The organism is Flexivirga meconopsidis, from assembly GCF_026162425.1.
GTDB lineage: Bacteria > Actinomycetota > Actinomycetes > Actinomycetales > Dermatophilaceae > Flexivirga > Flexivirga meconopsidis.
This window is the reverse complement of the sequence record NZ_JAOBQJ010000001.1, coordinates 454,490-566,916: the sequence shown is the minus strand read 5'-3', so window position 1 is coordinate 566,916 and position 112,427 is coordinate 454,490. Positions and strand designations below refer to the sequence as shown.

Sequence of the window (112,427 nt, the reverse complement as noted above, 5' to 3'; positions counted from 1 at the left end):
CACACTCGCGCACCAACTCCGGCCGGCCCGCAAAGTAATAGTGGACCACCCCGTGGGAGTACGGCGTGCGCCGCGCGACGTTGCGGACCGAGAGGTTGTGATAGCCGCCCTCCGCCCACACGTCCAGCGCAGCGTCCACCAACTCGGCGCGGCGATCCCTGCGGTTCTCCGACAGCCCCGGTTCCGGCCGGAGCAGAATTTCAGACCCGTCGACACAGCTCATGCCGACCCACCTCCTCGACGTGCTGATCCGAGTGTCGGGCGCATCCGCTCGGTCCGGAAGACTTGGGCGTTCGTCCATGACGCGATCGGTACAGCCGGGACGCGATCGGTATATCGATCGAGCCAATTCCCCTGTCCTGGGCGGGTGTTCAGGCTCTCTTCGACTCACCGGGAAGCTCCCCGAAGCGCTCCGCATAGGCCCGCGAGAACCGTCCCGGGTTGCCGAATCCCCACCGTGCAGCCACCTCGGCCACCGTGACGGCGCTGCGACCGGCGCGCAGGTCCTGACGGGCCCGCTCCAGCCGCACCTGGTTCAGGTAGCGAAGGGGGGTCGTGCCGAGATGACGCTCGAAGGCGCGCTGGAGGGTGCGCCGACTGACCCCGGCCGCCATGCACAGATCGGCGAGTACCAGCGGCTCGTGGGCCCGTTCGTCGATCTCGCGCAGTGCCCTGCGCAGTGCCCCGGGCAACAGCCCGTCTCCCCGGCGAGGTGGGTCCTCCTCTGCGGCGTGGGTGATGAAAAGCGTTCCCACGACATACTCCTCGAAGGTCGCCCACCACAGTGGACCGGCCTCACGCACCGCCGGGTCGCTCAGGCTGCGTTGCACCAAATTGACGCAGCGTTGCCAGCGCAGTGCGTCCTCGGCGGACTTCGGCGCGGCGGCCGAGAGTGATGGCGGCACGCCACCCGCCTGCCCGGTGATGCCGCGCCAGTAGCGGGTCAGCGCGGCAGGATCAAGGCGCAGGTTCCGCACTACCAGGCCGTCATGCCAGCGCATCCGGAAGAGCACTTCAGGGTCCAGCGCCGCCGAGTCTCCTGGTCCGACCAGGAGTTCCCGCGGTCCGGCCGAGACCGTCAGGTTGCCGCGCATCGCGTGCATGATGCAGTAGGTCTGGCCGAGTGGATCGAACGGCACCACGAGCGAGTCGGTGCCGTAGGACAGCAGGTCGATCGCCAGCGCACCGTGCTCGAGACTGCGCTGCCGAGCACGAAAGTCGGCGGCCGCGCCGAGCACCGCGATGCCGTGGGGCACGTAGGACGCAGCGACGATTTCGCGAGCCTCGTCGATGTCGGAAGTGTCGAGTTGGGTGTGGAAACCGTGTGCTGGTAGGTGTGCAGGTGGATCAGCCATGGGACGTTCCGATTCGTGCCTCCGGATCGATGCTACTCCGGGTGGTCAAGACACCTGTCAGGCAAGCGTCCCGCGCTGTGTGTTCTACATTTTGTAGAATGCTCGTGTGCTCGACGAACCCGTACCGCTCCACGGCACCGGCTACCACCCCGATCCCTACCGGCTCTACTCGCGAATGCGCCGCGAAGGACCGGTGCATCGGGTGGCGTTTCCAGCAGTCGACGCCTGGCTGGTCACCGGGTATGACGCGGCACGCGCAACCCTGACCGACCGCCGCATCGGCAAGAACCACGCGCTGGGTAATGACGCCTGGCGGGCGAAGGCGTCGATCATGCCGGAACCCCAGCACTCCGAACTCCAAGCGCACCTGTTGCACCAGGACGGCGCCGATCACGCGCGCATGCGGTCGCTCGTCATGGACGCACTGTCGCCCGCAGCGTCCGAGCTGGCGCGGCCGCGCATCCGCGAGATCGCCGGCGCGCTCGTGGACGACTTCCCCGACAGCGGGCAAACCGACCTCGTCGCCTCCTTCGCCGCCCGACTTCCATTCTTGGTGTTGGCCGAAACCCTCGGCTTGCCAGCCGAACTCGTCGATCGGTTCGACCGGGACTGGCGCCTCGTTGTCCAGCCGGTCGGCCCCGACTCCCCATTGCGGCCGGTCTACGAGGCACGGCTGCGGGCCTTGCAGCGCTACATCGGAGATGTCGTGCAGGATCAACGGGATCACGAACGCCCCTGCCTCCTCGGCACTCTGGTGCGCGCGCACGACCGTGGAGTGCTGAGGAGGGCCGAGCTCGACTCGATGATCTTCCAACTGCTGGTCGCCGGCCAGGAGCCGGTCACCAATCAACTGAGCACGATGTTCGTGGCGTTGCTGCAACACCCCGAGGCACTCGACGCGCTGCGGGCGGACCCGGGCCTGCTCCCCTCCGCGGTCGAGGAGTTGCTGCGCTACGACAGTGCCTTCGAACTCACCACCTGGCGCTTCCTGCCGTCCACCAGTGACCTGCACGGACGAACGGTGACCGGCGGCGACTCGATCATCGTCTCGCTGTGCGCGGCCAACCGTGACGAGCGCGAGTTCGACCGCGCCGACGAACTCGTGCTCGACCGAAACCCCAACCCCCACCTTGCCTTCGGGCACGGCAAGCACTACTGCCCTGGTGCGGCATTGGCCCGCATCGAGTTCCAGGTGGCCCTCGAAGTGCTGCTCTGCCGACTTGAGTCCCTGAGCCTGGCGTGCGACCCGGCCGAGCTTGAGTGGACTCCGGCGGTGCTGGCCCGGGGTGTCGACCGCCTCCCGGTGCTTTTCGAGCGGCGCGCATGACCAGCGCGGACGACGTCGCGCGGGCGATCCTGCAGATCCTCCTGCCGCACCGGCGACACCTGCCTCACGAACCCAGGGCGACGCCCGACGACTTGCAACCACAACTGCGCCGGCTGACCCGCACCGTCCGCTCCGGCCGACCGGTGCACTTCACGCTGCCCGGATTCCCGTGCAAGTCGCCCAACCCGGCCAAGGTGCTGGGGTCCCTGCCGGATGAAGGCGAACGCCTTGCGTTGCACTTCCTCGACCGGCTCTGCCGGGACGTGGAGCTCGTGCACCCACCCGGGGCGCGACTCACCGTGTGCTCCGACGGGCATGTCTTCAGCGACGCAATTCGAGTGTCGGACAACACGATTCGCGCCTATCGCCGCCGCCTCGACAGCATGATCGCGGGCACGTCGGACCTGATCGACACCTTCGACCTGGCCGATGCGGGCTTCGCCGGCCTCGCTTCCCGGCGGGAAAAGCTGCTGAGCGAGCGAGCACCGCACGTCGAACAGCTGCGCGCTCACGTGCGCTCCGATGAGACGGCGGCCCAGCATTATCGCGGGATCACCCGGTTCCTCGTCGAGGACACCCCACGGCACGACGGCACGAAGTCCGCGCTGCAGCGCGACTGCCGACGCCGGGCGTATGACGTCATACGAAGGAGCATCGCGTGGGGCAGCCTCGTCGACGAGACCTTCCCGGACGCGGTGCGCCTGTCGATCCACCCGCAACCGATCGGGTCGGCCAAGCTCGGCATCCGGCTGCTCGACAGCCCGGACGCATGGGCGACCCCTTGGCACACCTGCGTGCTGCGAGGTCCCGACGGCACCCGGCTGCTCCCCCACCACGAGGCGCGCCGTCACGGCCGGCTCGTCCGACGTGACGGCGTACCAAGCCATTTCGTCGCGCGCTGACTTACCAAACGTCGAGCGGCTGCAGGTCCCACCGGGCCAACTCGTCGGTCACCAGGGCAGCCAACGCATCCCGGTCGGGCATCCGGTCGGGATCGAGACCCTCGACGGTGAGCGTCATCCGGTCGCCGAATTCCTGCAGCCAGGTGGTGACCCCGCCACCGGCCGCGCGCATGAGATCCGGTGTGACGTTGCGGTGCACCCCGCGGCACATCATCGAGCGGGCGGTGGGACCGCCGAGCCCGCTGCCTTCTGGTGAGATCCGGCCGACGTTGGACACCGAGACCAGCGAGGCAGGCATCCGCTCGACGAGCTTGCGGATGACCGCCTTCGGCAACAGCCGCGCGACCGGCTCGAGATGGGTCATCATCGATGCCTCGTCCGGGTCGGTGGCGCGGGCCAGCGCGACCTTGGTGGCGGCTCGCACCTGGCGTAGGTCGTCGTAGCGGCTGCTGCTGACTTCCACCGGCACCGAGGCGCCGCCGAGCACGTTCGAGCGGTAATCGCCCTCGCCGCGCAGACGCACCGGCATCGCGACGCCGATCGTGTCCCCCTCGCGCGCCAGGCCGGCAGCCACGACCAATCCGGCGGACAGCATCAGCAGCAGGCTATTGGAGGTTCCGCCCCGGGCAGCGGCCGCCGCACGCCAGTCGCCAGCCGCAAGATCGACGGCCACGAACGCTGGCACGTATGACGATTCGCGGTCCGCACGAAGTGGGGTGCGCGCCCGATCCGCCGGCACCGAGGGGGTCGCCGAGTGCTCGCCGGTGTGGCGGCGCGCGGCTCGGACCGCACCCACGGTGCCTCGGCCCGCGGCGATCAGCTGCCGGCCCGCGTCGCGCGCGTCGTCCCGCCATCGCACCACCTGCGACGTCGCGCGGGCGTCCGGCACACGGGGCAGGGCATCCCCAGTGACGGCTGCGTCGATCGCCTGCAGGATCAGCCCGCCATCGCCGATCGTATGGCGCGTCACGAACGACACGAGCTGGCCACCGTCGGTGACCGGGGTCGCGGAGAGCCACCAGGCAGGGCCGTGCAGCGGGTCGATCGGCGCGGCCAGTTGGTCGTCGCACCAGCGCATCAACTGCTCAGGGCGGACCGGCTGCTCGTCGATGGTGAGGCGGGTGCCGGCCGGCGCGGGCATCCACCGGTACCGCGCGCCCGGCACTCGCGGCGCCGCGGCGAGCCGGCTGAGTGGACCTCGGGCGAGGTTGTCGTGCAGTGCGGCAAGAGCCCCGCTGGGCAACGGTTGCGGCAACCGCCAGGTGTGTTGGGACGCGACCGGGATCCCCAGCACCGACTCGCTGAGGAAGTAGGCCTCGTCGCCGAAGGTGAATCGGTTGTCCATCACTTCACTCATCGGTCCCCCTCACCAGAATGTAGGTTGCAGAGCCCATTTCGCGCTCTCTTCGCAGATCGCTCGTCGGATCGCGGCCGGATCGGGCCAGAGGTCCGGGTCCATGCCGAGCACGCTGAGTGTCGCCTTCCCGGCCGAGACCGACAGCCAGACGGTGAGTCCACCACGCGCGCGGCGCAACTGCTCGACGGTCGCGTTCTGCACTGTCATCCGCACGGTGACCGCGCCCACGACGTCACCACCCAGCGAGGCGACCGCGGCCGGCACCGCGCCGATGTTAGAGCACGTCAGCACGGCCGCCGGCTGACGAAGTGCCATGCTGCGCAACAGTTTTCGAGGAAGCAGCCGAAGGATCGGGGTGACCATCCGCAAGACGTCCTGCTGGTCGCGCTGCGGGTCCGTCGCGTGGGCAAGTGCTTCGCGGGCGGCCTTGCGCACCGGGCGCAAGTCGTCATACCCGGTCGCGTCGACGGTCATCGGCATCGTGGCGCCGATCGTCGCGATCGCCCGACGGTCGCCGGGCCGGCGCACGGCGACCGGGATCGACACCGGGATGCGGCTGCCGGTCTCCACCCGGCCGGCCGACTCCAGCAAGCCGGTGCCAAAGGCGATGAGCAGCGAATTGTTCGACCCACCGCGAAGCTCGGCGACCGCCTGCCATTCCCTCTCATCGAAGTCGGCCACTGCGTATGCCGAGGGCCGCGCGGCGTGGGCGACCGGCACGTCCGGGCGGGGCGGCTGTGCGGGCGGTTTGCTCATAAACGCAGCCGGTGACTGCTTCCGGCGACGCAGCGCGAGCCGCGCCAACTTGCCGATCCCGAAGAATGCGGCGGCGAGCTGTCTCCCGGCGTCCCGCAGGTCGTCCAGGCGTGTCGGAGTGCGGGCACTGTCGTCAGGCAGTCGGCCGATGTCCTCGCCGGTCGACGCGGCGGCGAATGCCGCATATGCGCCACTGCCGTCCGAGAGCGTATGCGGCGCGGTCAGCACGACGGCGTGTCCACCGCCGGTGAATGGCACTGCCGAAATCGTCCAGGGCACACCGCGATCGGCGTGAAATGGCCGCGCAAGGTCTCGGTCGGCCCAGTCGATGAGCTCGTCGCGATCGATGGGCGGATCGACGCGCACGAGTGGTTCCGGTGGCGGTGCGGCGACCCAGGTGCCGCGCGCAAACGGCATGCGGGCCGGGCGCAGGCGACGGGTGAGCGGGCCCTGCGCCACCCGGGCGACCAGCCGCTGCAGGCGATCCCGGTCGATCGGCGTGTCGAACCGCCAGATCATCTGGTTGACGATCGGCAGCTCGAGCACCTGCTCGGCCAGCACAAACGCTTCCTCGGCCGGAGTCAGCCGATTGGCCTGCGACATACGGCAACTCACGTCTTCCGGATGTAGGCGTGCACCGCGATGGGCGCCATGATCAGCATGATGAGCGTCGCGCCGACCAGCGACCAGATGATGTCCATGCCCACCGACCCCTGATTGGCCAGTTGCCGCACGGCGGTCACCAGGTGCGACACCGGGTTGATGTCGGCGAGCCACTTGATCCAGGACGGCATGTTGGTCGTCGGCACCAGCGCGTTCGAGATGAACGTCATCGGCATCAGCACGAACATCGAAGCGCCTTGCACCGCAGGCGCGCTCGGCATTCGGACCCCGAGGAAGGCAAACACCCAGCTCAGCGCGAACGCGGTGTAGATCACCAGCAAGCAACCCAGCAGCAGCCCCGGCCAACTGTGCGGCGTGTAACCCATCAGAGTGCCGACGAGGACGACCATCGCCGCGGCGACGATGTAGCGCACGACGTCGGCGGTCAGTGCCCCGATCAACGGCGCGATGCGGGCGATCGGCATCGACCGGAACCGGTCGAACACTCCCTGGTCGACGTCCTCACACAGTTGCACGCCGGTGTTGACGGCCGCGGTCACCGCAACCTGCACCAGCACGCCCGGCACCAGATTGGGCAGGTAGTTGCTGACGCTGCCGGCAATCGCACCGCCGAAGATCCCCGCGAACATCGCGGTCGAGACGATTGGCAAAGCGACGACATCGAACAACCGGAACGGGTTGTGCCGGATCTTCAGCAGGCCGCGCGCAGCCAACGTCAACGACGTCGCCGCGGTGCTCGCGACACTGGGCCGACGGGTCAGGTTGTCCCGCTGTCGACGTTGTGCCCGTGACTGGGCAGTCGCCGCGGTCATGCGCCCTCCTTACGCGGGTTACCGGTGATCTGGAAGAACACCTCGTCGAGGGTCGGCTTGTGCACCCCGACCTCGGAAACCTCGATCCCCTTGTCACGCAAGGCAATCAACACATCCGTGACCAGTGAAGCACCGGCGACCGGCACGACCAGTGTGCGGTCGGCTTCGGTCTCGACCGAGTGGCCGGCGATCTGCTCCATCACCAGGCTGGCGGTCGGGAGATCACCGTCGTCGACCAGCGACAGCCGGAGACGACCCGAGCCGACCGACGCCTTCAGATCGTCCGCGCTGCCCTCGGCGACCACCTTGCCGTGATCGATCACGACGATGTTGTCGGCGAGCTGGTCGGCCTCTTCGAGGTATTGGGTGGTGAGTACGACGGTGGACCCACCCCGCACGAGCCGTCGGATCGTCTCCCACATCTGTTGCCGGGTGCGCGGGTCGAGCCCGGTGGTCGGCTCGTCGAGGAAGATCAGCGGCGGCTCGGCGAGGAGGCTGGTCGCGAGGTCCAGCCGACGACGCATGCCGCCGGAGAAGTGCTTGAGCGAGCGGTTCGCCGCGTCGGTGAGCGAGAACTCCTCGAGCAGTTCGGCGGTCCTGCGACGGGCGCCGGCCCGCGAGAAGCGCAACAGGCGCGCGAAGACCATCAGATTTTCGCGCGCGGTCAACTCCTCGTCGACCGATGCATACTGCCCGGTCAGCCCGACGAGCGAACGCACCCGGTGCGCGTCGTGCTGCACGTCGTGTCCGAAGATGCTCGCGCTGCCACCGGACGCAGGCAGCAGGGTCGCAAGCACCCGGACCGTCGTCGTCTTGCCCGCGCCATTGGGACCCAGCAGGCCGAGCACGCTGCCGGTCGGGACACTGAAACTGACGCCGTCGACCGCGACGAAATCGTCGAACCGCACCGTCAGATCTCGCACGTCAACCGCGAGCTCCGGTGGGGCGGCGGGACTGGAAACCATGCCGGCCATGGTGCCGTATCAGACTACGCCGCGGTAACCCCGTCGATTGACCAGTTGTGCGATACGGATCACGTTACGGCGCAACCCTTCGCGCAGCACGCCCGGCCCGATCCGTGATTGCCTTACCTGCCATGCGGATCCTCATGCCGTTCCTCGGCAGTCGCGGCGATGTGCAGCCTGGCATAGCGCTCGCTCTCGAGCTACGCGGGCGCGGCCACGACGTGCAACTTGGCGTGCCGCCCAATCTGCGCGATCTCGCGCAGCGGGCAGGGATCGAGGCGATCACGACCGGTCCTGATTCGGCGGCGCTGCTGGAGTCCGACCTGGTGCAACGCCGGATCAAGTCGGCCGACCCGCGGGTGCGCTGGCGCGGGCTGTCCGAACTGGGCACCATCGGCTGGTCGCAGCTGGCCCGTGACCTCGACGAGCAGGCAGCGGGGTCCGACGTCGTCGTCAGTTGCTTCCTCGGCCAGGAGGTGGCCCGGGCCCTCGCCGAGAAGCACGGCATCGCGCAAGCCGCCGTGCACTACTACCCCATCCGTCGTTCGGAGTCCGTGCGTCTGCTGCCGGACCCGCCGGTCGCGGCGGACCTTGCGCATCGGGCGACGTGGTGGCTCGCCGACCGATCGTGGCGCCTGATGACGCGACGAGGCGAGGACGCCATGCGTGCCCAGTTGGGTCTTGCGCCCTCGCGGGTGTCCGTGGCCGACCGTATGGCGAGCAGCGGGTCGCTCGAGATGCAGGCGATCGATCCGCTGCTGTTCCCCGAGCTCGCGGCCGAGTGGGGCGATCTGCGTCCCCTGGTCGGGTTCCTCGACCTCCCGCCGCAGGCCCGGGCAGCTCTCGACCCGGGAACCGACACCGAACTCGATGCGTGGCTATGTGAAAAACCCACTGTTTACTGGGGATTCGGAAGTATGCCGGTGCGCGACCCACAGGCGACGGTCGCGCTGGTGCGTGAGGTGTCGCACCGCCTTTCGTGCCGCGCCCTCGTGACCGCGGGCTGGTCCAGCTTCGACGTCGCCGCCGACGACGACGTGCGCATCGTGCCGAGCGTCGATCATCACCGGGTGCTGCCGCGCTGTGTCGCGGCCGTGCACCACGGTGGCGCCGGCACCACCGCGGCAGCGCTGCGTGCCGGCATACCGGCTCTGGTCGCCTGGTTCAACGCCGACCAGCCGCTGTGGGGTCGACGGCTCGCAGCCCTCGGAGTGGGCGATCTCACACGGTTCCTCGACCTCACCGCCGACGGGTGCGCGGCATCGCTGTCTGTGCTGGTCAGCGACCCGGTTCGGGGTCGCGCGACCGAGCTGGCGAACCGCATGATCGCCCCCTTGACGGCTGTACAACGAGCCGCGGATCTGGTGGAATTGCAAGGATTTACCCACTCTTGACCATCCCAGGTGTAGAACGGGGGCGGGTCCCTTACTCTGCCGTAGCAGTGCCGCTGCGCGCCCACTCCCCCACCCCGCACACGAGGAAGGAGCTGCGCCGTGGAATACACCGAGCTCGCCGACTACGAGGTCTACGCCGGCGCGGTCACTTTCTGGCGAGCCAGGTCATCGACACCGTGCGCCGACGCCGTCGACGGACGCCCACTCTCACCCCAGCACGAAAAGCACGTCACCCGCGCACCCGACCCGGACGAACCGTCGTGGATCGGCACCGTCTTCGAGATCCAGCACGAGTTCGACGCGGAGGCCGTACGCCGCACGTTGCTTGCCTGGCACGCCAAGCATGAGTCGTTCCGCACCCTCGTGACGCGGGACGACTCCGGCCTGCACCGCGCGACCTACCGGCCCGAGAATCTCCACCTCGCCGCTCGGGACGCCGGCAGCTACGACACCGTCGAGCGCGTCTACGACGTGGTCTCCCGCTACTTCGACCGCACCGTCCGACCGGACAGCTGGCCGCACCTGGTCGCCGCGACGGTGGTGCCCACCAACCAGGAGGACGGTCCGCGCTTCCTGCTCGCCTTCGCGGCCGACCACTCGGTGATGGACGCCTACTCGCAGGTGATCGCAGTGTCGGAGCTCGACCAGCTCTACACGGCCGCGCTAGCCGGGGAGCCGCTCGTCACCGAACCCGCCGCCAGCTACGTCGATTTCAGCGTTGCCGAACGCGCCCACGCCGCAGTCGCCGACCACGGACACGAAACCACCCGTCGCTGGCTGGACTTCCTGGAGCCCGATGAGCCGCGTTTCCCGGTCGCACCGTTTCCCAATGAGGAACCCGCCGACCTGACCTTGCCGCAGCGCAGCATCTCCCGCTGGCTGGTCGGTCCCGAGGTCAGCGACCAGATCCACCAGCACGCCCGGTCGCTCGGGTTCGGGATGCAGCCGGCGGTTCTGGTTGCGCTCGCGGAGGCGATGTCGACCGCAACCGGCACCGCCGACCCGTTCAAGTTCGTCATGCCGATGCACACCCGGACCCCCGAATACACCGCATCCATGGGTTGGTTCGTCGGCATCAGCCCGTTCACCCTGCAACTCGCCGGTGCTTCCGGGCTGCCGGAGAAGCTGCGACGCGCGGACGAGGCGTCCGCGCACATCCGCAGTGATGCCCAGATCCCGTTCGCCACGATCGCCGACCTGCTCGGCATCGACTCCTCGCCCCGCTTCGTGGTCTCCTACGTCGACCTGCGGCACCTGCCTGGCGCGGCGCAGTTCGATGCGGTCCGCGCCCGCGCGCTGCGCAGCATCCGGTACTCCGACGACGAGTTCTACTTCTGGGTGGTGCGCGCACGCGGCGGCATCAACGTCTCCGTGCGGCACCCCAACAACGCCACCGCGACGGCCGGGGTGGAGCGCTACCTGCAGGCATTCACCACCGTCCTGCAGGAGTTGGCGACTCAGCCGGAGCCAGCGCTCGTCTGATGCTGCTGACGACCGCAGACCGGCTCGACCTGCCCGCGGGCCGGCTGGTGCGGTGCCTGCCGGCACCGGCCGCGGCCTCGCACGTCATCCCCGATGTGCCGCCGTCCTTCAACCAGATCAACCACACGCTCGCCGCAGGCCCGACCGGAGGCTGGCTCTGTCTGACCCTGGCCGTCGCCGGCCCGCTGGACCGAGCAGCGTTGACCTCAGCCTGCGCGGCCCTCATGAACCGCCACGAGGTGCTCCGCACCGCGACCGCCTTCCGCGACGGCGCACCCGTCACTCTGGCCTTCGGTGACGAATTCGACTGGGAAATCGTCGAATCCGACTGCAAGGGCTCCGTCACCGACCGCCGCCGACAGCTGCGGACCCTCATCGACGACGCCACCCACACCGTGGACGGGCCGAAGGTCTGCTTCGCCGCCGTCGATGCCGGCGACCGCTCGACCGTCGTCATCGCCCTCGACCACGGACTCACCGATGCCGTCTCGATGGCGGTGCTCGCGCGCGACTTCGTCGAGCTGTATGCCGCAGGCCGCGACCACTGGAGCGATGGCGACCATCCCGAGCTTGCGGGGACCGGTCTCCCCCGGGTCGGTTCCTTCCTCGACGCCTGCCGGGCAGAGGCCGCGGTGGCAGCGGGTCCGGCCGGCACCGGCATCTCCGACTGGCATGCGTTCTTCGACCGCAATTGCGGTGGGCTGCCACGCTTTCCGCTACCGGCTGCGGCACGCCACGGCAACGGTCCGGCCGCGGTGGACGTGCGGAGCGTGCTCACGTGCGAGCAGACCGACGCGCTCGAACGGTGTGCCCGCGACCATGGAGCCCGGCTACCGGCCGCGTTGTTGGCCACCTGCGCACGGGCAGCCGGCACGCTCGGTCTGACCGACGAGTTCAGCACGTTGCTGCCCGTCGGCACCCGCAGCCGCGACGAGTGGCGCGAAGCGGTCGGCTGGTTCGTCAGCAACGGGCCGGTCACCATCGCCAGCCACCTCGCCATGGACGAGTTGTTGCCGGAGGCGCAGCGCCAGGTCGAACGCGCGCAACGCCTCGCGACGCTGCCGTTGGGTGACGTACTTGCGTCATACGCAAGAGGATTCGCGCACGAGGGGGATGTCGGGATGATCTCCTACGTCGACTACCGGCGGGTGCCCGGCCACGAGCTGCACGAGCGCCACGCGGTCACCCAGGCGAGCCCGGATGCGCCGACGACCGACGTGCAGCTGTGGTGGGTGCGCGACGACACCGGCCTCGCGCTGCGCGCCAGGATGCCCGACACGGCGCAGGCGCGCAGCATCGTCGGCGACTGGCTCGACGAGGTCGAGCGCACCCTGCGCGCGTCGACGGGGTGACCGTCAGGCTGTCGCCGGGATCGGCAACTGCATTGCGGCCAAAGCGGTTTCGACGGTCACGTCCTCCTGTGCCGCAACGGCGCGGATGAGCTCGGTAATCGCGCCGAAGTAGCGGTCGATGCTGACCGCGGCCTCGGGTGTGTCCGGGTAGCTCATCAGCGCGTAGGTGCGATCGCTGCCTCGGTTGATCCACATCGACACGTCACCGGTGGTGCCGGGTCCGCCGAGCGCGTGCACGTCGTCGACGCCGGGCAACTCGGCCCCCGGCACCCGACGCAGGTCGATGTAGGAGACGATCGGCGGCACCGCCGTCGCGCCGACCTTCACCCCGCCGAATTTCGCCGCGTAGTCGACGATCGAGCGGGCCGGCGTATCCGTGGCGGCACGGGATCGGCGCAGCGCCTTCTGCGCCTTGCCGACCAGGTCGTCGAAGGAGGTTCCCTTCCCAACCCGGAACGCGACCGGCACCAGGTTGATAAACCAGCCCTGTGCCATCAGGTATTGCGGATCCGACCGGGTGGCAACGGCGTTGAGGGCCAGGTAGCTCGGCCGACCGGTCAGCGCGGCGTCGATCAATGCCAGCACGGCGAAGAGACCGGCGCCGGCGCCACCTTCGTGTGCCTTGCAGCGGGCCTCGAACGCTTTCATCGTCTCGGCGTCCGCGAGCGTCCGGTTCATCCGGGTCGAGGGCGCCGTCTGCCCGGGCTGCACGCCGATGTCCAGCGGGGTGCTGGGCAGCTTGTTGCGCACCGACAGCAGCGCCAGCGCCCAGACCCGCACGGCAGGATCGCGCCAGCTGAGCCGCTCCGACCGGGCCCGCTCCTGCTCACTGAAGTCGACATAGCTGCCGACCGGGGGCACTTCCTCCTGCGACCCGTGCGCCTCGATCTGATAGAGCCGGAAGAGATCATCGACGCCGAGGGCAAGGGAGACGCCGTCGCTGAACGAGTGATCGACGCCGTAGTAGACGGTGAAGCCGTCGTCGCCGTGGTCGATCGCGCCGGCCGCGAACGAGGGCCACTCCAGCGGACTGGTGCTGCCGGCGAAGCGCTCGGTGACCGCATCGCGAGCGGCGTCGACGTCCGCCGCCCGGCCGGTGCTGCGCACCTCAAGCTCGACCTGCTCCACGGGCAACGCTCGTCGGGTGAAAGTCGTGCTCTCATCGATGGTTTCGGCATCCGGCTCGAACCAGCTGAGCAATGCCCCGTGGCGGGTGACGAAGCGCTGCACGGCACGGCGCAGCGCCTCCCGGTCCAGCCGCTGCGGGACGTGGAAGGCGAAGGCGATCCACGGCGACCACGGCACACCCTTGGCCCGCCGGTCGGCCGCGGTGCGGATGTGCGACTCCTGCAGCAGCGACGGCCGCGCGGACGACGCCGGCGCGGCCGCCACGGCAGCCATCGTGGCGTCGGTCGGCACGATCTGCAGCACCTCACCGGCCCGCGGCTTCCACTGCTCGATCGGGGTCATCTCCATGTCGTCACGCTCCGGTGCTCTTGCAGTCGAGGGGTTGCTTGTCCTTCGGCAGGGTGGTCGGCGCTCCCCGGAAGCTGGCGACCAGCCCGGCGCCGGTGACCTTCACCGACGTCGCCTTCAGCCCGAGCGGGAGCTGCGTCATACCGCTGCCTCCGGAGGAGCCGCCGAGCATCTTCTGCGCCTGGTCCGCGGGCACGTCACGCCCCGCCAACGACGCCTTGGTGATCGTGAAGTCGAGCTGACCGCCCTTGACCGACGGTCGCACCCAGATCTGCGCGAGGCCACCGAAGCCGCTGAGTTGGACTGTGCCCGAAGCAGGTTCGGGCGTCGCGGTGACCCCCTGAGCCTGGCCCGAGCCCGCCACCAGGTCGGCCATCGCCTGACCGCTCAGCGTCAGGGCCAGGTTGGATTCGCCGATCCGCCCGCCGGACGGGGACGTCGACACATCCCGGACGTCGGCATTGATCGAGACGTCCCGGACCTGACAGATGGTGGCGTTCTGCGCGTTCAGGGTGACCTTGTCGATGCTGCCGCGGCCGAGGTCGAGCAGCGCCGGCGTCGAGCCGATGCCCACGTCGACCGAGGAGGTGCGCAGCCCGTTCTCCATGGCGTTCGAGACGCTGCTGCGCAGTTGATGACGCACCAGGAACTCCGCGCCGGCCACGAGCGCGAGGACGGCGAGTATGGCGACAGCGGCGATCAGGGGTGCTCGTCGGCGGCGGCGCGGCTGCTCGGTCATCGGTCGTCACTTCCGGATCATGATCGAGGTCAAGGCGGGCCCACCGTACCTACCCACGGGTAAAGATGGGCCCTGCGGCAACTATGCGTTTGCCCACACACGCCCCTGGTCAGCCGACCGGCAGGCGCAGGTTGTCGCGGCCGAGCTCGGTCACCGAGGCCACTCCGGAAAGCGCCATGGTCAGGTCGAGTTCGGCGATCAGCCGCTCCATCACGGCCTCGGCACCGGCCGCGCCGTCGAGGGCGAGGCCGTAGAGCCAAGGCCGGCCGATCATCACCGCGGACGCGCCGAGCGCGAGCGCCTTGAAGATGTCGGCGCCGCTGCGGATGCCGCTGTCGAAGAGCAACGGCACCCGCCCGCCGACCGCGGCGCTGATCTCAGCAAGTGCGTCGAGGGCCGCAACCGCGCCGTCAACCTGACGGCCGCCGTGGTTGGACACCTGGATGCCGTCGACCCCGCGGTCGATAGCCTCGCGGGCATCGTCGACCGACTGGATGCCCTTGAGCACGATCGGCAACGAGGTGATGCCGCGCAGGAAGTCCAGGTCGTCCCAGGTGAGCGCCGGGCAGGGGAAGACGTCGAGGAAGGTCTCGACCGCCGCCCGCGGCAACGGCGACCGCAGGTTGGCGGGGAAGCGTCCCGGGTAGTGCCGGGTGATTGACAGCAGGGTGCGGACGGCGGCCAGCGTCGGCCGCTGGTTGACGGCGGTCTCCCCCGCCACGCCGCTCGCCGCTCTCCGGCGCACCAGGTCGGTGAAGACCGGGTCGGTCAGATATTGGGCGATGCCCTCGGCCCGCGCGAACGGCAGGTAGCCGAGGTCGAGGTCCCGGGTGCGCCAGCCGAGCAGGTGGGTGTCGAGGGTGACCACGAGCGCCTGTGCGCCGGCGGTCTCCGCGCGACGCACCAGCGACTCGGCGAGCTCGTTGTTGTTGCTCCAATACAGCTGATACCACATGGGATTGGCGCCCAACTCGGCCACTGTGCGCTCCATCGGGACCGAGCCCTGCGTCGACAGCACCATCGGCAGGCCGAGCGCCGACGCCGCGCGGGCGACAGCCAGTTCCGCGTCGGGATGCGCCATCTCGAGCACGCCGATCGGCGCGAAGAGCAGCGGTGCGGGCAGCGTGTAACCGAACAGCTGCACCGCGAGCGACCGCTCGGAGACGTCGCGCAGCATCCGCGGCACGATCGGATAGCGCTGGAATGCCTGCTGATTGGCCTCGTCGGTGCGTTGCATGCCCGCGCTGCCCGCGACGTACGACCACGCTTGCGAGCTCATCCGCCGGTGCGCTGCGGCATACAGGGCCGAAGGCTCGACGGGCACCTTCGGCCGGTGTCCGTAAGCTCCGGCGGAGTAGATCGCGCCTTGGACCGCGCGCCCGATGTTGCCGAAGTCCCTCACTAGTTGACCTGCCGGTCGGTGCCCTCCCAGAAGGGCTGCCGGAGTTTGAATTTCTGCAGTTTGCCGGTTGCCGTGCGCGCGAGCTCGTCGCGGAATTCGATGCGTTTGGGCACCTTGTAACCGGCGAGCGACTTGCGGCTGTGCGCGATCAGTTCGTCGGCGTCGACGTCACCGTCGACCACGACCAGTGCGGTGATCAGCTCGCCCCACTTCTCGTCGGGTATGCCGATGACCGCGACCTCGCGCACCTGCGGGTGCGACATCAGCACGTCCTCGACCTCGATCGAGGAGACGTTCTCCCCGCCGGAGATGATCACGTCCTTTTTGCGGTCGGAGATCGTGAGCACGCCGTCCTCGAAGGCGCCGCCGTCGCCGGTGTGGAACCAGTCGCCGGCCTGCGCGGCCGCGGTGGCCTCCGGGTTGTCCCAGTAGGACGCGAGGTTGTGGTTGGACTGCGCGAGCACCTCGCCGCTCTCGTCGACGCTGATGCGCACTCCCACGGCGGGGTACCCGGCCCGGCCCAGGTTGCGTGCCTGCTCGGTCGGGGACAGGTCGTCCCACTCCGCGCGCATCCGGCTCATCGTGAGCAGCGGCGAGGTCTCGGTCAGGCCGTAGATCTGGATGAACTCCCAGCCGAGCTCCTCGCGCACCCGCTCGATGGTGCGGGTGGGCGGCGGGGCGCCGGCGACGACGATGCGGGTGCGGTCACGCCCGGGGATCGGCCCGTCCCAGGTCTGCGCGGCATCCAGCGCAGCCGCCACGACCGCGGGCGCGGCGCACATCAGCGTGACGCCGTGCTCGTCGATGCGGCGCAGGATCTCCGGGCCGTCGACCTTTCGCAGCACGATGTGCTTGCCGCCCATGCCGGTCACCGTGAAGGGCATGCCCCAGCCGTTGGCGTGGAACATCGGCAGCGTGTGCAGATAGACGTCGCGGTCGGAGACGCCTGTCTGCCAGCCGAAGATGCTCGCGTTGAGCCAGTTGTTGCGGTGGGTCAGCTGCACACCCTTGGGCCGTGCCGTCGTGCCCGAGGTGTAGTTGATCGTCGCGGTCGCGTGCTCGTCACCCGCCCACGGCCGCGGCTCGGCGGTCGAGCCCCACAGCTCGTCGTCCGATTCGCCCAGCACGAACTTCCGCTCGCACGGCACCTCGTCGATCAGATGCGTGAGCTCGGGGTCGATCATCAGCACCTCGGCGCCGGAGTGCTCGACGATGTATTGCACCTCGGGCACCGAGAGCCGGAAGTTGACCGGCACCAGCACCCGGCCCCAGCCGCTCACACCGTAGAACGAGGTGAGCAGGCGCGCGCTGTTCTGCGAGACGACCGCAACCCGCCCACCGACCGGCACCCCCATCGCGTCCAACCCGGCGGCCTGCGCCCGGGCGCGCTTGGCCAGCTCCCGGTAGGTCAGCTCGCCCCCGCCGAATCCCGGCGCCGGCTGGTTGGGTTCGTCCACCACGGCCACGCGGTCCGGGTAGGCCGTCTCGGCCCGATCCAGGAAGTCACGAACGATGAGCGGGTATTCCACGAGCTACCTCCAGGGGGATGTGGTGGCCTCATTGTGGCAACGGTCACACGATGTCGCTACGCATCCGCCACGTTCGTTCGTATGGCGAGAGCTTCGCCGCCGCGGTAGTGCGCCAGCCGGGTCACCCGCGTCAGCGGCGGAAGGTCGCGCAGCTGCGGGTCGTCGACGAACCGCGCGAGCACACCGGCGGACTCGTCGCTGATCCAGATGCCCTCGGCGTGCCGTGCCCGCATGATCTGGTCCATCCGCTCCGGGTCGTCGACGCTGCACAGGAAGGATGCGCCGAAAACCACTGGCAACCGGCCGAATCCGAAGCCCTCCTTGCTGACCGCGTCGAAGGCGTCCTGACGCGAGACGACGATGTCCTGCTCGGCCGCGAGCTGTGCGGCGCGCTGGACGCGGCCCTGCGCGGCGAGGTCCTCCGGCTCGAGCAGTGCCAGCATCTCGTCGCGCACCTGCGGGTCGCGGGTGTCGAGCGGGTCGAGGTCGACGCCGCGACGGTGCACGATGTGGTGCCCCTGAAGGAGACCGGGTGCCAGGAAGTCGGCGACGAGTTCGAGTCCCCCGGCCGCCCCTACCGCGAGCAGCTCGAGGACGACCGGGTCGGCATACGCCTGGGTGAGGTGGGTGTCCAGCAGCCGCATGATCCGCAGGCCCGCGATCGGGTCGTTCAGCGGCACCGGCGGCTCCTGCAGTCGTCTGCCGATCGGACCGCGGCGGTCGCGCAGCAGCTCGGTCCACAGCTGGTAGGAGCGGGCGTCTGGGGGCAGCGTGCCGCCGAGCACCGGGAAGTAGTCGGCGAGCGGGTGATCGAGGCCGGCTCGGCGCAGCTCCAGGCTGGTGACCCGCAACAGCCGCTGAGCCGCCCGCCAGTCGTCGAAGTCGAGGCCGTAGCTTGCGAACCCGGTGAAGGTGCGGTCGTCGCGGCCGGTCTCGGCCGCCATCGCGCGGCACCAGTGCCGATAGAGGGGGCCGGCGAACACGTCCGCAGCCGCAGCGAAGGCGGCTCGGGCCCGGGCGACGTCCACTGCACTCATGTCGGCTGTCACTGTAATTGCGCTGCGGGCATGATGGGCATGTGAGTGCACCGAACCCTGCCCTGACCAAGCTCCTTGCCACCGACGGTCTGCTGGAGGAGGACGAGCGTGACCTCGCGGCCGTCGTACGACGATTCGGCGACGAGAAGTTGCGGCCGCACCTGGCCGAGTGGTTCGAGGCCGGGACCGTGCCGGCCCGCGAACTCGCGCCCGAGCTGGGCAAACTCGGCCTGCTCGGGATGCACTTGGACGGTTACGGCTGCGCGGGCTCGACGGCCACGCAATACGGCCTGGCCTGCCTGGAGCTGGAGGCGGCCGACTCCGGCATCCGGTCGCTGATGTCGGTGCAGGGGTCGCTCGCGATGACCGCGATCCACAAGTTCGGCAGCGAGGAGCAGAAGCAGGAGTGGCTGCCGCGGATGGCGGCCGGCGAGGCGCTCGGCTGCTTCGGGCTGACCGAGCCCGACTTCGGCTCCGACCCCGCCGGCATGCGCACCCGCGCCCGTCGCGACGGCGACGACTGGGTGCTGAACGGCTCCAAGATGTGGATCACCAACGGCCCCGTCGCGGACGTCGCGGTCGTGTGGGCGCAGACCGACGACCCTTCGACAAGCTCAGGACGAGGCAAGATCCGCGGCTTCGTGGTGCCGACCGACACCCCCGGCTTCGAGGCGACCGAGATCGAGCACAAGCTGTCGCTGCGTGCCTCGATCACCGGCTCGCTGGCGTTCACCGACCTGCGCCTGCCGGGCGATGCGGTGCTGCCCGAGGTGGCCGGTCTGCGCGGGCCGCTGTCGTGCCTGTCCGAGGCGCGCTTCGGCATCCTCTTCGGGGCGATGGGCGCCGCGCGGGAGTGCCTGGAGATCGCGCTGGCGTATGCCGAGAGCCGCAAGGTCTTCGACAAGTCGTTGTCGGGCTACCAGATCACCCAGACCAAGCTCGCGGACATGGCCGTGGAGCTGATGAAGGGGACGCTGCTCGCCATACATCTGGGACGGCGCAAGGACGCCGGCGCGATCACCAATGAGCAGGTGAGCGTCGGCAAGCTGAACAACTGCCGCGAGGCGATCAAGATCGCCCGCGAGTGCCGCACGATCCTCGCCGCCAACGGCATCACCCTCGACTACCCGGTGATGCGGCACGCCAACAACCTGGAGTCGGTGATGACCTACGAGGGCACCTCCGAGGTGCACCAGCTCATCATCGGCCAGGCGCTGACCGGCGAATCCGCTTTCCGCTGAGCGAGATTCGGACCGGCAGTCACGCCTCCAGCAGGCGCTGCAGGAAGGTGCGGGTGCGCTCCTTGGTGGGGTGCTCGAGCACCTGCTCGGGCGTGCCGCGTTCGACGACCAGCCCCTCGTCGATGAAGAGCACCTGGTCGGCGACCTGCCGCGCGAAGCGGATCTCGTGGGTGACGATCACCATCGTGCGGCCCTCCTGCGCGAGAGCCCGTATGACGGCAAGCACCCCGCCGACCAGCTCCGGGTCGAGCGCCGACGTCGGCTCGTCGAGCAGGAGAAGCTCCGGCTCGAGCGCGAGCGCCCGGGCAATGCCGACGCGCTGCTGCTGACCGCCGGACAGTTGGTAGGGGTACTTGTCGACGTGCCCGGTCAGCCCGACCTTCTCCAGGAGCTTGCGCGCCTGGTCGTCGGCTTCGGCGGCCGGGCGGTGCTGCACCACGATCGGGCCCTCGGTGACGTTCTGCAACGCGGTGCGGTGCGGGAAGAGGTTGTGGCTCTGGAAGACCATGCCGCTCTGGGCGCGGTAGCGGCGCACCAGCTCGCGGTCGGGCTTGGCGAGCCGTCCGCCGCGGCCGGGGTGGATCTGCCCGAAGTCGACGTCGACGTCACCGATGCGCACCGCGCCACTGTCGGGCAGTTCCAGCGCGTTGAGCCCACGCAGCAGCGTGGTCTTGCCCGACCCGGACGGCCCGATGACGACGGTGACGGTGCCCTTGCCGACCTCGAACGAGACATCCTTGATGACCTCGTGATCGCCGAATCGCTTTGCCATCGAAGTGACTTCGACCAGGGGTGTGCGCGGAGAACTCTGTGGGGTGGTCATCGGGGCCCCCGCAAAGTATCGAAGCGACGAAGGAGCGGAGAACTTTGTGGGGTGATCATCGGGGCCCCCGCAAAGTATCGGAGCGACGAAGGAGCGGAGAACTTTGTGGGGTATTCATCTGACTACGTACCTGTTCAGTCGTTTCTCGAGGCGGCCCTGCAGCGCGTTGAGCACGAAGCAGATCACCCAGTAGTAGGCGGCCGCCGCGGTGTAGAGACCCATGTATTCGAAGGTCGGTGCGGCCGCGTTCTGCGCTTTCTGGAAGAGGTCGGCGACCAGGATCACCGAGGTGAGCGAGGTGTCCTTGACCAAGGACACCAGCGTGTTGCCGAGCGGCGGCACGGCGATGCGCGCCGCCTGCGGCAGCACCACCCGCCGCAGGGTCGTGCGGTAGTCCATGCCGATGGTTTCGGCGGCCTCCCACTGCCCCTGCGGCACGGCCGCGATCGCCGACCGGATGACCTCTGCGGCATACCCGCCGACGTTGAGACTGAGCGCGAGGATCGCCGCCCCGAACGGGCTGAATTTCAAACCCAGCTGCGGCAATCCGTAGAACACGATGAACAACTGCACCAGCAGCGGCGTGCCGCGGATGATCGAGATGTAGGCGCGGGCGAGCCAGGAGACGATCGCGATCGTCGAGCGCCGCATCAGCGCGATCAGCAGGGCGATGGCCAGCCCGAGCACGAAGCTGATCGCGGTCAGCGGGATCGTCGTCCGCAGGGTCGCCAGCAGCATCGGCCACAGGTTGTCCCGCACGATCTGCCAGCTGCTGCGGTTGCCCGCCTGCTTCTCCTGCTGCTGAGCCTTGGTGCCGAAGTATTTGTCGTAGAGCTGTTGCAGCGCACCGTCGCTGCGCATGGCGGCGATCTGCGCGTTGATCTGCGGCATGTAACCGCTGCCCTTGCGCGCGGCGAACACCGAGTCGGTCTTGTCGCTCGTCGTGGAGACGATCTTGACCTGCTTGTTGCCGGTCGTGTTGAGGTAGTTGCGCACCGCCAACTCGTCGTTGACGACCACCTGCACGCGGTTCTGCGCCAGCGCGGTCATCGCCTTGTCCATGTCCTGGATCGGCACGATCGTCGCGCCGGCCTTCTTGGCGACCTGCGACCAGTTGCTGGTCAGACTCTGCCCGGCCCGCTTGCCCTTGATGTCGGCGAGCGAGGTGATGTCCTTGTTGCCGGAGGCGACGACGACCACACCGGTCGTGGAGATGTATGGCGCGGACAGGTCATACTTCGCCTTCCGCTCGGGGGTGGGCGAAATCTCGTTGGCCACCAGGTCGATGCGGCCGGACTCCAGCGCCGCGAACATCGAGTCGAACGGCGTCTGCACCAGTTGGACCTGCACGCCGAGGCGCTTGCCGATCTGCTGGATCAGCTCGACGTCATACCCGGTGAAGTTGCCGTTGCCGTCGTGATAGCTGAACGGCGGGTAGACGCCCTCGGTGCCGACCCGCAGCACCTTCGGCACGGCTGCGGCGGGCGCTGGGTGCGCCGGCTGCGGGGCGGCAGCCCGGGCGACCCCGGCCGGTCCGGCGAGCGCCAGCAGCACCGCGAAGACCGCCACGGCCACTCGCGCGGCAAGTAAGCGAACGTTATGCACCACGTGAGGTTAGTGCATCCATGGGCGGTGACCGGCGCGGCCCAGTGGAGTTCAGCTGACCGTGAGCTCCGCGATCTGCAGCAGGTTGAGCGCCGAGCCCTTGCGCAGGTTGTCGGCGCAGATGAAGAGCTCGATCGCCTTGGGGAAGCCGTCGAGCCGGCGCACCCGGCCGGCGAAGACCGGGTCGGCACCGACCACGTCGACCGGCGTCGGCCACGCGTCGTCCAGCGACTCAGCCGAATCATCAAGCACCACAACAGAATTCGATGACTCAGTGAGCACCCGCACGGCGTCGTCGCGATCGACGTCGGCGGCGAAGGTCGCGTGCACCGAGACCGAGTGCGTCCGCACGACCGGCACCTGCACGCAGGTGACCGCGACCGGCAGGTGCGACACCCGCATCAGCGACCGCAGCTCGTCACGCACGTGCGCCTCGGAGTCGGCCGCGCCCTCGTCGGCCGGTGCGCCGACCCACGGGATGAGGTTGAACGCGACCGGTGCCGGGAAGGGTGACGCGCCGAGATCGGAGAGCATCCGGCGCACGTCCCCCGGGGACTGACCCACGCCCTGGTTGCCGGCGAGCTCCATCGTCTCGTCATACAGCCGCAGTGCGCCGGCGACACCGGCGTCGGTGACCGCCTGCATGGTCGTGGCCACCACCGACGTCAGCTGCCACGCGCTGTGCAGCGACCACAGCGCACCGACCATCATCAGCGTGGGTCCGCTCGGGCTCGCGACGATGCCCTGCGGGTGATAACGCGCGGCATCCGGGTTGATCTCCGGGACGACCAGCGGCACGTCCTCGCGGCCGGTGAATTCGCCGGAGCTGTCGATCACCACCGCCCCCGCAGCGACCGCGATCGGCGCCCACCGGGCCGCGACCTCAGCGGGCACCGCCATTACGACCACGTCGACTCCGTCGAACGCGGTGTCGTCCAGCTCCCGCACGACCACGTCCCGGCCGAGGATCGTCATCCGGCGACCAACCGAGCGGCCGGATGCGATCGGCCGGATCTCACCCCAGATGTCGTCGCGGGTGGGCAACAACGAGAGCAGTGACAGCCCGACGACGCCGGTGGCGCCCACGAGTGCGAGGGTCGGCTTGTCCCCGATCATCGAGTTACGACCGCGCTGCCGCGATGGCCTCCGCGATCTGAATCGTGTTGAGCGCAGCGCCTTTTCGCAGGTTGTCCCCGGCTACGAAGAGCACCAGGCCCTTGCCGTCGGGCACCGACTGGTCCTGCCGGATGCGCCCGACGTATGACGGGTCGGTGCCGGCCGCCTCGAGCGGCGTCGGGACGTCGACGACCGTGACACCGGAGGCGTTCTCGAGCAGCTCCTTGGCCTGTGCCGGCGTGATCGCCTGGTCGAACTCGGCGTGGATCGCCAGCGAGTGCCCGGTGAAGACCGGCACCCGCACGCAGGTGCCGGCGACGGCGAGCTCGGGCAGGCCGAGGATCTTGCGCGACTCGTTGCGCAGCTTCTGCTCCTCGTCGGTCTCCTCGCTGCCGTCGCCGACGATCGAGCCGGCCATCGGCAGCACGTTGTAGGCGATCGGCGCGACGTACTTCTTGGCCGGTCCGAGCTCGATCGCCGAGCCGTCGTGGGTCAGCGCCTCGAGGTTGCCCTCGACGCCCTGGCGGATCTCACCGGCGAGCTCCTCCACCCCGGCGAGGCCGGACCCGGAGACTGCCTGGTAACTGGCCACCACCAGTCGGCGCAGACCGGCCGCCTCGGCGAGCGGCTTGAGCACCGGCATCGCGGCCATCGTGGTGCAGTTGGGGTTGGCGATGATGCCCTTCTTCGCCTGGTCGATCTGCTCCGGGTTGACCTCGGAGACGACCAGCGGCACCTCGTCGTCCATCCGCCAGGCGGATGAGTTGTCGATGACGGTGACGCCCGCCGCGGCGAAGCGGGGTGCCTGCTCGCGCGAGGTGGCTCCGCCGGCGGAGAAGATCGCGATGTCCAGACCGGTCGGGTCCGCGGTCGTGGCGTCCTCGACCACCAACCGCTTGCCCTGCCAGTCGATTTCGCGGCCAGCCGAACGCGGCGAGGCGAAGAGCCGCAGCTCGCCCAGCGGGAAGTTGCGCTCGGCGAGCAGCCGCAGCACGACCCCGCCGACCTGACCGGTGGCGCCGACGACGCCGACGTTGAGCGGCTTGAGGTTTTCGCGCTTGACGTTCTCGGTGGTGCTCATCGTCCGGTGCCTCCGTAGACCACTGCTTCCCCGTCGGACGAGTCGAGCCCGAACGCGGTGTGCACAGCGCGGACCGCGTCGTCCAGCTGGTCGTCCTTGGTGACGACCGAGACCCGGATCTCCGAGGTCGAGATCATCTCGATGTTGATGCCGTTGTCCGCGAGCGCCTGGAAGAGGGTGGCGGAGACCCCCGGGTTGCTGCGCATGCCCGAGCCAACGAGCGAGAGTTTGCCGATCTGGTCGTCATACTGCACCGACTCGAAGCCGAGCTGGTCCTTGATCGCCTGCAGCACCTGCACGCCGCGCTGCCCGTCGGTCTTGGGCAGCGTGAACGAGACGTCGGTCTTGCCGGTGGAGACCGCCGAGACGTTCTGCACGATCATGTCGATGTTGATGCCGCCCTCGGCGATCGCCTTGAAGATCGAGGCGGCCTGACCGGGCGAGTCGTCGACCCCGACGACGGTGATCTTGGCCTCGCTGCGGTCGTGCGCGACGCCGGCGATGATCGGTGCCTCCACGTCGTCGTCCTCTCCTTGTGGTTGGTAGACCCAGGTGCCCTCGCGGTGACTGAACGACGAACGCACGTGGATCGGCAGGTTGAAGCGGCGGGCGTATTCGACGCAGCGCAGCATCAGCACCTTCGCGCCAGACGCCGCCATCTCCTGCATTTCCTCGTTGGCGATGCGGTCGACCTTGCGCGCGGTCGGCACGATGCGCGGGTCTGCGGTGAAGATGCCGTCGACGTCGGTGTAGATCTCGCACACGTCGGCATTGAGCGCGGCGGCGAGCGCGACGGCGGTCGTGTCGGAGCCGCCGCGGCCGAGCGTGGTGATCTCCTTGGTGTTCTGGCTGACGCCCTGGAAGCCGGCGACGATCACGATGTGCCCGGCACCGAGCGCCTCGGTGATGCGGCCCGGCGTGACGTCGATGATGCGGGCCTTGCCGTGCACGTCGTCGGTGATGACACCGGCCTGCGAGCCGGTGAACGACCGCGCCGAGTCGCCTAGGTTGGCGATCGCCATGGACACCAACGCCATTGACATCCGCTCACCGGCGGTCAGCAGCATGTCGAGCTCGCGCTCGGGCGGTGCCGGCGAGACGGCGTCGGCAAGATCGAGCAGCTCGTCGGTCGTGTCGCCCATCGCGGAAACCACGACGCACACCTGGTTGCCCGCCTTGCGGGTGTCGACGATGCGGCGCGCGACCCGCTTGATGCTGTCGGCGTCGGCGAGCGACGAGCCGCCGTACTTCTGGACCACGAGAGGCACGTGCTGTTGGCCTTTCTGACGGGTCGGTGGCGGAGCCTCGATTCTAACGAGGCGTCCACATACCGATTGCAGCGGCCGTATGGCGGACTGGGGGCCGCGCTCTGGCGTGAGTTGCGTCATACCCCCTGCAGGCATGCCCGCGCATGCGCGGGATAGCGGAACACACCAGTATGCAGGTTGATTTCAACCTTTGGGTGAACTAATGAGAAGCTGTCATGGTGTCGATCCGCTCGGAGGGGGTTGGCGACCTGACAGCCGCGACGCGTCGGACCGAATCTGGCCCGGCGCTCTTGCCGCTGCGCTGGCGCGCGTACCGCGCCCCTCGGTGGTGGTTCGAAGTCACCGTGCTGGTCGTGCTCGATCTGGTCTATGAGCAGCTCCGCAACCTGGTGCCGACGCATCAGCAGGAGGCCATCAACCGCGGCTGGCGTCTCCTGGAGTTCACCCAGGACCTCAACCTCGACATCGAGCTCACGCTCAACCAGTTCCTGGTGCGGCACGAGTGGCTGGCACAGATTGCCAATTACGACTACTCGTTCCTGCACTTGCCGGTCACCGGCGGCACGCTGATCTGGCTGTTCTGGAGGCACCGCCGCGTCTACAAGACTGCCCGCACCGTGCTGGTCTTCACCACGATCCTCGGGCTGATCGGTTTCTGGATCGTGCCGATGGCGCCGCCGCGGCTGCTGCCCGGCGCCGGCTTCGTCGACACGGTCGTCTACTTCAAGACGTTCGGGTCGTGGGGCACGCCGACGGTCGCGGACAACTCCAACCTCTACGCAGCGATGCCGAGCCTGCACTGCGCGTGGGCGCTGTGGGTGGGGCTGTGCGTATTCTTCGTCGCCCGCAACCGGGTGGTCCGCACCATTGCCGTGCTCTACCCGATCTGGACGGTGTTCGTGGTGATGGCAACGGCCAACCACTTCGTCTTCGACGCGGTTGCCGGCTGGGCCTGCATCGCGATCTCGACTGCGGCGGTCTGGGCGCTGTTCGGGCACAACCCGTGGCATCCGGCGATGACCAAGGAAGAACTCACCCTGACCCGTGACCCGAAGGATCACCGGCAGGCGAAGCTGGTCGATTGAGCCGAGCCACCCTCTTTCGCTGGTCGAGTAGCCGAGCCGCTAGGCGAGGCGTATCGAGACCGGCGCCCTCACGGGTGCAGCGCCTCGAACTCCGCGTCGGCGACCGTCTCGTCGTCGGCGTCCAACCGCAGGTGCGCCAGGATCGTTTGTACGACGCGCAGCGCCGCCGAGCCGCGCACGCCCCACTGCGACAGGTAGCTGAACTGCCACCACCACAACGCCTCGGCGATCCGGTCGCGGTCATAGTGGGCCAGACCGTGCTCCAGCGCACCGACGATGTCGGTCAGGTCGTCCGACAGGGCGCCACGCGCCGGCTCGACGGAGGTCAGCGGGTCGACCACGTCGGCGTAGTCGTCGATGCCGTCGAGCAGGTTGGCCAGCCCCATGCGCAACGCGTCGAGGTTGCTCTCCGGGCCCGGGTCGGCCTCGAATCGTTCGTCCGGGACGACGTCGTGGATCGCGCCGAGTCGAGCACCGGTCACCTGCAGCTGGGCGAGCATGAGCAGCAGTAGCGGGATCGCCTGGTCCGGGGCGGACCCGGCGGCGAGCTCGCGGATCGCCATACAAAAGGAGCGGGCGTCGACGGCGGTCTCATCCGCCAACGTGCCGACCTGCAGCGGGTCGGTGGGCGGCTGATCCTCAGGCATCGACAACTCTCCGTCCCTCGAAGGCCCGACCGAGGGTGACCTCGTCGGCGTACTCCAAGTCTCCACCGACCGGGAGGCCGGACGCCAGCCTCGTCACCCGCAGCCCCATCGTGCGCAGCAGCCGGGACAAATAGGTAGCGGTCGCTTCGCCGTTGAGGTTGGGGTTGGTGGCGAGGATGACTTCCTCGATCGGCTCCTCACCGAGTCGGCGCACCAGCTCGGTGATCTTCAGGTCGTCCGGGCCGATGCCGTCGATCGGGCTGATCGCGCCGCCGAGCACGTGGTAGCGCCCGCGGAACTCCCGGGTGCGCTCGATCGCGACGACGTCCTTGGGCTCCTCGACCACACACAGGAAGCTCTGGTCGCGCTTGACGTCCAGGCAGATGCGGCACTCGGTGTCCTCGGCGACGTTGAAGCAGCGCTCGCAGAAGCGCACCTTCTCGCGCACGACCGTGAGCACCTCGGTCAGCCGGCGCACGTCCGCTGGGTCGGCTTGCAAGAGGTGGAACGCGATGCGCTGGGCCGACTTCGGACCCACGCCCGGCAGCCGACCGAGCTCGTCGATCAGGTCCTGGACCACGCCTTCATACACGAGAGTCGAGCCTAGACGCCGGGGCTGACATGCGGGCCCCCGCCGCCGAGGTAGCAGTGGCGGTCGTTATGGCGGCCCCATAACGACCGCGAGTGCTACCTCGGCGCACCTAGGCTGCTGGGGTGACGGATCCGGCTGCCTGGACGACGACCACGCACGACTGGTCGGTCACCGTCGACCGCGCGCACCTTGAGGCGATTCGCGCCCGGCCCCAGACCTACGCCCTCGGCGGCGTCCGGCATCTCATCCTCGAGGTGCTGGCGTACGCCGACGACGAAGCCCGATCGATCGGCCGCCGAGGCGTTGCGGTCGTCACCACCCACCCCGACGGTTCGATCTCCATCGCCGACGGCGGACGCGGCACCGACACCCGCCGAGACAAAGCCGGCCGGATCATCCGCAAACCTGTGATGTCGAGCAAGGACGTCCGCTTCTTCGATGACCCGGGCAGGCCGCTCCTGCCCGACGGTCTCCCGCGGTGGGGTATGTCGGTGGTCGCGGCCGTGAGCACGGTGCTCGTGCACGAGAACCGGCGCTCGGAGGGATCGTGGGCCCAAGGTTACGAGCACGGCATCCCGGCGGCAGGGCTGACGGAGTTGCCGGGCGCCGGACGCACCGGCACGACCGTCCGCTTCGTGCCCGACCTCGCGCTCCCCGACCCGATCTCGCCGACACCCGCCGATCTCGAAGGGTTCGCCTGGCTCAGGGTCGAATGCCGGCCGGCGCCTCAGTCCGCGAGGTAGCACTCGTGGTCGTTATGGCGGCCCCATAACGACCGCGAGTGCTACCTCGGCGTACCTAAGGGGTGGAGGGCAGCTAGTGGGTGGACGGCCGCCGATAGACCACGAGCGCAAGCTGGGCGAGCTGACGGTAGGGGTCCATCGAGCCAAGGCGCTCCTCGACGTCGAGCAGCGCGGCGAGCTCGGCCGGGTCGGATGGTGGCGCGGCGTCGAGTTCGGCGGAGTCGACGGCGAGGCGCACGCCATACCACTGCTCGACGCTGAGACCGGCCCGCTCGGCGGTCGCCGCCAGGCGATCGAGGTTGTCCGCACGAGCCGGCGCGCCGATTTCGTTGGTGTAACGCACATCTCGGCCTTCGGCCCGTGCCGCGTCCCATTCGGCTAGCGCGTCCAGCGTGGCCTTCCAGTCCTGACGCGCGGCCGGTCGCCAGGCGACCGAACTCTCCGAGCGCACCGCGACCGCAAGCACCCCGCCCGGCGCGACGTATGACGCGAGCTCCGCAAGGGGCGCCTGGCCTTCCGGGAGATACATGAACACCCCGAGCGCGAGCACCGCGTCATACGACGCGTCACCGAGGAATGCGTCGAGCCGCCCGATCTGCCCGTCCCGCAGAGTGATTCGCGCACGAACCTCGTCCGGCAGGGCATGTTCGGCTTCTTCAAACGCCGCACGCATCGCGGGATCCGGCTCGACGGCAGTGACCCGGTGACCGAGCCCGGCGAGCCGTAGCGACTGCGTCCCCTGCCCGGCGCCGACGTCGAGCACCGTGCTCGGCGGCTCGCTCAGATGACGCGCCAAATATCGAGCAACCATCTCCTGCCGCACCACGTTGCGCACCGCGCCCAGGCGCCGCATCCACAGCGCCCTTCCGGAGTCGAACGTGCCGAACGAATCAGCACCAGCGTCAGTCGAATTCACACTTTCTCCAAGGTTTTGCCGCTCGTCTCGTAACCGACCGTGACGCCGGAGTCACTTCCGCTTACGAGACGCGCGCGGGTGCACGCTCGCTGACGAGACGCGCGGGGATCTCAGGTCGCAGGCGGGCGCTCGTTGTAGCCGGGTGCGCGCTCCTGGCCGGAGAGCGCGGCGATCGCGTCCATTATCTCGTCGGTCGCCTGGCGCCGTGCCTTGCCGGCCGGCATCGCCTTGTATGACGACCCGAACGTCAGCGGCTCGCCGAACTTCACGCTCACCTTGGCCAGCCGCGGCAGGTTGGACCCGATCGGCTGGACATCCGGGGTGCCGGAGAGGCCGACCGGTACGACGGGAACGCCCGCCTGCATCGCCAGGTGGGCGGCACCGACGTGGCCGCGGTAGAGCCGGCCGTCACGCGACCGGGTGCCTTCGGGATAGATGCCGAACGCCTCGCCCGCCTCCAGCACCTCCAGCGCCTGCTCCAGCGAGTGCACGGCAGCCTTGGGGTCGTCCCGCTCCACCGGCAGCATCCCCATCGAGTTGAACCACACCCGTGAGGCGAATCCCTTCGGGCCGGTGCCGGTGAAATATTCGGCCTTGGCCAGGAAGAACACCTTGCGCGGCGAGCACAGCGGGATGACGACGCTGTCGATGAACGACAGATGATTGCTGGCAATCAGCACTCCCCCGCGTCGCGGCACATTACGAGCACCTTCGACATGCGGTCGCCATACGGCGCGCAGCAGCGGCGCAACGGTAAGTCGCGCAGTGAGATAGAGGGCACTCATGCGCGAACCCCCCGGCGGCGCGTCCCCGGCGCGCCCGCGAAGTCTTCGGGGAAGCGAAGCGGAGGAGAAACCTCGTGGGATGGCATTTCACTCCTCCCGTTCGTCGATCACGGTGGCGCCGAGCACCGCCTGCATCACCGGCAGACCGATCTCGCCGGGATCCTCCACGTCCTCGTCGTCCATCGACTCATTGGAGCCGTCGTCCTCGACTTCCTTGACCGGTTTGTCGGCCGGTTGAGGTGGCGCAGCGGGGTTTTCGGCGGTCGCCCACTCCGGTGGTGGAGCATTGACCGACCCCCAGCCGCCGCCATTGTCGGCCGCGCCAGAGCCGGCCGAAAGACCCGCCTGGGCGAGCGCCTCGGCGGCGCGGTTGCGGCGCGGTGCAGTCTCGGCCGCGGGCTGGGCCGCCGGCACCGGGGGCGCGGGCTGCTCGGGGGCCTGGCCCGCCGCCTCGGCCGGCGGGCCCTGCTCAGGGTTTACGGGAGCAGAACCTCCACCCTCGGGGGCCGAATCGCCTTGAGACCGGTCGCCGCTCGGCTGGGCCGGTGCTTCGGGCGGCAGGTTGGGTGCCGGGGCATTGACATCGGCCCGCGCCCGCACCTGCACCCCGATGCCGAGGGAGTCGCGCAATGCGGCAGCGACGACATCGGGATGCGGTGGTCGCTCAACGGCGGCCGCCAGGCCGGGGCTGCTGGTGCCGAGCACCAGTGTGCTGCCATCGAATTCGGCGACGTGCGCGTGCTGACTGAGCAACGTCCACGTGACGCGCTTGGCGCGGGCGATGCGGTCGAGCACGTCGGGCCAGGCACGTCGCACATCGTCGGTGCCGATGCCACCTGCCGGCTGAGCGGCCGGCTGAGCGGCCGGTTGCGCCGCAGGTTCTGGGGTCGACGCGGCTGGGGGTTGGTCTCGATACGCTCCCCCGCTGCGCTCCTCCGCTACTCGACCAGCAACGGGCGCCTCCGCTACTCGACCAGCATCGGGCGCCTCCGCTACTCGACCAGCATCGGGCGCCTCCGCTACTCGACCAGCATCGGGTGCGGGGGCTTGGTCTCGATACGCTCCCCCGCTGCGCTCCTCCGCTACTCGACCAGCAACGGGCGCCTCCGCTACTCGACCAGCAACAGGTGCATCCGGTGCGTCGGCCGATCGACCAGCGGCGGGTGCAGACCCCGCGATGTCCATCCGGCGCTCAAGCCGGTCGAGACGTGCGGCATATCCCTGCTCACCGGAGACGGCGGGCAGCAGCACACGGGCGCAGATCAGCTCCAGCTGCAGCCGGGGGCCGGTCGCGCCGGTCATCTCGGTCAGGCCGGTGTTGACGATGTCGGCAGCCCGCGACAGCTCCCCCGGGCCGAACGACGCCGCCTGCTGCCGCATCCGCTCCAGCTGGTCGTCCGGCACCCCGCGCAGCACCTGCGCCGCGCCGTCCGGGACCGCCGCGATCACGATGAGGTCGCGCAGCCGCTCGAGCAAGTCTTCGATGAATCGCCTTGGGTCATGGCCGGATTCGACGACCCGATCAATCTGCCGGAAGACCGCGCCGCTGTCGCGCGCACCCAGCGCGTCGATCGTCGCGTCGAGCAGCTCGCCGTCGGTGAAACCGAGCAGCGCAGCGGCCCCGGCATAGGTCAGGCCCTCGTCGCCGGACCCCGCGATCAGCTGATCGAGCACGGACAACGAGTCACGCACCGAACCCCCGCCGGCGCGCGTCACGAACGACAGCACACCCGGCTCGACTGCGACACCCTCGGCGTCACACAGCTGCTGCAGGTAGTCGGTCAGCCGCTGCGGCGGCACCAGCCGGAACGGGTAGTGATGGGTGCGCGACCGGATCGTGCCGATGACCTTCTCCGGCTCGGTGGTCGCGAAGACGAACTTCACGTGCTCCGGCGGCTCCTCGACGATCTTCAACAGCGCGTTGAAGCCCTGCGGCGTCACCATGTGCGCCTCGTCGATGATGTAGATCTTGTAGCGTCCCTGCGCCGGACCGTATGACGCCCGCTCGCGCAGGTCACGCGCGTCGTCGACACCACCGTGGCTGGCCGCGTCGATCTCGATCACGTCGACCGTCCCGGCGCCACCGCGGGCGAGCGCGACGCACGACTCGCACTTCCCGCACGGCGTCGGGGTGGGACCCTGCTCGCAGTTGAGGCAGCGCGCGAGGATGCGCGCCGACGTCGTCTTGCCGCAGCCGCGTGGACCGCTGAACAGGTAGGCGTGATTGACCCGGCCGGTGCGCAGGGCCTGCATCAACGGCTCGGTGACGTGCTCCTGGCCGATCACGTCGGCGAACGTCTCGGGCCGGTAGCGGCGGTACAGCGCGGTGGTCACGGAGACGACTCTATGCGCCACGACGGACAGGTCGAAGGCCCATCCACCGGTCCGTCCCCGAGATATTTGCCAAAGCGGGGTTGTCGGGGTTGACAGGTACCCTGGAAGCCATGCTTTCGTCCCGCCGGCTTCGCTCGCCGGCGACGTTGGCGACGATCTGTGCGGTTGTCTTCGCGCTCCTCTATGTTCTCTGGACGCCGCAGGCGCCGGACCTCGCCGCGCAGGTGGCGCGCGCCAACGTCGCCCGGGTCGGTGGTGCGCCGGTCTGGTGGGGCGGCTGGTTCGGCGGGATCACGCTGCCCAACTACAGCACCCTCGTGCCGTTCTCGATGGCCACCTTCGGCATCCGGGTGACCGGTGTGGTGGCCGTCCTCGCCAGTGCGTATGGCGGGGCATTGCTCGTGCGCGGCGCCATCCGGCCCCGCGCCGGCGCCATCGCGATCGCGGTCGCCCAAGGGGCAGACCTGCTGAACGGCCGGGTCACCTTCACCGTCGGTGCGGCAATCGGCATCTGGGCGTTGGTCGCACTGCGCGCCCGCCGGGAGAAGACCGCGGCGCTGCTGGCCGTGCTGGCCTTCCTCGGCTCCCCGCTCGCCGGCTTCTTCGTCGGCCTGATCGCGGCGGTCGTGGCGGTCCTGCGTCCGGACTACCGCCGGACGGCGGCAATCAGCGCTGCGGTCTTGCTGCTGTCCGGCCTCGCGATGGCCTTCCTCTTTCCGGGCACCGGGAAGATGCCGTTCCCGATCAGCGACGCCGCACCGGCGATGCTCTCCTGCATGGTCGTGATCGGCGTCGTCCGCAACAAGCTGATCCGCGCCACCGCCGCGGCGCTCGCGGTCTCCTTCGTCCCCCTGCTGATCGTGCCGCTCGCGATCGGCAGCAACGCCACCCGGCTCGCCTGGCTGGCCGCGGTGCCGGTCGTCATCGCCTATGCCGACGTGCGCAAGTCCGTCGTCTGGCTCACCGCGGCGGTCGTCGCCGTCTGGCCGCTCAGCGACCTGGCCAACCAGTTGCAGCTCGCCCACGAACCATCCAGCAACTACACCTTCTACGAGCCGCTCGCCGCCGCGCTCAAGAAGGATCAGAAGGCGCTCGGCGCGGCAGCGGTCGGGCGACGGGTCGAGGTCGTCGACACCAAGAACCACTGGGGCTCGGTCTATCTCGCGTCGTTCTCGCTGGCGCGCGGCTGGGACCGGCAGGCCGATCAATCCGACAACTCGCTGTTCTACCAGCGCGACCAACTCAACCCGGTCAGCTACCGGCAATGGCTGGACTCACTGGCCGTGGGCTGGGTGGCGGTCCCGCGTGCGCCGATCGACTACGCGTCCAAGGAGGAGTCCGACCTGGTGCTCGGCGGTCTGCCCTACCTGCGGCTGACCTGGACCAACGACGACTGGCGGCTCTACCGGGTGCTGTCCCCGGCGCCACTGGCCACGGGGGCGCCGGTGACCAAGATCGACTCGCACGGGGTGACGCTCGCGGCCACCGCCGGCAAACCGATCAGCCTGAAGGTGCGCTACTCGTCATACATCGGCGCCGCGGACCCGGCGACCAAGGCGCCGGTGTCGGCCTGCATCGTCGACGACAACGGCTGGCTGCGGGTGACCATGCCGGTGGACGGACCGGTGCGGCTGAGCAGCGACTTCGCGCCCGTCCGCAGCAAACCGCCGGGGTGCATCTCGCCGGATGAGGAGAGCAGGTCGCCCGCGCCGGTGTCCGGCAGGTAGCGAGCACGAGTGAACCCCTCGCGCACCTGGAAGAGCTTTCCTACCCTTGCTGCATTCCTGCCCTGGGGGAGTTCGGAAAGGTACCACCGCACGAGGGGTCCGGCGTCAACTGTAGGACATCGGGTATGCCGAAACCCAATCGCCCGACCGGCATCCGCGCCGGGTGACGCCGATTCGTCGTGGCGGTGACGAACAGGTATCCTCCTGCGCGGAGGATTCGCATAGTGGCCTAGTGCGCACGCTTGGAAAGCGTGTTGAGTGAAAGCTCTCGCGGGTTCGAATCCCGCATCCTCCGCCATTCGAGTGACACGGGCGTTCACGTACCGATGCCATAACGACACCGCCGGGCGGGTTCCGGCCTCGGGACCAAGACGAATTAGGATTCGGCCAAGAGTCATCGGGGCGCATTGGGGAGCCATGGGACACAGCACACGGCGCGCGGTAGTGGCCGCGACCGCGATTGCGCTCGCCACCACCACGATCACCGCCTGCGGCGGCAGCGACAGCGGCAGCAAGAAGGCGGACGCTCCCACCACCTGCGTGCCGACGCCGACACCGACGATGAAGATCGGGCTGAGCACGATCTACACCAACGTCTGGAACGCCGGCGGCAAGGACGGCCTGGCAGCGAGTGTCTCCCAGCAGCTCGGCTGGCGGGGCATCCACGTGATCGACACCGGCAACGACCCGAAAGCCGGCGAGACCAAGGAGCCCACCTACGCAGAGATCCGGTATGGCCCGAACGGCCGGCAGATCGCGCTCACCCTCGCCACCCAGGTCAAGAACGCCAAGCTCGTCCAGGACGAACGCACCAACCCAACCGTCGACCTGGTGCTGGGCACGAAGTTCGCGCTCATCCCGATGCCGCCGCCACCGGCGAGTTCGGTGACGGTGAATGTCTACAACGCCTACGTCCTGCCGGGCACTGCCGGCAAGCTCGCCGCGGAGATGCGCAAGCGCGGCTTCAAGATCGGCGAGGTCGGCAACGACCCGAAGCGCGGCTACTTCCCGGACAACCCGACCGCGATCCGGTACGGCTCGCAGGGCGAACCGGCCGCGCGCCGGGTGAAGCTGCAGGTCAAGGACGCCAAGATGGTCAACGACGGGCGCAAGGGCACCACGATCGACCTGCTCATCGGCAGCAAGTGGACCGACGACGCCGTCATACCTGCTGCGCAGGCGACGGTGCCGCCGAGTCCCTCACCGACCAAATCCCCCGGCTGCTAGGCACATCCCACAGGACGTGATCGTCAGCGGCGACGCGCGGTGCCGAAGATGCTGCGGGTGATCTCCCGGCCCAGCACGGTGCCGGCCGAGCGCACCATCGACTTGAAGGCGCTCGACTTCACCACCTGCTCGACCATGCTCGGGTCGTCCTTCTTCGCCTTCTCCTTGGCCGGCGGCTGCGCCGACTGCGGCGGGGCCGGCTCGCCCTCGGCCGGCGGGGCGTCGGCCAGCTTCTTGTTCAGCATCTCGTATGCCGATTCGCGGTCGACCGCCTCGGCATACTTGCCGTTCAACGGCGACGCACCGACGATCTGATCGATCGTCGCGTCCGGCGACGGACCCATCAGCGACTGCGGCGCGAGCATCCGGGTCCAGGCGACGGGCGTCGGCGCGCCGGTCTCGGACAGCACGGTCACCACCGCCTCACCGGTGCCGAGCGAGGTCAGCAGCTTCTCCAGGTCGTAGCCGCTGGTCGGGAAGGTCTGCACGGTCGCCTTGAGCGCCTTGGCGTCGTCCGGGGTGAACGCGCGCAGGGCGTGCTGCACGCGGTTACCGAGCTGGGCGAGCACGTCGTTGGGGACGTCCTTCGGCGTCTGGGTGACGAAGAAGATGCCGACTCCCTTGGAGCGGATCAGCTTGACGGTCTGCTCGATCGCCTGCAGGAAGGCGGTCGACGCGTCGTTGAAGAGCAGGTGCGCCTCGTCGAAGAAGAAGACCAGCTTCGGCTTGTCGGCGTCACCCACCTCGGGCAGGTCGTGGAACAAGTCGGCCAGCAACCACATAAGGAAGGTGGAGAACAGTGCGGGCTTGTCCTGCACACCGGGCAGTTCGAGGCAGCTGATGACGCCCTTGCCGTCGTCGGTCACCCGCAACAGGTCCTTGGTGTCGAACTCCGGCTCGCCGAAGAACACGTCGGCGCCCTGGTCGGAGAACGCGATCAGGTTGCGCAGGATGACGCCGGCCGTTGCCGCGGACAGGCCGCCGAGGCCCTTCAGGTCCTCCTTGCCCTCGTCGGAGGTGAGGAACTGGATGACCGCGGTCAGGTCCTTCAGATCCAGCAGGCTGAGGCCGCGCTTGTCGGCGTAGTGGAAGACCAGCCCGAGCGACGACTCCTGAGTGTCGTTGAGCCCCAGCACCTTCGACAACAGCGTCGGCCCGAATGACGTGACCGTCGCGCGCACCGGCACCCCCTTGCCCTGCCCGCCGAGCGACAGGAACTCCGTCGGGTATGCCGTGGGCTTCCAGTCCTGGCCGACGTCCTTGGCCCGGGCCGCGATCTTGTCGCCCGCCTCCCCCGGTGTCGCCACGCCCGAGACGTCGCCCTTGATGTCGGCCAGGAAGACCGGCACCCCGGCGCCGGACAGTTGCTCGGCCATCAACTGCAGGGTCTTGGTCTTACCGGTGCCGGTCGCGCCCGCCACCAGGCCGTGCCGGTTCATCATCGACAGCGGCAGTCGCACCGGCACGTCCGCGCTGGCGGCGTTGTCGACGACCGCGGCGCCGAGCTCAAGCGCGCCACCCTGGAAGGAGTAACCGGCCTTGATCTGCTCAAGTTGGGAGTTGCCTGCGGAACCTGTGGATTCAGTCACGTTGCCTGAGAATAGCCGCCACCCCCGCCATACCGACAAGGATCGGACGGCAAGCCCTATTAAGCTGACGAAGTGATTTTCAAGGCGGTGGGCGACGGACGTCCCTACCCCGATCACGGGCTGGAGAGCCCTCGCGACTGGAGTTCGGTCACGCCGCGCATGGTGCGGCTCGACGAACTCGTCACGATCAAGCGCACCCTCGACCTGGACGCTCTGCTCTCGCAGGACTCGACGTTCTACGGGGACCTGTTCGCACACGTCGTCTCGTGGCAGGGCAACCTCTACCTGGAGGACGGCCTGCACCGCGCGTTGCGGGCCGCACTGCAACAGCGTCCGGTGCTTCATGCGAGGGTGCTGGTGCTGTGACCACGCAGAAGGGGACTGCCTGAATGAGTTACGTACGCGACACCGGGCTCGCGCGAGCCCGCCTACGGCGCCAGCGTCGATCGATGGCGATCGTGATCGTCGCGGCGGTGCTGGTCGTGGCGGGGTTCGTCTACGCCCTGGCGTACATGAACCGGTCGTCGTCGAAGTCGGCGCCGCCACCGTCGTGCGTGCTGCCCACCAGCCAGGCACCCGCGCAGGCCTCGTTCGTGCTCAACGTCTACAACTCCTCTACCGACAACGGCCGCGCCAAGACGTCCGGAGCGGCCATGAAGTCGCAAGGCTTCAACGTCGGCGTGATCAGCAACGACCCCTACAAGCTGTCGCTCAAGGGCATCGGCCAGATCCGGTTCGGGCCGAAAGGCAAGGCGAACGCCGAGGAATTCGTCACCAAGATGATGCCCGGCGCCGAGCTCATGCAGGACGGTCGCACCGACGACTCCGTAGACCTGGTGCTCGGCGACCAGGCACCGACGATCCCGTCGCAGTCGGCCTCTCCCGTGACGCTGCCACCGGGCTGCTGATGCCGACCGGGCGACGCGTCGTCTCGCTGCTGCCGTCGGCCACCGAGGTGCTCTTCGCGGTCGGTGCCGGTGACGATGTCGTCGGGGTGACGTTCGAGTGCGACGAGCCGGCGCACGCGCGCTCGGTTGCGCGGGTGGTGTCCAATTCCGCTCTCCCGGAAGGGCTTTCACCGGCCGAGATCGACACCTTCGTCGCTGCTCGGATGGCGGCCGGCGAGGACATCTACCACCTCGACCGGGCGGCGCTCGCCGGTCTCGACGCGACGCTGGTGGTCACCCAGGACCTGTGCGCGGTGTGCGCGGTCGACGTGTCCGAGGTGCACGACGCGCTCGACTTTCTGCAGTGCCGCGCCCAGGTGCTGACCACCGACCCGCACACGCTGGAGGAGGTGTGGGCGTCGATCGAGGCGATCGGTGCGGCGACCGGACGCGACGCTGCTGCAGCGGATCTCGCCGCGTCGCTGCGGGATCGAGTGGCCGCGGTGCGGGCCTCCGTCGCGGGTATGGCGGGGGCGCGCTGCGCCATACTCGAATGGACCGATCCGCCGTTCAGCCCAGGGCATTGGGTGCCGGAAATGATCGAATCCGCCGGCGGGGTGAGCGTGCTCGGCGTTGCCGGGCAGAAATCGCGGCGGCTGGACTGGGCGCAGGTCGTACAGTCGCAGCCGGAGGTCGTGGTGGTCGCGCCGTGCGGTTTCGGACTCGCGGAGTCGGAGCGGCTGGCCGGGGAGGTCGTGGCGGCTTCGGTGTTGCCGGCGGACGCCCCGGTGTGGGCAGTGGACGCCAACGCCTCCTTCGCCCGCCCCGGCCCGCGCCTCGCCGACGGCGTGGAGGCCCTCGCCCGCATCCTGCATCCCTCGCTCGGCGCACCCGATCCGGCGATGGCCCGGCTGGTGCGCGGCGGGCCGACCGTTTGAGCGACGTCGCCGCGAGTGACGTCGAGAGCGCGCGATTGACGTCCGACTCAACGACTGACGTCCTTGCAACGGCGTCACTCGTTGCGTGGGGGTTCGCTCGCGACTGAACGACGTCACTCGGCGGGCCTCGTTTTGGAACGTCGGCGCGCCGTCAGGTAGCCTCTTCGGCGGTGGCGTGTCCGAGCGGCCGAAGGTGCAACACTCGAAATGTTGTGTGGGGGCAACTCCACCGTGGGTTCAAATCCCACCGCCACCGCGTTACGAAAACCCCCGGGAACTTACGCCCGGGGGTTTTTCGCATCTGGCCAGTAGCTGCCACGCGGCGGCGCCGTGATCACCCAGCCGGCCGTCATTCAAGAGTTGGCAAAGGATTCGCCGAGACTCTTGCCTAAACCCCTTTAGTTCGACAGGTTTCCGAGAGTCCCCGTCACCTGGAGGAACCATGACGAACCTCACTCGACGTGCCCGTGCGGTCGGCGCAGTGGTCGGCGCGGCCGCACTCATCGGCACCGCCGCGATCGGCAGCTCCGCCGCGGCCACCGCACCCGATCGCGCCACGTCACCACGCGCCGTGCCGGGCAACGCGGCGCAGTGCTCCAGCACTCCCCTGACCGCCGGCTATTACCGGATGTGGCGCGACATACGCACCACGAAGCCGGAGGACCGCGCACCCAATGTGCAGTCGATGGACGAGATCCCGCCCTCGGTCAACATCGTGTCCGCATTCGCCACCAAACCGACCGAGGATCCCGACTTCTGGGCGGCCTTGAAGTCCACCTACGTACCGAAGCTTCATGCCCAGGGCACCAAGGTGATCTTCACGCTCTTTGTCGACGACCTGGCCGATGCCAATGTGGCGATGACCGATGCGGCGTATGACGCCTTCGCGCGCCAACTCGTCGACTCCTACGTCACCTCGGCCGGACTCGACGGGCTGGACATCGACGTCGAACAGGCGCTCAGTGGAACGCGATTGGCCAAGGCCGCCGGCATCATGAAGGCGCTGGGGAAGTACCTCGGGCCCTCCTCCGGCACCGGTAAGTACCTGGTCTACGACACCAACATGGATGGCACACACCCGTTGCTGCAGGCGTCTGCGCCATACCTGTCGTATGTGTGGGTGCAGTCGTACGGCCGCTCGGTTTCCTGGCTACAGGGCACCTGGGACTCGTTCGCGCCATACATCCAGCCATGCCAGTACTTCATCGGGTTCACCTTCTACGAGGAGCGCGGCTTCAATTGGTATGACGCCGTCAACCCGCTGTCGAGCAGTCGCGCCGCGAGCTACGCCACGTGGCAGCCGTCCGGCACCCGCAAGGGCGGCCTGTTCGCCTACGCACTCGACCGGGACGGCAAGCAGCCGGGCGACGACACGATTAGCAAGACCGACTACAGCTGGATCACCCAACTCGCGGCGAAGCAGGCGGGCTGACCGCGACCCATCGCCCTACCGTCGCCTCCCAGCGGTCATCGCGGTGTGCGTCTGCTCGGCGGTGAGCGCCGGCGTCGGCAGCGGCGTGACTTCCGGCCGGTCGGCGCGGATGCCGTCGAGGAAGAGCGTGAGGTACCGCCGGTAAAGGTCGGGCTCGACGGCGCGGCTGCGGTCCATGATCGCCGAGAGCCCGACCTGCGCGAAGACGATGTCGGTCTGGTCCAGGTCGGCGCGCACCAGACCCTGCTCCTTGGCGCGGGCGACGAGCTTCTCGATCAGCGGCGCGATGCGGGTGCGGGCGTCGCTGACCCGTTCGTCGCCGAGCGCCGGGTTGTTCATGATCTCGTTCAGGCCGCGGTCGCCGAACTGCAACTCCATCGAGCGCTCGAGGTAGCTCACCAGACCGTTCCACGCGTCAGTGTCGGCGAGCGCCTCGTCCGCCACTGCGGCGACCTGCCGCAGACCCTCCTCGAAGAGTGCGTCGATGACCTCCTCCTTGTTGGCAAAACGCCGGTATGCCGTGCCGACCCCCACACCGGCGTGGTGCGCGATGTCGTTGAGCGTCACGTCGAGACCACGCTGCGCGAACAACTCCCGTGCAGCGGCGAGCAGCCGCTCGCGATTGCGGGCGGCGTCCTTGCGCAGGCTGCGTCCGGTGTCGTCGGTCATGTGCGCAGCCTAACAAGAAACGGATTGACAATATCCGCTTAGTCCGTAGGCTTGGAGATAAGCGGATACGAATTATCCGGAAATTACCCAGCAGGGAGCATCCATGAAGACCGCGATCTTCAACGGCAAGGGCAACGTCTCGGTCGAGGAGCGTCCGAAGCCGACCATCCAGGAGCCGACCGATGCGATCGTGCGGGTCGTGCTGACCTGCGTGTGCGGCTCGGACCTGTGGTTCTACCGCGGCATCTCCGAGCACGCACCCGGATCGATCGGTCACGAGTTCATCGGCGTGATCGACGAAATCGGCTCTGCTGTCACCGATCTCAGGGTCGGCGACTTCGTGATCTCGCCGTTTTCGTGGAGCGACGGCAGCTGCCGCAACTGCGCCTCCGGCTTCCAGACCGCCTGTGTGCACGGCGGGTTCTTCGGCCAAGGGGTCGACGGCGACGGAGGGCAGGCCGAGTTCGTCCGGGTCCCCCAGGCGGACGGCACGCTGGTCGGCGTTCCCGGCGATGACTTCTCCGACGCGACGCTTGCCTCGCTGCTCGCACTCACCGACGTGATGAGCACCGGCTACCACGCAGCGGTCAGCGCCGGCGTTCAACCTGGCGACACCGTGGCCGTGGTCGGCGACGGGGCGGTCGGCCTGTCCGGGGTGCTGTCCGCGGCGCTGCTCGGCGCCGAGCGCATCATCCTGCTCGCGAGCACCCATGAGGACCGGCATACCCTCGCGCGGGAGTGGGGCGCCACTGACCTGATCACGGTGCGCGGCGACGATGCCGTCCGCGAGGTCCACTCCCTCACCGACGGGTATGGCGCAGGCGCCGTCCTGGAGTGCGTCGGCACCGAGGAGTCCACGCGCACGGCGTTCGCGATCGCCGCACCGGGCGCGATCGTCGGCCGGGTCGGTGTGCCGCACGACGCCACCATCGACGCAACCGGCACCTTCTATCGCAATGTCGGCATGCGCGGCGGACCGGCGCCGGCCCGGCAGTACCAACCCGAGTTGCTCAAAGCCGTCCTTGCCGGCGACATCGACCCCGGCAAGGTCTTCGACCTCAAGACCGACCTCGACCACATCGCCGACGCCTACGCTGCCATGGACGAACGGCGCGCGATCAAGGCGCTGGTGCGGGTCAGCGACCTGACCTGAAGCCGCCCGCACCGCCGAACCAACTGACGAGAGGAACACCGATGGAGTACACCAGGAGCGGCGGGAAGTCCGTCGCCGGACCGGCCGATTGGTTCACCGGCACCGTGCAGATGGACGGCATCCGCAACCCGGATGAGCGCACCGGAATCGGTTGCGCCCACGTGCGATTCGCGCCCGGTGCCCGCACTGCGTGGCATCACCACCCGAAGGGTCAGACCCTCTACGTCACCGACGGCATCGGCCTGGTCGCCACCCGCGACGGCGGGGTGCAGGAGATCCGGCCGGGCGACGTGGTCTACATCGAGCCGGGCGAGGAGCACTGGCACGGCGCGACACCGGAGCGGTTCATGGCCCACATCGCGATGCAGGAGGCCGACGAGAACGGCCAGGTGGTGACCTGGCTGGACCACGTCACCGACGAGGAATACAGCGCCTGACGCGTCAGGCGGGCCCCAGGATCCGCCGGTAGAGCGCCTCGTAGCGATCGGTCACTGCCGACCACGTATAGCGCTCGGACGCTACCCTGCCCGCCCGAGCCAGCCGGGTCGCCAGCTCCGGATCGTCCAGCACCCGCCGCATCGCGGCGCCGAAGGATGCCGCGTCGGTGGGGTCTGCGACCAGAGCGTCGATTTCGTGGCGCACCAACGATGCTGGGCCTTCGCGATCGGTCACAACGACGGGGACACCCGCCGCCCATCCTTCGAGCACGACGATGCCGAATGCCTCACGCCGACTGGGCACCACCAGCACGTTCGCGGACGCGATCAACCGGCGGACGGCCTCGTTGTCGAGGGCACCGGCGAACTCGACCGATCCCTGCAAACCGAGCGAACTTGCTTGTGCCCGCAGCGGTTCCAGTTGTGATCCGTCACCGACCACCACCAGACGGGCTCGCTCGGCCAAGCCCGAGACGGCGAATGCACTGAGCAGCAGGTCGAACCCCTTGACCCGTTCGGCCCGGCCGACGGCAAGCACGAGCGGGCGGTCGATGTGCGCGCTGGGATCGTGCACGTCGACTGCCGGGTCGACGCCGTTCGGCACCACCACTGGATCGACGATGCCGAATCTGCCGAGGTCGTCCCGGGCCGCCGAGGAGACGGCGGTAACGGCCGCGGCCACCCGCCCTGCGACGCGAAGGGCTGTGCGCTGCAGCACCGATCGGTCGAATACGCGGTCCGCGTCCGCGAACGTCTCACCGTGGGAGCTGACGACCAACGGCACCCGCCGGAGTCGCGAAACCACCAGTGCGTAGTCAAGATTCGGACCACAACACTGCACGTTGAGCACGTCCGGGCGCAGCTCCCGCGCCACCCGCCACCACCGGCTCACCGCGGCCGGGAGCTGCCGTGTCCACTGCGCGATCCCGGCCGGCGACATCGAGGGCAGCGGCGCCGGCAGATAGTGGACGATGATCCCGTCGACCTCCCCGCGCGCCATCCCGGCACCCCGGTCCACCGTCCAGACCTCGACGTGCCATCCGCGAGCGGCCAGCTCGGCCGCGACCGAGCGGACGTGCTGCTCCACACCCCCGAGGTGCGGCAGGTATGACGAAGCCACCAGCGCGACTCGCGGCGACTCCATCCGGCGCGGCTCCGTTCGGTCGAGGTCCTGCGGCATTGTCATTCGTAGAATGGCACGCCGTAGCCGCCGACCCGAAGGATGCCGATGCGCAGGGTGACTCTCGCCCGACTGGCGACGGACAACCCCATGGGCGCGCAGGTTTACCAGCGGCAGGTGGCTGATCGCGCGCAGGCCGCACTTCGCGCGCACGGCTCAGGTGCCGACGTGATCGAGCTGCCGATCCGGTCGATGCGGTCCGCACTCCCCGGCCGCCGGGCTCCGGTCGGCCCGCTCCACCGGGCGAGCCCGGCCCTCCGTCGAGCCGCCGGCCGGCTGCTCTACGGGCGCAGCAGCCTCGTGCACCGGATGAACCTCGAACTTCCGCCGCACCCGGCCGCGGACGTGGTCACCCTGCACGACCTGGTCGCCTGGGAGTTCGCCGACGAGAGCGCCCCGGTCGCCGCCGCGGCGCATGAGCTGCGTGCCGCCGACGCGGTCATCTGCGTGTCCGGCTACACCGCCGGCCGGGCCGTCGAGGTGCTCGGGGTGCGCGACCCGATCGTCATACCCAACGGCGTCGATGAGCGTTTCCTCGACGCGACGCCGTTGACCGACCAGGCGCTCGCGACGCTCGGCGTCCGCCGACCGTATGTGCTCATCAGCGGCGGTGCCAGCGAGCGCAAGAACCTCCGCGCGCTGGCGGCCGCCTGGCCCGTCATACGAGATCATCACCGCGACCTCACTCTGGTGGTCGCCGGCCCTGAACATCCCGCGCGCACAGCGCTTTTCGCCGGAATGACCGGAGTGCAGTTGACCGGCCGGATCCCCGACGACCAGATGCCCGGCCTGGTGTCTGCCGCCGCCGCCGTGGTGGTGCCCTCGCTCGTCGAGGGGTTCGGCTTCCCGGCACTCGAGGCGATGGCCGCGAACACACCGCTGGTCTCCAGCAACACCAGTTCGCTGCCGGAGGTGGTGGGCGACGGCGGCACCCTCGTGCCGCCGACCGCAGCGGGGATCACCGAAGGCCTGTTGCACGCCTTGGCCGATGACGGGCAGGTGCGCGCACAAGTCGCCCGTGGCCGGCAGCGCGCCGACCGGTTCAGCTGGGCGGCCAGTGCCACCCAGCATGCCCGGGTGTGGTCCCGGCTTCTCGGCTGAGGTCAGCCCGACCGCAGGCGGTGCCGAATCGCCGCGTAGGCGACCCTCCTGTCCAGCCGGAGCGCCGACCGCAGGTGGGCCGCCGCCGCGGCGTAGTCGCCGGACGCGCGAGCCGCGCGCGCGGCATCCAGCGCTTGGTGGGCGTAGAGCTCGTCGGTGCGCCGAATCCCGGCCCGGCCGGCTGCGATCGTCCCGGCGTCCTTGGTGTCCCTCGCGGCGTCGAGGTGTGCCTGGAGGATCCGGGTCCGTTCACGATGCGCGACCCGGTATCGCCGGGATGCGTTTGCGTCGTGCACTCGATAGTCGACCAAGACATCCGGCACCGAAACCGGGTCGGCGAGCCGACCGAGCCGCAGGAACAGGTCGTAGTCCTGCATCAGGCGCAGCAGTGGATCGTGGCCACCCACAGCGAGATACGCCGATCGCCGAACGATGACACTGCTGAGACACACGTGCTGATCGCGCAGCAGTCCGTGATAACTGATCGGGTCCGCAGGCGCGGCAACCACGCGGTCGGGCAGCACCCAGTTGAACCCGGTGCAGGCGTAGGGTGCGCTGCGGTCGTCGCGGAGAACCTCGACCTGCCGGCGCAGCTTGTCCGCATGCCACAGGTCGTCCTGGTCCAGGAAGGCGATCAGGACGCCACTCGATTGCGCAACCGCGACGTTCCGGGCCACCGAGACACCCCGGTTGGGCTGTTGGATCAACCGAATCCGCTGATCGGGCACGGCCGCGACCCAGCTGACGTCCTCGCGCGACCCGTCGTCGACGACCACGCACTCGAAGTCGGCGACGGTCTGCGCCAACACCGAGTCGAGTGCTTCGCGCAGCCTCGACCCCGGGTTGAACACCGGGATCACGACCGAGATCAGCGCCACGGGTCGTGACGATATCGTCGCCGGCGGCGTCACCGCCGCAGCAGCCGTATGGCGCCGTGCACGAGCCCCACGACGGCGCCGAGGACAGCACCGACGAACGCCGACGGCAGGCCGAGCTCGATCGCCGCGGCCCACGAGGTGGGCGCGTAGGTCCGCAGCCCGATCACCAGGCCGACGATCGCGCCGATCACCCCCAGCGTGACACCGCCGACCACTCCGTAACGGACCGGCAATGGCAGCTCGCGAAGCTGCTCCCGGAGATTCTCGACGGTGCTCATGGCGTGCCTCAGCCGCGGCGTTCGACCAACCCGCGCAAGTAGCCGATCTGGCCCAGGTGCTGTGTGATGTCGTTGATCACCGACACCAGCCGGGCAGCCGCGGTCACCGGCGGGTCCCACCGGCGATCGACGATGCGCTCGTAATCGGCGTCGGTGGACAGGCCGTCGAGCACCTGCATCGTCAACTGGTGCACGGCGTCGTGATAGCCGAGCAGCACCGAGGTGTCGGTGACATCGAAGGCGCCGACCTCGTCGGTGCTCTGGCCATAGCCGATGCTGCCGTCGTCATACGGCAGGGCGAAGCGGGTCGACCAGCCACCGGTGATCCACACCTGGTCGATGCCGCCGAGGTCGGCCAGGTGATCGTCCTGCACCCGGCTCAGGTGCCAGGCGAGCCAACCGATCGGGTTGGCATCCGCGTCGAGTCGCCGGAGCAGTTGATCACCGGTCAATCCGTCGAGTTCCGAAGGCAATTGCTGGTGCACGCGGTCGAACCCGTCGCGAAGGACCAGGGAAGTGATGTCGGCCATGACACCACTCAAGCACGCGCGGGCGGTTTGCGGCGGCCGGATCGCGGGCGCACACTGGGCGGGTGATCGCCACCGCGCTCGGAATGCAGCTGCGCAGCCGCCTCGTCGGCTGGCTCGCGCTCGCCGCGTTACTGGGCTCGGTTGTCGCCGCTGCGGACGCGACGACGGCCCTGGTGCTGCTCGCCGCCGTCGTCCTCGCGGCACTGCTGATCACCGCAGTCGTCGTCCCCGGCCGCACTCGGCTCCTCGTCACCGGTCGCCGCAGCCGCGCACCGGGTGTGCTGCTCGCCAGCACCCATCCGGCCGCGCCGGGGCACCCGAGGCCGAGAGCACCAGGACCCGGGCCGGTGGCCCCGGCCTGACCTCGGTCCCCCGCGGGCCACCTCCGTTGGTCACTCACCCACAGACTCGGAGGTCCTTTCGTGAACCCGTTTATCGTCCTCGACCCGCTGGTCCATCTGCTGTATGTCGTTCTGCTGCCGCTGATTCCGCATGCTCCGGCAATCCTGCTGATTGCCGGCATCACCCTGCTCGCCCGGCTTGCGCTCCATCCGCTGATGCGCAAACCGGGCCTGCTCACCCTCGTTGCGCAGGTGCCGATCTTCGGCGTCGTCTACCGGCTCTTCACCGCTCCGGTGATCGCCGGACAGCACAACCTGTTACTTGACCAGACCCTGCTCGGCGCGCCGATGTCCGCCCACCTGCTGAGCGCGGGCTGGCCGGCGGTGTTCGTGCTGCTCGGTGTGCTGGCCTGCATCGCCGCCGTCGGCTGGCTGACCGTGCTCGACGCGCGCGCCAACCCGGCGCCGCTCAAGCTGCCCGACGATCAACCGGCCGAGGTGGCGGCCGCGATGGAGCGCATGCAGCGCGTCACGCCATACCTGTCCCTCGGCTCGGTGCTGTTCGCCGCGTTCATGCCGCTCGCAGCGATGCTCTACCTGCTCACCAGCTCGACCTGGAGTCTGCTGGAGCGCCGTCATCTACGCGCGCGCAGCGCCGCGGCCGTCGTCGCCTGATCCGGGTCGGTCAGCGACGGGTCGCCACCAGCGTGACCTCGTGCCGGTTGTGCTGCAGCTGCCGCATGAAACTCGGATCGTATGACGCACCAAGCATTTCCAACGCATCGTCGATCTGCTTGACCGGGTTGTTGGTGCCCAGCTTCAAGGTGATCACCGCCTGCCCACCGGGCCGCAGCAACCGTGCGGCCTCGACCATGGTGTGCGCGGTCAGCTGCGGCACCATCCGCATGTCGTTGACGATGAGGTCGACCGGCTCGCCCTCCCAGTCCTTCACGAAGTCCCCGGCGGTCTGCTTGTGGTGCTCGACCCCTGGCAGGTCAAGCACCCGCTGGTCGAGCTCGGCGGGGTCGACCGCGTGGATGGTCGTGAAGCCGCGGTCGGCGAGGATGCGGGTCCAGCCGCCTGGGCTGGCGCCGAGGTCGACGGCGGTCGATCCGACCGGCTCGCCGACGAATCCGAACAGCTCCTCGAGCTTGAACTCGGCGCGGGACACCTGCTCGGGGCGGGTCGCGAGGCGGATCCGGCCGCCAGCCCAGTCGACCAGCGACACGTCGGTCGAGTTGACGCCGGCAACCACCCGCTCGGCACCGAGACACACACTGCCGACTCGAGAGGCGTCGCTGGTGACGACGCGGATCCCGTTGTCAAGCAAGAGTTCCAGGAGGGGTCGCCGCACTTTGCCCGGCGCGAACGGCGCCTCGCCGCTGTCCCACGTGTGCAGGCTGATCGTGTCGCCGGTCTCAAGCGATGCCAGCAGCACGCTCACGGCCCACTCGGCCAGGTCGTCCGGCCGCTCGAAGCCGCCGGCACCGCGCACCGCGTCCGCCTGGGCCAGGTGCCGGATCAACGGCAACTCTCCGCCCAGGCACGCGTCGGCGACGTCCGCGATGCCGCCCGCGCCGAGACTGACGACCCCTGCGTCCGGTCCGACCCGCTGCACCTTGGTCACATCGAGTGCGTGTCGCAACTCGGCGACCGCGAACCGGTAGTAGTCGGGGGCGACGGAGAAGAGCACGGGCGGTTCCACGGACGCCATGCTCTCACCGCGGCTTTCGTCATACCCGTGGCGGACGGCATACCTAAGTCGTATGGCGAACCGCCGCAAACCCCTCCGACGGCGGATGCGCGCGCCGCGAGCGCGCGGCATCCTCGTTGACGGTCGCACCACTGTGCGCCTACTGTGAGACCGACACAACGCGATAGATCGCGTCTTGAAGAATCGGGGAGTTCATGTTCGCCAGCCTCGGCCGGTATGTCGTCAAGCACCCGTGGCAGGTGATCGCCGCCTGGATCGTGGCCGCGATCGCGATCGTGTCGCTCGCACCCTCGCTGCCGAACAGCAGCGACGAGAGCGACTTCCTGCCGCGCCACTACGAGTCGATCAAGGCGGCCGACATTCAGCAGTCGGCGTTCCCGGCGGCGTTCACACCGTCGATGATCGCGGTCTTCCAGCGCGAGGACGGCAAGCCGCTCACCGCGGCGGACTCGGCGAAGATCAATTCCTTCGCGGCGCAACTGTCCGGCAAGAAGATCGAGAACATCCAGCAGGTGATCCCGGCACCGCCGTCGCCCAAGAAACTGGTGCAGACGCTGCTGTTCAAGACACCCGAGCAGACCCAGAGCAACTACCAGAAGCTCAACGACTCCGCGCAGCAGGTGCGCGACGCGCTCGGCCCGATGGTCAAGGGCAGCGACCTCAAGGTGGGCACCACCGGATCACTCGCGCAGAGCCTGGACCAACAGAAGGCCTCCGGCAACTCCGACGCGATCATCGGGATCGCGACCATCCTGCTGATCATCGTGCTGCTGCTGGTGATCTTCCGCAGCCCGATCATCGCGTTCCTGCCGATCGTGCTGATCGGCATCGTCAGCCAGGTCGCCAATGGCCTGATCGGATTTGCTGCCAAGGGTTTCGGACTGAAGGCCGACAGTTCGATCAACCAGTTGCTGATCGTCGTGCTGTTCGGCGTCGGCACCGACTACATCCTGTTTCTGATGTTCCGTTACCGCGAGCGCCTGCGCGCCGGTGAGGATCCCAAGCAGGCCATGGTGAGCGCGGTGACCCGCGTCGGCGAGGCGATCGCCTCCGCCGCCGGCGTGGTGATCATCGCGTTCCTGGCGATGACCCTGTCGACCCTCGGCATGCTCAAGGCGATGGGTCCGTCGCTCGCGATCGCGGTCGCGGTCACGCTGCTCGCCGGCCTGACGCTGGTGCCCGCGGTGGTGTCGCTGCTCGGCACCAAGGTCTTCTGGCCGTCCAAGGCGTGGCAGCACGAACCCACCGGCGCGCGGTATGCCGCGATCGGCCGCTCGCTCGCCAGGCGTCCAGCGATGTATGCCGGCGTGTCGGGCGTCATCATGCTGGCCCTCGCGATCTCGGCGCTCGGCTTCAAGCCGACCTTCGACCTGAGCGGCTCGTCGATGCCGAAGACCGCCGAGTCCGTTGTCGCACTGCAGGATCTCGAGCGCGACATGCCGGCCGGTGCCACCAACCCCACCGACGTGTTCGTCCAGGCGGACCAGCCGTTGGACAAGGCCGCGATGGCGTCATACAAGGACAAGCTGGCGGCGGTGGACGGCGTCGGGCAGGTGGCCGACCCGAAGTACTCCAAGGACGGCCGGACCGCCGACTTCTCAGTGGTGCTCAAGGCAAGCCCCGAGTCCGATGCCGCGCTCAACACGGTCAGTGGACCGCTGCGGGACGCCGCACACCAGAACGCACCGCCCCAGGCGAAGGCGTATGTCGGTGGCATCACCTCCGTCTACGTCGACATCAAGGCCGCGATGAACCGTGACTACGCGGTGGTCTTCCCGGTCGCCGCGGTGCTGATCATGATCGTGCTCGGCCTGCTGCTGCGCAGCCTGGTCGCGCCCTGGTATCTCATGGTCTCGGTCGGGCTGGGATTCCTTGCGACACTCGGCGCAACGACGTTGATCTTCCAAGGGATTCAGGGCGAGAGCGGCCTGATGTTCATGCTGCCGCTGATCATGTACATGTTCGTGGTCGCGCTCGGCACCGACTACAACATCCTGATGGTCGCCCGGCTGCGGGAGGAGGCCCAGGAGGGGCTCAGCCCGCGGGACGCGGCAGCGATCGCGATCCGCCACGCCGGGCCGACGATCGGTGCGGCGGGTCTGATCCTCGCCGGTTCGTTCGGGTCGCTGATGCTGGCCGGCAACTCGCTGCTGTCGTCGATGGGCTTCGCGCTCGCATCCGGCATCGTGATGGCCGCCTTCCTGATGGCGACGATCTTCACCCCGGCGCTCACCGCGCTGATCGGCGCGAAGGCGTGGTGGCCGGGTCACCAGGGCGATACGCGCGCCGACGCCGGGCCCGGCGGGGACGAGCTGCGGGAGCAGGTGGGCGCCCCCGTCTGATCGACGGGGGGAATGGTCGACGCGGGGAGCGGGGTCAGCGGGCGACGCGGTAGCGCACGAACACCGGTATGGCGGAGCTGGCCGCGAGCACCAGAGCGATCACCAGCACGCCACCGCCCGCGGCCGCCACGGCGGTCCCCGCCACAGCAGCCGCACCGCCGTGCACGACGTCGGCGATCCGGGGACCGCCCGCGACCACCACGATGAAGACGCCCTGCAACCGGCCGCGCACCTCGTCGGTTGCCGACTCCTGCAGCATCGTCGACCGGAACGCCGCCGACGCCATGTCGGCGGCGCCGCCGATGATCAGGCCCGCGAGCGCGATCACCAGGAAGACGCCCGCCGTGCCGCCCGCGGCGCCGACCGCAAGGCCGAAGACGACCATCGAGGCACCCCACACGACGATCGCGCAAACCACTGCCAGGCCTTGACGTTCGACCCGGGACACCCACCCGGAGAAGATGCCACCGAGCACCGCACCGGCGGGGATCGCGGCGAAGAGCAACGCAAACGCCAGGCCGCCGTCGGTCGGGCCGCCGAAGCTCTCGTGCGCGACCTGCGGGAAGAGTGCCCGCGGCATGCCGAAGACCATCGCGATGATGTCGACCAGGAACGACATCAACAGCACCTTGTGACCGCGCAGGTAGGCGAATCCGTCCAGCACCGAACGCAATCCGGCGCGGGCCGCGGCCTCGGCACCGGGTGGCATGGCGGGCAGCCCGACGACCGCCCACAGGGTTGCGAAGAGGGTGATGGTGTCGGTCAGGTAGAGCCAGGAGTAGCCCAGCACCGGGATCAGCGCGCCGCCGACCATCGGCCCGGCGATCGCCCCGAACTGCATCACGGTCATGTTCAGGGAGTTGGCGGCCGGCAGTTGCTCGCGCGGGATCAGCCGCGGCAGCAGCGCGCTGCGGGTCGGCTGGTTGACCGCGAAGAAGGCCTGTTGCACCGCGAAGAGCACCAGGATCAGCCAGACGTTGTGCAGGCTGAGCGCCGCCTGCAACCAGAAGAGCGCGCTGCTGGCGATCAGCCCGACCGTGGAGATCATCAGCAACCTGCGGCGGTCCATCACGTCGGCGAGAGCCCCGCCATACAGCCCGAAAACGACGAGCGGGACGAGGCCGAAGATGCCGGTGAGCCCCACGTATGCCGAGCTGTCGGTCTCGGCGTAGATCTGCGCCGGCACCGCGACGACGGTCAGCTGGGCGCCGATGACCGTGACGATGTTGGCGGTCCAGAGGCGCCGGAATGCCGGCACTTGCAAGGGGCGCGTGTCGGCGAACATGCCGCGCAGGCTGCTCACCGCGTGCTCCTTCGGTCGTGACAAATGTCGGGGATCAATGTATGCGGCCGGCCGGCTGCCCGGAACGCGAGCCCGCCTGTCGGACGTCGATAGGGTTTGCGCGGACAGGGAGGCACGGGGTGAACATGCAGCGGAGCGACGGCACGGTCGTCGGTGGCCGCTATCTGCTGACCTCGCGGATCGCCGGTGGTGGCATGGGCGAGGTATGGCGGGCCACCGACGAAGTGCTGGAGCGCCCGGTGGCGATCAAGCTGCTGCGGGCCTCGCTGACCGACGACCCGGCGTTCCTCGCGCGGTTCCGGGTCGAGGCGCGTAACGCCGCCAAGCTCAGTCACGGCAATATCGCCCAGGTCCACGACTACGGGGAGGACCACGGCACCGCGTTCCTGGTGCTCGAGCTGGTCGACGGCCGGCCGCTGTCGCAGATCATCGCCGAGGAAGCGCCGCTGGCGGAGGTGGACGCGGTGCACCTGCTGGTGCAGGCCGCGACCGCACTGCACGCGGCGCACACCAAGGGCATCGTGCACCGCGACGTGAAGCCGGCCAACATCGTGGTGGACGACGAATCCACCGCCAAACTGACCGATTTCGGCATCGCCCGCGCGCTCGACGCGTCCTCGATGACCCGCGCCGGTGAGGTGATGGGCACCCCGCAATACCTCGCGCCGGAGGCCGCGATCGGCAAGGAGGCGACGCCGCAATCGGACGTCTACTCACTCGGGATCGTCGCCTACGAACTCCTCGTCGGCCGGCTGCCCTACTCGTCGGACACCGCGGTCGGCTTCGCCCTGGCGCACGTCAACGAACCGGTGCCCAACCTGCCACCGACGGTGAGTGCACCGCTGCGCGAGGTGGTCGAGGCGGCGATGTCGAAGCGCCCTGACGAGCGGCCGCTCGGGGGCACCGATTTCGCCAGGCGGTTGCAGGAGGCACTTGCGGCGACCCCGGTCTCGAATCTCGCGCCGGTGCGGGTGGCGCACCTTCCGCTGCCGCTCGGTGCCGCGGAAACGGCAACGGTGCCCGCGGAGGCGCCGGAGCCGGAAGGCAATCCGCCCGACGACAGCCCGCCCCCGGTTCGAGCGCTGACCCGCGGGCAGAATTCGGTGCTGTCCACCCATCGGCTCACCGTGCAGGTCGAGGCCGCCGGTGACCCGCAGGTCGATCTCATTGCCTGCGAACTCGACGCCCGGGGACGGGCCGTCGGCGAACACGGGCTTGTGTTCTACAACCAGCCCGTCTCCGGCGATGGGGTTGTCCGGCTGACCGCGGCCGGGCGGATCGAACTCGACACCGCTGCGCTCGCCGAGCAGGTGCAGTCGGTGGCGGTCGGCGTCGCCATCGATCCGCCCGACACACTGGCCGCTCTCGCCGGGCTGCGGGCGACCGTCACCGGGTCTGGCACCGATCAGTCCGAAACCTTCCATCTGTCGGCCGAACTCGGCGACGAACGGGCCGCCCTGCTGGTGCAGGTCTATCGGCGCGGCGACGGCTGGAAGGTGCGCAATGTGTCGGCCGGCTGGAACGCGGGACTCGCCGCGCTCGTCGGTTCGTTCGGCATCGAGGTCGACGGGCCGGTTGACTGACCCATTCGCCCGCGGTTGCTGGAAGGATGGACGCATGGTCACCTCAGGCAATCCCGAATCACCGAATCCGATGGTCGCCCGTGACAAGGCCGCCGCCGAAATCGACATCGATCAGGACGTCGACATCCTGCCCGGTCCGGCCGAGGACGAAGGTCCGATGCCGCAGCTGCACGACTCGGCCTTCCATCCGCCGAAGGTCGGCGACGGCCTCGACGAGCAAGAGCTGGAAGCCGACCTCAAGGACGAGTGAGGATCGGCCGACAGCTCACCGCATCGGCTGAAAACGCCTCAGCCGCAACGAATTGAGCACCACGAACACCGACGAGAACGCCATCGCGAAACCGGCCGCCATCGGCCCGAGCCGGCCGCTCATCGCCAGCGGGATCGCGGCCACGTTGTAGCCGAATGCCCACACCAGGTTGGACTTGATCGTCCGCAGCGTGCTGCGCGACAGACGGATCGCGTCGGCCGCGCCGAGCAGATCGCCCCGCACGATCGTCAGGTCGCTCGCCTCGATCGCGACGTCGGTGCCGGTGCCCATCGCGATGCCGAGATCGGCCTGCGCCAGCGCGGCCGCGTCATTGACACCGTCGCCGACCATCGCCACCGCCCGGCCCTGATCCTGCAACTGCTGCACCACCGCCGCCTTGTCGGCGGGAAGCACCCCGGCGATCACCTCATCGATGTCGACCCGGTCGGCGACCGCTCGCGCAACCGTCTCGTTGTCACCGGTCAGCAGCACCGGTCGCAACCCGAGCGCGCGGAGCTTGCCGACCGCTTCGGCCGAGGTCGGCTTGATCCGGTCCTCGACTGCAACCAGCCCGCGGGCGGCGCCGTCCCAGCCCACAGCGACGACCGTCGCGCCGGCGCGCTCTGCGTCATACATCTGTTGTTGGAGGACGTCGGGGAGCTCAATCGACCAGTCCTGCAACAGTTTCGGCCGCCCGACGACGACGGCGTGGCCGTCGACGACGCCGCTGACTCCGAGCCCGGCGGTGTCCGAGAACGACTCGGCCACGGCAAGCGGCGCCACCTCGGCGGCAGCCTTCGCGATGGCCTGCGCGATCGGATGTGCCGACCCGTGCTCGAGCGCACCGGCGAGCGCCAGCACCCGGTCACGGCTCTCCCCGGCAGCGGGTATGACGTCGGCCACGCCCATCCGGCCCGTCGTGACCGTCCCGGTCTTGTCGAGCAGCACGGTGTCGACGGTGCGGGTGTTCTCCAGCACCTCCGGGCCCTTGATCAGCAGGCCGAGCTGCGCGCCACGACCGCTGCCGACCAGCAGGGCGGTCGGGGTCGCCAGGCCGAGCGCGCACGGGCAGGCGATCACCAGCACCGCGACCGCCGCAGTGAAGGCAGTGACCGTCGACCCGCCGAAGACCAGCCAGCCGGCGAAGGTGAGCGCGGCGAGCACGAGCACGACCGGCACGAAGACCGCCGACACCCGGTCCGCGAGCCGCTGCACCTGCGCCTTGCCGGCCTGCGCCTGCTCGACGAGCCGGCCGAGTTGCGCTAGCGCGGTGTCGGCACCCACCCGCGTCGCCCGGACGACCAGCCGACCTCCGACGTTGACCGCGCCGCCGGTCACCGCGGACCCGGGCTGCACCTCCGCGGGCACCGACTCCCCGGTCATCGCCGAGTTGTCGACCACCGAGGTGCCCTGCTCCACCTCGCCGTCGGCCGCGATCTTCTCGCCGGGCCGCACGACGAAGAGGTCACCAACGGCCAAGTCCTGCACCGGGATTCGCGTCTCACGACCGTCGCGCAGCACGGCAACGTCCTTGGCACCGAGCTCGAGCAGGGCCCGCAGGGCAGCACCCGCGGTGCGCTTGGACCTGGCTTCCAGGTAGCGCCCGGTCAGCAGGAACGCGGTGACGCCGGCGGCGGCCTCGAGATAGATGGTGCTGGAGCCCTCACCGGGTGAGGTGGTGAGGGAGAAGTCGTGCCGCATCCCGGGCATGCCCGCGTCCCCGAAGAAGAGTGCGTCGAGGGACCAGCCGAAGGCGGCCAGCGTGCCGAGGCTGACCAGCGTGTCCATCGTGGTGGCGCGGTGGCGCAGGTTGGTCCAGGCCGCCTTGTGGAAGGGCCAACCGCCCCAGACCACAACCGGCGCCGCGAGCACGAGCGACAGCCACTGCCAGTTGCGAAACTGCCACGCCGGCACCATCGCCAGCACGATCACCGGTGCGGCGAGCAGCCAACTGACGATCATCCGCTCGCGAAGCGGCTGGGTTTCGTCGGGCGCGGTGTCGGCGTCGTCCCCGACGGGGACGGTCGCCGGTTGGTGGGGGCTTGCGTCATACCCGGCGGCACGCACGACCTGCAGCAAATCGTCGGTCGAGACCGAAGCCGGGTGGGAGACGGTGGCGCGCTCGGTCGCGAAGTTGACGCTGGCATCGACACCATCGAGCTTGCGCAGCTTCTTTTCGATGCGGGCCGCACAGGACGCGCAGGTCATGCCCGTCACGTCGAGCAGCGTCTCGCGGTCTTCCGGCCGGGTTTGCGTCGTCTCCATGGGTAGCCACCTCCGTTCGACGCCAACTATACCCCCCATGGGTATATTCCAATTTGGCCGGACATTTCTTGTCTACGCTGGAACCCATGTCTCAGGCCGAGCAGATCCTGACCGCCCTCGGCGGCGCCGACAACATCGCCGACGTGCAGGCGTGCGTCACCCGTGTCCGCGCCGAGGTCGAGGACCCCGCCAGGGTCGACGATCTCGCGCTCACCGAGGCGGGTGCGATCAGCGTCATCACCCAGGGTCAGGTCGTGCACGTCGTGGTCGGCGCGGATGCCGATGCGCTCGCCGACGACATCGAAGACCTCATGTGACCACACCCACGCTCCTCTGCCCGTATGACGGGAGCGTCGTGCCGCTCGGCGACGTCCCCGATCCGGTGCTCTCGCAAGGAATTCTCGGCGGCTCGCTCGCGCTCGACCCGCAGCGACATCCCGGCACCGCGCTGGCCCCGACCGGCGGCACGGTGCACACCCGGCACTCGCACGCGCTGATCGTCCGACCGCCCGTCGGCCCCGCGGTGCTGCTGCACCTGGGCGTCGACACGGTGCGGTTGCGCGGTGCCGGCTTCCGGCCCCTGGTCGAGATCGGCGATGTCGTGGCCGCCGGTGACGCGGTCATCGAGTGGGACCCGGCTTTCGTTGCCGGCCAAGGTCATTCGCCGATGGTCGTGATCGCGTTGCTCGACACCCCGCCGGGCGCACTCCCGGTGCGCAGTGGTCCCTATCGGGCCGGTGACCCGCTGATCGTCCGCACGGCCCGCCCCTCCTAAGCTGCGAGCCGTGACCGACGCGAGCAACACCCCTCACGCCTACTACCTGCCGATCTCCCCCGGCGTCTACCAGCCGACGATCCACGTGCAGGGCGCGTGGCAGGACACCGAGCAGCACATGGCGCCGATCAGCGGACTGATCACCCACGAGCTCGCGACGCACGAGCCGCGCGACGACATGCAGATCGGGCGGCTGACCTTCGAGATCCTCGGGATGATCCCGTTGCAGGAGAGCACGATCCGGGTCCAGACGATCCGGCCCGGCCGCACCATCGAACTGCTCGAGGCGACGCTGGAGATCGGCGGCCGGGCGATCATCCGGGCCCGTGCGTGGCGGCTGGCCAGGAGTGACATGAGTGACCTCGCGGGTCTGGAGCTGCCCGCCATGCCGCAGCCGGCCGAGTGCGAGCCGCTCGACGGGACCGAGGAGTGGCCGGGTGGCTACATCGCGTCGCTGTCGATCGACGCCGCACCGGGCGGGCGCGAGGGGCGCCGGCAGGCGTGGGTCAGGAGCGGCTGCCGCCTCATCGAAGGCGTCGATGCGGACCCGCTGGCGTCATACGTGATGCTGGTCGACACCGCCAACGGCATCGCGACGCGGGTGCGGCCGACCGAGTTGATGTTCCCGAACGTCGACCTGTCACTTCACCTGTTGCGTCAGCCCGACCCCGCGCTCGTCGGGCTCGACACCTCCGTCAGCTTCGGCCCCGACGGTCTCGGCCTCACCTCGACCGTGCTGAACGACGTCAACGGCCCGGTCGGGCGTGCCGAGCAGTGCCTCACGGTGCGGCACTTCCCGACGAAGTAGCCCACGCAACGGCCGCCGACGCAGCACCCGCCAGGCGGCGAGCAGCACCGCGGCATACAGCACGCCGGCGATCTCGTCGGTGACGTAGTGCTCGCCGGAGTAGACCAGCGTGAAGGCCATCAGTGCCGGGTAGAGCAGCAACAGCGGCCGCACCCACCGGCGCACGCTGAACCAGAAGAACCCGGCGACGAGCGTCGCGGTCGCCATGTGCAGCGACGGCATCGCAGCGACCGGGTTGGAGCGGGCCTGGCCGTCGCTCAGCACTTGACCGGCGCCGTGGAAGCCGAGCCAGGACCAACCCTGCCCGGAGATCCGCAGCACGTCCGGGCCGGGGATGTAGCCCTGGGCGGACGCGAGCCACGGCGGGCTCATCGGGAAGAGGAAGTAGGTCGTCAGGCCGGCGACCGCGAGGGCGATCAGCAGCTTCACCCAGACCCGGAACTTGTCGCGAGCCCAGATCCACAGCGCGGCCGCGACGACCGGCGACACCACGAAATGGCTGACGTAGCAAAGGGTTACGAAGACCGACCACCACGGCGCGGTCTGCAGGTTGGCGTGCAGGTGCTCCTGCAACCACTGGCTCGGCAGCTGCCCGCCGAAGAGCCACTTGTCGACGTCGACCGGCATAGTGACGTGCAGCGGCATACCGAGCTCGTTGCGGGCGCCCTCTGCGGGGAAGCCGGCCCGCTGCGGTCCGTCGAAGTGCGACGCCGCGCCGTAGCTGTAGTCGTAGGCGAGCAGGATGCCCTGGAACGGCAGCCAATCGAGCATCATCCGGCCCCACGCACGCCAGCCCTTGCCGATGCACAGCACGCTGAGTCCGGCGACGATCCAGAGGGTCAGCCCCACCCGGTCGAGCGGCACGCCGACGAAGATGATGTAAAGCAGAAGGACCCCGAGGTATGCCGCGACGACCGCACGGCGGATCACCACCCAGGACAGACCGGCCACGCCGACCGGCGTGACGCGACTTTCCCCCGAGGCAACCATTCGGTAAATAATAGGCAACGAGCGGGTGGCCGGGCTGACCGCCATCCGATTTCACCGGGCGCCGCAGCAGCCACAGGTGACGCATGGCCCGGCACGTGGCAGGCTTTCGGCAGACAGCAATCACCCGGGTGACAGTGCACGGGTGCGGCACGGACGGAGAGATCAGCAGATGGGTTCGATCGCCTGGAAGGTGCTCGCGACGGTGTCGGGCATCGTGGCCGGCAAGGCCGCCACCAAGCTCACCGCGTCCGGCTGGAAGGCCGCCACCGGTGGCCGGCCACCGGTCGGCAAGCACGACCCCGAGCACAGCGCTGCGCAGATCGCGGTCTTCACCATCGTCTCGACCGCAGTAGCCGGCGCCTTCAAGGCGTTCGCCGAGCGCAAGGCCGCCGACTTCTACACCAAGTCGTCCGGCACACTGCCGCCGCCGGTGCTCAAGCAGCAGCAGAAGGCGGCCGACAAGGCCGCCAAGAAGGCCTGACAAGTCCGCGCGACTCGCCAGCATCTCCGGTGAGCAGTTAGCCTCACCTTATGAACGAAGCGACGCCCACCGGTTCTGCGGTGCGTGGTGCGTCGAAGGCGGCCACGGCCTGCACCGACAGTGCCCGTGACGGGGACGTGCAGAGTCTGACGTCGTATGTCGATGCGGGCGTGCCGGTCGATCAGACCGACTCGTGCGGCAACACACTGCTGATGCTCGCCGCCTACCACGGCCACGCCGGCGCGGTGAAGGCACTGCTGGAGCGCGGCGCCGACGCCAACCGGCTCAACGACCGCGGCCAGTCGCCGCTCGCCGGCGCGGTCTTCAAGGGCGAGGACACGATCGTGTGGCTCCTGCTCGACGCTGGTGCCGACGTCGACGCCGGCTCACCGTCGGCCGCGGCGACTGCCGAACTCTTCGGCCGCGGCGACCTGCTGCGCTGACCGACCCGCCGGCCGAGCTGCCGATCACTCCGGCCACGGCGTCCCCGCGCCCTCAATCTCCTCGAACGCCAGCCAGGTGCGCGTGCCGATGATGCCCGGGATCGCCTGAATCCGCTCCAGCACCAGGGTGCGCAGCGCGAGATTGTCCGGCGCGTGGGCGCGCAGGATCACGTCGAATTCGGCACCGAGCAACGCGATCGTGTCGACATACTCCAACTGCGCGAGCGCCGCGGAGACCTGGCGCCAGGTGTTCTGCTCGATGTTCAGCGCGATGTATGCCGTGGTGTCCAGCCCCGCAAGGTGTGGCTTGACGCGCGTCGTATAGCCGGCGATCACACCGTCGTCGGTGAGCCGCTGTAAGCGGGCGTAGGCACCGGCCCGGGACAGGTGTAGTCGTTCGGCGAGCGCGCGCACCGACAGGCGCGCGTCGTTCACCAATGCTCCGAGGATGCGCCGGTCGGTGTCGTCCAGGGCGCGGGGTGGCCGGGGTGGCGCCGACTGTCCATCGGCGACTCGAGTCTTCGCTTGATTCCTGGACTTTTGGCTTGGCACAACCCGATTCTGACACCAACCATCCGGCATTTCCCGGTTCAATTGAGCAATATGGCTCAATCACGCGACACTGGTGTGATGGAGACCACAGCTCAGGCCGCAACCGACGCGCTGCTGCCGTCGGCACGCCCGGTGCAACTGCTCGACCCGAGCGGCACCGAGGTGCCCCAAGCCGGCACTGCCCGCGACTACGTGATGCCCAGCGCCGCCCGCCTGCGTGAGGTCTGGCGCGCGATGGTGATCGGCCGCCGCTTCGACATCCAGGCAACCGCGCTGACCAAGCAGGGTCGGCTCGCGGTCTACCCGAGCTCCCGCGGCCAGGAGGCCTGCCAGGTCGGGGCGACCTTGTCGGTGCGCGCAAGTGACTGGGTCTTCCCCACCTATCGGGAGTCGATGGCCCTGGTGACCCGCGGGATCGACCCGGTCGAGGTGTTGTCCCTGTTACGCGGGGACAGCCACTGCGGCTACGACCCGATTGCCACCCACACCGCGCCGCAGTGCACCCCGCTGTCGACCCAGCTGGTGCACGCGGCCGGCGCGGCATACGGCGAGCAGCGGCGTGGTCGCGACAGTGTGGCGTTGGCCTTCATCGGCGACGGCGCGACGAGCGAGGGCGACTTCCACGAGGCGCTCAACTTCGCGGCGGTCTTCGAGTCGCCGACGATCTTCTTCGTGCAGAACAACAAGTACGCGATCAGCGTGCCACTCTCCAAGCAGACCAAGGCTCCGTCGCTGGCCTACAAGGGGATTGGGTATGGCGTGCCCGCCGAGCAGGTCGACGGCAACGACCCGGCCGCGGTGCTCGCGGTGATGGATGTGGCGCTGGAACACGCCCGCTCCGGTAAGGGGCCGTTCCTCATCGAGGCGCATACCTACCGGCTGGACGCGCACACCAACGCCGACGACGCGACGCGTTACCGGTCCTCGGACGAAGTGACGACATGGCTCGACCGCGACCCGATCGCCCGCGTGGAGGCGTGGCTCAAGGCGCATGGTGAGCTCAACGACGACGTCGTGGCGGCAACCAACGCAGAGGCCGAGGCGCGCGCGTCGGAGCTGCGTGACCGGATGAATGCCGAGCCAAAGGTTGAGCCGATGTCGTTGTTCGACAACGTGTTTGCCGAGCCGACAGCGCAATTGGAGCAGGCCCGTGCGATGGTGCAGGCCGAGCTCGACGCGGAGGCCACGGCATGACCACCGCACGACCGGTCACCATGGGTGCCGCGCTCAACACCGCACTCCGCGACAGCCTGCGAGATGATGACGACGTGCTCGTCTTCGGCGAGGACGTCGGCACGCTCGGCGGTGTCTTCCGCATCACCGACGGACTCGCGGCCGACTTCGGCGAGGACCGTTGCTTCGACACCCCGCTGGCCGAGGCCGGCATCGTGGGCTTCGCAATCGGCATGTGCCTCACCGGTTTTCGTCCCGTCGTGGAGATGCAGTTCGACGCGTTCGCCTATCCGGCGTTCGAGCAGATCACCTCGCATGTCGCCAAGATGCGCAACCGCACCTCCGGCCGGGTCGGGCTGCCGATGGTCATCCGGGTGCCCTACGCCGGCGGCATCGGCGGTGTCGAGCACCACTGCGACTCCAGCGAGGGCTACTACGCGCACACGCCGGGCCTCAAGGTCGTCACCCCGTCCGACGCGGCGGACGGCTACAGCCTCTTGCGGGAGGCGATCGACGACCCGGACCCAGTGATCTTCATGGAGCCCAAGGCGCTCTACTGGTCCAAGCAGGACGTCGAACTCCCCTCTCGGCAGCCGGCTTTCGGCAAGGCAGTCGTCCGGCGCAGGGGCACCGACGTCACGCTCGTGACCTACGGCCCGTCGGTGCCGATGGCGCTCAAGGCGGCCGATGCTGCTGCGGAGGAGGGCTGGAGCGTCGAGGTAGTCGACCTGCGCACGATCGTGCCGTTCGACGATCAGACCGTAATGGAGTCCGTGGCGCGCACCGGCCGCTGCATCGTGGTGTCCGAGGCCCAGGGCTTCGCCGGAGTCTCCGGAGAGGTCGCGGCCCGGGTGAGCGAGCGATGCTTCCACTCGCTCCACGCCCCGGTGCTGCGCGTCAGCGGTCTCGAAATCCCTTATCCAGCACCGATGTTGGAGAAGGTGCACCTGCCCGGCGTGGAGCGCGTGCTCGATGCGATCGCCCGGCTGCAGTGGGACGACCAACCCGACCTGACGTATGCCGGTGGTGCGCTCTGATGGCCGAGCAGACTTTCAACCTGCCCGATCTCGGCGAGGGCCTGACCGAGGCCGAGGTCGTCGAATGGCTCGTAGGCGACGGTGACGAGGTCGTCGTCGACCAGCACGTGGTCGTGGTCGAGACGGCAAAGGCCACTGTCGAGGTGCCCTGCCCGTATGCCGGCAAGGTCAGCCGCCGGCATGGTTGCGAGGGCGACGTGGTCGCGGTCGGCTCGCCCCTGGTCACGGTCACGCAGGGTGGCGCCGACGCGGGCCCGGACGACGCGCAGCCCGACGCCGCATCCGCCGATGAGTCGGGTTCCGGCGCGGTGCTGATCGGCTACGGCACCGCACACGAGCGCACCGCACCCTCCAGCGGCCGGCGCGCAGCACGAGCGGCCGCCCGCGCCACCCGCGCCATGCACTCCACCCACCCGCCAGTGGCGGCTGCCACGCCGAAGGTGATCTCGCCGATCGTGCGCAAACTTGCCGCCGACCGCGGGATCGACCTGCAGTCCGTCCAGCCCGGCCCGGGCGGCGTGATCCGCCGGGCCGACCTGGACGTGGCTGCCGTGGATGGGGCGACCGCGCCGGCAGCTGCGCCGGCACCCGCGCCTAAACCCGCGCCTAACGCCGCGGCTGCCGCGGTCGCGGCTCCCGTCATACCGACGACTGGGGAGGAGCGAGTGCCGCTGACCGGGATTCGCCGCGCCGTCGCCGACAAGCTCAGCCAGTCCCGCCGCGAGATCCCGGACGCGACCACCTGGGTCGACGCCGACGCGACCGGCCTGGTCGAGGCACGCCGGACGATCGGTCTGGAACGCGCCGGCATCCTCGCGCTGCTGGGTCGCATCTGCGTCGCCGGTCTGCACCGTTTCCCGGAGCTCAACTCCTCAGTCGACACCGAACGCGCGGAGATCGTGCGGCACGGCGCGGTCAACCTCGGGTTCGCCGCCGACTCGCCTCGGGGTCTCGTCGTCCCCGTCATACCCAACGCAAACCGCCTCACCACCCGCGAACTCGCTTCTCGGATGGGCGAACTCGTCGATGGTGCCAGAGAGGGCACGCTGAAGCCGGCGGATCTGACCGGCGGGACGTTCACGTTGAACAACTACGGCGTTTTCGGGGTCGACGGCAGCACCCCGATCATCAACCACCCGGAGGCCGCGATGCTCGGCGTCGGTCGGATCATCGACCGGCCATGGGTGGTCGACGGTGAGCTGACTGTCCGCAAGGTCGTACAGCTGGGGCTGAGCTTCGACCACCGGGTCTGCGACGGCGGTGTCGCGGGCGGTTTCCTGCGCTTCGTGGCCGATGCGGTCGAGCGTCCGCTGCAACTGCTCGGCGACGTCTGAGCACCGGCCACGTAAACTGCCGCCCGTGGAGTCCAGCGCACGGGAGGCACGATGAAGCAGGGGATGCGTCGCACGGCCGCGGGCATTGCGGCCGGCGCCGTCATGGTCACCGTCGTCGCCGGCTGCGGTGACCGCGTGGTGAAGAAGGGCGATCTGCAGTCCCAGGTGAAGGAAAAGGTCGTCGCGGTGTCGCCCGGGCAAAAGGTCGGCGACGTCAAGTGCAAGGACGACCTGAAGGCCAAGGTCAACGCCACGACGACCTGCACCGTGGACATGGCCGGCACCGAGCGCAAGGTCACCGTGAAGGTCAACCAGGTGGACGGCAACACCGTCCGTTACAACATCGCCAAGGACGGCTGGTGACCTGCCAGGTCTGCACGAGGGTATGGCGCAAGGGCAGTCCCGCCGAGACCGACGTCCCGCTCGACCAGGTCGGTGAACTCCTCCAGCAGCCGGACGCCTGCACGTGGGTCGACCTGCTCGATCCGCAAGGTGACGACCTGCGCAAACTCGCCGACGAGATCGGCCTGGACCCCCACACGGTCGAGGACGCACTGACCCGCAACGAGCGTCCCAAAGCGGTCCGTTTCAAGTCCTACTTCTTCATCACTGCGTTCACCGTGAGCGGGATGGCGCAGGACAACCAGGTGCACCGCATCTCGATGATTCTGCTGCCGCACGGTCTGGTCACCGTGCGACTGGGCGGCGCGTTCCCGGCCGAGGACGTGGTGCAAAACCTTGAAGACGACTCGGACCTCATGGCATTGGGGCCAAAAGGTCTTCTGCACGGGATGCTGGACGCGATCGTTGACGGCTACTTCGACGCCATTTCGCAGATCGATGACCAAGTCGATGCGCTGGAGAGCGGGCTGTTCGACGAAAACCATGCCGGCAAGGACGTCGCGCGCAAGGCGTTCCTGCTGCACAAGGACGTCGGGCGGCTGCGTCGCGTCGTGCTGCCGATGCGCGAGGTCGTCGGCGCGGTGTTGCGTAAGGTGACGACCACCCCTGGGGAGCAAGCGTTGACCCCCTACTACGAGGACCTCTACGACCACACGATGCGGGTCGCCGAGTGGTCGGACTCGCTGCGTGACACCGTCGAGTCGATCCAGGACACCAACCTGGCGCTCGGCGACGCAGCGCTCAACAACATCATGAAGAAGCTCACCTCGTGGGCGGCGATCATCGCGGTGCCGACCGCGATCACCGGCTTCTACGGTCAGAACGTCCCCTACCCGGGCTTCTCGAAGGAGTGGGGCTTCCTACTCAGCATCACGCTGATCATCGTCATCTCGGGAGCGCTCTTCGTCTCCTTCAAGCGCCGAGACTGGCTCTAGCGCAAGCTGATTCGGCGGGCGATCGGCACACCCGGGCGATAGGCCAGGTGCAGATAGGAGGGAGCGTCCAGCACGGTGAGGTCGGCTCGGGCGCCTGGCCGCAGCACGCCGATATCGTCCCGCCGCAAGGCTCGGGCCGCGCCCGCTGTCGCCGCGTGCAGCGCCTGCGCTGGTGACATTCCCATGTCCCGCACCGCGACCGCGATCGCGAACGGGATCGAGCTGGAGTAGCAGGTGCCGGGGTTGCAGTCGCTCGCGAGGGCGAGCGTCACCCCGGCGTCGAGCAACCGGCGCGCGTTGGGGTAGGGCGACCTGGTCGAGAATTCCACACCGGGCAAAAGAGTTGCCACGGTTGATGACTCGGCGAGTGCGTCAATGTCTTCGTCGGACAGAAAGGTGCAATGGTCGACACTGGCCGCACCGAGACGGACGGCCAGCTGCACGCCGGGACCTGGGCCGAGCTGGTTGCCGTGCACCCGCACCTTCAGTCCGGCTTCCTTGCCCGCGGTGAGGATCTGCTCGGATTCGTCTGCGGTGAACGCAAACTCGCTATGCGGCTCGCAAAAGACATCGATCCAGCGCGCGTGGGGCGCGCAGGTCCGCAACATTTCCCCGCACACCAGCTCGACGTATGACGCCCGGGACGCCTCATCGCCCCGGAATTCAGGAGGCACGACGTGCGCACCGAGAAACGTTGTCTCCTCGGTGAATTCGCGGGCGATGCGCAGTGCGCGCGCTTCGTCGGCGACGCTCAGTCCGTAACCGCTCTTGATCTCGACGACACCCGTGCCCTGCGCGCGCATCTCCTCGACGCGGCGCGCGACGAGTGCCCGCAGTTCCTCGTCCGAGGCAGCTCGCGTCGCCTCCATGGACACGGCGATGCCACCCCCGTCATACGGTGTGCCGGTCATGCGGGCCGCGAACTCGGCAGACCGGTCGCCGGCGAAGACGAGATGGCTGTGACTGTCGACGAAGGCCGGGATCAGCGCGCGGCCCTCGAGGTCGTGCCGCTCGTCGGCGTCCGGAGCGTCCTGCGCGCGTCCGACCCAGGCGATGCGCTCACCCTCGGTGACGACGGCTGCGTGCTCGATCACCCCAAGTGGAGACCCGTCGCCGTCGGGGTGGGCCGGGTCGTTGGTGACGAGTTCGGCGATGCCGGTGACGAGGGTGGTGCTCATCGGGGCCCCCGCGAAGTATCGGAGCGAGGCACGAGCGTAGAACTTCGTGGGGTGGTGTTCATCGGGGTCTCCAGAGGTTGTCGATCGCGTCGGTCAGCAGGGCGCCCACGTCGCCGAGTCGGTGCCGCCCGTCGGCGACGATGATCTCGCCGTCGCGGATCACGTCGGTCACGTCAGCCGCGGTGGCGGCGGTGACGACGAATTGCGGTGGCACTCCTGCAAGTCGGGCTGAGGTGAGAGAGATCGCGACCAGGTCGGCGCGGGCGTCTGGGCGAAGGGTGCCGGCGTCGTCCCAGCCGATCGTGTGGTGGGCCGTCGCGGCCGTCAGCAGCTGGTCGGTGCTGATCCGGCCGCGGACGTGCGTGCGCACCCGCTCGTGCGACTCCAGATCGCGGATCTCCTCGAACGGGTCGATGACCGCGTGCTGGTCGGAGCCGAGGCTGAGGGCGGCGCCGCCGTCGAGCAGCTCGCGGCTGGGCCCGAGACCGTCGGCGAGGTCGCGCTCGGTGGTCGGACAGAAGCACGCGGTGCTGCGGGCGGTGCCGAGCAGCCGCACGTCGCGGTCGGTCAGGTGGGTCGCGTGCACCGCGGTGAAGCCGTGGTCGAGCAGCCCGGCCTCAGCCAGCAGCTCGGTGGGCGACCGGCCGTAGAACGCTTGGCATGCTTCGTTTTCCGCCGGTTGCTCCGACACATGCGCGTGCCGGATCGGCCGGTGCTGACCGAAACGGGAGTGCTGGGCAAACTCCTCGAGTTGCGGCCGCGGCACGGCACGCACCGAGTGGACTGCAGTGCCGACGCGGCTGCCGTCGTCCTCCCGCAACGACGAGACCCGCTGCGCCCAGCGTGACACGTCGTGGTCGCCGAAGCGCCGCTGTTCCGGCGCGAGCGGGAGATGCCCGCCGCCGGTGAGCCCGCCGGCCAGATAGCAAGTGTCGAGCAGGGTCAGCCGCACTCCCGCGTCCCGAGCCGCCTGCTGCAGCGCGACGCCCATCGCGTTCGAGTCGTCATATGGCGTCCCGTCGGGATTGTGGTGCACGTAATGGAATTCGCCGACCGAGGTGATCCCGGCGAGCGCCATCTCCGCGTAGGTCGCTCGGGCGAGAGCCAGGTAGTTGTCGGGGTCCAGGCGTTGCGCAGCGTCATACATGACTGTGCGCCACGTCCAGAACGTGCCACCGCCGGCGTGGGTGCGGCCGCGCAGCGCCCGGTGGAACGCATGGCTGTGGCAGTTGGCGAAGCCCGGCAGCACGACTCCGGCAAGCCGGTGCGCGTCGCCCTGCGGTGAGTCCGGCGTCACTGACCGGAAGAAGCCATCCTCGATCTCGAACCGGACGTTGCGCGCCAAACCATCTGGCAGAAGGGCATATTCGGCCCAGTATGACGTCACGACGTCAACTCTCGCACGACGGTGGTGAGCGCGTCGACGCCGCGCAGGCAGTCGTCTCGCTCGGCGAACTCCTCGGGCGAGTGGGACACCCCGGTCGGGTTGCGCACGAAGAGCATCGCGCTCGGGATGCCGGCGGTGGCAAGCACCCCGGCGTCGTGACCGGCACCGGTGCCGAGCATCGGCGTCTGCGGGTCGAGGGCGTCGCGCAGCCGGAGCGCCAGGTCGCCGTCGAAGCGGGTGGTGCCGGTCCAGGACTCCTCGGTCAGGGTGCCACCCAAGCGCTCCGCCTCGCGGCGCACGGCGTCGACGGTTGCCCGGACGGCGGCTTCGTCGGCGCCACGCGCATCCAGCCACACCCGCACGTGGGACGGGATGGCGTTGACGCCGCCGGGTTCGACCTGCAGCTTGCCGGTCGTCGCGACGCAGCCGTTCGCGGTGGCGGCGGCACGCGCGCCGAGCACCACCTGCGCGGCGGACAGCATGGCGTCGCTGCGATCGGCCAGCGCCGTCGTCCCGGCGTGGTTGGCGACCCCTGGCAGGTCGATCCGCCACCGGCCGTGCGGCCAGATGTCGGTGCCGACCGCGACTGCCGACGTGGCCGGGTCCAGGTCGGCGAGGACCCGGCCCTGCTCGACGTGCAGCTCGACGAAACTGCCCACCCGACGCAGGGTTTCGTCGTCTCGGCCGATCCGCGACGGCTCCCGGCCGGCCGCGCGCAGTGCTTGCGCCATCGAGATGCCGTCGGCATCGGTCAGCGACAGGGCCCGGTCCGCGGTCATCGCGCCGGTGATCACCCGCGAGCCGGCGCAGGCCACCCCGAAGCGGGCGCCCTCCTCATCGCCGAAGTTGACGACGGCGATCGGCCGCGCCGGCCGAAAGCCGCTGTCCCGCAACGCATCCACCGCTGCGAGCGAGGAAACCACGCCGAGCGGGCCGTCATAGGCGCCGCCGTCCGGGACCGAGTCGAGGTGGGAGCCGATCGCCAAGCCCCGCCCCTCGGCGTCGGGGTCGCCCCACCACGCCCACTGGTTGCCCATCCGGTCCTCGACCAGGTCGAGGCCGCGTGCCGCGCACTCGCCTGCGAACCACTCCCGCAGGGTGTGGTCCTCGGCGGTCCAGGCGAAGCGGCGGTAGCCGCCGTTGCCGACCCGACCGACGGGGTCGAGTGCGCCCCACATCCGGTCGAATTCGCTGCTCACGGCCCGGTCAGCCTTCGCGCATCGGCACGCGCACGTCACGCTGCTGCGCGACCTCGTCGGCGCGGTCGTATCCGGCGTCGACGTGCCGGATCACGCCCATCCCCGGGTCGTTGGTGAGCACCCGCGCGAGCTTCTGCGCTGCGAGGTCGGTGCCGTCGGCGAGCGACACCTGACCGGCATGGATGGAGCGTCCGATCCCGACGCCGCCGCCGTGGTGGATCGACACCCAGCTGGCGCCGGAGCTGGTGTTGACCAGCGCGTTGAGCAGCGGCCAGTCTGCGATCGCGTCGGATCCGTCTGCCATCGCTTCGGTTTCACGGTATGGCGAGGCGACCGATCCACAGTCGAGGTGGTCTCGGCCGATCACGATCGGGGCACTGACCTCGCCGCGGGCGACCAGATCGTTGAAGGCCAGTCCAGCCTTGTCCCGCTCGCCGTAGCCCAGCCAGCAGATGCGGGCCGGGAGCCCCTGGAAGGCGATCTTCTCGCGGGCGCCGCGCATCCACTTCTGCAGACGGTCGTTGTCGGGGAAGAGCTTCATCACGGCCTCGTCGGTCGCGTGAATGTCCTTGGGGTCACCCGAGAGCGCCGCCCAGCGGAACGGGCCCTTGCCCTCGCAGAACAGCGGTCGGATGTATGCCGGCACGAACCCCGGGAAGTCGAACGCCCGGTCGTAGCCACCGAGGCGCGCCTCGTCGCGGATCGAGTTGCCGTAGTCGAAGACCTCGGCGCCAGCGTCCTTGAAGTCGACCATGGCCTCGACGTGCTTGGCCATCGAAGCCCGGGCCCGATCAGTGAACTCCTCGGGCTTCTTGTCGGCGTAGTCATGCCAGTCGCCAACCGAAATGCCTTCCGGCAGATAGGAAAGCGGGTCGTGCGCGCTGGTCTGGTCGGTGACGATGTCGATCGGCACCCCACGGCGCAGCAGCTCAGGGAAGATCTCGGCGGCGTTGCCGACGACCCCGACCGACCACGCGCGGCGCTCGTTCTTGGCGGTCACGGCCTTGTCGATGGCGTCATCGAGCGAGTCGGCGACCTCGTCGAGATAGCGATGCTCGACCCGGCGACGCAGGCGTGCCTCGTCGACGTCGACGATGAGGCAGGCGCCGTCGTTGAGGGTCACCGCGAGCGGTTGGGCACCACCCATGCCACCACAGCCCGCGGTGAGCGTCAGGGTGCCGGCGAGGGAGCCGCCGAAGCGCTTCTCGGCGACCGCGGCGAACGTCTCATAGGTGCCCTGCACGATGCCCTGGGTGCCGATGTAGATCCAGGACCCGGCGGTCATCTGGCCGTACATCGTCAGGCCCTGCTGCTCCAGCCGGCGGAACTCCGGCCAGTTCGCCCAGTCCGGCACCAGGTTGGAGTTGGCGATCAGCACGCGCGGCGCCCACTCGTGGGTCTGCATGACGCCGACCGGCCGACCGGACTGCACCAGCAGTGTCTCGTCGGCCTCCATCCCCTGCAACGTGCGGACGATCGCGTCGAAGGACCGCCAGTCGCGGGCAGCACGCCCGGTGCCGCCGTAGACGACCAGGTCGTCGGGGCGCTCGGCGACCTCGGGGTCGAGATTGTTCATCAGCATCCGCATGGGGGCCTCGGTCGCCCATGACTTCGCGCTCAGCGTCGTACCGCGCGGGGCGCGGACGGGACGTGCACCTTCCATGGTCAATCTCCTTGCTCTGCAGCAGTTTTCGTATGACGAATCAGTTGAGCGGCCCGGTTACGGCCTCGGCTGCGGCAACCGCCGCACCCGATGCGACGAAGTCGACCGCCAGCTCGACCTCGGGCGACAGGTGGCGGTCCGGGCCCGGCATGCCGATCGCTGGCAGCGCCGCGATGACTGCCGCGGACGCCGGTCCCGGGCGCAGCGGCGCGCGCAGCTGGATCCCGCGGGCGGCGGTCAGCAGCTCGATGGCCAGCACCCGCCGCAGTCCGTCGACGCAGCGACGCAGCTTGCGCGCCGCCGACCAGCCCATCGAGACGTGGTCCTCCTGCATCGCGCTCGACGGGATCGAGTCGACCGATGCCGGCGAGGCCAGTCGCTTCAGCTCGGAAACGATTGCGGCCTGGGTGTATTGGGCAATCATGTGCCCCGAGTCCACGCCCGGGTCGTCGGCGAGGAACGGCGGCAGCCCGTTGCTGCGGGACACGTCGAGGAAGCGGTCGGTGCGGCGTTCGGCGATGCTGGCCAGGTCGGCGGCGACGATCGCGAGAAAGTCGAGGACGTAGGCGACCGGTGCGCCGTGGAAGTTGCCGTTGGACTCCACCCGGCCATCCGGGGTGACAACAGGGTTGTCGACGGCGGCGGCAAGCTCCGCGTCGGCGACCGACGACGCGTGCGCGATCGTGTCTCGCGCACCGCCCGCCACCTGCGGGGAGCACCGCAGCGAGTAGGCGTCCTGCACCCGGGTGCAGGCCGACGGGTCGCGATGGCTCTCCCGAATCTCGCTGTTCTGCAACAGCTTCCGCAGGTTTTCGGCGCTGAGCGCCTGTCCGCGCTGCGGACGCAGCTGTTGCAGGTCGGCGGCGAAGACATCGTCGGTGCCGAGCAGGCCCTCGACCGACATCGACGCGGTGAGGTCGGCGGCCTTGACGAGGTCCTGCAAGTCGGCGATCGCCAGGCACAGCATGCCGAGCATGCCGTCGGTGCCGTTGATCAGCGCAAGACCTTCTTTTTCCCGCAGCTCGATCGGCGTCAGCCCGGCTGCGGCAAGCGCGTCGCCCGCCGGCATCAACTGTCCGGCCGCGTCCCGCACCTCGCCCTCACCCATCAACGCGAGCGCACAGTGCGACAGTGGAGCGAGGTCGCCGGAGCAGCCGAGCGAACCGAACTCCCGCACCACCGGGGTGATGCCGGCGTTGAGCATGCCGACATACGTCTCGAGCGTCTCCGGCCGAACGCCGGTGCGACCGGTCGCGAGGGTGCTGATCCGCAGCAGCATGAGTGCGCGCACGACCTCGCGCTCCACCTCTGGGCCCGACCCGGCCGCATGCGAGCGCACCAGACTGCGCTGCAACTGCGCGCGCTGCTCGACCGGGATGTGCTTGGTGGCGAGGGCCCCGAATCCGGTGGACACGCCGTAATGCGGGATCGGGTCGTCGGCCAGCTTCTCGATGATCGCGCGACTGCGGGCGACCTCGGCGGCCGATTCGGGCGACAGCTCGACGACGGCTCCGTGCCGCGCGACCGCGACGACCTCGTCGATGGCGGGCGGTCCGGTTCCCACGGTGATCGCGTTGCTCATGACTCCATTGCAGCCCCGCGACGACCGCGGCATTGCACCGTACGGTCGCATTGTGTCTCGGATATGAGACAGTGAGGCGAGTATGCCGAATGCACCCGCCGCAGCACAGGCCCTGGCCCTGCTGCAGCTTCTCGCTCATCACGCGGAGCCGCTGCCGGCCGCGGCGATCGCCCGCGAGCTGGGCCTGCCGCGTTCGTCGACCTACCACTTGCTCACGGTGCTGAAGGAGTCCGGCTTCGTCACCCATCTGGCCGACGACCGTCGCTGGGGCCTCGGCGTCGCGGCATTCGAGCTTGGCTCGGCATACCTGCGGCAAGCCCCGTTGCAGCGCATCGCCCGCCCGGTGCTGACCCGGCTGGTCGAGGCCACCACACACAACGCGCACCTTGCGGTGCTGCACGGGCGCGACGTGTTCTACGTGATCGAGGAGCGTGCTCCTCGGCGGCCATCGCTGGTCACCGACGTCGGGGTGCGCCTCCCCGCCGCCCTCACCGCGTCCGGACTCGCCATGCTCGCCGCCCTTTCACCGCAACAGTTGCGGGCGATCTACCCGGCCCGAGACGCGTTCGTGCAGCGCAACGGCAAGGGGCCGACGTCACTCACCGCGCTCAACTCCGAGCTCGCCCAGGTCCGCGGTCGCGGCTACGCGGTCGAAAGCGACTCCGTCACACCGGGATTCGCTTCGGTCGCCGCCACCGTGCTGGACCACAACGGCAACGCCGCGGCCGGCGTCGCGGTGACCTACCCGTCTGACGACCCGCCCGCGCACCAGCTGCTCGTCGCCGCCGTGCAGCGGGCCGCCACCGAGCTCAGTCGTCGTCTCGGCCACCGCGCCGCGACCGCGGTCATTGACGCACCCATGGGCTAATTTGCGAGACTGGACCCATGGACACCACCACCGTGGTGCTGGCGGGGGGCCAGTCGTCCCGTTTCGGCGAGGACAAGACGCGCGCGCTGCTCGGTGGCACACCCCTACTCGATCGGGTGCTGGATGCACTCCCCGGCGACTCCGACATCATCGTGGTCGGTGAGGCCCGCCCGACGACCCGCCGGGTCCGGTGGACCCGCGAGGAGCCGCACTTCGCCGGCCCGTTGGCCGCCCTCGGCGCAGCTCTTCCACTCATCGAGGGCGAGACGTTCATGCTCGTCGGCGGCGACATGCCGTCGGCCGCACCGGCACTCCCGCAGCTGGCCGAGTTGCTGCAGGGCACACCGGTCGACGCCGTGGTCGCCACCGACCTGAACGGCCACCGTCAACCGCTGCTCGCGGCATACCGCACGCATGCTGTGCGGGCCGCGATGCCGCACTCACCGATCGATCTGTCGATGCGTGTGCTGCTGCACGACCTGGACGTGACCACGGTGCCGATCGAGGAACAGTTCGTCACCGACATCGACACTCAGGAGGACCTGGCCCGGATGAATTCGGTGTATGACGGTGCCGACGCACGCAGCGCTCGCGAAGCGGACCTGGTCACCTACTACGACAACGAAGCCGCGGATCGGCGTGACAACCCCCTGCCCGAGGACCGGGCGGCCCGTCGCGACGAGTTCGTCGAGCAGCTGAGGGCCGAGGGTCGAGGTCGACTGCTCGAGGTCGGCACCGGCCCGGGACGGGACGCGCTCGCCTTCCAGCAGGCCGGTCTGACGGTCAGCGGCGTGGACCTGGCACCGGCGAGTGTGGAGCTGTGTCGGCAAGCAGGGCTCGACGTCCGCGTCGGGTCCGCCCTCGAATTGCCATTCGAGAGTGGTGAGTTCGATGCGGCATACACGGCGAGCACACTGCTGCACGTCGCCGACGAGGACCTGGACACGGCACTGACGGAGTTGGTGCGGGTGGTGCTGCCGGGAGCGCCGATCGCGATCGGCCTGTGGGGCGCGCCGGAGTCCCGCCAGGAGCGGTGGGGCAAGCAAAGCTACGGCCCGCCGCGCTTCTTCGCGTTGCGCAGCGATGCCGACCTCAAGGCGGCGCTCGTCGCGCACGGCGCGATCGAGAGGTTCGACACCTGGCCGAGCAGCGAGGGCGACGAATTGCACTACCAATGGGTGGTGCTGCGCACACCCGATCGCGCATAACGTTGGACCATGCGTGCGATCACCCTGCCCTCCTTCGGCGACGAGTCCGTGCTGACCCCGTCCGACGAGCCGACTCCGACCATGACCGATGACGAGGTGCTGGTCGACGTTGCGGCGGCCGGAGTCAATCGGGCGGATCTGATGCAACGTCAAGGGCTTTACCCGCCGCCGAAGGGCGAGTCGGAGATCCCCGGCCTGGAGATCAGCGGCACCATCGCTGCCGTCGGCGCGGACGTCACCGGCTGGTCGGTGGGTGACCGGGTGTGCGCCCTGCTCGCCGGCGGCGGGTATGCCGAGCAGGTCGCGGTCCCGGCCGGTCAGCTGCTGCCGGTGCCGGCCGACCTGGATCTGGTCGAGGCGGCCGCGTTGCCAGAGGTGGTCTGCACCGTGTGGTCGAACATCTTCATGTCGGCGCAGCTTCAGCCGGGTGAGCTCCTGCTGGTCCATGGTGGTTCCAGCGGCATCGGCACGATGGCCATCCAGTTGGGCAAGGCCTTCGGTGCGCGAGTGGCCGTAACGGCAGGATCGGCCGAAAAGCTCGAGCGCTGCAAGGAACTCGGCGCCGAGATCCTGATCAACTACCGTGAGCAGGACTTCGTTGAGGTGATCAACGAGGCGGGCGGTGCGAACGTCATACTCGATGTGATCGGCGCGAAGTATCTCGCTCGGAATATCGATGCGCTGGCGCTCGACGGCCGGCTCGACATCATCGGCATGCAGGGTGGGGTGAAGGCCGAGCTCGACATCAGCAAGCTGATGGCCAGGCGCGGCGCGATCATGGCGATGGGGCTGCGCGCCCGCGATCGGGCCAACAAGGCCGCGGTCGTTGCCGACGTACGACGGCACGTCTGGCCGCTGATCGAGTCCGGCGCGGTGCACCCGATCATCGACCAATTGCTACCGCTGGAGCGGGCCGGCGATGCACACCGCGCGTTGGCTGACTCGCAGCACGTCGGCAAAGTGCTGCTGACGACGTGATCTGACCGGAACGGCGCAAGCCGATGAGGCAGGATGAGAGCTATGACGCCCGAAACCGACAACCCGAAGAACGCCGACGAGCAGCGCATCGTGGTCGTGACGCAGGACGGCATGGGAGTGGCCGGCGGCTCGGCCGAGGACGACGGCGCGCAGACTGACGACAAGCAAGGTGAGAACCCGGCCGATCTGGTCGAGCAGCCGGCGAAGGTGATGCGCATCGGCTCGATGATCAAGCAGTTGCTCGAGGAGGTGCGCAATGCGCCGCTCGACGAGGCCGGTCGGCGGCGCCTCGCGGAGATCCACAAGCGGTCGATCGGCGAGTTGAAGGAGGGCCTTTCGCCGGAGCTGGTCGAGGAGTTGGACCGCATTGCGTTGCCGTTCAGCGAGGATGCGCCCAGCGATGCAGAGTTGCGGATCGCGCAAGCACAGCTCGTGGGCTGGCTGGAGGGGCTCTTCCACGGCATCCAGACCGCGATCGTCGCCCAGCAGATGGCCGCCCAGGCGCAGTTGCAGGCGATGCGCCGCGGACTGCCGGTCGGTCACGCGGACCTCGGTCAGCAACCGCCGGCCGGTGACGGTCCTCCGTCCCCGACGGGTCAGTACCTCTGAACGCCACCACGCACACCGCCGCGGCGTCCGACCGTAGCCGCACCGCGCTCCAGAACGCCTGGCTGATCGGGGTCGGCGTCTTCGTCCTCATCCGGGCGATCGGCATCTTCTGGCTGTCGTATGTCGGGGATCGGCAGGGCAAGAGCGTGCGCAACATGCTGTCGTCCTGGGACGGCGAGTGGATGCTCGCACTCGCCGAGCACGGTTACAACAGCGTGCCGCAGCGGCTGGTCGACGCGCACGGAATGCACACTGCCGACACGGCATACGCGTTCTTCCCCGGTTATCCGATGCTGGTCCGGGCGGTTGCGGTCCCGCCGGGCGTCTCGGTGTATGCCGCAGCGATCCTCACCAGCGTGGTCGCCGGTGCCGTGGCGACCGTAGCGGCATACCGGATCGGTGAGTGGTGCATGCTGCGCGCTCGTCCCGCAGAGGACCGCATGGCGCAGCGCGTCGGCCTGCTCGCCGCTGTCCTCTTCGCGGCGGCCCCGATGAGCATCGTGCTGACAATGGCCTACACCGAGGCGCTCTACTGCGCACTCGCCGGCTGGGCACTGCTCATGGTGCTCGAAAAGCGTTGGGTTGCAGCGGGTTTGCTGACCATCGCCGCCGGCCTGACCCGCACGACAGTCGTGGCGTTGATTGCGGTTGTCGTGCTGGCAGCGTTGCTGCACTGGCGCGACGGCTGGCGCCCGTGGGCCGCCATCGTGCTCGCCCCCCTGGGTTGGTTGGCCTGGCTGGTCGTGGTCGCCGTGCATGCCGGCTCGCCCATGGCGTGGTTCCGGATCCAGAGCAACGGCTGGGACACCGGATTCGATGCCGGTCAGGCGACGTGGCGGTATCTGCGTGAGACGCTCGCGACGAACAACTCCGCCGGGGACGTATTCACCGCTTGGGTGATCCTCACGACGTTAGTGCTCGTCGTGCTGGCATTCGTCACCCGATTGCCTTGGCAGGTCAGCGTTTACGGCGCGTTCGTGGTCGCCACCGTGCTGCTCACCGATGGCCTGATGAACTCCCGTGCCCGACTGCTCCTGCCGGCATACGTGCTGTTGGTGCCGGTCGCGATCGGCCTCGCACACCGCTCTCGCCTCACCCAGGCGACCGTCGGGGTCGGCGTCACCGCCGTCAGTGCATGGTTCGGCGCCTACATGCTCGGCGTCTACCCGTATGCGATCTGAGCGGGCACCTGGACGTCGGTCACCCGTCGCACGGACGACGCTGAGCCTGATCACGTTGATCGTCGACGACTACGACCGAGCAATCAGTTTCGTCCGCGAAGCGTTCGGATTCGAGTTGCGCGAGGATGTGCCGGCAACGACGACCGATGGCAGGTCCAAGCGGTGGGTCGTCGTTGCTCCCCCGACTGCGGAGACCGGAATCGTCTTGGCAGTGGCGGACAAACCGTCCCAGATCGCCGCAGTCGGAACGCAGTTCGCCGGTCGAGTTGGCCTGTTTCTCGACGTTGGAGATGTGGAGGTTGCCGCCGCGCGCGCCATAGCCGCGGGATGTGAGATCGTCCAGCCACGGCGTGACGAGAGCTACGGGAGCATCATCGTCATACGGGACATCTGGGGGAACCTCTGGGATCTGCGGGCCCCTGCTCACTCGTAGAGCACGTATTCCGGTTGCGGCGTGAGCGCCAGCACCTGCTCCGGCGTCATGAGTGGTCCGTAGCGCCCGTCCTCCTGGAAGAACAGCTTGAATCCGGGGTGGATGTGCGACGGTGTGCCGGCCATGACCGCGTTGTACGCCTTGACCTTGTCGTGCATCGGACCGATGCCGTCGACGGACTTCACCAGTGCAACTCCCTTGTGGGGCCGCAACTCCGCTTCGTCGCTGACGATGTTGCGACGCAGGACGTGGATCACCATCGGCTTCTCCGGCATCTTGTGCTCGCTGACCAGACCGGAGACGTATGACGCAACTTCGTCGAGCACCCGGCCCGTCGTGTGGCCGAAGACCTTGCCCGGTGTCTGGCCCGGACCGACCGACCACTCTGGGTCGAGCGCGATGCCGACGTCCGGCTCTCTCAGCCACCGCTCGATGGCCTTGACCTCGTCGAGGAATGCCGCCCGGCCCGGCTGAATGTTGAGCAGTAGCAACGCTTTGTGTTGTCTTGCGACGTCGAGCCACTGTTGCACAATGTCGTCACCGAGCCGGATCCGATATTGCCCGTCGGCGCCGGGTGCGCTCTGCACGATGCAGGAGATGAGCTCCATCACCGGCTGCACCCGACGACCGCCGCCCCACTCGGCCGTCTTGCCCATCATGCCTCTCGCTTCGTCGGCGAGGTCTCCCACTCCGAGCTGGCCGAGTGCCGGCGCGGCCGGTGACCCGCAGTAGCCGAAGAGCCGGTACGCCGGGAAGATCTCCCGCCCGCCGTTCGGCAACTGGGTGGGCGTCGGTGGTGCCGGGCTGCTGCTTGGTGGCGCCGTGCCCCCACCGCCCTCGCCTGGTCCTGAGCCGGCGGAACCGCTTGAGGAGCAGGCGGCGAGCGCTCCGAACGAGCCGACTCCGGCAATGGCGAGCAATGTACGACGTGTCAGTTTTCCCCCGTAAGACATTGCCTCCCACGGTAACTGCCGTCCCCCGAAGGCAACGGCAGGGGCCGCTCCGAGCGGTTCTGGCACGAGCGTGCGCCCGCTGATCGAGTAGGCCGAGCCGCTAGGCGAGGCCGTATCGAGATCAGCGGTCTGTTAGTCGGCGGGGTGGGTGAGGTAGGTGTGCCCGCCGGGGCTGGTCCAGGTACAGACGCCGTCGGGGGTCATGGTGACCTGCCAGCCGGTTTCGTGTTTGGCGCGGTGGTGGTGCCGGCACAGGCATTGCAGGTTGTGGGCTGCGGTGGGTCCGTCGGGGTAGGGGGTGATGTGGTCGAGGTCGGTGAGTTTGGCGGGTCGGGTGCAGCCGGGGAATCGGCAGTGTTGGTCACGGGCCCGCACGAATCGTGCCAACCGGGCGCCGGGGGTGTAGGTCTGGTTGGCGGTTTCGGCCACCGTGCCGATTTCCGCGTTGACCAGGGCACGGGTGATCTTGGTGCCGAGCAGGCGGGTGAGTTCGCGGACCGCATCGGCGGGGATGACCCCGACACCGGGGACTTGGATGTCGCCGAGCCGGTACCGCGCGGGGTTCGCGGTGGGGGCGGGAGTTTCGCTGGGTGTGGACTGCTGGGAGCGGATCCGATCGGGTGGTGGTCGGGTGCCGGTCCGTGGTACGGCTTCGAGCACCTTGGCTTTGAGTTGGCGTTCGGCCTCACTGATCGGGCGGCAACTGGTCGGGCGGCAGGTGTCGAGGTCGAGGACGACCGGGTTGATCGGGAGTATGAACTCAGGCGGACCGGGCGGTCGTACCTTCGATGTCCACGCGCCGACGGCTCCGGGTGTCGCGTCGGTTGCTGCTGTGTCGTCAATGATGCTCGGCCGGTCCAGCACGCCGACCCCGCCGCCCACGCCCGTGCCGGTTGCGTCACTCGTGCCCGTCGCACGGTGGCGGCCGTGCGCTTCGGTCCCGCCAGTGCCGGCCTCCGGACTCGTGTTTGTGGACGCGGCGGTAGCCGGGTGGAACGGCACGTGCAAGACGAGTTCGGTGATCACGTGCGCGTTCGACAACAGCAGGTCGGTCAGGGCGTCGACGCGGCATTCGCCGAGGCTCTTACCGGTCGTGGTCGAGCCGTGCAGCACCTTCGCGTGGGTGTTGATTGCGGTCATGAGTTGCGCCGCGTCCAGGGAGGGCAGGATGGCAGTGAGGGTGGACATGCCTGGTTCCCAGTGGGGTGCGACGGTCACGTCGGTGGACTCTCGTCGTCGTGCCGCCGCAGCGTGGTCGGCTGCGACCGGTGCGTGCTGGGTCAGTAGGCGCCCGGTGCGGCGGCGGAGTTTTGTCGATGTCGAGGTCTCCGGGGTGCTGGCGAGGATCTCGGCTTCGATGGTTGCGGCGAGGTCGACCGGACAATCAGCCGCCTCGGGTGTGCCGGTTGCCGGGATTGCGCCGGCGAGGGTGTCGCTGACCGCGACCACTTTCCGTCCCTCCAACTCCCCGGTCCCGGCCTGGTGGAGCAGCAGCGGCGTGTAGCGCACACTCTCGGTCGCTTGGGTGAGTCGCAGGCTGGTTTGCCGGTCGGTCCACCCCAGCCGGGCACCGACTTCCAACGGTGTCCAGGTGTCGGGGTGGTGCGGGTGTTTGTCGTATTCGCGTTGCGCGAGTTGGTCCAGGCGCAGGGTTTGGGTGGCCCAGGCGGAGTTTTGCACCTGCTGGGTGGCGAGCACCTGATCGAGCAACTCGCCATCTGAGAGACCCGTGCCGTCGGACTCGTGGGCCTTCTCGAACGCAGCCCGCAGCAGCGTCTGTGCGGCCTCCAAGAGTTCGCTCGTGGTGGCAGCAGCGATCACCGGGTCGGTGAGTGCCTGCTGCAGCTGGGACATACCCAAATCATACACGTGTTCGATGTGGTTGGGAAGGGTGCACAAGGCCGAATAGTGTGTGGTTCCAGTGTGATTCGTGGAATCGAGCGGGGGTTGTCAGTGCCCGGTGGGATGGTGTTGCGTGGTGGAGTAGGAGTGGTCTCGATACGGGCTCCCCCGCTTCGCTCCTCCGCCCTACTCGACCACCCCCGCCGGCCCCAAGGACTTGGCTGCTTCGCCCTACTCGACCAGCCCCCACCGACCCCAAGGACTTGGCTGCTCCGCCCTACTCGACCACCGCCGAGATCTTGGCTGGTTCGCTCTACTCGACCACCGCCGACGGGACCCCACCCGCCAGGTTGCGGAAGGGGGCACGATCAGGTGCGTGGCGAGATCTCTGAGCGGGGCGAGGGGCCGCGTGAGCGGCCCTATGCAGCGAAGCGGAGCGCCAGCGGAGCGAAGCGGAGTGAGGCCGCGAGGGTGGTCCCTCGTCCCGCGGCGCGCGTTGGTCCCGCGGCCAGCGAGTCATCCCGAACCGCCGAGCGCGCTCCGCGAGGTAACGATCAGCACCGGCCACCACTGGCGCGCTTGACCTTCACACTGTGTGATGGCTTCCGATGAGTGCCGTGATGCTGAGTATCGGTGAAATCGCACAGGCGACCGGAGTGTCCCGCCGCATGCTGCGCCATTGGGAAGACGCGGGTCTGCTCGAGCCGGCGTACGTCGACCCGGGCACCGGATACCGGCGCTATGCCGCGAGCCAGACGGGGCGGGTCCTGCCGTCGCGACGCTCCGCGAGCTCGGGTTCGGGCTCGCAGACATTGCGGCCCTGCTGAGCCCTACCGTCGAGCACCTCACTCTCGAACGCACCCTCCGGGCCCAGGCGAGCGCGCTCGAGCAACAGATCGCCGAAGCCACCACGCGCCTGACACAGGTGCAGGAGCGGCTCCACGCCATTGAATCAGGAAGCCGGAAGGTCACCATGAATCTCACGCAACAGCCTTTACCCGCAATGCAATTGGCCGCCTATCAGGTCAGGGTGCTCGACGAGACCGAGATCCCCGGAGCCGTTGCCGAGCTCCGATCGAAGCTCGATCCGCTCGCCGGCACCAACGCTCTGACGCTGGCCTTCGACGGCACCGATGACGATGCGATCGTGGTCACCGCGGGCATCGATGCGACTGCCGCAGAGTCAGACGATCAGCTGAGTGCGATCACGTTGCCGGCCGAAAGCACGGCGATATCAGTGCGTTTCGACGAAATGCCACCTCAACCCTCGGACGTCTGGGCCACTATCGACGCCCACCTGGCGACTCTCGGGCTCCGCACCCACGGCATCCACCGGCACCTCGTGGCGCCGGACGGGTCGGTCACCCTGCAGGCGCCGGTGCACGACGCTTAATCGAGCACACGCCCCGGGCGGGGGACACGCCGAGCCGCACGCACCGTCGCCAGGATCCGGGCCGTCGCAGAGTCGATGTCCCACCACTCGTCGAGCGGGAGCCAGTCATGTCCGGTCGCTTCGCTCGCCACCTGTATGACGGGCTCCCGCTCACACACGACCCGGAAGATGACGTCGATATGACGTAGCGACGGCTCGAAGACGGTCGCGAACGAGTCACCCGGGTCGATCCGTAAACCGGTCTCCTCCAACACTTCTCGGGCCACGGTCCGCTCGGGACGCTCGCCTCGGTCGATCAGGCCACCGGGCAGGCTGACTCCGTGCCGATGCGTCTGGCGCAAAGCGAGCAGCTTGCCGTCGTACTCGATCAACGCGATTGCCCCGACGCTGAACGTCGGCGTCGTCAACCGCACGAGTCGGTAACTCGGGCCGGTCGGCAACCACCGGAAGAGGGTCAGACCGAGCCTTCGCAGCGGTCCGGGGCGAGCGTGCGACATCAAACCACCTGGGCGGCCGCGGACCGGCCCGCCGAGCGGCCAGAGAAGATGCAACCGCCGAGGAAGGTGCCCTCGAGCGAGTTGTAGCCGTGCACACCACCCCCGCCGAACCCGGCTGCCTCACCGGCCGCGAAAAGTCCTTCCACCGGAGCACCGGCGATGTCCAACACACGCGACTGGAGGTCAGTTTGCAGACCGCCCAACGACTTTCGGGTCAGCACGTGCAGCTTCACCCCGATCAGCGGCCCGGCTGACGGGTCCAGGATCTTGTGCGGCTTGGCCACCCGCACCAGGCGGTCACCGCGATAGCGCCGCGCACCACGCAGTGCAGTCACCTGAGCGTCCTTGGTGAACGGGTTGTCCAGCTCACGGTCCCGCGCCACGATCTGGCGTTCGATCTCGGCCGGGTCGAGCAATGGAGCGTCGGTGAGTGCGTTCATCTTGGCGACAAGGTCCGAAATGTCTTCTGCGACAACAAAGTCGGCACCATGCTGCTTGAACGCCTCGACCGGACCCGGAGCGCCCTTGCGCACCCGGGAAGCCAGCAGTTTCAGGTCTTTGTTGGTGATGTCCGGATTCTGCTCCGAGCCCGACAGCGCAAACTCCTTCTCGATGATCTTCTGCGTCAGCACGAACCACGAATGATCGTGTGGCGCGAGCTCCGGTGTGGTGCGCAGATATCGAAGCGTGCCGAGGGTGTCGAAGCCGGGCAGATACGGATGCGGCAGCCGTCGGCCGAGAGCGTCGAACCACATCGACGACGGACCGGGCAGGATGCGGATCGCGTGCTGGGGCCACACCGGGTCCCAGTTGCGGATGCCCTCGACGTAGTGCCACATGCGATCCCGATTGACCGTGCGTCCGCCGGCCTGCTCGGTGATGTCGATCATGCGGCCGTCAACGTATGCCGGCACACCCGTGATCATCGCCTTCGGTGCCGCACCGAGGCGCGCGGGCCACCACTTGCGCACCAGGTCGTGGTTGCCGCCGATGCCCCCGCTGCTGACCACCACCGCCTGTGCTGCCAGCTCGAAGTCACCGACCTCGTCACGGTTGCTGGCGACACCGCGGGCGGCGTTGTCTTCCTTGAGGATTCGGCCTCGCACACCGGTAACGGCGCCACCTGAGGTGACCAGCTCGTCCACCCGGTGTCGGTGCAGGAAGCGCACATGGCCCGTCTCGACCGCCGCCAGCGCGGCCTCGGCGAACGGCTTCACCACCCCGGTGCCGGTCCCCCACGTGATGTGAAAACGAGGCACCGAGTTGCCGTGACCGTCGGCTCTGCCATCGCCACGCTCGGCCCACCCGACGACACCGAGCCAGCCCATGCCGCGCTCCTTGAGCCAGGACCGCTTCTCACCGGCGGCGAATTCGACATACGCCCGGGCCCACCGGTGCGCCCACGAATCCTCGTCGTCGAGCCGGTCGAACGCCGCGCTGCCCTGCCAGTCCTGCCAGGCGAGCTCAACCGAGTCCTTGATGCCGAGCCGTCGTTGTTCGGGAGAATTGACGAAGAACAGGCCGCCGAACGACCACCAGGCCTGGCCGCCGAGATTGGCCGGGCTCTCCTGGTCGACGATCACGACGCGCTTGCCCGCCGCGACGAGTTCGCCGGCGGCAACCAAACCGGCCAGCCCCGCGCCGACGACGATGACGTCTGCGTCCATCTGGTGAAACCTCCGTGAGATCGGAGCTCCAACCTAACCTGGTCGTATGGCGACACCACGCTTCGACGAGATTGTCGATCGACTGTATGCCGAGCCGCCCGCCAACTTCGTGGCCACGCGTGATGCTGCAGCCAAGCAGGCGCGCGAGAGCGGGGACAAGGACCTGGCGTCCCGGCTGAAGGCACTTCGCCGTCCGACAGCGGCGGCGGCACTGGTCAATCTGCTCGTGCGCAGCGCGGCCGACCCGGGCATCCCACAGCTGCTGGACCTCGGTGCCCGGCTGCGCGACGCTCAGAGCAGTCTGGACGGACCGGCGATGAAATCGCTCGGCGCAGAACGCAATCGGCTCGTCGCCGGCCTGCTCGACTCAGTGGCCGAACTCACCGACGAGGACCTCACCGGCGGTGTCAGGGATCAACTGATCTCGACCTTCACCGCGGCGATCGCCGACCCGGAGGCAGAGACCGCGGTGAGCAGCGGGCGACTGGTCAACGCGATCAGCTACAGCGGATTCGGAGAGGTGGACGTCAGCGACGCGGTCGCCACGCCACTGCCCGACCGACCGAGGCCGCAGGTCACGCCCGCGCAGACCGCCGACGCGGCCAGCGGTGCAGCCGAAGTCATCGAAGCCGTCGACGAGGGCGCTGCGGAGCGCGCCGCCGCCGCGAACCGCATGCTCGAGCGGGCGCAACGGGCACTGCAGGAGGCGAAGGACGCCGAGGCATCCGCACTCGCCGCACTCGATCTCGCCGAGCGGACGCTGACTGCGGCGCGGCATACCCACGACAGCGCCGGTCGACGCGCGAAGCAGGCGACGACCACGCGCGAGGCGGCCGAGCAAGCGGTCGCCGACGCGCAGGCCGTCCTCGGGACTACTTAGTGATCAGGCCCTGACAGTAGGTGCGCAGGCCCTTGCTGTCGCGGTTGAACCACTGTGTGTCCACCGTCTGCCGGTTGGTGCGTGCCTGCGCCATCTTCTCCATGTCCCGCACGACATAGCTGATCCGCTTCTCGAATCCGGCGTCGCCGGCCTGGGGGGCGAGGCCGCGCAGCTCCTTCGCGGTGCTGCGGAAGTTGGCCGCGGCCGAGTCGAGCTGGGTGGAGACCTGGGTGTCGACCGCGTTGTTCCACTTCGTGGCCGCGTCGTTGGTCTTCTGGGTCGCGGTGGTGCAGGCGCCGACCGGGTCGACCTTGACCGAGGGCGACGAGCTCGTGGCGGCCGCGGAGCTGCTGGACGATGCCGACGGGCTGGCCGAACCGGCCGAGCTACTGGAGGAGCCGGCCGAGCTGGAGTCCGAGCTGCTCGCAGCGGTCGAGCTCGACGTCGGCGCAGCCGAACTCGTCGTCGCGGAGGAGCTGCTGCTGGTGGGCAGGGTGCTGCTGGTAGCCGCGTCGTTCGAGCCGCCGCTGGAGCAGGCAGTCAGTGCGGCGACGCCGCAAGCGGCGGCCGCGAGGGCGGTCAGCCGCTTCACGTTATGGGTTGTGCGCATGGGACCACCATGCACGGCGGGCGTGTCGCTCTCCAAATCGGGTGATCCGCGTCACGCCGCCGATTTCAGCCGTTCGCGGCCGTCGACGCGTCGGGCGCGGTGGTCGCCCGGCGAACCATCTCGGGGTTGGCGTCCAGCCAGCGCAGCATGTTGTCCGCGACCCAGTCGGGGTCGTCGAGCATCGGCGTGTGGCCCTGGCCGGGGCCCTCGACATACGTCCAGTGCGGGTGCGCAGCGGCCAACGCCTGCGCCGCGCGGACGCTGACCAGCTTGTCGCGCGCGCCGTGCAGGAGCAGCACCGGCTGCAGGATCTTGTTCATCGTCGCGGCGTACTTGCCGCGCCGGGTGATCTCCCAGAGCACCGACTTGGCCGCCGCAAGAAATTGCGCGTCCCCGTCCGGCACTTCGTCGCGGCGCTGCCCCGCGCCGTCCACGTGCAATTGATAAAGCTCCGGGCTGACCCGTTTGAGGTCGGCGGTAACCAGCTTCAGCACGCCCCGCACCTGCTGCTCCAGCGATGCCCGCTTGGCCTGATCAGCGAGGAACCACGGGCCGAGACCCGGGGTCGCGTAGATGCCGAAACCCACTGCCACCAGTGGATGTGGCCGCTTGGTCGGGCTGATCGGGATCGCCGGGTCGATGAGTACGGCGCCGGCGACGGCACGCTTGTCGCTGGCCGCGAGCTGGCCGGTGAGCAGCCCGCCCATCGAGTTGCCGGCCACGATCGCCGGCCGGTCGCAGACCGTCTGCACGAAGCGCTGCAGCAGACGCAGGTTGGCCGGCACCTTCGCCAGGGCAGGCGCGACCCGCGTCATACCGTGCCCGCCGAGGTCGAGGGCGATCACCCGGCCACGCTCCGCGAGCAGGGGCATCACGTCGGCCCAGTTGGCCCAGGAACCGCCGAGCCCGTGCACCAGCACGAAGGTCGGGCCGTCCTCCGGGCCGGCGACGGTCACGTAGTGCACACGGGTGCCGTCAAGCTCGACGAACCGGTCTCGGGGCTGCGCAGTGGTCACGGTCGCCCAACATAGTTGGGAAAACCAACTCGTGGGTAACAAACCCTGCCCGTATGTCGGGCGACCGTGCCCGCTCAGGCCCGCGCGAGGTTGGCGGTCGCCTGGCGGTCGAGCTCCTTCAGCCGCTTCATTGCCGCCTTCTGCCGCGCGCCGTCGCCGGAGTGAAGGTCGGTGTTCAGCGCCTTGACCTCGGCCGGGTTCAGCCCGGCCCGCTTGGCACCCTGCAGGCTTTCCGGGGAGGCCAGGTCGATGTTCGGCACGGCAACCGCGCCCGGCAGCGACCGCGCTGTCGCGCCCGATGCGGCGACGCTGGGCATCGGCATCGAACTGCCGACCAGCGACGGGCTGATCACCGCGGCGAGCGCCTTGTTGCCCGAGGTGTTCGGGTGGTAGGACTCCTCGACCGGGTTGGACAGCCCGTTGATCCACTCGCCCTTGGTGCCGCAGACCTCGTGACCGGTGAACGACGGCCGCGGGTCCACCCAGGTCATGCTGTGCGCGCCGGCCTTGGTCCGCTCAAGGCTGTTCAGGTCGTCGGTGGCGGAGTTGAGGGAGGCTTCCTCCTCCGGCGAGAAGAAGGTCAGCGCGTTGCAGTCCTCGCCGTTGAAGATGTGCGGGTAGCCGCTGATCACGATCTTGGCGTTCGGCGCCTTGCTGCGGATCGCCGCGAACAGCGAGTCGTAACGACCCGGCAGGCTGCCGGTGAGGATTGCGCGGCCACCGGCGATCGCGCCGTTGCAGTCGCTCATCCAGCCCGGCTGGGCGCACTCGGTCAGCACACTGGAGAAGCCGACGTCGTTGCCGCCGATCGTCATCGTCACGTACTTGGTGTCGGTGCCGAGCGTGCCGAGCTGGTTTGCCGACACGTCGCCGGTCTTCGCGCCGCTGCACGCCTGGTAGCTGAGGGGCAGGCCCTTCGCCGAGGCGATGAGCGGCGCGTAGCCCAGCTGCGATTGGTAGCAGGAGTTCTGCGACGACTTCGTGCCGACGCCTGCGGAGTAGGAGTCGCCGAGGGCGACGTAGGTCGTGCCGGCCGCGTCGGCCGACGGCATCACGAGAGCTGCAGCCGCAAGGGCGGTGGTCGCGGACAGCGCCGCTGAGATCCGTTTCATAGGAATCAACCTGGCCCGCCCGGGCGACCTGTGGGGGTACGGGAGTCGAAAAGTTCTCCGCCGTAAGGTCAGGACTTGGTAAAGAACTCACTCATCGGCGCTCGCGCAGCCGCTGGTCCAGCTCGCGAAGTCGGGCGTGTGCCGCCGGGTCGTCGCGCTCCGCGCCGAGCGCCGCGATCTCGTCCGGGTCGAGACCATGGCGTTCGGCACCCACGCGGCTCGCGTCACTGGTGAGATCCGGCGGCACGAAAACCGGTGCAGGGGTAGGGCGTTCGGCGCCCTGACTGACGTTGGACCGCCAAAGGTCAAGGCCCGGCCGGCCCAGCACGCTCTTTTCCACCCCGAGCACCCGCCCGACCTCGGAGGCGTAGGCGCCGTGGCCGTCCGTCGTCGGATGGAACGACTCCTGGATCGGCAGCACCACATCGTGGACCCATGCCTCCTCGTCACAGACCGCGTGACCGGCGAAAGCGTCTCGCACGTCGACGAATTCGAAGCCGGCGGCGCCCGCCGCAGCGCCGATCACCTGCGCTAGCTCGTCGGCGGCGTCGTTGAGTCGGGTCATCTCCTGCGCAGTGAAGAAGGTGACCAGGCTGCAGTCGACTCCGTTGAACAGCCGTGGGTAGCCGGCCACCACCACGCGCGCCTTCGGTGCCCGCGCGCGGATTGCGTCATACAAGGTCGAAAGGCGGGTGGGCAGTTGCTCACGCAGGATCGCGAGCGCCGCGTCGATCACCGGTCCGGAGTCGCCCATCCAGGCCGGTTTGGCGCACTCGGTGAGCACGTGGGTGAAACCGACGTCGTTGCCACCCACCGTCACCGAGACGTATGACGCAGCCCGCGATACCGCCGCGAGCTGGGTGCCGGACACATCCCCCACGGTCGCGCCGATGCACGCCTGCAGATCGACCTGCACACCCAGCCCGGCCGCGACCTGCACCGGATAGGCCGAGGCTGTCTGCCAGCACGAGGTCTGGCTGTCCCCTGAGCCGACGCCTGCGGCATACGAGTCTCCAAGTGCGACATACGGGGCAGCGGCCATGCGTCCATCCCAGCAGAAAGGGGTGTCAGTCGGTGGGCGGGCGGCATCCCGCGCGCAGGACGAGCTCCAGCTCGAACCGGCGGTCGGGGTCGTCGAGTTCGTCGCCGAAGACGTCGCGCAGCTGCGCCAAGCGGTAACCGACCGTCTGCGGGTGCACGTGCAGGTCCTCGGCGATGCGAGCGCGCTCACCGCGGTGCCGCAACCAGGCGAGCAGGGTCTCGGCGAGGCGTTCGCGCTGGGCGGGCCGCAGGTCGAGCATCGGCTCGAAGCACACGGCCGCGAGGTCCTCCATCAACAGCGGGTCGGCCTGCAGCGCAATGGCAGCCAGGTAATCGTCGACGAAGCGCGGCTCCTCGCTGTCCTCGGCGAAGGCCGGGGTCGCCGCCGCGAGCGCGGCCGCACGGTGCGACTCGCCGGCACTCTCCCACGGCCGGGCCGGCCCGATCCAGGCACGACGGCCGCGCAGCGCAGACTCCAACTCCGTTCTGGCCTTTGCTGTTTCGGCCGCGGCGAGCAACACCACCACCTCACCGGTGCGACCGCTGATCAGCGCCTGATCACCGAGCAGCGCCCGCAGCCCCTCGGCGTGCTCCGGCGGCAGCACGATCGCGCGCACCCGCGCCGGGATCGTCCAGCCGGCACCGCCGGCCAGACGGCGGGCCTCGACCTCGGGCAGCTTGCCGCCGAGCAGCCGGCGCAGCAGCGACTCACGCCGCCGGTCGCGCTCCCCGACCTGACGGGACTGCTCCTCGGTGAAGCCCTCGACGCTCGCGGCGGACATCTCGTCGATGTAGACGAAGATCGACTCGCCGAGCGGCAGCATCAGCCGGGGTTCGATGCCGGCACGTTCGGCGACCGCGGACGCGGCTCGGAAGGTGACCCGCGCCCCCAGCCGGTATGCCGACAGCAACGCCTCGAGCGACCGACCGGTGCGCGCCTCGCCGATGCCGATCTGCCGGTAGACGGCCCTGGTCTCGGGCTTCAACGCCGGCTCGTCACGGCCGGGCAGGTCGATGAAGAGCCGCCCGAGCGCGATCTCGACGCCACGTCGCACGGCCGCCCCGAACTCGCCCTCCAGCGGCCGGGAGTACTCCGGCACCTCCTGCGGGATGCGCCCGATGATCTCCTCCACCAGCTCCGGCACGGCGTCGGCGAGGATCGAGCTGAGCTCGCGCGGCAGCGTCGACCAGGGCTGTTCGGCGCCGATCAGGCCGATGGCGGGTTCGGAGGATCTTCCCGACCCGTTCGCAGGTGCATTCAGGCTCGATGTGTTGGAAGGGACGATCGTCATCGTCATACGCCTCGAATTTGTGGTGACACGCTAATTCCGCCGTGTTCATTGTAGGTCCCGGGCGGATGAACGAGCGCCTCGCGCCAATTACAGTAGGAGTCATGGGTATGAAGTCGGTCGCAATGCGTGCTGCGTCGGTCTTCACGCACCCCGCTCCCCCGCACGACTTCCTGGCGTTGTTCAACCCGCTGTCGTCCGCGCGGCAACTGCGTGGCGTGGTGACGGCGGTCCGGCCGGAGACAGCACAGTCGACCACGATCGCGTTCCGGCCCGGCAACGGTTGGTCGCCGCACGACGCCGGCCAGTGGGCCCGCATCGGCGTCGAGATCGACGGCGTGCGGCAGTGGCGCTCCTACTCGCTGTCTGCACCGGCGGGCAGCGACCCGGAGATCACCGTGACCGCCTGCGGCAAGGTGTCGGCGCACCTGGCCCACCAGACCCGCGTCGGTGACATCTTCTTCCTCGCGCCGCCGCAGGGCGACTTCGTGCTGCCGACCGGCCCGCGTCCGCTGCTGATGCTGACCGCGGGCAGCGGCATCACCCCGGTGATGTCGATGATCCGCACGCTGGTGCCCAAGCGCCCCGACGCCGACGTGGTCCTCATCCACTCCGCGCGCGACCGCGAATCCACTTTGTTCGAAGGCGAACTCGCCGAGCTCTCCGAGCAGTATGACGGCCTGCACGTCATACATCGGTTCACCAGTGAGGACGGGCGCATCGACTTCTCCGACGCCGCCGACCTCGATGCCCTCTGTCCGGACTGGCGCAGCCGCAAGACCTACGTGTGCGGTCCGAGCGAGATGCTCGACGCGGCCGAAGCACTCTGGACGGGCGCGAACCTTCCCGACACACTGACCGTTGAACGCTTTGCGACGGCGACCTACGCCGAGGTCGACGGAGCAACCGGGGGCACGGTCACGTTCGAGAAGTCCGACCGTGAAGTCGAAGCGGACGGCACCACGCCGCTGCTCGAAGTCGGCGAGGAGGCCGGTGTGCTGATGCCGAGCGGTTGTCGCATGGGCATCTGCCGCACCTGTCTGACCCCGCTGTTGTCCGGCCAGGTGCGCGACCTGCGCACCGGCGAAATCAATGCCACTGAAGGCGATCTCATCCAGACCTGCATCTCGGCTGCCGCCGGAAACTGCCACCTCGACGTCTGATTAGGAGCACCCTCCCCATGACGCTCACCACCGAAGAGACCACCACCACTGACGTGCGGGTCGCGCTGCCGCCGACCGTCAAGCGCACCGGAGTGCTGCCGACCTCCGGCGCACCGCTCGAGCGGCCGACTGCCGCCGCCCACCTCAGCGACGAGCAGGTGCACCAGCTCGGCGCCGAGCTGGACGCGATCCGTGACGAGGTGCTCGCCGCCCGCGGCGCCGACGACGCCGCCTACATCCGCAACATGATCCGACTGGCCCGCACGCTCGATGTCGGCGGCCGCATCGCGTTGGCCTTCAGCAAGACCCGCCTCGGTTGGGCGATCGGCACCGGCTCGCTCGCGCTCGGCAAGGTGCTGGAGAACATGGAGATCGGGCACAACGTGCTGCACGGTCAGTGGGACTGGATGCGCGACCCGGACATCCACTCCACCACCTGGGAGTGGGACTTCGTCGCCCCGGCCCGCGGTTGGCAGCACACCCACAACGACATCCATCACACCTGGACCAACGTGCTCGGCAAGGACCGCGACGTGGGCTACAACATCCTGCGGGTCAGCGACGAGCAGCCGTGGAAGCCGCGCGACGTGTTCAACCCGGTCGTCAACTTCTTCCTGGCGCCGACCTTCGAGTGGGGCATTGCGTCATACGACCTCGAGTGGGACATGGTCAAGGCGGGCGTCAAGAGCAAGGAGGAGTTCAACTCCGACCTGAATGCCTTGAAGCAGAAGGCGATTCGCCAGGTGCTCAAGGACTACATCGCCACCCCGGCGGCGGGGCTGCTGGCGGGCAACTCGTTCAAGCGCGGCCTCGCCGGCACGGTCGCCGCCAACATGATCCGCAACGTGTGGTCGCACGCGGTCATCTTCTGCGGACACTTCCCGGACGGTGTCGACGTCTTCACCGAGGAAATGATCGACGGTGAGACCCGCGGCGACTGGTACATCCGCCAGATGCTCGGCTCGGCAAACCTGTCCGGCCCGAAGGTCTTCCACATCCTGACCGGCAACCTGTCGCACCAGATCGAGCACCACTGCTTCCCCGACCTGCCGTCCAACCGCTACATCGAGGTCGCGCCGCGACTGCGTGAGGTCTGCGAGCGTTACGGCCTGCCCTACGTGACCGGCCCGCTGCACACCCAGCTGTTCCAGACCTGGCGCAAGATCTGCCAGCTGGCGCTGCCCGATGAGAACAAGGCCGAGACGCTCAAGGAGACGTTCCTGCCGAAGTGGATGCGCCGCAAGACGGCCGTCGCGACCGCCTGACCCATCCACGCGTCACAACCAGCGCACAGAGGGGGCCAAGCCCGGAGCGGTTGGCTATTCACATGAACGCCAACAGATCTGGAGCAGGCCCACTTCGCCGCGTCGCCCGAGGCATCCTCGGCGGCGCGGCGATCCTCATTGTCGGCGCCGGAGCACTGCCGGCGGCCGACGCATCGGCCGCAGGAGTGTCGACCGGTCTGCGGAACATCGCGACCACGCACTCCGTCGCGGGCGGCGTCAGCCCGAGTGCGCTGCCCGCCGAAAGTCGAGCGGTGGCAGCCCGATTCGTCGTCGACGAGGACGGGAAGCTGGTGCGGCTCGACTCGTGAGCCGGGTCGGACGTCGCGAGCCCCACGAGCGAGCGCGTCTCGAGATCATTGCACGCCCGGGATAGGTTGGTCCTATGACCCGTTCCGTGCTGCTGGTGCGCCACGGCCAGGCGTCATTCGGCAAGAGCGACTACGACCAGCTGAGCGACCTCGGCCACACCCAGTCCCGGTTGCTCGGGCAGTTCATGGGCACCCGCGAGTGGAGACCGGACCGCATCGTCACCGGCAGTCTGCGGCGCCACCGGCAGACCGCGGCCGAGATCTGCGTCGCGGCGGGCTGGGCGACCCCGTCCGACACCGACCCGGTCTGGAACGAACTCGACCACGTCGAGATCATCAACACCTTCCGCCCGGCATACAAGAACATGCTGGTGCTCAAGGCCGACATGGTGCGCACCTTCCGGCCGCGCGCGGCGTTCGAGGACATGTTCACCGCGGCGATCGAGCGGTGGGCCGGCGGCGAACACGACGACGAATACACCGAGACCTTCACCGATTTCGACAATCGGGTGCGCGCAGCGTTCCAGGGTCTGCTCGCGGGCGACGCCGAACGCACGCTGGTCATCTCCAGCGTCGGCGTCATCTCCTGGATCGCGGCGAGGCTGCTCGTCGGCGAGCCGTGGGACCGCGGCGTGCGTGACGCCGAACGCGAGACGGCGAACGACGCTGCCCTCGAAAACGTATGGCGCATGGCGTCACTCACCGGTCACAACACTGGGGTGACCCGGCTGCAGCTGGACAAGGAGAATCCGCCGCAGCTGGTCAGCTACAACGAGACCGCGCACCTGCCGGAGGCGCGGCTGGTCACCGGCCGCTGACCGGTCGCACCGGTCAGCGGCCGATCACAGGCGCGGATACTTCGCGGCCGCGACCTCCTCGGCATACCCGTCGTAGACCGGGACGTAGCCGCGCTCGGCATCGGTCAGCACGTAGACCTGACCGTCACGCGCCTTGTCGAAGCTCTCGTCGCGCAGCTCGACCTTGCGGCTCTTGAACGTCGAGGTGTGCTCCAGCGAGAAGACGGTGCGCACAAACAGCGGCACGGCGTATGACGGCAGTGCCGACGCCAGGTGCTTGGCCAACTGCGGCCCGTCGAAACTCGCGCCGTCCCGCAGGACGACTGCCGCCATACCGGCCTTGCCGTCGGTGCCGGGGACCTCGACGCCGTAGACGGTGACGTCCTCGATGTCGTCGAGGTGGGCGAGCGCAGCCTCGACCTCGGTGGTCGCGACATTCTCGCCCTTCCAGCGGAAGGTGTCGCCCAGCCGGTCGACGAAGGACACGTGGGTCAACCCCTGGTTACGGACCAGGTCGCCGGTGTTGAACCAGACGTCGCCGTCCTTGAAGCCGTTGCGCAGCAGCTTGGCCTCGGTGGCGCCGGCGTCGGTGTAGCCGTCGAACGGCGCCCGGTCGGTGACCTTGGCGAGCAGCAGCCCGACGTCGCCGACCTTGACCTTGGACAGGCGGCCCTTCGGGGTGCGCACCGCCTCGCCGGTCTCGGGGTCGTAGGCGACCACCTTGTAGGGCAGCGGGCAGGTGCCGGCGGTCTGGTCGACGTTGTAGGCGTTGATGAAGGCGATGTTGCACTCGCTCGCGCCGTAGAACTCGGCGATCCGCTCGATGCCGAAGCGCTCCTGGAACTCCTTCCAGATGTCCGGGCGCAGGCCGTTGCCGACGATCACCCGCACCTTGTGCTGCCGGTCGACCGGTTTGGCCGGCTGCGCAAGCAGGTAGCGGCACAACTCACCGATGTAGATGAAAGCGGTTGCGTCGTAACGGATGCAGTCGTCCCAGAACTTGCTCGCCGAGAATTTCGGTGCGATCGCCATCGACGCACCGGAGACCAGCACCGAGCCGAGCGCGACCGTCACCGCGTTGTTGTGGTAGAGCGGCAGCGAGCAGTACATCGTGTCGGTGGCCTTGAGTCGCACACCCAGAGCACCGAGGCCGGAGTAGGACTTCAGCCAGCGGAAGTGACTCATGACCGAGGCCTTCGGCATACCCGTGGTGCCGGAGGTGAAGATGTAGAAGGCCTTCTCCTTGGCGACGGTCTGCGCTGTGGCAGAGGGGTTTTCGTCGCTCTCGGCCTCGGCGGCCTCGTTGAGGTCGCTGAAGGTCATCACGGTCTGCTGTGCCGCGGCGTCGCCGGCGGTGGCGAAGCCTTCCTGGCAGTCGTCCTCGACCAGCACCACCCGCGCATCGAGGATGCCGAGGCTGTGCGCGAGCACGTCGCCGCGCTGGTTGTAGTTGAGCAGGCCGGCGATCGCACCGAGTTTGACCGCGGCGAAGATCGCGAGCAGGTTGTCGATGTCGTTGTGCGCCATGATGCCGACGACGTCGCCGCGCTTCACGCCCTGCGACTGCAGCACATGCGCGAAGCGGTTGACCTGGGCGTTCGCCTCGCCATACGTCAGCGTGCGCAATCCACCGTTGCCGTCCTCACCCTTGAGGAAGACGCGCTCTGGATGCTTGGCCGCCGCATTCTGGAAGATGAGTCCGACGGAGTTCTTGTCGGTCGGCTTGCGCAGCAGCAGGCCGGGCCCCTCCTTGGCCAGCAGCGGCAGGTCGCCGATCATGCCGGCAAGGCCCTTGCCGACGTCGAGCAGACTGACGCGCTGACGGGTTTGCGCACTCATGCGTACTTCCTTCGCTGTTCCATCGAGACGTTGGAGGCTCCGAGAGTTGTGCCGATCACAATACCCGCGGGTAACTCCGGCGTAACCGCCGAACTGGGCCTTCGTGACAATTCAGTTGTACGCCGCGGGCCACGGCTGGCATGCTGACGCCCGTCATGAAGCACTGAGTCCGCCATCGCTCGCGCCCGAGGCCGCTGCCCGGCGAGCGTCCGCCATCTGCGCGAACGGACTCCACCCATGTCTATTACCTGCACCGAGCTGACCTTCGCCTACGCCGACCGCCGCGTCCTTTCCGGCGTCGACCTCGTCGCGCCGCCCGGCGCCCGGGTCGGTCTGGTCGGCGAGAACGGCTCCGGCAAGTCGACGCTGCTGCGGCTGCTCGCCGGCGCGGAGCGGCCCGAATCCGGCCGGATCCAGGTGCCCGCCGATACCGGCTACTACGCACAGGACTCCGGTCTCGACCCGGCCGCCGACGTCGCGACCGTCCTGCGCGAGGCGCTGGCTCCCCTGCACGACGCGGTCGCGGGCCTTGAGGTGCTGGCGGAACGACTCGCCGACGACGAGGCCGCGGCGAGCGATTACGCGGACCTGCTGGAGTGGGCGACGCGGCACGACGCGTGGGGTGCCGACCGTCGTGCCGAAGTGGCTGCGCATCGGTTGGGCCTTGCCGCCATACCCGGTGATCGATGGGTGGCGGAGCTGTCCGGTGGGCAGCGGTCCCGCCTCGCGCTCGCGGCGTTGCTGACCCGCCGGCCGGAGGCGTTCCTGCTCGACGAGCCGACCAACCACCTCGATGACGACGGCCTCGACTTCCTGCAGACCGAGCTGACCGAGCAGACCGGCGCGGTGCTCGTCGCCTCGCACGACCGCGTCTTCCTCGACGCGGTGTGCACCGGGATCGTCGACCTCGACCCGCCGCATTTCGGCACCGACGGCCGCGGTGGCCGGGCATTCACCGGCAACTACAGCGACTACCTGCACGCCAAGCGCACCTCGCGGCGGCGCTGGGAGGAGGAGTTCGAGGCACAACAGGACGAACTGAACCAGCTCCGCGCCACCGCTCGCACCAGCGAGAGCGACATTGCCCACGACCGGCCGGCGCGGGACAACGACAAATACATCTATGGCTTCAAGGGTCAGCGGGTGCAGGCGACGGTGAGCCGACGGCGCAAGAACGCCGAGCAACGGATCGCCCTGCTGGAGCGAGAGCGAATCCCGAAACCCCCTGCCGTCATACAGTTTTCGGGTGCGTTCGAGAGGCAGCCGATCGCCTCGGTGCTGCTGCGGGAGGTTCAGGTGCCGGACCGGTTGCGGTGCGATCGACTCGACGTCGGGCGGGGTGAGCACCTGCTGGTGACCGGTGCCAACGGCTCCGGCAAGTCGACATTGCTCGGGGTCATTGCCGGACGAATGACACCGACCGAGGGGACCGTTGCGGTGCGCGCTCGAGAGGTCGGGCTGCTCGCCCAGGAGGTCGGCATCAGGGACCTGAGCCGCTCCCCTGCCGAGCTGTATGACGCAGCTCGCGCTCGAACACCGCTGTCCTCGTTGGGCTTGCTGCATCCGCGCGACCACAGCCGGCCTGTCGGCGAGCTCAGCCTCGGGCAGCAGCGGCGGGTCGAGCTCGCGCTGTTGCTGGCCCGCCAGCCGGACCTGTTATTGCTCGACGAACCCACCAATCATCTGTCGCTCGCGCTGGTCGACGAGTTGGAGGAGGCGTTGCTCGCCTCGCCGGTGACGGTCATCGTCGCCAGCCATGATCGATGGATCCGGCGGCGATGGGCCGGTTCGCAGGCCACGCTGCGCTGATTGGGCATACGCTGATCGCGTCGCCGCTCGAAAAGCGGGCGGTAGCCAGGGGAGGCTTGCGGATGACCGGACAACCAATCAAGCCGGCCGGCGGTCGCGCGGCACAAGCGGTGCAGATCGCGTGGGGCCTGACCATCCTGCTCATCGTGCTGGTGCTGATCGCGGTGTTCACCTCGATGCCGTGGTGGCCGGTGATCGTCGTCGCGGTCGCCAGCGGTCTGTGGTGGGGCTTCGGCCGCCGGATGATGGCCGGCGAAGCGGCCGGACCCCGGCAGCGCAATCGAAACCGCAACCGCTGAGCGCAGACGCAACCACGACGCTCACTGCAGGCGGGCGTAGACGACCGTGTTGTCGCGGAAGTGGCCGGTCGATGAGTCGAAGCTGCCGCCGCAGGTGATCACGCGCAGCTCCGCCCCTGCAGTGTTGCCGTAGACGACCCCGGTCGGGAACTCGTTCTTGGGATAGCGCTCGGTCTTGTAGACCCGGAAGGTCAGCGTCCGCCCGGTCGACTGGGTGACCTGCACATCCTCGCCGACCCGGACCGCCCCGAGCCGGTAGAAAATACCCGGACCATTCGGGCCGGTGACATGGCCCTCGATGACCGCCGGACCGTCCGCGCCCGGCGCCGGGGAGCCGGTGAACCAGGCCGCCTTCATCACGTCGGCGTAGCTGGGCACCGCCACCGTGCCGTCCTTCTGCAGACCGAGATGCAGCAGCCGGGACGACACGTCGATCGATGGGATCGTTACTGAAACTGGCTTGGACACAGGAGTTTTGGCGGCTTCGGTGGAGCTCCCACGCGGTGCCGGAATGCTGCTGCGCGCGCTCGGTGTGGAGTCTCCCGTGGCTGACGGGGCCGTGACTGCTGCTGGTGCGGGCGGCGTCGCGCTTTGCCGATAACGGTGGTTGACCGCCCACAGGCAGACACCGACGCCGATCGCCACGAGCAGCACGCACACCGCCAGACCGATTGTCCGACGGTGTGCGTGGGTCTGCTGCGTCATACCGATGAGGTGATCAGCGGTTCGCGCGGTTCTTGCGACGCATGCCGAGGAATCCGGCGCCACCGAGCACTACGGCAGCAGCGCCGCCGGCGAACGCAATCGGTGCGACCGGGTTGTCCGAGCCGCCACCGGTCTGCACGCCGCCCTCCGGCATGGAGTTCATCTGGCTGACCTCGAGAACACCGCAGGTAGCCGGATCGGTCGCTTCCTCAGGCAGTTTCGGGTCCAACTCGGACTTCGACTCACCGTCATACTTGCCGTTGCCGTTGTAGTCCACGCCATGCTGTACGACGACGCCCTCGCCGTTACGCAACGACTTGGCCACCGAGTCGGACACAGTCAGGGTGCGCTCGTAGGTCTCGTTGCCGGTCGGGAAGCGGTCGACCGCGAGCCCGCTGTCCGGGGAGCTGTCGCCGGTCTTGGTGAGCGACACTGCGATCATCCCGTAGCTCTTCATTCCATCGGCGACACGCAGGTGCCCGTCAACGCCGGTGCCCTTCGCGTCGGGTGCCGGGCACTGGTTGCTGCCACCGATGTGGATGTGCTGAGCGTGCGGGGCGCCCGCGAGCAGCCCGGTCGACACCATCTTGATGCGCAGCTGGTTGCCGGTCAGCCACGCGGTCACGGTCGACGAGGCACCGCTGTCGTTCAGCTGAGTCGCCTTCGCCCACAAGGTGGTCGTGCCACCGCCCTCGGCGGCGCTGGCGCTGCCCATCGACATGGCCATCGGCGCCGCGGCCAGGGCCAAGGTGGCGCCGGCGATGGCGGTTTTGCGAAGAAGCATGACGTATCCCTTCACTCGTGAAACTCGCTCGGCGGCGAGCGTGCATCAGTGGTTCGGGACCGTCCGGCAACCGGATGGGTCGCCGACGAGAAGATTTGTGAACCGGCTCACTCCACGGTGACCGACTTGGCCAGGTTGCGCGGACGATCGATGTCCCGCCCGAGGGCGGTCGCGAGCTGATAGGCGAGCAGCTGCAACGGGATCGTCAGCAGGATCGGGTCGAGTTCGACCTCACTGCGGGGCACGTCGATGCGGGTCACCGGCAGGTCACCGAAATCGACCGATTCGTGGGTGATCGCCACGATCGTGCCGCCGCGCGCGGCGATCTCGTGCAGCGCACCGACATTGCGCTCGGTCAGGTCGTCGTCCGGCACGATCGCCACCGTCGGCATCCGTGGCGAGATCAGCGCGAGCGGCCCGTGCTTGAGCTCGCTGGCCTGGTAGGCCTCCGCGTGCTGGTAGCTGATCTCCTTCAGCTTCTGCGCACCCTCACGAGCAACGGGGAAGCCGCGCACCCGGCCGATGTAGAACAGGTTGTCCGCATCGACAAGCTCCTTGGCCACCACACCGATCGCATCCTCGGCGTCGACGATCTGCTGCAACTGGTCGGGCAGCGCCTGCAGGGCCTCGACGATGCGGGTGCCGTCGGCGTGCGACAGGTCGCGCACGCGGCCGAGCGTCACTGCCAGCAAAGCAAATCCGACGGCCATGTGGGTCAGCGCCTTGGTCGAACACACGCTGACCTCGGGACCGGCGTGCAGGTAGACACCGCCGTCACACTCGCGAGCGATCGTCGAACCGACGACGTTGACCAGGCCGACCACCCGGCCGCCCTTGCGCTGGATCTCCCGGACCGCGAAGAGGGTGTCGGCGGTCTCCCCGGACTGACTGACCGCGACATACAAGGTGTCCGGCTCGATGATCGGGTTGCGGTAGCGGAACTCCGACGCTGCCTCCGCGTCGGCCGGGATGCGTGCGAGGTCCTCGATCATCGCCGCGCCCATCTGGCCGACGTAGTATGCCGATCCGCAGCCGATTGCCTTGACTCGCTTGAACATTCGCAGCTCACGCGCATCGATGCCGAGCCCGTCGAGTCGGGCGGTGCCGAAGCGCGGATCGAGCCGGCCGGTGAGCATGCGCTGCACGGACGCCGGCTGTTCCAGCATCTCCTTGTGCATGAACGTGCCGTGCCCGCCCATCTCCAACTCGGCGACGTCGAGCTCGATCTGCTCCGGCTGCTTGCCGGTGTCGGCCTGGTCCGCAGTGAAGGTGCGAAAGCTGTCCGCGGTGACTACGGCGAGTTCACCGTCGTCAAGGTGCACCACCGAGGAGGTATGCCGCACGAGTGCCGCAGCATCGGACGCCACGAACATCTCGCGGTCCCCCACGCCGAGGATCAGGGGCGAGCCCTGCCGCGCAACCACGATCTCGCCGGGCAGGTCGGCGTCCGCCACAGCGATCGCGTAGGTGCCCGTGACCTGCCCGAGCGCGTCGATCACCTTGTCGGACAACGTCTTTGCGTCGGAGGCAGCGATCAGATGTGCCAGCACCTCAGTGTCGGTGTCGGAGCGCAACTCGACCCCATCAGCGGCGAGGCGGCTGCGCAATGCAGCGGCATTATCAAGGATCCCGTTGTGCACCACCAGGATTCGGCCGGTCGCATCGGCATGGGGATGTGCGTTCGCTTCTGTGGCGGGTCCGTGGGTCGCCCACCGCGTGTGCCCGATGCCGACCTTGGCGGTCAGCCGCGACGGCAGGGTCGCGGTCAGGTCGCGCACGCGTCCGACCGCGCGGAACACCTTCGGCCCGCGCGAGGTCAGCACCCCGATGCCCGCCGAGTCGTAGCCCCGGTACTCCAGCTGGGTCAGGCCTTCGACCAACACCGGCACCGCATTTGCGCGCCCGACGTACCCGACTATTCCGCACATGTGTATCGCTCCTTCTCCTCAGGCGCCCGCTTGTCTTCCACTTCGTTGGTCCGGCCTCGTGCGTCGGCCGCGCCGCTACCCGTAGACGATCCGCCGCAACTGGCGCGACGAAAGCTCCGGTGCGGCGAACGCGCGCTCGGCGAGTTCGGCTGCGATCAGCGCAAAAATCTCGTCGTTGCGCTTGCCGTAGGTCTGGTGGTGCGCATGCCGCCGGCGAACGAAGTCCTCGACGGTCTCTCGGTGCCAGGCCAGCACGTCGTCGATCACTCGCGTCGCCTCGGCCGGGGACAGCCCGGTCGTGGCGGCGACGCGATCTACGAGTTCGGCATCCGGCACACGCAGCATGATGCAGCGCGTGCGCGCCGAAAACCAACTTTCTGCCCGTTTTCGGGCAAATCATGCCATTTCGACCGCGAACGACTTGGTCATGCATTGTTCACCGCGCTGCGCCCCCGTCGCCGCACGCACCGCCATACGTTGGACGGCGGATCACCAACTCCAGGAGGAAACGATGGCGCCAGGGATCAGCCGACGAACCATGCTGCGCGCGGGCGGGGCAGGCGCCGTCGTCGCGGCGGCCAATCTGCTCCCCGGCGTCGCCTTCGCCGAGGCGCCCGCCGGGACCGCGCCGACCAGCAAAACGGTGACCGGACACTTCGGCCCGGGCAATCCGGACTTCTACTACCTGCCGGTCGAGGTCCCGCGCGGGGTGAACCGCATCGATGTCTCCTACACCTACGACAAGCCTTCGGTCCCGGCGGGCCGGCGTGGAAATGCTTGCGACATAGGCATGTTCGGGCCTGAAGGCACCAAGCTCGGTGACCGCAAGGCTTTTCGTGGCTGGTCCGGCGGCTTCCGCACCGAGTTCTTCATCACCGCCGGCGAGGCAACCCCCGGCTACCTGGCCGGACCGATCAAGCCGGGGACTTGGCACGTCATCCTCGGGCCCTACACCGTGGCACCGCAGGGCATGGACTACAGCGTCACGATCAAACTCTCGTATGGCGCCGCCGGTCCGGCCTTCACGGCCACGCCCGCACCGACGAGCGCACCCAAGCGGCAGCGCGGCAAGTCCTGGTATCGCGGGGACGGTCACCTGCACACGGTGCACAGCGACGGGCGGCGCACCCCGGAGCAGCTGGTCGCCGATGCCAGGGCCGCCGGGCTCGACTTCGTGGTTTCGACCGAGCACAACACACCCAGTGCGCAATTGGTCTGGGGCAAGTACGCGACCGAGGATCTGCTGATCCTCAACGGCGAAGAGGTCACCACTCGCTCGGGCCACTGGCCGGCCATCGGCCTGCCTGCCGGCACCTGGCTCGATTGGCGCTACCGAGCCGACGATCGGCGCGACTTCCAGCGGTTCGTGGACCAGACCCACAAGGCGGGCGGTCTGGTCACCGCGGCCCATCCCTTCGCCAACTGCTTCGCCTGCAGTTTCGAATTCCCTTACGAACCAGCCGATCTCATCGAAGTCTGGAACGGACCATGGTCTGCCGAGGACGACGCGGCGGTGACGCATTGGGACGGTCTGCTGCGCACCGGCACCTTCATCCCGGCGATCGGCGACTCCGACGCGCACAGCCCTGGCGACACGATCGGGCTGCCGCATACGGTCGTGTGGGCAGACAGCCTGGAGCGGCGTGCTCTGCTGCGCGGACTGGCGGCGGGTCGTTCCTACCTGGCCGCCGACCAGCACAAGACGCTCGACTTGCGCGCCTCAGCCGGTCGTGCGAGCGCCGGCATCGGCGAGACAGTGTCGTCGACCTGGGGCACCGCCGTCACCTTCACCTGCCATGCGACCGGCTTCAGCCCGGGCACGACCCTGACCGTCTTCGACCAGCTCGGCCCGGAAACCTCGACCCAGCTGCCCTCCGGGTCGGGCACCCTCACCTGGACCACCGACTCGCGCTACTCAAAATGGGCGCGCGTCGAGGTGCGTCGCGCTGACCGCACGATGGAGGCGATGTCCAATCCGATCTTCGTCACCGGTCAGCCCGCGCGCTGAGGGTCGGACACCCGCACGCACCCGGCGACCGTCGTCGGAAAAGTGCGCCCCTGACGCCCACACCCACACGAACCCGACGACCGTCGTCGAAAAAGTGCACCCCTCACGGCCAGACCCACACGCACCCGACGACCGTCGTCGAAAAAGTGCAGCCTCACCCCAGGTGCCGACGCCAACCGGTAGTGACCTCGATCTGACCGCCGCCGGCCAATTCGATGGCATCGACGATTCGCTGCAGCACCCGCAGTGGATTCTTGAATAGTTCGGTCGAGGTGACCACGACGAATCGCCAACCTTGCGCCTCGAGCTCTTCGCGACGCAGGATGTCACTTTCCCATTGCTCGATCTCGAGATGCTGCCGACCGTCGAATTCGATTGCCAGTTTGAGGTTCTCGTATGCCAGATCAACCCGACGCTTCCGGCGCGTGTTCGGCATGACCAGGGTCAGATTCGCCATTGGCTCGGGTAAGCCGGCGGAAACCATCAGCAGCCGCAGCCGGGATTCGTTGGGTGAGTCCACGTTCGAGCGAACCAGCTGCGCGACTTCTCTCGCATGTCGAGCGCCGTGGCAAGTCACGCCCGCCACGAAGTCGCGCAGCTCCGACGGTGTGCATGACGTCCGGCGAACGAGTGAATCCCCGAGGATCAACAGATCGGCAAACTCCAGCGACTTTGCGAGATCGAGGTAGGTCTGCGCCGGCCCGGTCATCCAGATCCCCTTGTGCAGGACGAGATCGGAAGCATTCTTGTAGAAATGCAGCCGTACGCCGCGCCGACCGCACTTGTGTCGCCGCCTGCTGCCGAAGTGCAGGTCGGACGCCCGCGGGGTGATGCCCCCGAGCAGATGGGCTGCAGTGTGCTGTGCCGCGAATTCGGCCGCGGGGACGACACCCAACGCGAACTCGACCTGATCCGCGAAACTCAGGAGTGCATCTGTCCTGGTGTAGGCACCCCAGAACAATCGCTCGTAGGGCGGGCGCGCAAGCTGCCGTGAGGACAGGCCGACGGCGCGGGCGTCCTCGGTCGTGAAGATCGGCGCCAACAGACGTCGGTCGCCGCGCCTGGCGTTTGGCTCAGTCATCGGTTCAGGTTGGCAGTCCGCCGAGATCGGTGCGTTTCGTCGTCCACAGGCCGTATGCCGGCGGCGCTCTTCGCGCGACCGTCGTCGGAAAAGTGCACCCCTCACGGCCAGACCCACACGAACCCGACGACCGTCGTCGGAAAAGTACAGCCGCTAGGTTGGGCACATGCCACCCAAGGGCAAGTCGCCGTCGACCGAGGTGACCGCGGGCGACCGGACGATCCGCATTTCCAACCCGGACCGGATCTACTTCCCCGCGCGAGGCGAGACGAAACTGGACCTCGCCAACTACTACCTGTCCGTCGGCGATGGGATCGTGCGTGCGCTGCGAGACCGGCCGACGATGTTGCATCGTTATCCGACCGGGGTGACCGGCGAGAAGGTGCACCAGAAGCGGCTGCCCAAGGGCGCGCCGGATTGGTTGGAAACGGTCAACATTCACTTCCCTCGGTGGAACCGCACGGCCGACGAACTGTGCGTCACCGAGATCGGCAGCGTGATCTGGGCAGTCCAGATGTCGACGGTCGAGTTCCACCCGTGGAACTCCCGCCGCTTCGATGTCGAACGCCCCGACGAGTGGCGCATCGACCTCGACCCGATGCCGGAGGCGGGCTTCGACCGGGTGCGTCGCACCGCCCACGTCGCGCACGAGGTGCTGGACGAACTCGGCATCACCGGTTACCCGAAAACCTCGGGCGGGTCCGGCCTGCACATCTACGTGCGGATCGAGCCGGAGTGGGGGTTCTCCGATGTACGCCGTGCCGCCCTCGCCTTTGCCCGCGAGGTCGAGCGACGCGCGCCGCAGGACGTCACGACAACGTGGTGGCGCAAGGACCGAGACCCCGCAAAGGTTTTCGTCGACTACAACCAGAACGCCCGTGATCACACGATCGCCGCCGCCTACTCGGTGCGCGGCAACGCCGAGGCGACCGTCTCCACGCCGATCGACTGGTCCGAGCTCGACGACGTCGACCCGCGCGACTGCACGATCGCGACCGTGCCCGCCCGGTTCGCCGAACGCGGCGACCTGCACTCCACGATCGACGACCAGGCGTTCGGCCTCGATCAGTTGCTGGAGTGGGCCAACCGCGACGCGCGCGAGGGTGCCGACGATCCGCCCGAGGACGACTGAGGCAACACGGGTTCAGCGACGATCCCGTTGCGCCCCAGTAGGTTTCGCAGCTCTTCCAACTCGTATGACGCAGCTCGTCGCATCCGATGCAGCCGCCATACGCCACGCAGATCGTCTCGGGCGGTACTCACGATCTGCACCCGGCTGTCCGGGTCGTCATACCAGTCGACCGGCACCTCGTGGATCCGCAAGCCGGCCCGCTCGGCGAGGACGAGCAGCTCGGTGTCGAAGAACCAGCTGTTGTCGACCACCAGCGGCAACAGCTGCTTGGCAACGTCGGCCCGGATCGCCTTGAAGCCGCATTGAGCGTCGCTGAACCTCGCTCCGAGCGCCGCGTGGACGATGAAGTTGTAGCTACGAGAGATGAATTCGCGTTTCAAGCCGCGCACAACATGCGACCCGTGCGCCAGCCGAGATCCGATCGCGACGTCCGAATGACCAGACATCAGCGGCGCGACCAGTGGCGCCAGGGCATCGAGGTCGGTCGACAGGTCGACATCCATATAGGCAAGGACCATCGCATCCGAGGCCTCCCAAGCTCGTCTCAGTGCCAGCCCACGCCCCTTCTGAGTCAGCGCATGCAAGTGCACACCGGGCAACTCTCGCACCAACCGTCGGGCCACCAGTGCGGTGGCGTCCGTCGATCCGCTGTCGGCGATGGTGATCCGGAACGGATAGGGAAACTGCTGCGTGAGGTTCCGATGGACCGTGCGGACACTCCCATCGACGATGTGCTGCTCGTTGTGCACCGGGATCACCACGTCCAGGACCGTCGTCTCCACGCTCATGACGTCGCCCCGCTCGTGCTCGAAGTCGGCTGCGTCAGGTCGTAGAAGGTCTGGCCACCGATGGTGACTCTCTTGAAGTTGGCGGTCACCCAAGCGGCGATCTGCTGAGCGGTGTTCGAGCCGTTCGGCTGGCCGCCGCCCATGCCGCTGCCTGCCAGGAAGTAGTGGATGGCGCCCTGCGCCACATAGCTCTTGAACTGCGTCAAGGTCGGCGACGGGTCGCTGCCGTTGAAACCACCGACCGGCATGACTGACAGCCCGGTCGCCAGCTGCAGACCAGCCGCATTGTTGCTGCCGATCGCCGCCGCGACCCAGCGATAACGCCCGGCGTCCTGTTGCAGCGCCGAAACCACGGCGGTGCCCGGCTTGCTCGCGTCGAGCAGGCCGCCCATGCCACCGGCCGGGCGAGCACCGGCTGCAGCACCGGGCGCGGCTGCGCCGGTCTGGCTGCGACCAGCACCGGGCGCGGCTGCGCCAGTCTGACTGCGACCGGCACCGGGCGCGGCTGCCGGCATACCTCGGCCAGCCCCTGCGCCGCCGGCGCCGCCGATTGTGTTCGGTCCCGCGGTGGGGATGGAACCGGTGTGCGGTTGTTGCACGGTGGTGATCGTGTATGCCGTCGGACCTGCCAGCCCCGCAGCGATAGCTGCGGCGACGATCAGCGGAATCACCTTGGCATGCAACCAATTGAGCGCCAGCAGGAGGAAGGCTGCCGCCATCCCGATCGCCAGGATCGACGTCCGCAGCCAGTCGCCGTACGCAGTCGTGCGGGTGAGCAGGATGAACGACCAGGTCGCCGCCGCGGCTGTTGCCAGCGCGAGCCCTATCGAGCCGACCGGAGTATGCCGGCGCGCCCAGGCCTCGGTGGCGCCCATGCCGACCAGAGCACCGATCGCGGGAGCCAGTGCGACTGTGTAGTACTGGTGGAAGATGCCGGCCATCAGCGAGAAGGTCAGCCCGGTGACCAGCAACCAACCGCCCCACACCAGATAGGCGGCTCGGCGGACATCGGTGCGCGGCGCGCGACCACGCAACCACAGGCCGAGCACGAGCAGCACGAGCGCCGTCGGCATCAACCAGGACACCTGGCCCCCGACCTCGGAGCCGAACATCCGAGTGAGTCCGGTCGAACCCCACTGACCGCCGGCGCCCCCACCGCCACCGCCACCGACCGACCCGGTCTCGTTGCCGCTGATCCGGCCGAATCCGTTGTAACCGAACGTGAGGTTCCAGAACGAATTGTCTTGACTACCACCGATGTAGGGCCGCGCGCTCGCCGGCACGAGTTGCACGACTGCAACCCACCAGCCACCAGCGACCACCATGGCACCGACCGCGGCGAGCAGTCCGAGAATGCGGCGGCGTAGCGGCGCATTCGCCGCCAACAGGAAGGCGATGGCGAAGAACGGCACCACCAGGAAGACCTGCAGCGTCTTGGTCAGGAAGCCGAACCCGAGGAACACCCCGACCAGCGCCGCCCACCGCAACGAACCGTGCTCGATGGCCCGCATCGTCGCCCACGCCCCAAGGGTCATGAGGAGCACGAGCAGTGCATCCGGGTTGTTGAAGCGGAACATCAGCGCGGCCACCGGGGTGAGGGCCAAGGTGACGCCGGCGAGCAGGCCCGCGACCGCACCGAAGTGCCGTCGGACGGTCGCATAGAGCACTCCGACCGTGGCAACTCCCATCAGCGCCTGGGGCATGAGGATCGCGAACGAGTTCAACCCGAACACCCGCACCGACAGCGCCATCACCCATAGCGACGCCGGCGGCTTGTCCACCGTGATCGAGTTGGCCGCATCTGAGGAGCCGAAGAAGAAGGCCTCCCAGTTGACCGAACCCGCTTGTGCCGCAGCGGAATAGAACGAGTTGCCCCAACCGCTCGACGTGAGATCCCAGAGATAGAGCAGACCGGTTGCGAGCAGTAGCGCAAGCAGGGCAGGTCTCGCCCAGCCGGGGTCGTCGGGGTGGCCGCGCCACGGTCGGCGCGGCCGGACTCCGCCGGCATCGGTGTGTTGCTCCACCGCGGCCGCGTCGCCGCTGCGGAGTAGCTGATCAGATGTCCGCAGGTGCGCGGTCGTTGTCTCCATGACCGATGACCGTGCCCACCATCAATGTGGCGGCCCTGTGGCGTGGTCCGGGCGGCGCCGTGAACGAACCATCACGACAAGAAGTTGCCAGCGCGATGCCCAGGTTTGCAAAGCGATGCCACAGCACGGCCGAGAACTGTGTATTTGCAAGACAATTCACCGAGCAGAAAGACCGCACCGATGCCTGATCCGCAGCAGCCCGAACACCAGCCGCCATACGGCGCCGGCTATCCGGCCTCGGCCCTGCCACCCGAGCCGCTCACCGGCACCCCGGCTGCACAACCGCCGCTGCAACAAGCGCGGTGGTCTGGCAAGAAGACGGCAGTCGTCGCCGCGCTCGCGATCGGCCTCGCGTCGGGCAGCGCCATCACCGCATCAGCAGCCGTTCCGGCCGGGTCGACCCAGCAGGGCCCCACCGGACGAATGGGCCAGAATCCGCCCCCAGCACCCTGACGAGGCCGAATCGCAGGGCCAGAACTTCTGCTAGAGCTGGTCGACCGCCTCGGCGATCGGCGTCGATCCGTTGTTGAACTGCACCATCTTGCCCACCGACTGGGGCGCCTGCAGCAGCGCAGCGATCACGGCCGCGACATCGCCGCGACTGACCTTGCCACTGGTCAACTCCTGGCCGCCGAGACCGTTGACCTCGATGCGCCCGGTGGGTTCGTCGTCAGTGAGGCTGCTCGGCGCGGCGATCGTCCACTCCAGGCCGGTGCCCCGGAGGTACTCGTCGGCCGCGGCCTTTGCCTCGGCGTAGGCGAAGAACGAATTGTCTTCGGGCACACCATGATCGACCGATGCGCCGAAGTAGGAAACCATGACGTAGCGCGGGACCCCGGCAGACGTCGCGGCGTTCATGCTGCGGATGGCGGCGTCGCGGTCGACTGCGTAGGTGCGAGCCGGGTTGCCGCCGCCCGCACCCGCGGACCAGACGACTGCGTCGGCGCCGGTCAGGTGTTCGGCCATCGCCGGCACGTCGAGCTGCTCGACGTCGGCGACCACCGGAGTTGCACCGGTCTTCGCCACCTCGGCTACATGCTCGTCATTGCGGACGATCGCGAGCACGTCGTGCCCGCTCGCACTCAGCAGCTGCTCGAGCAGCAGCGCAACCTTGCCATGTCCACCGATGATCGCGATTGTGCTCATGGGTTCCAGCCTACGTCGCGGCAGGCGGTCGTAGGCCGGACCGGGTCACTTGCGGCGTTTGGACCCCATCGCCTGCAGCTTGTCCAGGGCGGCGGGTGTCGGTGACTTCCCGGCCGCGACCCGCTTACCGGCCGAGCGCATCGCTGCGTCATACACGGGGCGGATGAATCGCTTTGCGCCATAAGCGATCTGGCCGTCCTGATCGGTGAGGATGATCAGCTTCTCCGCCTTCATGCCGGCGTAGGCGACCCGCGCGACCTGATCCGCGGAGCGCGGCGCCTTGTTGATCAGATCGGTGCCGCTGTGCTCCATGTCGACGTCCTTGCCCTGGAACGACGACGCGAGGTTGGTGCGGAAGAACGCGGGGCAGATCGCCGACACCGCGATGTGGTCCGGCGCCAGCTCGGCGCGCAGCGTCTCGCTGATCGCCACGACTCCCGCCTTCACCGCGTTGTATGACGACATCGCCGGCGCATGCACCAGGCCCGCCAGAGAGGCGGTGTTGACGATCTGTCCACCGCCCTGCTGCTTCATCATCGGCACGAACGCCCTGCAACCGCGCACCACGCCGAGCAGGTTGATGTCGATGATCCGCTCCCACTCCTGCATGTCGGCAACGTCGATGCGACCTCCGGCCGCGATGCCGGCGTTGTTGACCAGCAGGTCCAAGCCGCCATAGTGCGCCTCGACCCAGTTGCGGGCGTCGTTCCAGTCGTCCTCGCTGCGCACGTCGAGCCGCAGGTAGTCGACGCCATCGGGCAATGACCCGGCGGGCGCCTGCTCGTGCACGTCACCGACCACCACGCGGGCACCGTCCCGCACGAGCAGCTTCACCAACGCCTGGCCGAGGCCCGAGCAGCCGCCGGTCACGAGGGCGCGGGCACCGGCATACGAGCGCGGTTCTTTTCCGAAGGGGAGCTTCATGGTCAGCCAGCGTAGACGAACCTACCCGGCAGTAACCGGGTTTACGGCGGCGAAAACGGCCGGCCCCGTGGGGTAGGGCCGGCCGTTCCCATCCGAAGCTGTCCGCCGACGTCAGTTGACGTTGACGGCGCTCCAGGCCTTGCCGACCGCGGTGTATTGCGCGGAAGTCGCGCCATACAGGTCCTTGGCGGCGTTGAGGGTGGCGGTGCGGGCACCGGCGTAGTTGGTGCTGCTGGTCATGTAGACCGTCAACGCGCGGTACCAGATCTGCTGCGCATCGGCCCGGCCAATACCGGCCACCGTGCTGCCGTCACAAGTCGGGGAGTTGTGCGCGACACCGTTGATCGTCTTGGCACCCGACCCCTCGGCCAGCAAGTAGTAGAAGTGGTTACCCACCCCGGAGGAGTAGTGCACGTTGAGGTTGCCCACACCCGAGCTCCAGCAACCCACGCTCTTGCCATCCGCGGCCGGGTTGTCCATCCGCCGCAGGCCCTGACCGGTCTTGTCGAACATCTCCCCGATCAGGTAGTCACCGGTGTCCTTGGCATTGGCCGAGAAGAACTCCACCATCGTGCCGAAGATGTCACTGGTCGACTCGTTCAACCCGCCGGACTCCCCGCTGTAGGTCAGGTTCGCCGAGTTCTCCGTCACCCCGTGACTCATCTCGTGGCCGGCCACGTCCAGCGACGTCAGCGGCCCGTAGTTGGCGCCGTCACCGTCGCCATACGTCATCTTCGTGCCGTCCCAGAACGCATTCACATAGTTCTGCCCGTAGTGCACCCGGTTGAACGACCCCTTGCCGGTGTTGAAGATGCCGTTCCGGCCGAAGTTGGTCTTGTAGTAATCCCACGTCTCGTCCGTGCCGAACTGCGCGTCCACACCCGCAGACTCCCGACTCGACGTGCTGCCATTGCCGAAACTCGTGTCCGGACCGGCGAAGACCGGACCGGTCGCGCAGCTCGAACCGGTGATCTGACAGACGAACGAGTCGGTCTGGTTATTGACGTCGATCGTGTAGGTGTTGCCGCGCGTCGGGTCCTTCATCTCGTATGACGAGCCGTTCTGCGTCAACTGGAGCGGCACCGTCCCGCCATACAACGAATTCCCCTCGCCGCCAACGGTCATGATGCGCTCCTCGGAGCGGATCTGCTTGCCGCTCTTGGCATCGGTGTAGACCAGCCTGCGACTGGGCGTGCCGTCGGATTGGGTGCCGGCCACGGTGGTCTCCCAGGCGAGGCGCGGCGCGCCCTTGGCGGCATCGACGACGAGTCGCGAATTACCCTGCGCACCCTTGGTTTTCGGAGCCGGTGCCGAGCTCTTGGTGTCGATGGTGAGCGGCTTGGTGAGCGTCCGGGAGATGGTGACCTGGCCCGCGGCGGTCTGATGGATGACCATGTCCCCACCGATGACTGGCAGGCCCCGGTAGCTCTGCTGGGCACGCACATGGGTGGTGCCGTTGCTGTCGGTGAGCGCCGACTTCTTGTCCAGCTTCTGGTCCGCCGACAGGCCGTAGCGCGCGTGGTCGTTGCGGACCGCGCCGAGAGCCCGGTCGACCTTGGGCGACGCGACCGAGAGTGCGCTGGTCGAGCGCACCCGCTCGCTGCCGGTCGCAGCATTCGCGGAGCCGGCGACCGCCGTGGCTGCGGTGACGGCGCAGACCGCGGTGAGTGCGTAGAAGCGTTGACGGGGAGTTGCCATTGGAATCGTGTTCCCTTCTCATGGACCCTCGGGATGGCCGAGGTTCCTAGAGATGCTGTCGGCAGCGACGTAAGCCCGGGGTGATGAACCGGTAAAGGTTTCGTCAGATTTCGGACAGTAAACGTTCAGCTGCGAGCCGGGTTCACTGCAGGAGTCCGCGGATGTCGTCCGGGGTGATCGCGCCGCCGAGCGCCCCACCGCCGTCCACCACCTGCTCGAAGAGCGCTCGCTTGCGCTGCTGCAACGCGACAACCTTTTCTTCGATCGTGCCGGCGCTGACCAGCCGGTAGACCATGACCGGCTTGTCCTGCCCGATGCGGTGTGCGCGATCGATCGCTTGCGCCTCGGTCGCGGGATTCCACCACGGGTCCAGCACGAAGACGTAGTCCGCCTCGGTCAGTGTGAGACCGACGCCGCCGGCCTTCAGCGAGATCAGGAAGGCCGCCTGATCGCCCTGCTTGAAGTCGTCGATCACCTTTTGCCGGCTGCGAGTGCGACCGTCCAGGTATGACGAGGTCAGCCCCGCTTGGGTCAGCGCGTCGCGAGCGAGAGACAGG

General features: G+C 68.7%; 108 protein-coding genes, 2 tRNA genes, 1 other RNA gene and 1 pseudogene (2 of these 112 running past the window's edge). 52 read left to right on the top strand and 60 right to left on the bottom strand.

Annotated elements, in window-relative coordinates:
* On the bottom strand, positions 1-223 hold the beginning of the coding sequence (locus tag N2M23_RS02765; RefSeq protein WP_265443099.1) for a TetR/AcrR family transcriptional regulator. The gene continues 386 nt to the left of window position 1, outside the view; the window shows 223 of its 609 coding nt (coding positions 1-223); its start codon is at positions 221-223; the stop codon falls past the left edge of the window.
* A gap of 148 nt (positions 224-371) precedes the next feature.
* Positions 372-1,355 (bottom strand): helix-turn-helix transcriptional regulator, encoded by a 984-nt coding sequence (locus N2M23_RS02760; RefSeq protein WP_265443097.1) that lies wholly within the window; start codon positions 1,353-1,355, stop codon positions 372-374.
* Between the two features lie 106 nt (positions 1,356-1,461).
* Between N2M23_RS02760 and N2M23_RS20890 the strand changes: the two genes are divergently transcribed.
* Together N2M23_RS20890 and N2M23_RS02750 are read left to right on the top strand one after the other, a co-directional pair.
* Entirely contained in the window at positions 1,462-2,682 is a 1,221-nt protein-coding gene (locus N2M23_RS20890) for a cytochrome P450 family protein (protein WP_265443095.1), read from the top strand.
* Complete coding sequence (locus N2M23_RS02750) at positions 2,679-3,584, top strand: isocyanide synthase family protein (protein ID WP_265443094.1); 906 nt, start codon at positions 2,679-2,681, stop codon at positions 3,582-3,584. The genes N2M23_RS20890 and N2M23_RS02750 overlap by 4 nt, the downstream gene beginning before the upstream one ends.
* Before the next feature lies 1 nt (position 3,585).
* Here the strand turns inward: N2M23_RS02750 and N2M23_RS02745 are convergent, their stop codons facing one another.
* The 4 genes from N2M23_RS02745 to N2M23_RS02730 are packed head-to-tail and all read right to left on the bottom strand — an operon-like array spanning position 3,586 to position 8,098.
* Positions 3,586-4,941: a hypothetical protein gene (locus tag N2M23_RS02745; RefSeq protein ID WP_265443093.1), complete on the bottom strand. Its 1,356-nt coding sequence runs from the start codon at positions 4,939-4,941 to the stop codon at positions 3,586-3,588.
* A 9-nt stretch (positions 4,942-4,950) separates the two neighbouring features.
* Positions 4,951-6,300, bottom strand: coding sequence for a non-ribosomal peptide synthetase family protein (locus N2M23_RS02740; protein WP_265443091.1), 1,350 nt, complete (start codon positions 6,298-6,300; stop codon positions 4,951-4,953).
* 8 nt (positions 6,301-6,308) lie between these two features.
* Positions 6,309-7,133: an ABC transporter permease gene (locus tag N2M23_RS02735; protein ID WP_265443090.1), complete on the bottom strand. Its 825-nt coding sequence runs from the start codon at positions 7,131-7,133 to the stop codon at positions 6,309-6,311.
* The gene (locus N2M23_RS02730; RefSeq protein ID WP_265443089.1) at positions 7,130-8,098 is read right to left on the bottom strand and encodes an ATP-binding cassette domain-containing protein; all 969 of its coding nucleotides are present in this window, start codon (positions 8,096-8,098) and stop codon (positions 7,130-7,132) included. Before N2M23_RS02730 ends, N2M23_RS02735 begins: the two co-directional genes overlap by 4 nt.
* Positions 8,099-8,229: 131 nt before the next feature.
* Here N2M23_RS02730 and N2M23_RS02725 point away from each other — a divergent pair, with 131 nt between their 5' ends.
* The 3 genes from N2M23_RS02725 (at position 8,230) to N2M23_RS02715 (ending at position 12,326) form a co-directional block, all read left to right on the top strand.
* On the top strand, positions 8,230-9,492 hold the full coding sequence (locus tag N2M23_RS02725) for a glycosyltransferase (protein WP_265443088.1): 1,263 nt from the start codon (positions 8,230-8,232) through the stop codon (positions 9,490-9,492).
* Positions 9,493-9,591: 99 nt separating this feature from the next.
* Entirely contained in the window at positions 9,592-10,974 is a 1,383-nt protein-coding gene (locus N2M23_RS02720) for a condensation domain-containing protein (protein WP_265443086.1), read from the top strand.
* On the top strand, positions 10,974-12,326 hold the full coding sequence (locus N2M23_RS02715; protein ID WP_265443084.1) for a condensation domain-containing protein: 1,353 nt from the start codon (positions 10,974-10,976) through the stop codon (positions 12,324-12,326). Before N2M23_RS02720 ends, N2M23_RS02715 begins: the two co-directional genes overlap by 1 nt.
* Positions 12,327-12,329: 3 nt before the next feature.
* On the opposite strand, the gene N2M23_RS02710 is transcribed toward N2M23_RS02715, so the two are convergent.
* The 5 genes from N2M23_RS02710 to N2M23_RS02690 form a co-directional block, all read right to left on the bottom strand.
* Positions 12,330-13,802, bottom strand: coding sequence for a condensation domain-containing protein (locus tag N2M23_RS02710; RefSeq protein ID WP_265443083.1), 1,473 nt, complete (start codon positions 13,800-13,802; stop codon positions 12,330-12,332).
* Positions 13,803-13,806: 4 nt separating this feature from the next.
* Complete coding sequence (locus N2M23_RS02705; protein ID WP_265443082.1) at positions 13,807-14,541, bottom strand: LmeA family phospholipid-binding protein; 735 nt, start codon at positions 14,539-14,541, stop codon at positions 13,807-13,809.
* Positions 14,542-14,650: 109 nt separating this feature from the next.
* Positions 14,651-15,865 (bottom strand): alpha-hydroxy-acid oxidizing protein, encoded by a 1,215-nt coding sequence (locus tag N2M23_RS02700; protein ID WP_265443081.1) that lies wholly within the window; start codon positions 15,863-15,865, stop codon positions 14,651-14,653.
* 77 nt (positions 15,866-15,942) lie between these two features.
* On the bottom strand, positions 15,943-17,472 hold the full coding sequence (locus N2M23_RS02695) for an AMP-binding protein (protein WP_265443079.1): 1,530 nt from the start codon (positions 17,470-17,472) through the stop codon (positions 15,943-15,945).
* 56 nt (positions 17,473-17,528) lie between these two features.
* Complete coding sequence (locus tag N2M23_RS02690; protein ID WP_265443077.1) at positions 17,529-18,509, bottom strand: DUF2332 family protein; 981 nt, start codon at positions 18,507-18,509, stop codon at positions 17,529-17,531.
* 41 nt (positions 18,510-18,550) lie between these two features.
* Here N2M23_RS02690 and N2M23_RS02685 point away from each other — a divergent pair, with 41 nt between their 5' ends.
* Positions 18,551-19,750: an acyl-CoA dehydrogenase family protein gene (locus N2M23_RS02685; protein ID WP_265443076.1), complete on the top strand. Its 1,200-nt coding sequence runs from the start codon at positions 18,551-18,553 to the stop codon at positions 19,748-19,750.
* A 19-nt stretch (positions 19,751-19,769) separates the two neighbouring features.
* Here the strand turns inward: N2M23_RS02685 and N2M23_RS02680 are convergent, their stop codons facing one another.
* The 5 genes from N2M23_RS02680 to N2M23_RS02655 all read right to left on the bottom strand — a co-directional run bounded on the left by N2M23_RS02680 (position 19,770) and on the right by N2M23_RS02655 (position 25,643).
* Positions 19,770-20,522 carry an amino acid ABC transporter ATP-binding protein gene (locus N2M23_RS02680; protein WP_279671368.1) on the bottom strand — a complete coding sequence of 251 codons (753 nt, stop codon included), beginning with the start codon at positions 20,520-20,522 and terminating at the stop codon, positions 19,770-19,772.
* Positions 20,523-20,687: 165 nt separating this feature from the next.
* Positions 20,688-22,178, bottom strand: a complete 1,491-nt coding sequence (locus tag N2M23_RS20885) for an ABC transporter substrate-binding protein/permease (protein WP_341870575.1) — start codon at positions 22,176-22,178, stop codon at positions 20,688-20,690.
* A gap of 51 nt (positions 22,179-22,229) precedes the next feature.
* Positions 22,230-23,294 carry an aspartate-semialdehyde dehydrogenase gene (locus tag N2M23_RS02665; RefSeq protein ID WP_265443075.1) on the bottom strand — a complete coding sequence of 355 codons (1,065 nt, stop codon included), beginning with the start codon at positions 23,292-23,294 and terminating at the stop codon, positions 22,230-22,232.
* Positions 23,295-23,298: 4 nt separating this feature from the next.
* The gene (locus tag N2M23_RS02660) at positions 23,299-24,375 is read right to left on the bottom strand and encodes an aspartate-semialdehyde dehydrogenase (protein WP_265443073.1); all 1,077 of its coding nucleotides are present in this window, start codon (positions 24,373-24,375) and stop codon (positions 23,299-23,301) included.
* Entirely contained in the window at positions 24,372-25,643 is a 1,272-nt protein-coding gene (locus N2M23_RS02655) for an aspartate kinase (RefSeq protein WP_265443072.1), read from the bottom strand. Before N2M23_RS02655 ends, N2M23_RS02660 begins: the two co-directional genes overlap by 4 nt.
* 215 nt (positions 25,644-25,858) lie before the next feature.
* Here N2M23_RS02655 and N2M23_RS02650 point away from each other — a divergent pair, with 215 nt between their 5' ends.
* Positions 25,859-26,728: a phosphatase PAP2 family protein gene (locus tag N2M23_RS02650; RefSeq protein WP_265443071.1), complete on the top strand. Its 870-nt coding sequence runs from the start codon at positions 25,859-25,861 to the stop codon at positions 26,726-26,728.
* Positions 26,729-26,796: 68 nt separating this feature from the next.
* Here N2M23_RS02650 and N2M23_RS02645 read toward each other — a convergent pair whose 3' ends face one another.
* Together N2M23_RS02645 and recR are read right to left on the bottom strand one after the other, a co-directional pair.
* A complete protein-coding gene (locus N2M23_RS02645; protein ID WP_265443070.1) occupies positions 26,797-27,375 on the bottom strand; it encodes a DUF5063 domain-containing protein in 579 nt (192 codons plus the stop codon).
* The gene (gene recR / locus N2M23_RS02640) at positions 27,368-27,967 is read right to left on the bottom strand and encodes a recombination mediator RecR (RefSeq protein ID WP_265443069.1); all 600 of its coding nucleotides are present in this window, start codon (positions 27,965-27,967) and stop codon (positions 27,368-27,370) included. The genes N2M23_RS02645 and recR overlap by 8 nt, the downstream gene beginning before the upstream one ends.
* Before the next feature lie 122 nt (positions 27,968-28,089).
* On the opposite strand from recR, the gene N2M23_RS02635 reads away from it, so the two are divergent.
* Complete coding sequence (locus N2M23_RS02635; RefSeq protein WP_265443068.1) at positions 28,090-28,710, top strand: ATP-binding protein; 621 nt, start codon at positions 28,090-28,092, stop codon at positions 28,708-28,710.
* A gap of 73 nt (positions 28,711-28,783) precedes the next feature.
* On the opposite strand, the gene N2M23_RS02630 is transcribed toward N2M23_RS02635, so the two are convergent.
* The 3 genes from N2M23_RS02630 to N2M23_RS02620 all read right to left on the bottom strand — a co-directional run bounded on the left by N2M23_RS02630 (position 28,784) and on the right by N2M23_RS02620 (position 32,745).
* Positions 28,784-29,626, bottom strand: a complete 843-nt coding sequence (locus N2M23_RS02630; RefSeq protein ID WP_265443065.1) for a class I SAM-dependent methyltransferase — start codon at positions 29,624-29,626, stop codon at positions 28,784-28,786.
* A 110-nt stretch (positions 29,627-29,736) separates the two neighbouring features.
* The gene (locus N2M23_RS02625) at positions 29,737-30,411 is read right to left on the bottom strand and encodes a lysophospholipid acyltransferase family protein (protein WP_265443064.1); all 675 of its coding nucleotides are present in this window, start codon (positions 30,409-30,411) and stop codon (positions 29,737-29,739) included.
* A gap of 87 nt (positions 30,412-30,498) precedes the next feature.
* Positions 30,499-32,745: a DNA polymerase III subunit gamma and tau gene (locus tag N2M23_RS02620; protein ID WP_265443062.1), complete on the bottom strand. Its 2,247-nt coding sequence runs from the start codon at positions 32,743-32,745 to the stop codon at positions 30,499-30,501.
* Between the two features lie 110 nt (positions 32,746-32,855).
* Between N2M23_RS02620 and N2M23_RS02615 the strand changes: the two genes are divergently transcribed.
* On the top strand, positions 32,856-34,472 hold the full coding sequence (locus tag N2M23_RS02615; protein ID WP_265443061.1) for a hypothetical protein: 1,617 nt from the start codon (positions 32,856-32,858) through the stop codon (positions 34,470-34,472).
* 5 nt (positions 34,473-34,477) lie between these two features.
* Here the strand turns inward: N2M23_RS02615 and ffs are convergent.
* Positions 34,478-34,576, bottom strand: an RNA gene (gene ffs / locus N2M23_RS02610) — signal recognition particle sRNA small type.
* Between the two features lie 106 nt (positions 34,577-34,682).
* On the opposite strand from ffs, the gene N2M23_RS02605 reads away from it, so the two are divergent.
* A tRNA-Ser gene (locus N2M23_RS02605) sits at positions 34,683-34,770 on the top strand.
* A 119-nt stretch (positions 34,771-34,889) separates the two neighbouring features.
* A complete protein-coding gene (locus N2M23_RS02600; RefSeq protein WP_265443059.1) occupies positions 34,890-35,699 on the top strand; it encodes a LytR C-terminal domain-containing protein in 810 nt (269 codons plus the stop codon).
* Between the two features lie 23 nt (positions 35,700-35,722).
* Here the strand turns inward: N2M23_RS02600 and N2M23_RS02595 are convergent, their stop codons facing one another.
* Entirely contained in the window at positions 35,723-37,288 is a 1,566-nt protein-coding gene (locus tag N2M23_RS02595) for a helicase HerA-like domain-containing protein (RefSeq protein WP_265443057.1), read from the bottom strand.
* Positions 37,289-37,360: 72 nt separating this feature from the next.
* Here N2M23_RS02595 and N2M23_RS02590 point away from each other — a divergent pair, with 72 nt between their 5' ends.
* From N2M23_RS02590 to N2M23_RS02570, 5 genes are all read left to right on the top strand, one after another.
* A complete protein-coding gene (locus N2M23_RS02590) occupies positions 37,361-37,654 on the top strand; it encodes a type II toxin-antitoxin system VapB family antitoxin (RefSeq protein WP_265443055.1) in 294 nt (97 codons plus the stop codon).
* An 83-nt stretch (positions 37,655-37,737) separates the two neighbouring features.
* A complete protein-coding gene (locus tag N2M23_RS02585) occupies positions 37,738-38,196 on the top strand; it encodes a LytR C-terminal domain-containing protein (RefSeq protein WP_265443053.1) in 459 nt (152 codons plus the stop codon).
* Positions 38,196-39,113, top strand: a complete 918-nt coding sequence (locus N2M23_RS02580) for an ABC transporter substrate-binding protein (RefSeq protein ID WP_265443052.1) — start codon at positions 38,196-38,198, stop codon at positions 39,111-39,113. The genes N2M23_RS02585 and N2M23_RS02580 overlap by 1 nt, the downstream gene beginning before the upstream one ends.
* 169 nt (positions 39,114-39,282) lie before the next feature.
* Positions 39,283-39,369, top strand: a tRNA-Ser gene (locus N2M23_RS02575).
* A 186-nt stretch (positions 39,370-39,555) separates the two neighbouring features.
* Entirely contained in the window at positions 39,556-40,545 is a 990-nt protein-coding gene (locus N2M23_RS02570; protein ID WP_265443051.1) for an EndoS/ChiA family endoglycosidase, read from the top strand.
* Positions 40,546-40,560: 15 nt separating this feature from the next.
* Here N2M23_RS02570 and N2M23_RS02565 read toward each other — a convergent pair whose 3' ends face one another.
* The gene (locus N2M23_RS02565; protein ID WP_265443050.1) at positions 40,561-41,214 is read right to left on the bottom strand and encodes a TetR/AcrR family transcriptional regulator; all 654 of its coding nucleotides are present in this window, start codon (positions 41,212-41,214) and stop codon (positions 40,561-40,563) included.
* Between the two features lie 103 nt (positions 41,215-41,317).
* On the opposite strand from N2M23_RS02565, the gene N2M23_RS02560 reads away from it, so the two are divergent.
* Positions 41,318-42,367: a zinc-dependent alcohol dehydrogenase family protein gene (locus N2M23_RS02560; RefSeq protein ID WP_265443048.1), complete on the top strand. Its 1,050-nt coding sequence runs from the start codon at positions 41,318-41,320 to the stop codon at positions 42,365-42,367.
* A 41-nt stretch (positions 42,368-42,408) separates the two neighbouring features.
* Positions 42,409-42,804, top strand: a complete 396-nt coding sequence (locus tag N2M23_RS02555; RefSeq protein WP_265443046.1) for a (R)-mandelonitrile lyase — start codon at positions 42,409-42,411, stop codon at positions 42,802-42,804.
* A gap of 4 nt (positions 42,805-42,808) precedes the next feature.
* On the opposite strand, the gene N2M23_RS02550 is transcribed toward N2M23_RS02555, so the two are convergent.
* Entirely contained in the window at positions 42,809-43,990 is a 1,182-nt protein-coding gene (locus N2M23_RS02550; RefSeq protein WP_265443045.1) for a glycosyltransferase family 4 protein, read from the bottom strand.
* A gap of 42 nt (positions 43,991-44,032) precedes the next feature.
* Here N2M23_RS02550 and N2M23_RS02545 point away from each other — a divergent pair, with 42 nt between their 5' ends.
* Entirely contained in the window at positions 44,033-45,085 is a 1,053-nt protein-coding gene (locus tag N2M23_RS02545) for a glycosyltransferase (RefSeq protein WP_265443044.1), read from the top strand.
* Between the two features lie 2 nt (positions 45,086-45,087).
* On the opposite strand, the gene N2M23_RS02540 is transcribed toward N2M23_RS02545, so the two are convergent.
* Genes N2M23_RS02540 through N2M23_RS02530 form a run of 3 tightly spaced genes read right to left on the bottom strand, consistent with a single transcriptional unit; the run spans position 45,088 to position 46,771 of the window.
* Positions 45,088-45,963, bottom strand: a complete 876-nt coding sequence (locus N2M23_RS02540) for a glycosyltransferase (protein WP_265443043.1) — start codon at positions 45,961-45,963, stop codon at positions 45,088-45,090.
* A 29-nt stretch (positions 45,964-45,992) separates the two neighbouring features.
* Positions 45,993-46,241, bottom strand: coding sequence for a hypothetical protein (locus tag N2M23_RS02535; protein WP_265443041.1), 249 nt, complete (start codon positions 46,239-46,241; stop codon positions 45,993-45,995).
* Positions 46,242-46,249: 8 nt separating this feature from the next.
* A complete protein-coding gene (locus tag N2M23_RS02530; RefSeq protein WP_265443040.1) occupies positions 46,250-46,771 on the bottom strand; it encodes a mycothiol transferase in 522 nt (173 codons plus the stop codon).
* A gap of 62 nt (positions 46,772-46,833) precedes the next feature.
* On the opposite strand from N2M23_RS02530, the gene N2M23_RS02525 reads away from it, so the two are divergent.
* Positions 46,834-47,133: a hypothetical protein gene (locus tag N2M23_RS02525; RefSeq protein WP_265443039.1), complete on the top strand. Its 300-nt coding sequence runs from the start codon at positions 46,834-46,836 to the stop codon at positions 47,131-47,133.
* Positions 47,134-47,193: 60 nt separating this feature from the next.
* Entirely contained in the window at positions 47,194-47,787 is a 594-nt protein-coding gene (locus N2M23_RS02520) for a membrane protein insertase YidC (protein ID WP_265443038.1), read from the top strand.
* A 10-nt stretch (positions 47,788-47,797) separates the two neighbouring features.
* On the opposite strand, the gene N2M23_RS02515 is transcribed toward N2M23_RS02520, so the two are convergent.
* Positions 47,798-48,826, bottom strand: a complete 1,029-nt coding sequence (locus tag N2M23_RS02515; RefSeq protein WP_265443036.1) for an SAM-dependent methyltransferase — start codon at positions 48,824-48,826, stop codon at positions 47,798-47,800.
* 194 nt (positions 48,827-49,020) lie between these two features.
* On the opposite strand from N2M23_RS02515, the gene N2M23_RS02510 reads away from it, so the two are divergent.
* Complete coding sequence (locus N2M23_RS02510; protein WP_265443034.1) at positions 49,021-51,168, top strand: MMPL family transporter; 2,148 nt, start codon at positions 49,021-49,023, stop codon at positions 51,166-51,168.
* A 34-nt stretch (positions 51,169-51,202) separates the two neighbouring features.
* On the opposite strand, the gene N2M23_RS02505 is transcribed toward N2M23_RS02510, so the two are convergent.
* On the bottom strand, positions 51,203-52,471 hold the full coding sequence (locus N2M23_RS02505; protein WP_265443033.1) for an MFS transporter: 1,269 nt from the start codon (positions 52,469-52,471) through the stop codon (positions 51,203-51,205).
* A 125-nt stretch (positions 52,472-52,596) separates the two neighbouring features.
* Between N2M23_RS02505 and N2M23_RS02500 the strand changes: the two genes are divergently transcribed.
* The gene (locus N2M23_RS02500) at positions 52,597-54,054 is read left to right on the top strand and encodes a protein kinase domain-containing protein (protein WP_265443877.1); all 1,458 of its coding nucleotides are present in this window, start codon (positions 52,597-52,599) and stop codon (positions 54,052-54,054) included.
* Between the two features lie 34 nt (positions 54,055-54,088).
* Positions 54,089-54,304, top strand: a complete 216-nt coding sequence (locus N2M23_RS02495; protein WP_265443032.1) for a hypothetical protein — start codon at positions 54,089-54,091, stop codon at positions 54,302-54,304.
* A 15-nt stretch (positions 54,305-54,319) separates the two neighbouring features.
* On the opposite strand, the gene N2M23_RS02490 is transcribed toward N2M23_RS02495, so the two are convergent.
* On the bottom strand, positions 54,320-56,569 hold the full coding sequence (locus N2M23_RS02490) for a heavy metal translocating P-type ATPase (protein ID WP_265443030.1): 2,250 nt from the start codon (positions 56,567-56,569) through the stop codon (positions 54,320-54,322).
* An 86-nt stretch (positions 56,570-56,655) separates the two neighbouring features.
* Here N2M23_RS02490 and N2M23_RS02485 point away from each other — a divergent pair, with 86 nt between their 5' ends.
* The 3 genes from N2M23_RS02485 to N2M23_RS02475 are packed head-to-tail and all read left to right on the top strand — an operon-like array spanning position 56,656 to position 58,152.
* A complete protein-coding gene (locus N2M23_RS02485) occupies positions 56,656-56,886 on the top strand; it encodes a PTS sugar transporter subunit IIB (RefSeq protein ID WP_265443029.1) in 231 nt (76 codons plus the stop codon).
* Positions 56,883-57,344: a PTS sugar transporter subunit IIA gene (locus N2M23_RS02480; protein ID WP_265443028.1), complete on the top strand. Its 462-nt coding sequence runs from the start codon at positions 56,883-56,885 to the stop codon at positions 57,342-57,344. Before N2M23_RS02485 ends, N2M23_RS02480 begins: the two co-directional genes overlap by 4 nt.
* Positions 57,345-57,354: 10 nt before the next feature.
* Positions 57,355-58,152 carry a thioesterase family protein gene (locus N2M23_RS02475; protein ID WP_265443026.1) on the top strand — a complete coding sequence of 266 codons (798 nt, stop codon included), beginning with the start codon at positions 57,355-57,357 and terminating at the stop codon, positions 58,150-58,152.
* Between the two features lie 36 nt (positions 58,153-58,188).
* Here the strand turns inward: N2M23_RS02475 and N2M23_RS02470 are convergent.
* Positions 58,189-58,779 (bottom strand): annotated as a pseudogene (locus N2M23_RS02470) (phosphatase PAP2 family protein); the annotation flags it as partial.
* Positions 58,780-59,311: 532 nt separating this feature from the next.
* Here N2M23_RS02470 and N2M23_RS02465 point away from each other — a divergent pair.
* Both N2M23_RS02465 and N2M23_RS02460 read left to right on the top strand, forming a co-directional pair.
* Positions 59,312-59,623 (top strand): DUF4235 domain-containing protein, encoded by a 312-nt coding sequence (locus N2M23_RS02465; RefSeq protein ID WP_265443025.1) that lies wholly within the window; start codon positions 59,312-59,314, stop codon positions 59,621-59,623.
* A gap of 50 nt (positions 59,624-59,673) precedes the next feature.
* On the top strand, positions 59,674-60,066 hold the full coding sequence (locus tag N2M23_RS02460) for an ankyrin repeat domain-containing protein (RefSeq protein ID WP_265443024.1): 393 nt from the start codon (positions 59,674-59,676) through the stop codon (positions 60,064-60,066).
* Positions 60,067-60,090: 24 nt separating this feature from the next.
* On the opposite strand, the gene N2M23_RS02455 is transcribed toward N2M23_RS02460, so the two are convergent.
* On the bottom strand, positions 60,091-60,618 hold the full coding sequence (locus tag N2M23_RS02455; protein WP_265443022.1) for an Lrp/AsnC family transcriptional regulator: 528 nt from the start codon (positions 60,616-60,618) through the stop codon (positions 60,091-60,093).
* 78 nt (positions 60,619-60,696) lie between these two features.
* Between N2M23_RS02455 and pdhA the strand changes: the two genes are divergently transcribed.
* Genes pdhA through N2M23_RS02430 form a run of 5 tightly spaced genes read left to right on the top strand, consistent with a single transcriptional unit; the run spans position 60,697 to position 65,499 of the window.
* Positions 60,697-61,812 carry a pyruvate dehydrogenase (acetyl-transferring) E1 component subunit alpha gene (gene pdhA / locus N2M23_RS02450; RefSeq protein WP_265443021.1) on the top strand — a complete coding sequence of 372 codons (1,116 nt, stop codon included), beginning with the start codon at positions 60,697-60,699 and terminating at the stop codon, positions 61,810-61,812.
* Positions 61,809-62,828: an alpha-ketoacid dehydrogenase subunit beta gene (locus N2M23_RS02445; protein ID WP_265443019.1), complete on the top strand. Its 1,020-nt coding sequence runs from the start codon at positions 61,809-61,811 to the stop codon at positions 62,826-62,828. The genes pdhA and N2M23_RS02445 overlap by 4 nt, the downstream gene beginning before the upstream one ends.
* Positions 62,828-64,162 carry a dihydrolipoamide acetyltransferase family protein gene (locus N2M23_RS02440; protein WP_265443017.1) on the top strand — a complete coding sequence of 445 codons (1,335 nt, stop codon included), beginning with the start codon at positions 62,828-62,830 and terminating at the stop codon, positions 64,160-64,162. Before N2M23_RS02445 ends, N2M23_RS02440 begins: the two co-directional genes overlap by 1 nt.
* Before the next feature lie 51 nt (positions 64,163-64,213).
* Entirely contained in the window at positions 64,214-64,525 is a 312-nt protein-coding gene (locus N2M23_RS02435; protein ID WP_265443015.1) for a DUF4333 domain-containing protein, read from the top strand.
* Positions 64,522-65,499: a magnesium transporter CorA family protein gene (locus N2M23_RS02430; protein ID WP_265443014.1), complete on the top strand. Its 978-nt coding sequence runs from the start codon at positions 64,522-64,524 to the stop codon at positions 65,497-65,499. The genes N2M23_RS02435 and N2M23_RS02430 overlap by 4 nt, the downstream gene beginning before the upstream one ends.
* On the opposite strand, the gene hutI is transcribed toward N2M23_RS02430, so the two are convergent.
* Genes hutI through hutH form a run of 5 tightly spaced genes read right to left on the bottom strand, consistent with a single transcriptional unit; the run spans position 65,496 to position 72,508 of the window.
* Entirely contained in the window at positions 65,496-66,677 is a 1,182-nt protein-coding gene (gene hutI / locus N2M23_RS02425) for an imidazolonepropionase (RefSeq protein WP_265443013.1), read from the bottom strand. The two genes, N2M23_RS02430 and hutI, sit on opposite strands and share 4 nt — an antisense overlap.
* 58 nt (positions 66,678-66,735) lie before the next feature.
* Complete coding sequence (locus N2M23_RS02420; protein ID WP_265443011.1) at positions 66,736-68,064, bottom strand: formimidoylglutamate deiminase; 1,329 nt, start codon at positions 68,062-68,064, stop codon at positions 66,736-66,738.
* Positions 68,061-69,263 (bottom strand): allantoate amidohydrolase, encoded by a 1,203-nt coding sequence (locus N2M23_RS02415; RefSeq protein ID WP_425270174.1) that lies wholly within the window; start codon positions 69,261-69,263, stop codon positions 68,061-68,063. The genes N2M23_RS02420 and N2M23_RS02415 overlap by 4 nt, the downstream gene beginning before the upstream one ends.
* 7 nt (positions 69,264-69,270) lie before the next feature.
* On the bottom strand, positions 69,271-70,926 hold the full coding sequence (gene hutU, locus N2M23_RS02410) for a urocanate hydratase (protein ID WP_265443010.1): 1,656 nt from the start codon (positions 70,924-70,926) through the stop codon (positions 69,271-69,273).
* Between the two features lie 40 nt (positions 70,927-70,966).
* Entirely contained in the window at positions 70,967-72,508 is a 1,542-nt protein-coding gene (hutH, locus tag N2M23_RS02405) for a histidine ammonia-lyase (RefSeq protein WP_265443008.1), read from the bottom strand.
* Between the two features lie 82 nt (positions 72,509-72,590).
* Between hutH and N2M23_RS02400 the strand changes: the two genes are divergently transcribed.
* The 6 genes from N2M23_RS02400 to N2M23_RS02375 are packed head-to-tail and all read left to right on the top strand — an operon-like array spanning position 72,591 to position 77,785.
* Entirely contained in the window at positions 72,591-73,376 is a 786-nt protein-coding gene (locus N2M23_RS02400; RefSeq protein WP_265443006.1) for an IclR family transcriptional regulator, read from the top strand.
* A 17-nt stretch (positions 73,377-73,393) separates the two neighbouring features.
* Positions 73,394-74,584 (top strand): NTP transferase domain-containing protein, encoded by a 1,191-nt coding sequence (locus N2M23_RS02395; RefSeq protein ID WP_265443005.1) that lies wholly within the window; start codon positions 73,394-73,396, stop codon positions 74,582-74,584.
* 9 nt (positions 74,585-74,593) lie between these two features.
* Positions 74,594-75,562 (top strand): NAD(P)H-quinone oxidoreductase, encoded by a 969-nt coding sequence (locus N2M23_RS02390; protein ID WP_265443004.1) that lies wholly within the window; start codon positions 74,594-74,596, stop codon positions 75,560-75,562.
* A gap of 42 nt (positions 75,563-75,604) precedes the next feature.
* On the top strand, positions 75,605-76,171 hold the full coding sequence (locus N2M23_RS02385; RefSeq protein WP_265443003.1) for a bacterial proteasome activator family protein: 567 nt from the start codon (positions 75,605-75,607) through the stop codon (positions 76,169-76,171).
* Positions 76,168-77,352, top strand: coding sequence for a mannosyltransferase family protein (locus N2M23_RS02380; RefSeq protein WP_341870579.1), 1,185 nt, complete (start codon positions 76,168-76,170; stop codon positions 77,350-77,352). Before N2M23_RS02385 ends, N2M23_RS02380 begins: the two co-directional genes overlap by 4 nt.
* A gap of 55 nt (positions 77,353-77,407) precedes the next feature.
* On the top strand, positions 77,408-77,785 hold the full coding sequence (locus N2M23_RS02375; protein WP_265443002.1) for a VOC family protein: 378 nt from the start codon (positions 77,408-77,410) through the stop codon (positions 77,783-77,785).
* On the opposite strand, the gene N2M23_RS02370 is transcribed toward N2M23_RS02375, so the two are convergent.
* Together N2M23_RS02370 and N2M23_RS02365 are read right to left on the bottom strand one after the other, a co-directional pair.
* Complete coding sequence (locus N2M23_RS02370; protein WP_265443000.1) at positions 77,776-78,738, bottom strand: hypothetical protein; 963 nt, start codon at positions 78,736-78,738, stop codon at positions 77,776-77,778. The two genes, N2M23_RS02375 and N2M23_RS02370, sit on opposite strands and share 10 nt — an antisense overlap.
* A 132-nt stretch (positions 78,739-78,870) precedes the next feature.
* Positions 78,871-80,592: an HNH endonuclease signature motif containing protein gene (locus N2M23_RS02365; RefSeq protein WP_265442999.1), complete on the bottom strand. Its 1,722-nt coding sequence runs from the start codon at positions 80,590-80,592 to the stop codon at positions 78,871-78,873.
* Between the two features lie 596 nt (positions 80,593-81,188).
* Between N2M23_RS02365 and N2M23_RS21105 the strand changes: the two genes are divergently transcribed.
* The gene (locus N2M23_RS21105; RefSeq protein ID WP_425270173.1) at positions 81,189-81,407 is read left to right on the top strand and encodes a MerR family DNA-binding transcriptional regulator; all 219 of its coding nucleotides are present in this window, start codon (positions 81,189-81,191) and stop codon (positions 81,405-81,407) included.
* Here N2M23_RS21105 and N2M23_RS02360 read toward each other — a convergent pair.
* Positions 81,320-81,523 (bottom strand): hypothetical protein, encoded by a 204-nt coding sequence (locus N2M23_RS02360; RefSeq protein WP_265442998.1) that lies wholly within the window; start codon positions 81,521-81,523, stop codon positions 81,320-81,322. The genes N2M23_RS21105 and N2M23_RS02360 overlap by 88 nt on opposite strands.
* 30 nt (positions 81,524-81,553) lie before the next feature.
* Here N2M23_RS02360 and N2M23_RS02355 point away from each other — a divergent pair, with 30 nt between their 5' ends.
* Entirely contained in the window at positions 81,554-81,973 is a 420-nt protein-coding gene (locus N2M23_RS02355) for a hypothetical protein (protein ID WP_265442996.1), read from the top strand.
* Here N2M23_RS02355 and N2M23_RS02350 read toward each other — a convergent pair.
* Together N2M23_RS02350 and N2M23_RS02345 are read right to left on the bottom strand one after the other, a co-directional pair.
* Positions 81,970-82,470, bottom strand: a complete 501-nt coding sequence (locus tag N2M23_RS02350; RefSeq protein WP_265442994.1) for an NUDIX hydrolase — start codon at positions 82,468-82,470, stop codon at positions 81,970-81,972. The genes N2M23_RS02355 and N2M23_RS02350 overlap by 4 nt on opposite strands.
* A complete protein-coding gene (locus tag N2M23_RS02345) occupies positions 82,470-84,137 on the bottom strand; it encodes an FAD-binding dehydrogenase (RefSeq protein ID WP_265442992.1) in 1,668 nt (555 codons plus the stop codon). The genes N2M23_RS02350 and N2M23_RS02345 overlap by 1 nt, the downstream gene beginning before the upstream one ends.
* A gap of 46 nt (positions 84,138-84,183) precedes the next feature.
* On the opposite strand from N2M23_RS02345, the gene N2M23_RS02340 reads away from it, so the two are divergent.
* Positions 84,184-85,017, top strand: coding sequence for a hypothetical protein (locus tag N2M23_RS02340; protein WP_265442990.1), 834 nt, complete (start codon positions 84,184-84,186; stop codon positions 85,015-85,017).
* Here N2M23_RS02340 and N2M23_RS02335 read toward each other — a convergent pair.
* The 5 genes from N2M23_RS02335 to N2M23_RS02315 form a co-directional block, all read right to left on the bottom strand.
* Positions 85,010-85,627 carry a hypothetical protein gene (locus tag N2M23_RS02335; protein ID WP_265442989.1) on the bottom strand — a complete coding sequence of 206 codons (618 nt, stop codon included), beginning with the start codon at positions 85,625-85,627 and terminating at the stop codon, positions 85,010-85,012. The genes N2M23_RS02340 and N2M23_RS02335 overlap by 8 nt on opposite strands.
* Before the next feature lie 65 nt (positions 85,628-85,692).
* A complete protein-coding gene (locus N2M23_RS02330; protein WP_265442988.1) occupies positions 85,693-86,643 on the bottom strand; it encodes an alpha/beta fold hydrolase in 951 nt (316 codons plus the stop codon).
* Between the two features lie 74 nt (positions 86,644-86,717).
* Complete coding sequence (locus N2M23_RS02325) at positions 86,718-87,755, bottom strand: SGNH/GDSL hydrolase family protein (protein ID WP_265442987.1); 1,038 nt, start codon at positions 87,753-87,755, stop codon at positions 86,718-86,720.
* Positions 87,756-87,846: 91 nt separating this feature from the next.
* Positions 87,847-88,797, bottom strand: coding sequence for an SGNH/GDSL hydrolase family protein (locus N2M23_RS02320; RefSeq protein ID WP_265442986.1), 951 nt, complete (start codon positions 88,795-88,797; stop codon positions 87,847-87,849).
* A gap of 25 nt (positions 88,798-88,822) precedes the next feature.
* Positions 88,823-90,088, bottom strand: a complete 1,266-nt coding sequence (locus N2M23_RS02315) for a PucR-like N-terminal domain-containing protein (RefSeq protein ID WP_265442985.1) — start codon at positions 90,086-90,088, stop codon at positions 88,823-88,825.
* A gap of 107 nt (positions 90,089-90,195) precedes the next feature.
* Here N2M23_RS02315 and N2M23_RS02310 point away from each other — a divergent pair, with 107 nt between their 5' ends.
* From N2M23_RS02310 to N2M23_RS02295, 4 genes are all read left to right on the top strand, one after another.
* Complete coding sequence (locus N2M23_RS02310) at positions 90,196-91,248, top strand: ferredoxin reductase (protein ID WP_265442983.1); 1,053 nt, start codon at positions 90,196-90,198, stop codon at positions 91,246-91,248.
* Positions 91,249-91,265: 17 nt separating this feature from the next.
* Complete coding sequence (locus N2M23_RS02305) at positions 91,266-92,513, top strand: fatty acid desaturase family protein (protein WP_265442982.1); 1,248 nt, start codon at positions 91,266-91,268, stop codon at positions 92,511-92,513.
* 62 nt (positions 92,514-92,575) lie between these two features.
* Entirely contained in the window at positions 92,576-92,842 is a 267-nt protein-coding gene (locus N2M23_RS02300; RefSeq protein ID WP_265442980.1) for a hypothetical protein, read from the top strand.
* Between the two features lie 74 nt (positions 92,843-92,916).
* The gene (locus N2M23_RS02295; RefSeq protein ID WP_265442979.1) at positions 92,917-93,660 is read left to right on the top strand and encodes a histidine phosphatase family protein; all 744 of its coding nucleotides are present in this window, start codon (positions 92,917-92,919) and stop codon (positions 93,658-93,660) included.
* Positions 93,661-93,684: 24 nt separating this feature from the next.
* Here N2M23_RS02295 and N2M23_RS02290 read toward each other — a convergent pair whose 3' ends face one another.
* Positions 93,685-95,478, bottom strand: coding sequence for a long-chain-acyl-CoA synthetase (locus tag N2M23_RS02290; RefSeq protein ID WP_265442978.1), 1,794 nt, complete (start codon positions 95,476-95,478; stop codon positions 93,685-93,687).
* Positions 95,479-95,715: 237 nt separating this feature from the next.
* Here N2M23_RS02290 and N2M23_RS02285 point away from each other — a divergent pair, with 237 nt between their 5' ends.
* Positions 95,716-97,287 (top strand): ABC-F family ATP-binding cassette domain-containing protein, encoded by a 1,572-nt coding sequence (locus N2M23_RS02285; RefSeq protein WP_265442976.1) that lies wholly within the window; start codon positions 95,716-95,718, stop codon positions 97,285-97,287.
* Between the two features lie 62 nt (positions 97,288-97,349).
* Positions 97,350-97,586, top strand: coding sequence for a hypothetical protein (locus N2M23_RS02280; protein WP_265442975.1), 237 nt, complete (start codon positions 97,350-97,352; stop codon positions 97,584-97,586).
* A 21-nt stretch (positions 97,587-97,607) separates the two neighbouring features.
* On the opposite strand, the gene N2M23_RS02275 is transcribed toward N2M23_RS02280, so the two are convergent.
* The 4 genes from N2M23_RS02275 to N2M23_RS02260 all read right to left on the bottom strand — a co-directional run bounded on the left by N2M23_RS02275 (position 97,608) and on the right by N2M23_RS02260 (position 101,348).
* Positions 97,608-98,291, bottom strand: coding sequence for a class F sortase (locus tag N2M23_RS02275; protein WP_265442973.1), 684 nt, complete (start codon positions 98,289-98,291; stop codon positions 97,608-97,610).
* Between the two features lie 13 nt (positions 98,292-98,304).
* On the bottom strand, positions 98,305-99,075 hold the full coding sequence (locus N2M23_RS02270) for a hypothetical protein (RefSeq protein WP_265442972.1): 771 nt from the start codon (positions 99,073-99,075) through the stop codon (positions 98,305-98,307).
* A gap of 107 nt (positions 99,076-99,182) precedes the next feature.
* The gene (glmS, locus tag N2M23_RS02265; protein ID WP_265442971.1) at positions 99,183-101,003 is read right to left on the bottom strand and encodes a glutamine--fructose-6-phosphate transaminase (isomerizing); all 1,821 of its coding nucleotides are present in this window, start codon (positions 101,001-101,003) and stop codon (positions 99,183-99,185) included.
* A 75-nt stretch (positions 101,004-101,078) separates the two neighbouring features.
* Positions 101,079-101,348, bottom strand: coding sequence for an HU family DNA-binding protein (locus N2M23_RS02260; RefSeq protein ID WP_265442970.1), 270 nt, complete (start codon positions 101,346-101,348; stop codon positions 101,079-101,081).
* A gap of 166 nt (positions 101,349-101,514) precedes the next feature.
* Between N2M23_RS02260 and N2M23_RS02255 the strand changes: the two genes are divergently transcribed.
* Positions 101,515-103,011: a CehA/McbA family metallohydrolase gene (locus tag N2M23_RS02255; RefSeq protein ID WP_265442968.1), complete on the top strand. Its 1,497-nt coding sequence runs from the start codon at positions 101,515-101,517 to the stop codon at positions 103,009-103,011.
* 154 nt (positions 103,012-103,165) lie between these two features.
* Here the strand turns inward: N2M23_RS02255 and N2M23_RS02250 are convergent, their stop codons facing one another.
* Complete coding sequence (locus N2M23_RS02250; RefSeq protein WP_265442966.1) at positions 103,166-104,092, bottom strand: endonuclease domain-containing protein; 927 nt, start codon at positions 104,090-104,092, stop codon at positions 103,166-103,168.
* Positions 104,093-104,258: 166 nt separating this feature from the next.
* On the opposite strand from N2M23_RS02250, the gene ligD reads away from it, so the two are divergent.
* Positions 104,259-105,224 (top strand): non-homologous end-joining DNA ligase, encoded by a 966-nt coding sequence (ligD, locus tag N2M23_RS02245; RefSeq protein WP_265442965.1) that lies wholly within the window; start codon positions 104,259-104,261, stop codon positions 105,222-105,224.
* On the opposite strand, the gene N2M23_RS02240 is transcribed toward ligD, so the two are convergent.
* Together N2M23_RS02240 and N2M23_RS02235 are read right to left on the bottom strand one after the other, a co-directional pair.
* On the bottom strand, positions 105,158-106,012 hold the full coding sequence (locus N2M23_RS02240) for a dolichyl-phosphate beta-glucosyltransferase (protein WP_425270172.1): 855 nt from the start codon (positions 106,010-106,012) through the stop codon (positions 105,158-105,160). The genes ligD and N2M23_RS02240 overlap by 67 nt on opposite strands.
* A complete protein-coding gene (locus tag N2M23_RS02235; RefSeq protein ID WP_265442964.1) occupies positions 106,009-108,102 on the bottom strand; it encodes an ArnT family glycosyltransferase in 2,094 nt (697 codons plus the stop codon). The genes N2M23_RS02240 and N2M23_RS02235 overlap by 4 nt, the downstream gene beginning before the upstream one ends.
* 180 nt (positions 108,103-108,282) lie before the next feature.
* Between N2M23_RS02235 and N2M23_RS02230 the strand changes: the two genes are divergently transcribed.
* Positions 108,283-108,555: a hypothetical protein gene (locus N2M23_RS02230; RefSeq protein WP_265442962.1), complete on the top strand. Its 273-nt coding sequence runs from the start codon at positions 108,283-108,285 to the stop codon at positions 108,553-108,555.
* Positions 108,556-108,585: 30 nt separating this feature from the next.
* Here the strand turns inward: N2M23_RS02230 and N2M23_RS02225 are convergent, their stop codons facing one another.
* From N2M23_RS02225 to N2M23_RS02210, 4 genes are all read right to left on the bottom strand, one after another.
* The gene (locus N2M23_RS02225) at positions 108,586-109,248 is read right to left on the bottom strand and encodes an SDR family oxidoreductase (RefSeq protein ID WP_265442961.1); all 663 of its coding nucleotides are present in this window, start codon (positions 109,246-109,248) and stop codon (positions 108,586-108,588) included.
* A gap of 45 nt (positions 109,249-109,293) precedes the next feature.
* On the bottom strand, positions 109,294-110,172 hold the full coding sequence (locus N2M23_RS02220) for an SDR family NAD(P)-dependent oxidoreductase (RefSeq protein ID WP_265442960.1): 879 nt from the start codon (positions 110,170-110,172) through the stop codon (positions 109,294-109,296).
* A gap of 111 nt (positions 110,173-110,283) precedes the next feature.
* Positions 110,284-111,870, bottom strand: coding sequence for a M4 family metallopeptidase (locus N2M23_RS02215; RefSeq protein WP_265442959.1), 1,587 nt, complete (start codon positions 111,868-111,870; stop codon positions 110,284-110,286).
* A gap of 142 nt (positions 111,871-112,012) precedes the next feature.
* On the bottom strand, positions 112,013-112,427 hold the end of the coding sequence (locus tag N2M23_RS02210) for a DEAD/DEAH box helicase (protein WP_265442957.1). 2,819 nt of this gene lie beyond the right edge of the window; 415 of the gene's 3,234 nt are visible here — the last part of the coding sequence; the start codon falls outside the window, past its right edge — the gene reads right to left on this strand; it ends in the stop codon at positions 112,013-112,015.

Excerpts from the sequence above, each read along its gene's own strand:
- N2M23_RS02560 (WP_265443048.1), top strand. The coding sequence starts at position 41,318 with ATGAAGACCGCGATCTTCAACGGCAAGGGCAACGTCTCGGTCGAGGAG.
- N2M23_RS02735 (WP_265443090.1), bottom strand. The coding sequence starts at position 7,133 with ATGACCGCGGCGACTGCCCAGTCACGGGCACAACGTCGACAGCGGGAC.
- glmS (WP_265442971.1), bottom strand. The coding sequence starts at position 101,003 with ATGTGCGGAATAGTCGGGTACGTCGGGCGCGCAAATGCGGTGCCGGTG.
- N2M23_RS02340 (WP_265442990.1), top strand. The coding sequence starts at position 84,184 with ATGGCGACACCACGCTTCGACGAGATTGTCGATCGACTGTATGCCGAG.
- N2M23_RS02680 (WP_279671368.1), bottom strand. The coding sequence starts at position 20,522 with ATGGCAAAGCGATTCGGCGATCACGAGGTCATCAAGGATGTCTCGTTC.
- N2M23_RS02225 (WP_265442961.1), bottom strand. The coding sequence starts at position 109,248 with ATGAGCACAATCGCGATCATCGGTGGACATGGCAAGGTTGCGCTGCTG.
- N2M23_RS02355 (WP_265442996.1), top strand. The coding sequence starts at position 81,554 with ATGAATCTCACGCAACAGCCTTTACCCGCAATGCAATTGGCCGCCTAT.
- N2M23_RS02760 (WP_265443097.1), bottom strand. The coding sequence starts at position 1,355 with ATGGCTGATCCACCTGCACACCTACCAGCACACGGTTTCCACACCCAA.
- N2M23_RS02275 (WP_265442973.1), bottom strand. The coding sequence starts at position 98,291 with ATGACGCAGCAGACCCACGCACACCGTCGGACAATCGGTCTGGCGGTG.
- N2M23_RS02715 (WP_265443084.1), top strand. The coding sequence starts at position 10,974 with ATGCTGCTGACGACCGCAGACCGGCTCGACCTGCCCGCGGGCCGGCTG.
- N2M23_RS02285 (WP_265442976.1), top strand. The coding sequence starts at position 95,716 with ATGTCTATTACCTGCACCGAGCTGACCTTCGCCTACGCCGACCGCCGC.
- N2M23_RS02255 (WP_265442968.1), top strand. The coding sequence starts at position 101,515 with ATGGCGCCAGGGATCAGCCGACGAACCATGCTGCGCGCGGGCGGGGCA.
- N2M23_RS02365 (WP_265442999.1), bottom strand. The coding sequence starts at position 80,592 with ATGTCCCAGCTGCAGCAGGCACTCACCGACCCGGTGATCGCTGCTGCC.
- hutI (WP_265443013.1), bottom strand. The coding sequence starts at position 66,677 with ATGAGCACCACCCTCGTCACCGGCATCGCCGAACTCGTCACCAACGAC.
- ligD (WP_265442965.1), top strand. The coding sequence starts at position 104,259 with ATGCCACCCAAGGGCAAGTCGCCGTCGACCGAGGTGACCGCGGGCGAC.
- N2M23_RS02260 (WP_265442970.1), bottom strand. The coding sequence starts at position 101,348 with ATGCTGCGTGTGCCGGATGCCGAACTCGTAGATCGCGTCGCCGCCACG.
- N2M23_RS02495 (WP_265443032.1), top strand. The coding sequence starts at position 54,089 with ATGGTCACCTCAGGCAATCCCGAATCACCGAATCCGATGGTCGCCCGT.
- N2M23_RS02300 (WP_265442980.1), top strand. The coding sequence starts at position 92,576 with ATGAACGCCAACAGATCTGGAGCAGGCCCACTTCGCCGCGTCGCCCGA.
- N2M23_RS02745 (WP_265443093.1), bottom strand. The coding sequence starts at position 4,941 with ATGAGTGAAGTGATGGACAACCGATTCACCTTCGGCGACGAGGCCTAC.
- N2M23_RS02295 (WP_265442979.1), top strand. The coding sequence starts at position 92,917 with ATGACCCGTTCCGTGCTGCTGGTGCGCCACGGCCAGGCGTCATTCGGC.
- N2M23_RS02750 (WP_265443094.1), top strand. The coding sequence starts at position 2,679 with ATGACCAGCGCGGACGACGTCGCGCGGGCGATCCTGCAGATCCTCCTG.
- N2M23_RS02600 (WP_265443059.1), top strand. The coding sequence starts at position 34,890 with ATGGGACACAGCACACGGCGCGCGGTAGTGGCCGCGACCGCGATTGCG.
- N2M23_RS02555 (WP_265443046.1), top strand. The coding sequence starts at position 42,409 with ATGGAGTACACCAGGAGCGGCGGGAAGTCCGTCGCCGGACCGGCCGAT.
- N2M23_RS02690 (WP_265443077.1), bottom strand. The coding sequence starts at position 18,509 with ATGAGTGCAGTGGACGTCGCCCGGGCCCGAGCCGCCTTCGCTGCGGCT.
- N2M23_RS02730 (WP_265443089.1), bottom strand. The coding sequence starts at position 8,098 with ATGGTTTCCAGTCCCGCCGCCCCACCGGAGCTCGCGGTTGACGTGCGA.
- N2M23_RS02510 (WP_265443034.1), top strand. The coding sequence starts at position 49,021 with ATGTTCGCCAGCCTCGGCCGGTATGTCGTCAAGCACCCGTGGCAGGTG.
- N2M23_RS02215 (WP_265442959.1), bottom strand. The coding sequence starts at position 111,870 with ATGGCAACTCCCCGTCAACGCTTCTACGCACTCACCGCGGTCTGCGCC.
- N2M23_RS21105 (WP_425270173.1), top strand. The coding sequence starts at position 81,189 with ATGAGTGCCGTGATGCTGAGTATCGGTGAAATCGCACAGGCGACCGGA.
- N2M23_RS02490 (WP_265443030.1), bottom strand. The coding sequence starts at position 56,569 with ATGGAGACGACGCAAACCCGGCCGGAAGACCGCGAGACGCTGCTCGAC.
- pdhA (WP_265443021.1), top strand. The coding sequence starts at position 60,697 with ATGGAGACCACAGCTCAGGCCGCAACCGACGCGCTGCTGCCGTCGGCA.
- N2M23_RS02725 (WP_265443088.1), top strand. The coding sequence starts at position 8,230 with ATGCGGATCCTCATGCCGTTCCTCGGCAGTCGCGGCGATGTGCAGCCT.
- N2M23_RS02370 (WP_265443000.1), bottom strand. The coding sequence starts at position 78,738 with ATGTCTTACGGGGGAAAACTGACACGTCGTACATTGCTCGCCATTGCC.
- N2M23_RS02435 (WP_265443015.1), top strand. The coding sequence starts at position 64,214 with ATGAAGCAGGGGATGCGTCGCACGGCCGCGGGCATTGCGGCCGGCGCC.
- N2M23_RS02530 (WP_265443040.1), bottom strand. The coding sequence starts at position 46,771 with ATGGCCGACATCACTTCCCTGGTCCTTCGCGACGGGTTCGACCGCGTG.
- N2M23_RS02395 (WP_265443005.1), top strand. The coding sequence starts at position 73,394 with ATGGACACCACCACCGTGGTGCTGGCGGGGGGCCAGTCGTCCCGTTTC.
- N2M23_RS02305 (WP_265442982.1), top strand. The coding sequence starts at position 91,266 with ATGACGCTCACCACCGAAGAGACCACCACCACTGACGTGCGGGTCGCG.
- N2M23_RS02535 (WP_265443041.1), bottom strand. The coding sequence starts at position 46,241 with ATGAGCACCGTCGAGAATCTCCGGGAGCAGCTTCGCGAGCTGCCATTG.
- N2M23_RS02545 (WP_265443044.1), top strand. The coding sequence starts at position 44,033 with ATGCGCAGGGTGACTCTCGCCCGACTGGCGACGGACAACCCCATGGGC.
- N2M23_RS02350 (WP_265442994.1), bottom strand. The coding sequence starts at position 82,470 with ATGTCGCACGCTCGCCCCGGACCGCTGCGAAGGCTCGGTCTGACCCTC.
- N2M23_RS02220 (WP_265442960.1), bottom strand. The coding sequence starts at position 110,172 with ATGAAGCTCCCCTTCGGAAAAGAACCGCGCTCGTATGCCGGTGCCCGC.
- N2M23_RS02580 (WP_265443052.1), top strand. The coding sequence starts at position 38,196 with ATGCCGACCGGGCGACGCGTCGTCTCGCTGCTGCCGTCGGCCACCGAG.
- N2M23_RS02335 (WP_265442989.1), bottom strand. The coding sequence starts at position 85,627 with ATGCGCACAACCCATAACGTGAAGCGGCTGACCGCCCTCGCGGCCGCC.
- N2M23_RS02665 (WP_265443075.1), bottom strand. The coding sequence starts at position 23,294 with ATGATCGGGGACAAGCCGACCCTCGCACTCGTGGGCGCCACCGGCGTC.
- N2M23_RS02710 (WP_265443083.1), bottom strand. The coding sequence starts at position 13,802 with ATGGAGATGACCCCGATCGAGCAGTGGAAGCCGCGGGCCGGTGAGGTG.
- N2M23_RS02550 (WP_265443045.1), bottom strand. The coding sequence starts at position 43,990 with ATGACAATGCCGCAGGACCTCGACCGAACGGAGCCGCGCCGGATGGAG.
- N2M23_RS02645 (WP_265443070.1), bottom strand. The coding sequence starts at position 27,375 with ATGCCTGAGGATCAGCCGCCCACCGACCCGCTGCAGGTCGGCACGTTG.
- N2M23_RS02325 (WP_265442987.1), bottom strand. The coding sequence starts at position 87,755 with ATGAAACGGATCTCAGCGGCGCTGTCCGCGACCACCGCCCTTGCGGCT.
- N2M23_RS02240 (WP_425270172.1), bottom strand. The coding sequence starts at position 106,012 with ATGAGCGTGGAGACGACGGTCCTGGACGTGGTGATCCCGGTGCACAAC.
- N2M23_RS02585 (WP_265443053.1), top strand. The coding sequence starts at position 37,738 with ATGGCGATCGTGATCGTCGCGGCGGTGCTGGTCGTGGCGGGGTTCGTC.
- N2M23_RS02625 (WP_265443064.1), bottom strand. The coding sequence starts at position 30,411 with ATGAGTGCCCTCTATCTCACTGCGCGACTTACCGTTGCGCCGCTGCTG.
- N2M23_RS02315 (WP_265442985.1), bottom strand. The coding sequence starts at position 90,088 with ATGACGATCGTCCCTTCCAACACATCGAGCCTGAATGCACCTGCGAAC.
- N2M23_RS02570 (WP_265443051.1), top strand. The coding sequence starts at position 39,556 with ATGACGAACCTCACTCGACGTGCCCGTGCGGTCGGCGCAGTGGTCGGC.
- N2M23_RS02400 (WP_265443006.1), top strand. The coding sequence starts at position 72,591 with ATGCCGAATGCACCCGCCGCAGCACAGGCCCTGGCCCTGCTGCAGCTT.
- N2M23_RS02230 (WP_265442962.1), top strand. The coding sequence starts at position 108,283 with ATGCCTGATCCGCAGCAGCCCGAACACCAGCCGCCATACGGCGCCGGC.
- N2M23_RS02615 (WP_265443061.1), top strand. The coding sequence starts at position 32,856 with ATGCTTTCGTCCCGCCGGCTTCGCTCGCCGGCGACGTTGGCGACGATC.
- N2M23_RS02705 (WP_265443082.1), bottom strand. The coding sequence starts at position 14,541 with ATGACCGAGCAGCCGCGCCGCCGCCGACGAGCACCCCTGATCGCCGCT.
- N2M23_RS02515 (WP_265443036.1), bottom strand. The coding sequence starts at position 48,826 with ATGGCGTCCGTGGAACCGCCCGTGCTCTTCTCCGTCGCCCCCGACTAC.
- N2M23_RS02485 (WP_265443029.1), top strand. The coding sequence starts at position 56,656 with ATGTCTCAGGCCGAGCAGATCCTGACCGCCCTCGGCGGCGCCGACAAC.
- N2M23_RS02345 (WP_265442992.1), bottom strand. The coding sequence starts at position 84,137 with ATGGACGCAGACGTCATCGTCGTCGGCGCGGGGCTGGCCGGTTTGGTT.
- N2M23_RS02310 (WP_265442983.1), top strand. The coding sequence starts at position 90,196 with ATGAAGTCGGTCGCAATGCGTGCTGCGTCGGTCTTCACGCACCCCGCT.
- N2M23_RS02445 (WP_265443019.1), top strand. The coding sequence starts at position 61,809 with ATGACCACCGCACGACCGGTCACCATGGGTGCCGCGCTCAACACCGCA.
- N2M23_RS02250 (WP_265442966.1), bottom strand. The coding sequence starts at position 104,092 with ATGACTGAGCCAAACGCCAGGCGCGGCGACCGACGTCTGTTGGCGCCG.
- hutH (WP_265443008.1), bottom strand. The coding sequence starts at position 72,508 with ATGAGCAACGCGATCACCGTGGGAACCGGACCGCCCGCCATCGACGAG.
- N2M23_RS02270 (WP_265442972.1), bottom strand. The coding sequence starts at position 99,075 with ATGCTTCTTCGCAAAACCGCCATCGCCGGCGCCACCTTGGCCCTGGCC.
- N2M23_RS02280 (WP_265442975.1), top strand. The coding sequence starts at position 97,350 with ATGACCGGACAACCAATCAAGCCGGCCGGCGGTCGCGCGGCACAAGCG.
- N2M23_RS02320 (WP_265442986.1), bottom strand. The coding sequence starts at position 88,797 with ATGGCCGCTGCCCCGTATGTCGCACTTGGAGACTCGTATGCCGCAGGC.
- N2M23_RS02290 (WP_265442978.1), bottom strand. The coding sequence starts at position 95,478 with ATGAGTGCGCAAACCCGTCAGCGCGTCAGTCTGCTCGACGTCGGCAAG.
- N2M23_RS02660 (WP_265443073.1), bottom strand. The coding sequence starts at position 24,375 with ATGAGCACCACCGAGAACGTCAAGCGCGAAAACCTCAAGCCGCTCAAC.
- hutU (WP_265443010.1), bottom strand. The coding sequence starts at position 70,926 with ATGGAAGGTGCACGTCCCGTCCGCGCCCCGCGCGGTACGACGCTGAGC.
- N2M23_RS02440 (WP_265443017.1), top strand. The coding sequence starts at position 62,828 with ATGGCCGAGCAGACTTTCAACCTGCCCGATCTCGGCGAGGGCCTGACC.
- N2M23_RS02500 (WP_265443877.1), top strand. The coding sequence starts at position 52,597 with ATGCAGCGGAGCGACGGCACGGTCGTCGGTGGCCGCTATCTGCTGACC.
- N2M23_RS02390 (WP_265443004.1), top strand. The coding sequence starts at position 74,594 with ATGCGTGCGATCACCCTGCCCTCCTTCGGCGACGAGTCCGTGCTGACC.
- N2M23_RS02460 (WP_265443024.1), top strand. The coding sequence starts at position 59,674 with ATGAACGAAGCGACGCCCACCGGTTCTGCGGTGCGTGGTGCGTCGAAG.
- N2M23_RS02465 (WP_265443025.1), top strand. The coding sequence starts at position 59,312 with ATGGGTTCGATCGCCTGGAAGGTGCTCGCGACGGTGTCGGGCATCGTG.
- N2M23_RS02650 (WP_265443071.1), top strand. The coding sequence starts at position 25,859 with ATGGTGTCGATCCGCTCGGAGGGGGTTGGCGACCTGACAGCCGCGACG.
- N2M23_RS02235 (WP_265442964.1), bottom strand. The coding sequence starts at position 108,102 with ATGGAGACAACGACCGCGCACCTGCGGACATCTGATCAGCTACTCCGC.
- N2M23_RS02740 (WP_265443091.1), bottom strand. The coding sequence starts at position 6,300 with ATGTCGCAGGCCAATCGGCTGACTCCGGCCGAGGAAGCGTTTGTGCTG.
- N2M23_RS02385 (WP_265443003.1), top strand. The coding sequence starts at position 75,605 with ATGACGCCCGAAACCGACAACCCGAAGAACGCCGACGAGCAGCGCATC.
- N2M23_RS02565 (WP_265443050.1), bottom strand. The coding sequence starts at position 41,214 with ATGACCGACGACACCGGACGCAGCCTGCGCAAGGACGCCGCCCGCAAT.